The 107,427-nt window shown below is 59.5% G+C and carries 116 protein-coding genes, 2 tRNA genes, 1 pseudogene and 1 riboswitch (2 of these 120 cut by a window edge); of the genes and pseudogenes, 48 read left to right on the top strand and 71 right to left on the bottom strand.

The window, feature by feature from the left end; translation table 11 throughout:
- Positions 1–1,254: the 5' portion of a sensor histidine kinase gene (locus ACZ5A6_RS03100; protein WP_174061538.1), read on the bottom strand. Its footprint begins 276 nt before the window's first position; 1,254 of the gene's 1,530 nt are visible here — the first part of the coding sequence; its start codon is at positions 1,252–1,254; the stop codon falls past the left edge of the window.
- A 485-nt stretch (positions 1,255–1,739) separates the two neighbouring features.
- Between ACZ5A6_RS03100 and ACZ5A6_RS03095 the strand changes: the two genes are divergently transcribed.
- Both ACZ5A6_RS03095 and ACZ5A6_RS03090 read left to right on the top strand, forming a co-directional pair.
- Entirely contained in the window at positions 1,740–2,165 is a 426-nt protein-coding gene (locus tag ACZ5A6_RS03095; protein ID WP_025592804.1) for a DUF5330 domain-containing protein, read from the top strand.
- A 195-nt stretch (positions 2,166–2,360) separates the two neighbouring features.
- The gene (locus tag ACZ5A6_RS03090; protein ID WP_025592801.1) at positions 2,361–2,777 is read left to right on the top strand and encodes a SufE family protein; all 417 of its coding nucleotides are present in this window, start codon (positions 2,361–2,363) and stop codon (positions 2,775–2,777) included.
- Positions 2,778–2,781: 4 nt separating this feature from the next.
- Here the strand turns inward: ACZ5A6_RS03090 and ACZ5A6_RS03085 are convergent, their stop codons facing one another.
- The 10 genes from ACZ5A6_RS03085 to ACZ5A6_RS03040 all read right to left on the bottom strand — a co-directional run bounded on the left by ACZ5A6_RS03085 (position 2,782) and on the right by ACZ5A6_RS03040 (position 11,252).
- A complete protein-coding gene (locus tag ACZ5A6_RS03085) occupies positions 2,782–3,639 on the bottom strand; it encodes a DUF6456 domain-containing protein (RefSeq protein WP_173992426.1) in 858 nt (285 codons plus the stop codon).
- Positions 3,632–4,054, bottom strand: a complete 423-nt coding sequence (locus tag ACZ5A6_RS03080) for a helix-turn-helix domain-containing protein (protein ID WP_003512040.1) — start codon at positions 4,052–4,054, stop codon at positions 3,632–3,634. The genes ACZ5A6_RS03085 and ACZ5A6_RS03080 overlap by 8 nt, the downstream gene beginning before the upstream one ends.
- Before the next feature lie 390 nt (positions 4,055–4,444).
- Positions 4,445–4,873 (bottom strand): MucR family transcriptional regulator Ros, encoded by a 429-nt coding sequence (ros, locus tag ACZ5A6_RS03075; protein WP_003512037.1) that lies wholly within the window; start codon positions 4,871–4,873, stop codon positions 4,445–4,447.
- A 431-nt stretch (positions 4,874–5,304) separates the two neighbouring features.
- Positions 5,305–5,637: a monovalent cation/H(+) antiporter subunit G gene (mnhG, locus tag ACZ5A6_RS03070; RefSeq protein ID WP_003512029.1), complete on the bottom strand. Its 333-nt coding sequence runs from the start codon at positions 5,635–5,637 to the stop codon at positions 5,305–5,307.
- Entirely contained in the window at positions 5,634–6,020 is a 387-nt protein-coding gene (locus ACZ5A6_RS03065) for a cation:proton antiporter (RefSeq protein ID WP_003512027.1), read from the bottom strand. Before ACZ5A6_RS03065 ends, mnhG begins: the two co-directional genes overlap by 4 nt.
- Entirely contained in the window at positions 6,017–6,496 is a 480-nt protein-coding gene (locus ACZ5A6_RS03060; RefSeq protein WP_174061539.1) for a Na+/H+ antiporter subunit E, read from the bottom strand. Before ACZ5A6_RS03060 ends, ACZ5A6_RS03065 begins: the two co-directional genes overlap by 4 nt.
- A complete protein-coding gene (locus ACZ5A6_RS03055; RefSeq protein ID WP_003512023.1) occupies positions 6,493–8,070 on the bottom strand; it encodes a Na+/H+ antiporter subunit D in 1,578 nt (525 codons plus the stop codon). Before ACZ5A6_RS03055 ends, ACZ5A6_RS03060 begins: the two co-directional genes overlap by 4 nt.
- 19 nt (positions 8,071–8,089) lie before the next feature.
- Positions 8,090–8,467: a Na+/H+ antiporter subunit C gene (locus ACZ5A6_RS03050; protein ID WP_003512021.1), complete on the bottom strand. Its 378-nt coding sequence runs from the start codon at positions 8,465–8,467 to the stop codon at positions 8,090–8,092.
- Positions 8,467–8,886 carry a Na(+)/H(+) antiporter subunit B gene (locus ACZ5A6_RS03045; protein WP_003512013.1) on the bottom strand — a complete coding sequence of 140 codons (420 nt, stop codon included), beginning with the start codon at positions 8,884–8,886 and terminating at the stop codon, positions 8,467–8,469. The genes ACZ5A6_RS03050 and ACZ5A6_RS03045 overlap by 1 nt, the downstream gene beginning before the upstream one ends.
- Positions 8,883–11,252, bottom strand: a complete 2,370-nt coding sequence (locus ACZ5A6_RS03040) for a putative monovalent cation/H+ antiporter subunit A (RefSeq protein ID WP_174061540.1) — start codon at positions 11,250–11,252, stop codon at positions 8,883–8,885. Before ACZ5A6_RS03040 ends, ACZ5A6_RS03045 begins: the two co-directional genes overlap by 4 nt.
- A 205-nt stretch (positions 11,253–11,457) precedes the next feature.
- On the opposite strand from ACZ5A6_RS03040, the gene msrB reads away from it, so the two are divergent.
- Entirely contained in the window at positions 11,458–11,865 is a 408-nt protein-coding gene (gene msrB, locus ACZ5A6_RS03035) for a peptide-methionine (R)-S-oxide reductase MsrB (RefSeq protein ID WP_003512009.1), read from the top strand.
- Between the two features lie 116 nt (positions 11,866–11,981).
- Entirely contained in the window at positions 11,982–12,608 is a 627-nt protein-coding gene (locus ACZ5A6_RS03030; protein WP_019564107.1) for a LysE family translocator, read from the top strand.
- A 20-nt stretch (positions 12,609–12,628) separates the two neighbouring features.
- On the opposite strand, the gene ACZ5A6_RS03025 is transcribed toward ACZ5A6_RS03030, so the two are convergent.
- The 5 genes from ACZ5A6_RS03025 to ACZ5A6_RS03005 all read right to left on the bottom strand — a co-directional run bounded on the left by ACZ5A6_RS03025 (position 12,629) and on the right by ACZ5A6_RS03005 (position 15,172).
- A complete protein-coding gene (locus ACZ5A6_RS03025) occupies positions 12,629–13,126 on the bottom strand; it encodes a GNAT family N-acetyltransferase (RefSeq protein WP_174061541.1) in 498 nt (165 codons plus the stop codon).
- Positions 13,127–13,233: 107 nt separating this feature from the next.
- Positions 13,234–13,902 carry a PAQR family membrane homeostasis protein TrhA gene (trhA, locus tag ACZ5A6_RS03020; protein WP_003512005.1) on the bottom strand — a complete coding sequence of 223 codons (669 nt, stop codon included), beginning with the start codon at positions 13,900–13,902 and terminating at the stop codon, positions 13,234–13,236.
- A gap of 187 nt (positions 13,903–14,089) precedes the next feature.
- Positions 14,090–14,410 carry a TraR/DksA family transcriptional regulator gene (locus tag ACZ5A6_RS03015; protein ID WP_003512004.1) on the bottom strand — a complete coding sequence of 107 codons (321 nt, stop codon included), beginning with the start codon at positions 14,408–14,410 and terminating at the stop codon, positions 14,090–14,092.
- A gap of 61 nt (positions 14,411–14,471) precedes the next feature.
- Positions 14,472–14,882, bottom strand: coding sequence for a universal stress protein (locus ACZ5A6_RS03010; RefSeq protein WP_174061542.1), 411 nt, complete (start codon positions 14,880–14,882; stop codon positions 14,472–14,474).
- 41 nt (positions 14,883–14,923) lie between these two features.
- Positions 14,924–15,172, bottom strand: a complete 249-nt coding sequence (locus ACZ5A6_RS03005) for a hypothetical protein (protein ID WP_139322509.1) — start codon at positions 15,170–15,172, stop codon at positions 14,924–14,926.
- On the opposite strand from ACZ5A6_RS03005, the gene ACZ5A6_RS03000 reads away from it, so the two are divergent.
- Complete coding sequence (locus ACZ5A6_RS03000) at positions 15,155–16,015, top strand: VOC family protein (protein ID WP_174061543.1); 861 nt, start codon at positions 15,155–15,157, stop codon at positions 16,013–16,015. The genes ACZ5A6_RS03005 and ACZ5A6_RS03000 overlap by 18 nt on opposite strands.
- A gap of 83 nt (positions 16,016–16,098) precedes the next feature.
- Complete coding sequence (locus ACZ5A6_RS02995) at positions 16,099–17,283, top strand: AI-2E family transporter (protein WP_003512001.1); 1,185 nt, start codon at positions 16,099–16,101, stop codon at positions 17,281–17,283.
- 7 nt (positions 17,284–17,290) lie between these two features.
- On the opposite strand, the gene ACZ5A6_RS02990 is transcribed toward ACZ5A6_RS02995, so the two are convergent.
- The 4 genes from ACZ5A6_RS02990 to ACZ5A6_RS02975 form a co-directional block, all read right to left on the bottom strand.
- On the bottom strand, positions 17,291–18,367 hold the full coding sequence (locus tag ACZ5A6_RS02990) for a bifunctional transcriptional activator/DNA repair enzyme AdaA (RefSeq protein ID WP_013635694.1): 1,077 nt from the start codon (positions 18,365–18,367) through the stop codon (positions 17,291–17,293).
- A 116-nt stretch (positions 18,368–18,483) separates the two neighbouring features.
- Entirely contained in the window at positions 18,484–19,209 is a 726-nt protein-coding gene (locus ACZ5A6_RS02985) for a polysaccharide deacetylase family protein (protein WP_013635693.1), read from the bottom strand.
- 52 nt (positions 19,210–19,261) lie between these two features.
- Positions 19,262–20,170, bottom strand: coding sequence for a dihydrodipicolinate synthase family protein (locus ACZ5A6_RS02980; protein ID WP_111803563.1), 909 nt, complete (start codon positions 20,168–20,170; stop codon positions 19,262–19,264).
- Positions 20,171–20,275: 105 nt separating this feature from the next.
- Positions 20,276–20,677 (bottom strand): DUF930 domain-containing protein, encoded by a 402-nt coding sequence (locus ACZ5A6_RS02975; protein ID WP_003511997.1) that lies wholly within the window; start codon positions 20,675–20,677, stop codon positions 20,276–20,278.
- A gap of 223 nt (positions 20,678–20,900) precedes the next feature.
- Here ACZ5A6_RS02975 and ACZ5A6_RS02970 point away from each other — a divergent pair, with 223 nt between their 5' ends.
- The 5 genes from ACZ5A6_RS02970 (at position 20,901) to ACZ5A6_RS02950 (ending at position 27,411) form a co-directional block, all read left to right on the top strand.
- Entirely contained in the window at positions 20,901–23,000 is a 2,100-nt protein-coding gene (locus ACZ5A6_RS02970) for a S9 family peptidase (protein WP_174061544.1), read from the top strand.
- A gap of 495 nt (positions 23,001–23,495) precedes the next feature.
- On the top strand, positions 23,496–24,506 hold the full coding sequence (locus ACZ5A6_RS02965; protein ID WP_174061545.1) for an ABC transporter substrate-binding protein: 1,011 nt from the start codon (positions 23,496–23,498) through the stop codon (positions 24,504–24,506).
- Between the two features lie 250 nt (positions 24,507–24,756).
- Complete coding sequence (locus ACZ5A6_RS02960) at positions 24,757–25,665, top strand: ABC transporter permease (protein WP_003511991.1); 909 nt, start codon at positions 24,757–24,759, stop codon at positions 25,663–25,665.
- The gene (locus tag ACZ5A6_RS02955) at positions 25,658–26,764 is read left to right on the top strand and encodes a quaternary amine ABC transporter ATP-binding protein (RefSeq protein ID WP_112751923.1); all 1,107 of its coding nucleotides are present in this window, start codon (positions 25,658–25,660) and stop codon (positions 26,762–26,764) included. The genes ACZ5A6_RS02960 and ACZ5A6_RS02955 overlap by 8 nt, the downstream gene beginning before the upstream one ends.
- A 365-nt stretch (positions 26,765–27,129) precedes the next feature.
- Entirely contained in the window at positions 27,130–27,411 is a 282-nt protein-coding gene (locus ACZ5A6_RS02950; RefSeq protein WP_003511987.1) for a hypothetical protein, read from the top strand.
- 10 nt (positions 27,412–27,421) lie between these two features.
- On the opposite strand, the gene dmeF is transcribed toward ACZ5A6_RS02950, so the two are convergent.
- Both dmeF and dmeR read right to left on the bottom strand, forming a co-directional pair.
- On the bottom strand, positions 27,422–28,438 hold the full coding sequence (dmeF, locus tag ACZ5A6_RS02945; protein WP_112751922.1) for a CDF family Co(II)/Ni(II) efflux transporter DmeF: 1,017 nt from the start codon (positions 28,436–28,438) through the stop codon (positions 27,422–27,424).
- A gap of 81 nt (positions 28,439–28,519) precedes the next feature.
- Positions 28,520–28,792 (bottom strand): Ni(II)/Co(II)-sensing transcriptional repressor DmeR, encoded by a 273-nt coding sequence (dmeR, locus tag ACZ5A6_RS02940; protein WP_003494395.1) that lies wholly within the window; start codon positions 28,790–28,792, stop codon positions 28,520–28,522.
- A gap of 127 nt (positions 28,793–28,919) precedes the next feature.
- Here dmeR and ACZ5A6_RS02935 point away from each other — a divergent pair, with 127 nt between their 5' ends.
- From ACZ5A6_RS02935 to ACZ5A6_RS02920, 4 genes are all read left to right on the top strand, one after another.
- Complete coding sequence (locus ACZ5A6_RS02935) at positions 28,920–29,273, top strand: hypothetical protein (protein WP_174061547.1); 354 nt, start codon at positions 28,920–28,922, stop codon at positions 29,271–29,273.
- 96 nt (positions 29,274–29,369) lie between these two features.
- Complete coding sequence (locus ACZ5A6_RS02930; protein ID WP_025592768.1) at positions 29,370–29,783, top strand: MerR family transcriptional regulator; 414 nt, start codon at positions 29,370–29,372, stop codon at positions 29,781–29,783.
- A 205-nt stretch (positions 29,784–29,988) separates the two neighbouring features.
- Complete coding sequence (locus tag ACZ5A6_RS02925; protein WP_003511975.1) at positions 29,989–30,477, top strand: GNAT family N-acetyltransferase; 489 nt, start codon at positions 29,989–29,991, stop codon at positions 30,475–30,477.
- 21 nt (positions 30,478–30,498) lie between these two features.
- Positions 30,499–31,065, top strand: a complete 567-nt coding sequence (locus tag ACZ5A6_RS02920; protein ID WP_112681515.1) for a type 1 glutamine amidotransferase family protein — start codon at positions 30,499–30,501, stop codon at positions 31,063–31,065.
- Between the two features lie 103 nt (positions 31,066–31,168).
- Here the strand turns inward: ACZ5A6_RS02920 and ACZ5A6_RS02915 are convergent, their stop codons facing one another.
- The 6 genes from ACZ5A6_RS02915 to ACZ5A6_RS02890 all read right to left on the bottom strand — a co-directional run bounded on the left by ACZ5A6_RS02915 (position 31,169) and on the right by ACZ5A6_RS02890 (position 35,066).
- Positions 31,169–31,483, bottom strand: coding sequence for a hypothetical protein (locus tag ACZ5A6_RS02915; protein ID WP_080799128.1), 315 nt, complete (start codon positions 31,481–31,483; stop codon positions 31,169–31,171).
- Between the two features lie 4 nt (positions 31,484–31,487).
- The gene (locus ACZ5A6_RS02910; protein ID WP_065702657.1) at positions 31,488–32,204 is read right to left on the bottom strand and encodes a CbtA family protein; all 717 of its coding nucleotides are present in this window, start codon (positions 32,202–32,204) and stop codon (positions 31,488–31,490) included.
- Positions 32,205–32,214: 10 nt separating this feature from the next.
- The gene (locus ACZ5A6_RS02905) at positions 32,215–32,397 is read right to left on the bottom strand and encodes a CbtB domain-containing protein (RefSeq protein ID WP_464111074.1); all 183 of its coding nucleotides are present in this window, start codon (positions 32,395–32,397) and stop codon (positions 32,215–32,217) included.
- A gap of 166 nt (positions 32,398–32,563) precedes the next feature.
- A riboswitch (cobalamin riboswitch) is annotated at positions 32,564–32,788 on the bottom strand.
- 91 nt (positions 32,789–32,879) lie between these two features.
- On the bottom strand, positions 32,880–33,800 hold the full coding sequence (locus ACZ5A6_RS02900) for a c-type cytochrome (RefSeq protein WP_003511962.1): 921 nt from the start codon (positions 33,798–33,800) through the stop codon (positions 32,880–32,882).
- 86 nt (positions 33,801–33,886) lie between these two features.
- Positions 33,887–34,321, bottom strand: a complete 435-nt coding sequence (locus ACZ5A6_RS02895; protein ID WP_035197982.1) for a c-type cytochrome — start codon at positions 34,319–34,321, stop codon at positions 33,887–33,889.
- A gap of 115 nt (positions 34,322–34,436) precedes the next feature.
- The gene (locus ACZ5A6_RS02890; protein WP_003511960.1) at positions 34,437–35,066 is read right to left on the bottom strand and encodes a LysE family translocator; all 630 of its coding nucleotides are present in this window, start codon (positions 35,064–35,066) and stop codon (positions 34,437–34,439) included.
- A 133-nt stretch (positions 35,067–35,199) separates the two neighbouring features.
- Here ACZ5A6_RS02890 and ACZ5A6_RS02885 point away from each other — a divergent pair, with 133 nt between their 5' ends.
- Complete coding sequence (locus ACZ5A6_RS02885) at positions 35,200–35,925, top strand: helix-turn-helix transcriptional regulator (protein ID WP_174061548.1); 726 nt, start codon at positions 35,200–35,202, stop codon at positions 35,923–35,925.
- 110 nt (positions 35,926–36,035) lie between these two features.
- Here the strand turns inward: ACZ5A6_RS02885 and ACZ5A6_RS02880 are convergent, their stop codons facing one another.
- Positions 36,036–36,905 carry a metallophosphoesterase gene (locus ACZ5A6_RS02880; protein WP_174061549.1) on the bottom strand — a complete coding sequence of 290 codons (870 nt, stop codon included), beginning with the start codon at positions 36,903–36,905 and terminating at the stop codon, positions 36,036–36,038.
- Positions 36,906–37,036: 131 nt separating this feature from the next.
- The gene (locus ACZ5A6_RS02875) at positions 37,037–37,639 is read right to left on the bottom strand and encodes a superoxide dismutase (protein ID WP_003511955.1); all 603 of its coding nucleotides are present in this window, start codon (positions 37,637–37,639) and stop codon (positions 37,037–37,039) included.
- Between the two features lie 220 nt (positions 37,640–37,859).
- On the opposite strand from ACZ5A6_RS02875, the gene ACZ5A6_RS02870 reads away from it, so the two are divergent.
- Positions 37,860–38,204, top strand: a complete 345-nt coding sequence (locus tag ACZ5A6_RS02870; RefSeq protein ID WP_174061550.1) for a hypothetical protein — start codon at positions 37,860–37,862, stop codon at positions 38,202–38,204.
- A gap of 4 nt (positions 38,205–38,208) precedes the next feature.
- On the opposite strand, the gene ACZ5A6_RS02865 is transcribed toward ACZ5A6_RS02870, so the two are convergent.
- Positions 38,209–38,751: a GNAT family N-acetyltransferase gene (locus tag ACZ5A6_RS02865; protein WP_019564126.1), complete on the bottom strand. Its 543-nt coding sequence runs from the start codon at positions 38,749–38,751 to the stop codon at positions 38,209–38,211.
- A gap of 95 nt (positions 38,752–38,846) precedes the next feature.
- Between ACZ5A6_RS02865 and ACZ5A6_RS02860 the strand changes: the two genes are divergently transcribed.
- Complete coding sequence (locus ACZ5A6_RS02860) at positions 38,847–39,734, top strand: LysR family transcriptional regulator (protein WP_065661254.1); 888 nt, start codon at positions 38,847–38,849, stop codon at positions 39,732–39,734.
- A 174-nt stretch (positions 39,735–39,908) separates the two neighbouring features.
- On the opposite strand, the pseudogene ACZ5A6_RS02855 reads toward ACZ5A6_RS02860, so the two are convergent.
- Both ACZ5A6_RS02855 and ACZ5A6_RS02850 read right to left on the bottom strand, forming a co-directional pair.
- Positions 39,909–41,176: pseudogene (locus ACZ5A6_RS02855) on the bottom strand (methyl-accepting chemotaxis protein).
- 1,340 nt (positions 41,177–42,516) lie between these two features.
- Complete coding sequence (locus ACZ5A6_RS02850) at positions 42,517–43,398, bottom strand: branched-chain amino acid aminotransferase (protein ID WP_065688097.1); 882 nt, start codon at positions 43,396–43,398, stop codon at positions 42,517–42,519.
- A 393-nt stretch (positions 43,399–43,791) separates the two neighbouring features.
- Here ACZ5A6_RS02850 and tam point away from each other — a divergent pair, with 393 nt between their 5' ends.
- On the top strand, positions 43,792–44,562 hold the full coding sequence (tam, locus tag ACZ5A6_RS02845; RefSeq protein WP_141193601.1) for a trans-aconitate 2-methyltransferase: 771 nt from the start codon (positions 43,792–43,794) through the stop codon (positions 44,560–44,562).
- A gap of 193 nt (positions 44,563–44,755) precedes the next feature.
- Here tam and ACZ5A6_RS02840 read toward each other — a convergent pair whose 3' ends face one another.
- Both ACZ5A6_RS02840 and ACZ5A6_RS02835 read right to left on the bottom strand, forming a co-directional pair.
- Complete coding sequence (locus ACZ5A6_RS02840; RefSeq protein ID WP_113291411.1) at positions 44,756–45,124, bottom strand: VOC family protein; 369 nt, start codon at positions 45,122–45,124, stop codon at positions 44,756–44,758.
- Positions 45,125–45,173: 49 nt separating this feature from the next.
- Positions 45,174–45,884, bottom strand: coding sequence for a helix-turn-helix transcriptional regulator (locus ACZ5A6_RS02835; RefSeq protein WP_111783243.1), 711 nt, complete (start codon positions 45,882–45,884; stop codon positions 45,174–45,176).
- 186 nt (positions 45,885–46,070) lie between these two features.
- On the opposite strand from ACZ5A6_RS02835, the gene ACZ5A6_RS02830 reads away from it, so the two are divergent.
- Entirely contained in the window at positions 46,071–46,898 is an 828-nt protein-coding gene (locus ACZ5A6_RS02830; RefSeq protein ID WP_174061551.1) for an aldo/keto reductase, read from the top strand.
- Positions 46,899–46,920: 22 nt separating this feature from the next.
- Here ACZ5A6_RS02830 and ACZ5A6_RS02825 read toward each other — a convergent pair whose 3' ends face one another.
- From ACZ5A6_RS02825 to ACZ5A6_RS02815, 3 genes are all read right to left on the bottom strand, one after another.
- On the bottom strand, positions 46,921–47,532 hold the full coding sequence (locus ACZ5A6_RS02825; RefSeq protein ID WP_173992406.1) for a LysE family translocator: 612 nt from the start codon (positions 47,530–47,532) through the stop codon (positions 46,921–46,923).
- A gap of 125 nt (positions 47,533–47,657) precedes the next feature.
- Positions 47,658–48,464 (bottom strand): AraC family transcriptional regulator, encoded by an 807-nt coding sequence (locus tag ACZ5A6_RS02820; RefSeq protein WP_174061552.1) that lies wholly within the window; start codon positions 48,462–48,464, stop codon positions 47,658–47,660.
- 70 nt (positions 48,465–48,534) lie between these two features.
- Positions 48,535–49,293, bottom strand: a complete 759-nt coding sequence (locus tag ACZ5A6_RS02815; protein ID WP_038490216.1) for an SDR family oxidoreductase — start codon at positions 49,291–49,293, stop codon at positions 48,535–48,537.
- A 103-nt stretch (positions 49,294–49,396) separates the two neighbouring features.
- On the opposite strand from ACZ5A6_RS02815, the gene ACZ5A6_RS02810 reads away from it, so the two are divergent.
- Positions 49,397–49,828: a winged helix-turn-helix transcriptional regulator gene (locus tag ACZ5A6_RS02810; protein ID WP_013635666.1), complete on the top strand. Its 432-nt coding sequence runs from the start codon at positions 49,397–49,399 to the stop codon at positions 49,826–49,828.
- A gap of 9 nt (positions 49,829–49,837) precedes the next feature.
- Here ACZ5A6_RS02810 and ACZ5A6_RS02805 read toward each other — a convergent pair whose 3' ends face one another.
- Positions 49,838–50,230: a hypothetical protein gene (locus ACZ5A6_RS02805; protein WP_464111044.1), complete on the bottom strand. Its 393-nt coding sequence runs from the start codon at positions 50,228–50,230 to the stop codon at positions 49,838–49,840.
- A gap of 311 nt (positions 50,231–50,541) precedes the next feature.
- Here ACZ5A6_RS02805 and ACZ5A6_RS02800 point away from each other — a divergent pair, with 311 nt between their 5' ends.
- Positions 50,542–52,104 carry a helicase HerA-like C-terminal domain-containing protein gene (locus tag ACZ5A6_RS02800; protein ID WP_025592733.1) on the top strand — a complete coding sequence of 521 codons (1,563 nt, stop codon included), beginning with the start codon at positions 50,542–50,544 and terminating at the stop codon, positions 52,102–52,104.
- A gap of 60 nt (positions 52,105–52,164) precedes the next feature.
- Here the strand turns inward: ACZ5A6_RS02800 and ACZ5A6_RS02795 are convergent, their stop codons facing one another.
- A complete protein-coding gene (locus ACZ5A6_RS02795) occupies positions 52,165–52,515 on the bottom strand; it encodes an Atu4866 domain-containing protein (RefSeq protein ID WP_174061553.1) in 351 nt (116 codons plus the stop codon).
- A 14-nt stretch (positions 52,516–52,529) separates the two neighbouring features.
- Positions 52,530–53,252: an SDR family oxidoreductase gene (locus tag ACZ5A6_RS02790; RefSeq protein ID WP_065658170.1), complete on the bottom strand. Its 723-nt coding sequence runs from the start codon at positions 53,250–53,252 to the stop codon at positions 52,530–52,532.
- A gap of 122 nt (positions 53,253–53,374) precedes the next feature.
- Between ACZ5A6_RS02790 and ACZ5A6_RS02785 the strand changes: the two genes are divergently transcribed.
- Entirely contained in the window at positions 53,375–54,271 is an 897-nt protein-coding gene (locus ACZ5A6_RS02785; RefSeq protein WP_174061554.1) for a LysR family transcriptional regulator, read from the top strand.
- A 46-nt stretch (positions 54,272–54,317) separates the two neighbouring features.
- Here the strand turns inward: ACZ5A6_RS02785 and ACZ5A6_RS02780 are convergent, their stop codons facing one another.
- The 3 genes from ACZ5A6_RS02780 to ACZ5A6_RS02770 all read right to left on the bottom strand — a co-directional run bounded on the left by ACZ5A6_RS02780 (position 54,318) and on the right by ACZ5A6_RS02770 (position 56,444).
- Positions 54,318–55,100: a VOC family protein gene (locus tag ACZ5A6_RS02780; RefSeq protein ID WP_174061555.1), complete on the bottom strand. Its 783-nt coding sequence runs from the start codon at positions 55,098–55,100 to the stop codon at positions 54,318–54,320.
- Positions 55,101–55,200: 100 nt separating this feature from the next.
- Positions 55,201–55,689 (bottom strand): DUF1579 domain-containing protein, encoded by a 489-nt coding sequence (locus tag ACZ5A6_RS02775; RefSeq protein ID WP_174061556.1) that lies wholly within the window; start codon positions 55,687–55,689, stop codon positions 55,201–55,203.
- A gap of 26 nt (positions 55,690–55,715) precedes the next feature.
- Positions 55,716–56,444 (bottom strand): DUF899 domain-containing protein, encoded by a 729-nt coding sequence (locus ACZ5A6_RS02770; RefSeq protein WP_003511917.1) that lies wholly within the window; start codon positions 56,442–56,444, stop codon positions 55,716–55,718.
- 150 nt (positions 56,445–56,594) lie between these two features.
- On the opposite strand from ACZ5A6_RS02770, the gene ACZ5A6_RS02765 reads away from it, so the two are divergent.
- The 4 genes from ACZ5A6_RS02765 (at position 56,595) to ACZ5A6_RS02750 (ending at position 59,453) form a co-directional block, all read left to right on the top strand.
- Complete coding sequence (locus tag ACZ5A6_RS02765; protein ID WP_013635660.1) at positions 56,595–57,041, top strand: MarR family winged helix-turn-helix transcriptional regulator; 447 nt, start codon at positions 56,595–56,597, stop codon at positions 57,039–57,041.
- Positions 57,042–57,142: 101 nt separating this feature from the next.
- A complete protein-coding gene (locus ACZ5A6_RS02760) occupies positions 57,143–57,565 on the top strand; it encodes a YciI family protein (protein ID WP_464111043.1) in 423 nt (140 codons plus the stop codon).
- Between the two features lie 25 nt (positions 57,566–57,590).
- Positions 57,591–57,779, top strand: coding sequence for a hypothetical protein (locus ACZ5A6_RS02755; protein WP_174061411.1), 189 nt, complete (start codon positions 57,591–57,593; stop codon positions 57,777–57,779).
- A gap of 159 nt (positions 57,780–57,938) precedes the next feature.
- Positions 57,939–59,453, top strand: coding sequence for an ABC-F family ATP-binding cassette domain-containing protein (locus ACZ5A6_RS02750; RefSeq protein ID WP_174061558.1), 1,515 nt, complete (start codon positions 57,939–57,941; stop codon positions 59,451–59,453).
- Between the two features lie 42 nt (positions 59,454–59,495).
- On the opposite strand, the gene ACZ5A6_RS02745 is transcribed toward ACZ5A6_RS02750, so the two are convergent.
- The 3 genes from ACZ5A6_RS02745 to ACZ5A6_RS02735 form a co-directional block, all read right to left on the bottom strand.
- Positions 59,496–60,257, bottom strand: coding sequence for an RES family NAD+ phosphorylase (locus ACZ5A6_RS02745; protein WP_174061559.1), 762 nt, complete (start codon positions 60,255–60,257; stop codon positions 59,496–59,498).
- Complete coding sequence (locus ACZ5A6_RS02740) at positions 60,217–60,600, bottom strand: MbcA/ParS/Xre antitoxin family protein (RefSeq protein ID WP_003511907.1); 384 nt, start codon at positions 60,598–60,600, stop codon at positions 60,217–60,219. Before ACZ5A6_RS02740 ends, ACZ5A6_RS02745 begins: the two co-directional genes overlap by 41 nt.
- 96 nt (positions 60,601–60,696) lie before the next feature.
- Entirely contained in the window at positions 60,697–61,119 is a 423-nt protein-coding gene (locus ACZ5A6_RS02735; RefSeq protein ID WP_003511906.1) for an organic hydroperoxide resistance protein, read from the bottom strand.
- Positions 61,120–61,312: 193 nt separating this feature from the next.
- Between ACZ5A6_RS02735 and ACZ5A6_RS02730 the strand changes: the two genes are divergently transcribed.
- On the top strand, positions 61,313–61,771 hold the full coding sequence (locus ACZ5A6_RS02730; RefSeq protein ID WP_003511901.1) for a MarR family winged helix-turn-helix transcriptional regulator: 459 nt from the start codon (positions 61,313–61,315) through the stop codon (positions 61,769–61,771).
- Between the two features lie 54 nt (positions 61,772–61,825).
- On the opposite strand, the gene ACZ5A6_RS02725 is transcribed toward ACZ5A6_RS02730, so the two are convergent.
- A complete protein-coding gene (locus tag ACZ5A6_RS02725) occupies positions 61,826–62,551 on the bottom strand; it encodes a L,D-transpeptidase (protein ID WP_013635657.1) in 726 nt (241 codons plus the stop codon).
- 159 nt (positions 62,552–62,710) lie between these two features.
- Positions 62,711–63,619 carry a L,D-transpeptidase gene (locus ACZ5A6_RS02720; RefSeq protein WP_019564146.1) on the bottom strand — a complete coding sequence of 303 codons (909 nt, stop codon included), beginning with the start codon at positions 63,617–63,619 and terminating at the stop codon, positions 62,711–62,713.
- Between the two features lie 167 nt (positions 63,620–63,786).
- Here ACZ5A6_RS02720 and ACZ5A6_RS02715 point away from each other — a divergent pair, with 167 nt between their 5' ends.
- Positions 63,787–66,477 (top strand): heavy metal translocating P-type ATPase, encoded by a 2,691-nt coding sequence (locus tag ACZ5A6_RS02715; RefSeq protein ID WP_174061561.1) that lies wholly within the window; start codon positions 63,787–63,789, stop codon positions 66,475–66,477.
- A gap of 45 nt (positions 66,478–66,522) precedes the next feature.
- Here ACZ5A6_RS02715 and ACZ5A6_RS02710 read toward each other — a convergent pair whose 3' ends face one another.
- The 4 genes from ACZ5A6_RS02710 to ACZ5A6_RS02695 form a co-directional block, all read right to left on the bottom strand.
- Entirely contained in the window at positions 66,523–67,488 is a 966-nt protein-coding gene (locus tag ACZ5A6_RS02710) for an alpha/beta hydrolase family protein (protein ID WP_003511897.1), read from the bottom strand.
- Between the two features lie 260 nt (positions 67,489–67,748).
- Entirely contained in the window at positions 67,749–69,374 is a 1,626-nt protein-coding gene (locus ACZ5A6_RS02705) for a cisplatin damage response ATP-dependent DNA ligase (protein ID WP_464111042.1), read from the bottom strand.
- A gap of 1 nt (position 69,375) precedes the next feature.
- Positions 69,376–70,392: a ligase-associated DNA damage response exonuclease gene (locus tag ACZ5A6_RS02700; protein WP_038490174.1), complete on the bottom strand. Its 1,017-nt coding sequence runs from the start codon at positions 70,390–70,392 to the stop codon at positions 69,376–69,378.
- 226 nt (positions 70,393–70,618) lie between these two features.
- Positions 70,619–72,151 (bottom strand): MDR family MFS transporter, encoded by a 1,533-nt coding sequence (locus ACZ5A6_RS02695; RefSeq protein WP_065661270.1) that lies wholly within the window; start codon positions 72,149–72,151, stop codon positions 70,619–70,621.
- Between the two features lie 141 nt (positions 72,152–72,292).
- Here ACZ5A6_RS02695 and ACZ5A6_RS02690 point away from each other — a divergent pair, with 141 nt between their 5' ends.
- Together ACZ5A6_RS02690 and ACZ5A6_RS02685 are read left to right on the top strand one after the other, a co-directional pair.
- Positions 72,293–72,808: a MarR family winged helix-turn-helix transcriptional regulator gene (locus ACZ5A6_RS02690; protein WP_003511890.1), complete on the top strand. Its 516-nt coding sequence runs from the start codon at positions 72,293–72,295 to the stop codon at positions 72,806–72,808.
- Between the two features lie 81 nt (positions 72,809–72,889).
- Positions 72,890–73,549, top strand: a complete 660-nt coding sequence (locus ACZ5A6_RS02685; RefSeq protein WP_003511889.1) for a glutathione S-transferase family protein — start codon at positions 72,890–72,892, stop codon at positions 73,547–73,549.
- 97 nt (positions 73,550–73,646) lie between these two features.
- Here the strand turns inward: ACZ5A6_RS02685 and ACZ5A6_RS02680 are convergent, their stop codons facing one another.
- Together ACZ5A6_RS02680 and ACZ5A6_RS02675 are read right to left on the bottom strand one after the other, a co-directional pair.
- Complete coding sequence (locus ACZ5A6_RS02680; RefSeq protein WP_013635651.1) at positions 73,647–74,267, bottom strand: glutathione S-transferase family protein; 621 nt, start codon at positions 74,265–74,267, stop codon at positions 73,647–73,649.
- A 245-nt stretch (positions 74,268–74,512) separates the two neighbouring features.
- Entirely contained in the window at positions 74,513–75,505 is a 993-nt protein-coding gene (locus ACZ5A6_RS02675) for an asparaginase (RefSeq protein ID WP_174061562.1), read from the bottom strand.
- A 73-nt stretch (positions 75,506–75,578) separates the two neighbouring features.
- On the opposite strand from ACZ5A6_RS02675, the gene ACZ5A6_RS02670 reads away from it, so the two are divergent.
- The gene (locus ACZ5A6_RS02670) at positions 75,579–76,331 is read left to right on the top strand and encodes a DUF3750 domain-containing protein (protein ID WP_003511884.1); all 753 of its coding nucleotides are present in this window, start codon (positions 75,579–75,581) and stop codon (positions 76,329–76,331) included.
- Between the two features lie 7 nt (positions 76,332–76,338).
- On the opposite strand, the gene ACZ5A6_RS02665 is transcribed toward ACZ5A6_RS02670, so the two are convergent.
- Positions 76,339–77,682, bottom strand: coding sequence for a chloride channel protein (locus ACZ5A6_RS02665; RefSeq protein ID WP_065688080.1), 1,344 nt, complete (start codon positions 77,680–77,682; stop codon positions 76,339–76,341).
- Between the two features lie 146 nt (positions 77,683–77,828).
- Between ACZ5A6_RS02665 and ACZ5A6_RS02660 the strand changes: the two genes are divergently transcribed.
- Together ACZ5A6_RS02660 and ACZ5A6_RS02655 are read left to right on the top strand one after the other, a co-directional pair.
- Positions 77,829–78,101 (top strand): YlcI/YnfO family protein, encoded by a 273-nt coding sequence (locus ACZ5A6_RS02660; protein ID WP_003511882.1) that lies wholly within the window; start codon positions 77,829–77,831, stop codon positions 78,099–78,101.
- Complete coding sequence (locus ACZ5A6_RS02655) at positions 78,098–78,397, top strand: type II toxin-antitoxin system RelE/ParE family toxin (protein ID WP_080799191.1); 300 nt, start codon at positions 78,098–78,100, stop codon at positions 78,395–78,397. Before ACZ5A6_RS02660 ends, ACZ5A6_RS02655 begins: the two co-directional genes overlap by 4 nt.
- A gap of 3 nt (positions 78,398–78,400) precedes the next feature.
- Here the strand turns inward: ACZ5A6_RS02655 and betA are convergent, their stop codons facing one another.
- From betA to betI, 3 genes are all read right to left on the bottom strand, one after another.
- Entirely contained in the window at positions 78,401–80,050 is a 1,650-nt protein-coding gene (gene betA, locus ACZ5A6_RS02650) for a choline dehydrogenase (RefSeq protein WP_065658185.1), read from the bottom strand.
- A 72-nt stretch (positions 80,051–80,122) separates the two neighbouring features.
- Positions 80,123–81,604 (bottom strand): betaine-aldehyde dehydrogenase, encoded by a 1,482-nt coding sequence (betB, locus tag ACZ5A6_RS02645; RefSeq protein ID WP_065658186.1) that lies wholly within the window; start codon positions 81,602–81,604, stop codon positions 80,123–80,125.
- An 11-nt stretch (positions 81,605–81,615) separates the two neighbouring features.
- Entirely contained in the window at positions 81,616–82,236 is a 621-nt protein-coding gene (gene betI / locus ACZ5A6_RS02640; RefSeq protein WP_113472844.1) for a transcriptional regulator BetI, read from the bottom strand.
- A 346-nt stretch (positions 82,237–82,582) separates the two neighbouring features.
- Between betI and ACZ5A6_RS02635 the strand changes: the two genes are divergently transcribed.
- The 3 genes from ACZ5A6_RS02635 to ACZ5A6_RS02625 all read left to right on the top strand — a co-directional run bounded on the left by ACZ5A6_RS02635 (position 82,583) and on the right by ACZ5A6_RS02625 (position 85,909).
- Complete coding sequence (locus ACZ5A6_RS02635) at positions 82,583–82,822, top strand: ribbon-helix-helix domain-containing protein (RefSeq protein ID WP_025592709.1); 240 nt, start codon at positions 82,583–82,585, stop codon at positions 82,820–82,822.
- A 182-nt stretch (positions 82,823–83,004) separates the two neighbouring features.
- Entirely contained in the window at positions 83,005–84,807 is a 1,803-nt protein-coding gene (locus ACZ5A6_RS02630; RefSeq protein ID WP_174061563.1) for a GGDEF domain-containing protein, read from the top strand.
- Positions 84,808–84,895: 88 nt separating this feature from the next.
- Positions 84,896–85,909 (top strand): NAD(P)H-quinone oxidoreductase, encoded by a 1,014-nt coding sequence (locus ACZ5A6_RS02625; RefSeq protein ID WP_003511875.1) that lies wholly within the window; start codon positions 84,896–84,898, stop codon positions 85,907–85,909.
- Between the two features lie 563 nt (positions 85,910–86,472).
- Here the strand turns inward: ACZ5A6_RS02625 and ACZ5A6_RS02620 are convergent.
- From ACZ5A6_RS02620 to ACZ5A6_RS02600, 5 genes are all read right to left on the bottom strand, one after another.
- Positions 86,473–87,513 carry a sulfate/molybdate ABC transporter ATP-binding protein gene (locus tag ACZ5A6_RS02620; RefSeq protein ID WP_003511873.1) on the bottom strand — a complete coding sequence of 347 codons (1,041 nt, stop codon included), beginning with the start codon at positions 87,511–87,513 and terminating at the stop codon, positions 86,473–86,475.
- Between the two features lie 11 nt (positions 87,514–87,524).
- A complete protein-coding gene (gene cysW / locus ACZ5A6_RS02615) occupies positions 87,525–88,394 on the bottom strand; it encodes a sulfate ABC transporter permease subunit CysW (RefSeq protein ID WP_003511871.1) in 870 nt (289 codons plus the stop codon).
- A complete protein-coding gene (gene cysT, locus ACZ5A6_RS02610; protein WP_025592705.1) occupies positions 88,387–89,244 on the bottom strand; it encodes a sulfate ABC transporter permease subunit CysT in 858 nt (285 codons plus the stop codon). Before cysT ends, cysW begins: the two co-directional genes overlap by 8 nt.
- Positions 89,245–89,445: 201 nt before the next feature.
- A complete protein-coding gene (locus ACZ5A6_RS02605) occupies positions 89,446–90,471 on the bottom strand; it encodes a sulfate ABC transporter substrate-binding protein (protein WP_003511869.1) in 1,026 nt (341 codons plus the stop codon).
- A 245-nt stretch (positions 90,472–90,716) separates the two neighbouring features.
- Positions 90,717–91,157, bottom strand: a complete 441-nt coding sequence (locus ACZ5A6_RS02600) for an RrF2 family transcriptional regulator (RefSeq protein WP_025592702.1) — start codon at positions 91,155–91,157, stop codon at positions 90,717–90,719.
- Positions 91,158–91,361: 204 nt separating this feature from the next.
- Here ACZ5A6_RS02600 and ACZ5A6_RS02595 point away from each other — a divergent pair, with 204 nt between their 5' ends.
- Genes ACZ5A6_RS02595 through cysN form a run of 3 tightly spaced genes read left to right on the top strand, consistent with a single transcriptional unit; the run spans position 91,362 to position 94,606 of the window.
- Positions 91,362–92,144 carry a phosphoadenylyl-sulfate reductase gene (locus ACZ5A6_RS02595; protein ID WP_174061564.1) on the top strand — a complete coding sequence of 261 codons (783 nt, stop codon included), beginning with the start codon at positions 91,362–91,364 and terminating at the stop codon, positions 92,142–92,144.
- A 27-nt stretch (positions 92,145–92,171) separates the two neighbouring features.
- Positions 92,172–93,125 carry a sulfate adenylyltransferase subunit CysD gene (cysD, locus tag ACZ5A6_RS02590; RefSeq protein ID WP_065661277.1) on the top strand — a complete coding sequence of 318 codons (954 nt, stop codon included), beginning with the start codon at positions 92,172–92,174 and terminating at the stop codon, positions 93,123–93,125.
- Positions 93,125–94,606, top strand: coding sequence for a sulfate adenylyltransferase subunit CysN (cysN, locus tag ACZ5A6_RS02585; protein WP_003511861.1), 1,482 nt, complete (start codon positions 93,125–93,127; stop codon positions 94,604–94,606). Before cysD ends, cysN begins: the two co-directional genes overlap by 1 nt.
- A gap of 79 nt (positions 94,607–94,685) precedes the next feature.
- On the opposite strand, the gene ACZ5A6_RS02580 is transcribed toward cysN, so the two are convergent.
- On the bottom strand, positions 94,686–94,868 hold the full coding sequence (locus ACZ5A6_RS02580) for a hypothetical protein (protein ID WP_141193590.1): 183 nt from the start codon (positions 94,866–94,868) through the stop codon (positions 94,686–94,688).
- Between the two features lie 148 nt (positions 94,869–95,016).
- On the opposite strand from ACZ5A6_RS02580, the gene ACZ5A6_RS02575 reads away from it, so the two are divergent.
- Together ACZ5A6_RS02575 and ACZ5A6_RS02570 are read left to right on the top strand one after the other, a co-directional pair.
- Complete coding sequence (locus tag ACZ5A6_RS02575; protein WP_003511857.1) at positions 95,017–95,238, top strand: hypothetical protein; 222 nt, start codon at positions 95,017–95,019, stop codon at positions 95,236–95,238.
- Positions 95,235–95,555 carry a hypothetical protein gene (locus ACZ5A6_RS02570; RefSeq protein ID WP_464111041.1) on the top strand — a complete coding sequence of 107 codons (321 nt, stop codon included), beginning with the start codon at positions 95,235–95,237 and terminating at the stop codon, positions 95,553–95,555. Before ACZ5A6_RS02575 ends, ACZ5A6_RS02570 begins: the two co-directional genes overlap by 4 nt.
- 160 nt (positions 95,556–95,715) lie before the next feature.
- Here the strand turns inward: ACZ5A6_RS02570 and ACZ5A6_RS02565 are convergent.
- Positions 95,716–95,792: transfer RNA gene (locus tag ACZ5A6_RS02565), tRNA-Pro, on the bottom strand.
- 264 nt (positions 95,793–96,056) lie between these two features.
- Between ACZ5A6_RS02565 and ACZ5A6_RS02560 the strand changes: the two genes are divergently transcribed.
- Both ACZ5A6_RS02560 and mqo read left to right on the top strand, forming a co-directional pair.
- Entirely contained in the window at positions 96,057–96,476 is a 420-nt protein-coding gene (locus ACZ5A6_RS02560) for a hypothetical protein (RefSeq protein ID WP_003511854.1), read from the top strand.
- A 389-nt stretch (positions 96,477–96,865) separates the two neighbouring features.
- Positions 96,866–98,599 (top strand): malate dehydrogenase (quinone), encoded by a 1,734-nt coding sequence (mqo, locus tag ACZ5A6_RS02555; protein ID WP_025592695.1) that lies wholly within the window; start codon positions 96,866–96,868, stop codon positions 98,597–98,599.
- Between the two features lie 119 nt (positions 98,600–98,718).
- Here mqo and ACZ5A6_RS02550 read toward each other — a convergent pair whose 3' ends face one another.
- The 3 genes from ACZ5A6_RS02550 to ACZ5A6_RS02540 all read right to left on the bottom strand — a co-directional run bounded on the left by ACZ5A6_RS02550 (position 98,719) and on the right by ACZ5A6_RS02540 (position 100,330).
- The gene (locus ACZ5A6_RS02550) at positions 98,719–99,630 is read right to left on the bottom strand and encodes a S1 family peptidase (protein WP_065661282.1); all 912 of its coding nucleotides are present in this window, start codon (positions 99,628–99,630) and stop codon (positions 98,719–98,721) included.
- Positions 99,631–99,718: 88 nt separating this feature from the next.
- Complete coding sequence (locus tag ACZ5A6_RS02545; protein WP_464111040.1) at positions 99,719–100,141, bottom strand: hypothetical protein; 423 nt, start codon at positions 100,139–100,141, stop codon at positions 99,719–99,721.
- Positions 100,142–100,255: 114 nt separating this feature from the next.
- Positions 100,256–100,330, bottom strand: a tRNA-Gln gene (locus tag ACZ5A6_RS02540).
- A 202-nt stretch (positions 100,331–100,532) separates the two neighbouring features.
- Between ACZ5A6_RS02540 and ACZ5A6_RS02535 the strand changes: the two genes are divergently transcribed.
- Positions 100,533–101,441 (top strand): MBL fold metallo-hydrolase, encoded by a 909-nt coding sequence (locus ACZ5A6_RS02535; protein ID WP_174061566.1) that lies wholly within the window; start codon positions 100,533–100,535, stop codon positions 101,439–101,441.
- A gap of 123 nt (positions 101,442–101,564) precedes the next feature.
- Here the strand turns inward: ACZ5A6_RS02535 and ACZ5A6_RS02530 are convergent, their stop codons facing one another.
- The gene (locus tag ACZ5A6_RS02530) at positions 101,565–102,485 is read right to left on the bottom strand and encodes a DUF1499 domain-containing protein (protein WP_464111039.1); all 921 of its coding nucleotides are present in this window, start codon (positions 102,483–102,485) and stop codon (positions 101,565–101,567) included.
- A 531-nt stretch (positions 102,486–103,016) separates the two neighbouring features.
- Here ACZ5A6_RS02530 and ACZ5A6_RS02525 point away from each other — a divergent pair.
- The 3 genes from ACZ5A6_RS02525 (at position 103,017) to ACZ5A6_RS02515 (ending at position 105,608) form a co-directional block, all read left to right on the top strand.
- On the top strand, positions 103,017–104,381 hold the full coding sequence (locus ACZ5A6_RS02525; protein WP_174061567.1) for a dicarboxylate/amino acid:cation symporter: 1,365 nt from the start codon (positions 103,017–103,019) through the stop codon (positions 104,379–104,381).
- Positions 104,382–104,622: 241 nt separating this feature from the next.
- Positions 104,623–105,219, top strand: coding sequence for a demethoxyubiquinone hydroxylase family protein (locus ACZ5A6_RS02520; RefSeq protein WP_003511846.1), 597 nt, complete (start codon positions 104,623–104,625; stop codon positions 105,217–105,219).
- 116 nt (positions 105,220–105,335) lie between these two features.
- Positions 105,336–105,608, top strand: a complete 273-nt coding sequence (locus tag ACZ5A6_RS02515; RefSeq protein ID WP_003511845.1) for a hypothetical protein — start codon at positions 105,336–105,338, stop codon at positions 105,606–105,608.
- Here the strand turns inward: ACZ5A6_RS02515 and ppdK are convergent.
- On the bottom strand, positions 105,586–107,427 hold the 3' portion of the coding sequence (gene ppdK / locus ACZ5A6_RS02510; RefSeq protein WP_003511838.1) for a pyruvate, phosphate dikinase. It continues 885 nt past the right edge of the window; 1,842 of the gene's 2,727 nt are visible here — the last part of the coding sequence; its start codon lies off the right edge, out of view; it ends in the stop codon at positions 105,586–105,588. The two genes, ACZ5A6_RS02515 and ppdK, sit on opposite strands and share 23 nt — an antisense overlap.

The following is a 107,427-nucleotide window of genomic DNA, read 5'->3' as shown; positions in this document are numbered from 1 at the left end:
TTCATTCTGGACCTGCATGAAAGGCTGGCCCAGGAGTTCAATCTTGTCGGATGCGATGCCGATGCCGGTATCGCTGACCGTCAGTTTCAGCATCCTGCCTTCACGCGCAGCATCGATCGACACCACACCGCCGGCATCGGTGAACTTGATGGCGTTACCGGCCAGATTAATGAGAACCTGGCGGATGGCGCGCTGGTCGGCGGAGATTTCGCCGATACCGCGCTGGATGCGGCTGGTCAATGTCAGACCTTTTTCCTTCGCCTGCAAGCCGAGCATGGCCTCGCAGGACGAGATGGTTTCGCCGATCGGGAAGCTTTCCATCATCAGCTCGTAACGGCCCGCTTCCAGCTTGCTCATATCCAGCATGGTGTTGACCACCGACAGGAGATGCGCGCCGGACTGGCGGATCAAGCCGACATATTCCCGCTGGCGGTCGTTTTCCAGCCGGCCGAAATATTCGCCCGCCAGAATGTCGGAAAAGCCGAGGACGGCGTTGAGCGGGGTGCGCAGTTCGTGGCTGACGGCAGCGAGGAACCGCGACTTGGCGTCGTTGGCCGATTCCGCCTCCGCCGCCTTGCGGGCGACATCGCGGCGCAGAAGTTCCATCTCGGTAACGTCGGAGAGCTGGGCGACGACGCGGCGTAGCCTGCCGGCCGCATTGCGGATCGCCGTCATTTCCATACGCGCGTGGATGAACTGCGCCTGGCGCGATTTCGCGCCGGTTTCGAACCGCAGTTCCACGCTGGACTTTTCCTCGCCCTGCCGCAGAAGGTCGAAAGCCTGCATCAGCTCGATCCGATCAGAAACATAGACATATTCGACAAAGACATGGCCCTTGCAGGCCTGAAGATCGGCTGGAAACGTTTCAAGGTCGCGGCCGGAGACGCGCTCGACGAGGCCGTTTTCATTGATGGTGAGCACGAGGCCGGGCACCTGTGATGCCGCAACGAGGTCATCGTCGCCGGCTTGAGCGGACAGGGACGCTGCGCCACGGGCAGGACGCGAAAAGGCGATCAACAGGGCGGCTGCGGCCAGATAGAGCGCCAGCACCAGAGCGGCGCCGATGGGCAGCGCGATGGCGGGGCTGAAGACGAGGCTGAACAGGGCGGGAACGACCAGAAAGCCGACGGCGCTGAAGGCAAACAGGCGGCGCAGGCGCGCAACGGTGCCGGCACGCCTTTCGGCGTCCTCCTCCATACGCGCAAGCCATCTGCCTGCGGCATGGTCGACCAATGCGACCGCTTTTTTTCTCATATTACGCAATACCAAACCTGAATCCCTGAGACGGATCTAACGGCTCCGACAATAGAAGCCCGCGGCTTAAGGAATGGATAAAAAGAACGGCACCAAACAGCCTCGAAATGCGCCGCAGTCCCATTACGGAGCATTTCAACCAAGCTTTGACAATCATGGTTAATGACGGGTAAGCGACGGATTTCGCTTTATTTTTGCCATCGCGTTAACCTTTGTGGCAGCACGGGTGAGCACTTTTGCCCGGAACAGACGGCATCTGTCGCAATTATGCTTAACATGGACTGTTAAAATGCGACGGAATTGCTGGAGCCGGTCCCGATGCGAGGAGAATAGATACAATTTGAATTAAATTGCGCGGCTTTTTGCAATTGGCTGTTCGCCGGTCGCCTGTAGCTTCTCTCCAAGCCCGAAAAACGGGACAAAGGCCGATGACCCAAAACGGGCGGGGCTTCAAAACAAAGATCATCTGGCAGGGTAGTCTGACAATGTGGTTTCTGATCAAAGGAACATTCTGGTTTTCGCTGGTGCTGGTCGCGCTGTCCTATTTCGGTAGCAGCAACGATCCGACCAAGGAACCTTCGGCATTCGATATTCCCAGCGCCGTTTCGGCAGCCGGTGAGGCCTATCGTTATGTCAGCGCCATCTGCATCGAAAAACCCGACGTCTGCGTCAAGGGCGCCGAAACCTTCCACGCGCTCGGTGAACGGGCAAAGGAAGGCGCCAAGGTCGCCTATGAATTGCTCGACGCGCAGCTTGCATCCGGTGATAAAACGGCACCCGCAGCCGAACTCGCCAGCGAGAGCGAAAAACTGGCCGCAGCACCGGCGATCAGCGTCGAATTCCCTGGGAATGCCGACATGCTGAAGACCGGCACAATCATTCCCCTGCCGCAGAAGCGCCCCACCCCCTGATATTTTGCGCCGCCGCTTGACGCCGCGCCGCCCCTTCTCTGTAGCCGGATATGTCCGCCTGCGTGACTGCCTGCCAAACTTGCCCACGGAAACCTGTTTCCGTGGGCTTTTTCATGGTCCGCATGGTTCAAAACCGTCCACACTTGCCCTATATCGTAGCAAAGCATGGCAATAACGAACGGTACGGCGCGCAACATGGCCTCTCTCGATACGATCCTTGACGATTTCGCCTTCCTCGACGACTGGGAGGATCGCTATCGTTACGTCATCGAACTCGGCAAGGCGCTTCCCGACCTTGCGGAAGACAAGCGCACGCCTGAGAACAAGGTGCAGGGCTGCGCAAGCCAGGTCTGGCTCGTCAGCCACAGCGATGGTGCGGAAGATCCTCTCATGACCTTCGAGGGCGATTCCGATGCGCATATCGTGCGCGGCCTCGTCGCCATCGTTCTTGCCGTCTATTCCGGTAAAAAAGCTTCCGAAATCGCCGGTCTGGACGCCATTGAGGTGTTCGACAAGATCGGGCTGGTGGAACATTTGTCCTCGCAGCGCGCCAATGGCCTGCGTTCCATGGTCAAACGTATCCGCGAGGAAGCGAGACTTCTGACCGCCTGAGCCTTCATTCTGTTGCCATCGTTGGCGCCATCGGCGGGCGATAATCTTCGTCGCCCCAATGGTGGCTTGTCCTTCTGCTGCGTTGCGCTTGCGGCGCATAATGCCGGGCAAGCGATAGCAGAGCGGCCCGCAGCAGCAGTTTTGCCGAACGCGCCGGCCATTGCCGCTCGCGCTCTACGGCCTCCAGCCCCTTTTCAAAGCAGCAGATATCGATGGCGACACCTGAAAGTTCAGGCCCCATAGCATCGGCTGCACGGGAAAACCGCATCCGGGCGGAAATCGCCGCATCGGTAAGATCGAGCTTGCCACCCGCCTCCCCCTTCGTGCGGCTTGCAATTTTCGGCTCCCATGTTGCCGTCACCTTCGGGTTCAATTGCGCGCGGTGAAAATCGGCGGCGAGGCGTTCGCCCGCCTGCAAGGCGTCGCTGGGGAAGAATGCCGTGCCATCCTTTTCCTTCAGCCGTGAAAGCCCTGTCAGTGGCGAGCTATTGAGGTTGCGCCGGGCCGGCTGCCTGTCCTTGCCGACATCCAGAACCACCGTCTGCAAATCCCAGTGCTGTTCCTGAAAAATCTCGTCGCGATCCCTGGCTATAGCGCGCTTCAAATAGGAGGCGAGCGGCGGCGCGGCGGAGAGCGTGTTTTCGCGTCTTTCGATCAGCCCCGAAGAGACGGCGAGCTGCACCGTGGCGGCCGGAAACCGCAACGCCGGACGCCCTTTCCTGCCGTTCCCGGCCTCCGGTCGCTGCAATACCATATCGCCGCGATCCCCCGATATCTCAGCCGTGCCCGCAGCAATGCAGCGCAGGAGCCGCAACAGGACAGGATCGGGAAGTATCGATGGAGCGCTTTTTGTCTCACTCATCCCGAACACCTTTCATCACGTTGAAAATGCTGCCGGAAAGCCGCTCCAGTGTGGCGACGAACTCGTCAAAGGCGGGTTCGTCGCGACGATCCTCAACCACCTGGCAGGCATGGCCGACTGTCGTTCTGTCCCTGCCGAAACAGGGGCCGATATCCGACATGGGAATACCGAGCTGCACATGGCACACATACATGGCGATCTGGCGGATATGGCATTCGGTGCGCCGCCTGTCCCGGCGCGCAGCCACACGATCGCCGGTTAATTGCACCATTTCCCCGGCCAGTTGCCGGACCAGCCGGCAAATCCGGGAAATCTCATCCCGCCCGGCAGCAGGCGGAAAACGGCGGAAATTGCTATCGGCAACCTGCACACAGGGCCGAAAGGGGGCAGGCAAAGACGATATGTCCGAAGGCATATGCAACTCCTTTACGAATAGGAATTAATTCATACACCTGAGGATGGACGCGGGGAAGGGCAAATTTGGCGTCGAAAAACATGCGATTGATTTCGCTTTGTTTTTGAATAAAGGTGACGCCTCGACAAGGATTTTTTTCCTCTGTCGAAATTGCGCGCGGCAATAAAAAAGCCGGTCTAAGGACCAGCTGGACATAACACTAGGTGCAAGATGTGTATGGAGCGGGCATGTGCGCCCTGCCGCCATCTCCTGCTAAGGGAAAAGGTCACGGCGGCGAGTTAAGGGGCAAGGCCAGCAATATGCTGCCAAGGTCCCCTTTATCCGGCGCTTCGGGCCATCTTTCCCCGGACGGGGAGAAAATACAGCCGCGACACAATCCGTCTTAGAAAATCAACGGTTCGCCTTGCGGCGCTGACCGAGACCCATTTCCTTGGCGAGCCGCGAACGGGCTTCGGCATAGGCGGGAGCAACCATCGGATAATCGACCGGCAGATCCCATTTTTCGCGATATTCTTCCGGCGTCATGCTGTGATGCGTCGTCAGGTGGCGTTTGAGCGACTTGAACGAGCCACCACATTCCAAACAGACGATATGATCGTCCTGAACCGACTTGCGAACCGACACAGCAGGCTTCTGCTTTTCAACATTGACCGCCACCGATGCCGGTGCCGATGTTCCGCTGAGTGCCGTATGAACATCCGAAATAAGGCCGGGAAGCTCAGTTACCGGAACGACGTGGTTGCTAACATAGGCAGCCACAATATCCGCCGTCAGTTCGACCAGCAGATCCTGGGCGTTACCGTATGCAGTTTCCGTCATTTAAGTATCTCCTGTTATTTATCTCCAGACACGGATGAACGCCGCATCGAGCGATGTGAAGTTACCCGGTGCCCCTCCTTCGCCCTGTTGAAACCAACGTGAAATCTACCCCTAGATTTCAAGCGAAACCGGAAACGAATTGATCCGAGATTCAACTTGTAGCCCGCGACATGGCCAACAAAGGTCTGATCAACCATAGATTAGACATTAATAAAATGCCTATGCCGACCATGAAGAGGCTAGATGCAAATCGCAATAAGCAATTTTACACTTAATTTGGATAGCATCAAAACAGCAAAAGTCAAATTCCTATTATGATTTTTTCAGTTCAAAACAGTCTAATTGGAATACAAAAAATCACGGGTAATAAAATACTATGCCAAGTAGTAATGCAGAACGAAGACCCCCCATTATTAGGGGGTAATTCAACTTCAAATTTTCTTTAGGTCATCAACTACCGATTTATCAGCAAGTGGATAACCTGCCTTGTGTGCAGCCATTGCAAGAAGATGTGCGGAGACCGGTGCTGTCAGAACAAAGAAAAAGAAACCGGCAAGTGCCCGTGCCAGCGTCGATATTTCCGTGGAATGAATGCCGACAGCCAGCAGCAACAGGCCTGAGCCCACCGTTCCCGCCTTGGAAGCCGCATGCATGCGGGTGTAGACATCCGGCAGGCGATTAAGCCCGATTGCCGCAATCAGCGAGAAGGCGGCACCTGAGACCGTCAGTGCCGCAACCAGAATAGCCACGATCCAGCCCATCATCGCCCGCCCCTTCTTTTTCCACGCCTGGATACTTGTTTTTCAGGCTTTTCAACAACTTCCGATGCCCGCTCGCCGTCCAGAACAGCCTTTGTCCTGCGCCTGCCATCTGCACCGCGCGACAGGACGAAGCGGGCAAAAGCCACCGTTGCGAGAAAACCCACCAGTCCGAGCGCAATGGCGATATCGACATAAAGATCGACGCCGGTGCGGATGGCGATAACCGCAATGAAGCCGATGGCGATACCGACCAGCATGTCGAGCGCGACGATTCGGTCCGGCAAGGTCGGACCGACGACGACGCGATATACTGTCAGCAAAAAGGCAGCGGACAGTACAACCGTGGCAAGTACAGTTGCAAATGAAACTATGAGTTCCGGCGTCATCCCTGAAACGCCTCCATGATCTTTTTTTCGAAGCCGTTTCGGATGTCATTCTTTGCGGCTTCGATATTGCTGCAATCGATCGCGTGGACGTAGAGCGTTGTTTTATCCTCGGAAACATCGACCGAAAGTGTGCCGGGGGTCAGCGTGATGAGATTGGCAAGCAGCGTGATCTCGAAATCCGTCGTCAGCCTGAGCGGATAGGCGAAGATACCGGGCTGCACATCGAGCTTCGGCCGCGTCACCATCACCGCCACCTTCCAGGCCGACAGCGCCAGCTCCTTGAAGAACAGCAGCAGCAGCGACAGCACGCGGACCGGACGCAGCCGATGACGGCCACCCTTGGGGATCTGGTGACGGATAAGGCCCAGAGCCAGCGCCGAGACGATGAGGCCGAAGAGAATGTTCACCGGCGTGACGCTGCCGCTCACAGCGAGCCATACGCCAACGAAGAGCAGTAACAGGATGTAGCGGCTCATGGTCTGCTCCCTTCGGGAAACACCGACTGGATATAGGCTTCGGGGTTGCCAAGCCCCGCAGCCGCCTGCTGGCTGAGATTGAGCAGGCTTTCCGGAAACAGGCCGAAGAACACCACCAGCAATGTCAGCCCGACCAGCGGGACGAAAGAAGGGGCCGCCAGAGGCGACGCAGGCAGCGACGGCGCCTGGCCGGTTGAGGCCACTGCCGGGCGCCAGAAACATAAGAGGAAGACCCGGCCGAAGGCGATGGTGGCGATGAAGCCGGACAGGAGAAGGGCTGCGGCAAGCCACCAGGCGCCGATATCGATCGCCGATTTGACGAGAACCACCTTCGGCCAGAAGCCAGAAAACGGTGGCAGGCCGGAACCGGCGAAAAACAAGGCGAGCGCGAGGCCCGAAAACCACGGCGCCTGCCGATAAAGGCCACCGAGCGAAGTCAGGGTAAAACTGCCGCCAAGGCGGGCGGCGTGGCCGGCGGCGAGATAAAGCGCCGTCATCAGCACCATGGAGTGCAGCGCGTAAAAGATCGCGCCGGCAACGCCGGAAGGCGTGCCGATGGCGATGCCCGCCATCATGTAACCGATGCCCGATATGACGATGTAACCGAGCATGCGGCGGATATCGTTTTGTGCCAACGCACCCATGGCGCCGAGCACCATTGTCAGCGCCGCAGAGATGGCGATGACGATACTCAGCTCCTCCCGCTCGACCGGAAACAGCATGACCATGACGCGCAGCAGCGCGTAGATGCCGACCTTGGTAAGCAGGCCGCCGAACAGGGCGGAAACGACGATGCGCGGCGTGTGATAGGAGGCGGGCAGCCAGAAATTCACCGGAAAGGCCGCCGCCTTCATGGCGAAGGCGAGAGCAAACAGGCTGGCAAGCGTCATCAGCGGAGCCGTGCCGCGCAGCTGCGTCGCCTTCAGCGCGATATCGGCCATATTGAGCGTGCCGAAGATGGCATAGAGATAACCGACCGTGATCAGGAACAGCGTCGTGCCGATGAGGTTGAGGATGGCGTATTTCAGCGCGCCATCGATCTGCTCGCGCGTGGAGCCCAGCACGATGAGGCCGAAGGACGAGATCAGCAGCACCTCGAACCAGACATAGAGGTTGAAGAGGTCGCCGGTCAGGAACGCACCGGTGACACCCGCCATCAACAGCATCAGGAACGGATAAAAACCGTATCGCCTGCCGCTGGCATCGATATCGGCGCTGGCATGGATGGCACCGGCCAGCGCTACGATGGCGGCGGCGAGCGACAGCAGCGTGCCGGTCAGATCAGCCGTAAAGGCAATGCCGAAGGGTGGCAGCCAGCGGCCCATGACCATGGTGAACGGCCCTTGGGTCACGACCTTCCACAGAAGCGCAGCATCGAGCAATACCAGCAGAACAAGTGCCGTGATTGCAATGGGCGCATGCAGACGCATGGTGTGGCGCAGCATCATCAGCACCGCACCTGCGCCTATTGAGAGCGCGACGGGAAGGATGATCAGCCAGTCGGATAGCGGCACGGGTGCCGTGACAAGCGCTGCGGAAAGATCTGATATTGCGGAAGTGGTGGATGAAGCCATGTGTCTGTGCCCCGCCCGCTCAATAACCGAGCGGCGGCAAAGGCTCGCCTGCCGGTTCTGCGGTGCGCATTTCGTCGGTGTCGTCGGTCTGCAATTCCTGGAACGCGCGCCAGGTCAGCACCAGCAGGAAACAGAAGAAGGAAAAGGAAATGACGATTGCCGTGAGGATAAGCGCCTGCGGCAGCGGATTGGCGGCGCCCGCCGGCAGGGCGTCCATGCCGGGCGGAATGATCGGCGGCACTTCGCGCGTCAGCCTTCCCGCCGTGAACAGCAGGAGGTTGACTGCGTTGCCGAGAATGGCGATGCCGAGCAGCATGCGGATGCTGTGACGCGAGAGCATGAGATAGATCGCCACCGAAAAGAAGATGCCGACGAGAATGGAGAAAACAGCTTCCATCAGTCGCTATCCCTTTCTTCCAGAGCCAGCGCAATGGAGGTGATGGCACCGACCACGACGAGATAAACGCCGATATCGAAGGACATGACGGTGGAGAGTGGCACTTCCACACCGAGCAGGCTCGGATAGACCCACAGCCCGGTCATGAAGGGCACGCCGGCTGCAATCGAGACGAGACCAGACAACATCGCCAACAGCAGCCCCGCGCCGGCAATGGACAGCGGATGGTACACGATGGCGCGCCGGACTGCGGCCACACCATAAGCGATGCCGTAGATCGCCAGCGCCGAGACCGCGATCAACCCGCCGATGAAACCGCCGCCCGGCTCGTTATGGCCGCGCAGCAATACAAAGATGGAAAACAACACCATGAGGCTGGTGACTACGGGGGCGACGGTGCGCAGGATAAGCGTGTTCAAGCCCGCGCTCCCTTCTTCTTCGCTATTTTTGCTGGTCCCTTGATGGCAGCAGCCGGGCGGATGCGGATGAGCGCGAGAATGGCCAGGCCTGTTATCATCACCACCGCAATCTCGCCCAGCGTATCCGTGCCGCGGAAATCGACGATGATGACATTCACCACATTCGCCCCGTGGGCGATGACCTTGGAATAGGTGTTGTAGAAATCGGTGAGGCGATTATCGAACGACGCTTCCGTCGCCCGCATCAGGAACAGGGCAAAGCCGGTTCCGCAGGCAATGGCGATGGTGCTGTCCAGAAGCTTCTGGCCAGGGCCGCGGTGGTCTGACGGCGACAGACGAAGCCTTGTCATGACCAGCGTCAGAATGACCACGGAGAGGGTTTCGACCATGAATTGCGTAAACGACAGATCGGGCGCGCCGAACAGCAGGAAGATGACCGCCACCGCAAACCCCTGAATGCCGAGCGCGATGATGGCCGTAAGCCGGCTGGACGCCGTGAGCACCGCGACAAGGCCCGCAACCGCAATGGCAATGAAGGTCAGCTCATGGATTTTCATGTCGTGCGGCCACGCCGGCATGGACGGCATTTCGCCATAGAGAAACAGCGGCGCAAGCAGCACGACGGCGATGACGGCGAAAGTGGCGGTGACGTAAAATTCCAGCCTGCCGGGCTGGATAAGCCTGACAACGTGGAACGAGATTTTGACCAGCGTTTCGATGAAAACATCGAAGCCCCTGTCCGGCCCTGCACCCAGCGCCTTGAAGGTGCGCACCATCAGGCCGCGAACGGCGGAAAGTTGCATGTAGAGGACGATGCCGAGCGCGATCGTCAGCAGCGACAGGCCGAGCGGCACGCCGATATGGGGAATGAGCGAGATTTCCACCGGGCGCGCCTCACCCGCGATCGCGCTTGCCATCGGCGTCGAAATGTAAAAATGCGAAAGGCCAGCGAAGAGAGCGATGGTCAGCCCCTTTATCGCCAGCAGCGCCGGGCCGAGCCACAGCAGCAGTGGTCCCTCATGAGCGTGTTTCGGGGTTTTCACGGGCTTGCCGAGGAAAGGTTTCAGCGCCACGGCAAAAGCGACGGCAAACATCAGCGCATTGCCGAGAATGGCGATGCCGGTGAACAGCACGGCACGCGGATTGCCATGCGCCAGCGCATAATAAATCTCTTCCTTGGCGAGAAAGCCGAAGAAGGGCGGCAGGCCGGCCATGGAGATGGCCGCGGCAAGTGCTGTCGCAAAGGTGATCGGCATGGCTTTTCGCAAGCCGCCGAGCTTCGTCACATCGCGGGTTCCGGTCTCGTGGTCGATGATGCCGGCAACCATGAACAGTGCGCCCTTGAAAAGCGAATGCGCCACCAGATAAAGCACAGCCGCCTCGATCGCGTGGTCCGAGCCGAAGCCGGTCAGCATCACCAGCAGACCGAGCGAGGACATGGTGGTATAGGCCAGCATCAGCTTCAGGTCGGTCTGGCGCACGGCCAGCAGCGCGCCGGTCAGCATGGTCAACCCGCCGAAGAACGGCAGCAGGATCTGCCAGGCAGCGGTATCGCCGAGAACGGGGTTGAGGCGCATCAGAAGATAGACGCCGGCCTTCACCATGGTTGCCGAGTGCAGATAGGCCGAAACCGGTGTCGGTGCCTCCATCGCGTTGGGCAGCCAGAAATGAAACGGAAACTGCGCCGATTTGGTGAACGCGCCGCCGAGAACCAGCAGTAGCGCAGCCAGATAGAACGGGCTGTCGCGCAATATATCGCCGCCACGCACCAGCATGGACAATTGCGTCATGCCGCTCATGTCCCAGATGAAGATCAACCCGGCGAGCAGCAGCAGACCGCCGCCGCCCGTTACCACCAGCGCCTGTAAGGCGGCACGGCGTGCGGCCGGGCGCGCATGATCGAAGCCGATCAGCAGGAACGAGGTTATCGAGGTCAGTTCCCAGTAAACGAACAGCATCAACAGGCTGTCCGAAACCACGACGCCCAGCATCGCGCCCATGAACAGAAGCAGGAAAGACAGGAAGCGGCCCTGCTGCGGATGCCCCTTCATGTAACCGCCGGCATAAAGCACGATCAGCAGACCGATAACGGTGATCAGAAGTGCAAAGGTCAGCGACAGGCCGTCGATGAACCACGAAAAGCTGAGGTTGAAACTTGGAACCCAGACGTAACCGCCCGTGACCACGCCGCCAGCCGCCACCTGCGGCAGCATCAGTGCGAAGTGGACAAAAGCCAGCGCGGGCGCGATCGCCAATATCCAGACGGCATTGTGACCTAATCTTTTCACCAGCATCGGTGCGGCAAGCGCTGCCAGAAACGGCAAAAACAGCGACAGGAATGTCAGCTGCGTGACATCTGATGTCATTCACATCTCCCAGGGCTTCCCCTACCCCTGTACGCCCATGAACGGCGTTCTTTTCAAATCGTATTTTTCAGTTAAGGCATAGACACCGCCATCTCAACCCAAATCGACTCTCATACCTGCCCATAACGTACTCGTTATGACAGCTGCCCTCTTTCAATCTGCAGCGCCGATGCCTATTTCTGGCAGGAACAGAAAGGATCATTCCATGAGCGATCTGACATCCCCGAAAGTGAACAAGAGCGATGCCGATTGGCGCGAGCAGCTGACGCCGGAGCAATATCGCATCCTGCGTGAACACGGCACCGAGCGCCCATTTACCGGTCCCTACTGGGACACGTTCCAGAAAGGCCTCTATCGCTGCGCCGCCTGCGACGAGCCGCTGTTCCTCTCCGATACCAAATTCGATGCAGGTTGCGGCTGGCCGAGCTATTTCGAACCGGTGAAACCGGGTGCGGTGACGGAACATCGCGATGCGACGCTTGGCATGGTGCGCACCGAAATCCGCTGCGCCAATTGCGGCGGCCACCTCGGCCACGTCTTCCCGGACGGCCCACCGCCCACCGGCCTGCGTTATTGCATCAACGGCCATTCGATGGTGTTCGAACCGATCTGATGAGAGACAGGTAACGGCCGGCTGCCTGCCGGCCGTTTTTGCGAAGAAAATGACCGTCTCGACAGCCGGACCGGAGAGTGAGATTATCGCGATCTCACTCCTTCCGGATCACCATCATGGCGCTCGAAACCATCCTCATATTCATTCCCGCCTGCTTTGCCCTGAACATGGCGTTCGGGCCCAACAATCTCCTGTCGATGACGGTTGGTGCGCGATACGGCATGGCAACGGCAGTAATGGCCGCGAGCGGCCGGCTGGTTGCGTTTGCGGGCATGATCGCGATCGCCGCTTTGGGCCTCGGCGCACTTTTGATGGCTTCCGAAATGATGTTTTCGCTGATCAAATGGATCGGCGTTCTCTACCTGCTGTGGATCGGCTTCAAGCTCATCCGCTCAAGGGCGGATGTCACCGCTCCCGATATCTCCTCGGGCAACGGAAATATTCTCAAGACCTATCTGCGGCAGGAGTTTTTTGTCGCCTCCGGCAATCCGAAGGCCATCCTGATCTTCACGGCCTTTTTCCCGCAATTCATCCAGCAGGACGCCTATTGGCAGAGCTTCGCCACGCTCGGCGCAATTTTCCTGCTGCTCGAGGTGGTGGCGATCACCGTTTATGCCTTTGTCGGTTCGCGACTGTCCGGTCTTATGCGCAATGCGCGCGCCCTGAAGCGCGTCAACCGGATCAGCGGCTCGATGATGATGGCTTTCGGTGTCATGCTGGCCTTCGCCCGGCGCCCCGCCTGAGAGAAATCCCGGCCCGCGTACTAGTTCAATTTAAGCTCCATGCAGGTCAGGTCCAGCCAGCGGCCAAACTTGGTGCCCACTTCCGAAAACCGGCCGGCAACGGTGAAACCGAGGCTTTCGTGCAGGCGGATGGAGGCGGCGTTTTCCGATTCGATCGCGGCGATCAGCACATGCACATCGTTGCCGGAGGCGTGGTCGATGAGCGACTGCATCAGCCGCTTGCCGATGCCGTGTCCGCGCGCGTCCTTGTGGACATAAACCGAATGTTCGCGGGTGTGGCGATAGCCGTCGAAGGCGCGCCAGTCGCCATAGGAAGCGTAGCCGGCAACCTTGCCGTCAAGAATCGCGACGATCACAGGAAAGCCGCGTGACTTGCGGGCGGAAAACCATTCCTTGCGGTTTTCCAGATCGACCAGCACTTCGTTCCAGATCGCCGTCGTGTTCAGGACCGCGTCGTTGTAAATCTCCATGATGCCGGAAAGATCGTCCACGGTGGCATCGCGCAGTTCCAAACTCATTATCGTTCGCCCTCATTCTTGTCTGCATCGCGCGCCCAAAGTTTCGGGACACGACCTTCAGGCGAGCATTAGGCGATGACGCGGATGGCTGTCCAGTGCTCTCTAGCTCAGGAAGACATGGGAACGAGGCTGAAGGAAGTGACCACGGCAAAATAGTGGACAACGGCGGCGGCAACGACGAAACCGTGCCAGATGGCGTTCTGGAATCGCAGCTTTTCCCAGACATGGAAGACCACGCCGAGCGAATAGATGACACCGCCAGCGACAATCAGCCAGAGCGTGACGGGGGCCAGATGCGTCGAGAGTGGCTGCACCACCATGATGCCGCTCCAGCCCATGGCGAGATAAAGGCCTATGGCGACCCGGTCGTAACGGCCGGGAAACAGGCATTTGAGCAATATGCCGCAGATGGCGGCAAGCCAGATCAGCCCCAGCATGGTGGCAATCAGCGGCTCGTGGATACCGCGCATCAGGAACGGCGTGTAGGTGGCGGCGATCAGTATGAAGATCGCCGAGTGGTCCAGCCGGCGCAGGAACCATTTTACGTTGGAATGCGGCCAGATATTATAGGTGAAGGACACGGAAAGGCAGGCGACAAGGCCGAGTCCGTAAATCCAGGCGGCCGCGATGGCGCTGAGGCTGCCCCAGACGGTCGCGTAAAAAATCAGCGCCGTGGCGCCCACCAGCGCAAAAACGATACCCACGCCGTGGACGATACCATCGGCGACAATCTCGTGAAAATCATACTGGCGACCAAACCGCCACACGTTACTCATAGTCCATTCCCGTTTGCCTGCTTGTGGCCAAGCATGACGGCAATATTAGACAGGAACAAGACAGCAGCCGGTTAACGGCGATCAAATTGCGTTCCGGGCTGTTGCGAAAGGAGAGGTTGAGTGGCGGCCTCGCCGTTTCCCTCATTCCTGCGCTTGTCACAGGAATGAGGAGGGAAAAGGAGCGCCCTCACAAGGCCGCAGCGCATTCCTGGCAGAACGGCGTATAGGGCACGGCTTTCAGGCGGTCTTCCGAAATTTTCTTGCCGCATTTGACGCAGGTGCCGTAGGTACCGTTCGCGATGCGGTCCAGTGCGGCGTCGATGGCGCGCAGCTCGTCCTGGCCCACCTGCCCAATTTCATCCAGCACCTCGTCATTGCTGCGTTCAGCGGCGCGATCGTCGTCATCGGGGTTGCGCGGCTCTTCGAAATCCGCCTCGATTTTGTGCAGGCGGCTGTAAAGCTCGCGCTGGCGGTCGCGCAGGATTTTCTCGTAACTTTCGACATTCATGGTCTTCTCCTCCAGCCGGTGCGGGCGAAAATCGCCCGCAACCCCAAGATTTCAACTCACTTTACCTGTCAATCAGCACCGAGCACTTGGCATGGCGCACCACGCGGTCGGCGGTGGCGCCGATGAAATAATTGGTAAAGTCAGGCATATGCGATGCGATGATGATGAGATCGGCCTTGTGCTCTTCGGCAGCTGCAATGATTTCACGCGCCGGCGCGCCGCTTCTGATTTCGTGCTTGCCCTTGAAGCCGACCTTCGCCTGAATATCCGCAAGTTTCGTCTTGGCATCCTTGATGGCATTTTCGATGAGGTCTACCGGCAGGTCGATCGCCATATAGCCGGGCAGTTCCTCAACCACATTGATGAGGACGATCTCGCCATCGACATCCAGCAGCGCCTTGGCCTTGGCGAGAATCTTCTCTCCCTTGTCGATGGCGCTGAGGTCTACCGGTACGATGATTTTCTTGTACATGGCTATCTCCTTTGGCGTAATCTGCCGTTCACGTGTCGGGCTCATATTTCCCTGCCGATGCGCCCTTCGCCTTGATTGAAGTCAAAGCCGCGTCGGAGCAGCAACAGGGCCATTGTCAACGAATAGTGGACGGTCAATCGCCAGATGGCGATCTTTGCTGAACGACAAAACCCGCCCATATTCACCACAAATGAACGCCGCAAAGCGGCGTCGGCTGATGCAGACGCGCAAATCCGCGTCGTCAGCACGCCGGATTCAATATGGAGATTATGATGAGTGAAATCAAACAATTCGCCCTGACGCGGCCGGCTTATGTCGGTCAGGCTCATCTTGTCGTTCACGATCTGCCGCGCATTTCGGAATTCTACCAGAAAATCATCGGCCTCTCCGTCATCGAGAAAAGCCCGAGCGGCGAGGTTCTGGGTGTCAACGGCCAGCCGCTGCTCACACTTTCCACCTCCGGCACGGTTGAACGCGCGCCGCGCAATGCCGCAGGCCTGTTCCACACCGCCTTCCTGATGCCGCGCCGCGAGGATCTGGCCCATTGGCTGGCCCATGCCGCGCACAACAATATCCAGCTTCAGGGCGCATCCGACCATCTGGTGAGTGAAGCGATCTATCTGGCCGACCCCGAAGGCAACGGCATCGAGGTCTATCGCGACCGGTCGCCGTCGGAATGGACCTACCAGCAGGACGGCACGGTGGAGATGGCCACACTCCGCCTCGACCTACAGGCGCTGTATGACAGTGCGCCGAAAACGGCGTTCGAGGGCGCCGCCGATGGAACGGCCATCGGCCACATGCATCTGCAGGTCGGCAATATTCCGCAGGCGGATGAGTTTTATCAGGATGTGCTGGGGTTGAAGATCATGGCGCGTTATCCGGGTGCCAGCTTCTTCGGCTCAGGCGCTTATCATCACCATGTGGCCGCCAATATCTGGAACAGCCGCGGCGCCACGGCCCGCACGGACAATATGACCGGCCTTTCGGGCTACTCGCTGAAGTTCAACGATAGTGCGGCGCTCGATACTGTAATGGCCGCTCTCGACCGGCTGGAAATAGCTACGGAACGGCAGAGCGACGGTATTGTTCTCAAAGATCCGTGGGGCATAGGCCTGAAGCTTTCCGCGTAAAGACCACGGGGCGGCAGAAATTTTTGCCGCTCCGGAACCGCCTCATTTTTCGAACGTTTGATGTCTTATTGGGGGACAGTTCGATGAATGAGAATGCCAGGCCGGAAAAAACCGGCATATTGGGCAATATCGGGCGGCGCGCCGCAAACGCTCCGTCGACGAAGGCCGACCCTTTCGAGGGTCTGGCGTCCGGGTCGCACCGTGACGACGCGCGCAGCCAGCAGCCGCTCGGCCGAGAAGCGCTCGATGTGGCCGTTGCATGGTCGGTGATCGGCATTTTTCTCGTCGTCATGATGGCGGTCATTCATGAATTGTCTCTGATCCTCATACCGGTGGTGCTGGCGATTGTCGTGGGCATGATCCTCGGCATCGCGGCGGAAAAGCTCAGTTCCTATGGCATTCCCGGTGCCGGTGTGGCGGTCATTCTCTCCGGACTTGTCGCGGCCGTCATGTTTTTCGTGATCAATTCGCTGATCGACCCTTTGTCGCAGCTCGCCTCCGAAGGACCAGCGCTGATCGAACGCAGTATGGACCGCTTCCTGCCCTATCTTCAAAGCATCCGATGGCTGAACATTTCGGCAGCGACCTTCAGCATGGGGTCGATTTCAATGGAGTCGCTCATTTCGCGCAGCGGCGAGATAATTTCCCTGCTCGGTTCCAACGTCACCCCCGCAGTCGTTCAGGGCATGATCTTCCTCGCCGCGCTTTTGATGTTCCTCTACAGCCGCCTGCGGCTGCGCAAGGCGATCATCATGGCCTTTCCGGCCCGGCACCAGCGGCTGAGGGCCATTCGGATCATCGCTTCGGTGGAAGAAGTGCTCGGCACCTATTTTGCCACGGCAGCGCTGATCTATGCGGCGCTGGGCGTGACGATGGTGGCGATCGCCTATTTCGGCGGGCTGGCCATGCCGCTTCTGTGGGGGCTTTTCGCCTTTCTCTCCAGCTTCGTGCCATTTCTCGGCATCACCGCCATGACGGTGTCGCTGGCGGTGGCAGGCATCATCACGCATGACAACATGGTGCTGGCATTGCTGCCATCCGCGATCTTCTTCACCATTCACCTGTTGATGGAAAACCTGGCCTTTCCGGCAGTGGTGGGCCGCAACATGGAGATCAACCCCTTCCTCGTCTTCGTGATGATCATCTTCTGGACGTGGATGTGGGGTGCTGCGGGCGCCATGCTGGCACTGCCGCTGTCGCTGATCGCCATGACAGTAACGCGCGAGCTGTTTCCTTCACGCCGCATCGTTCCAAACCTGCCGGCCTGATGGCCGGTCAGGAGGCGAGAGGGATGCGGAGCTTATCGGCCATGCGCCGCTCGTGCTCGATCAACCATTTCTTCCGCCACAGCCCACCGCCATACCCGGTCAGGCTGCCATCTGCGCCCAGCACCCGGTGGCAGGGAACGACGATGGCAATCTGGTTAGCGCCATTGGCGCGGGCGACGGCACGCACGGCGGATGGCCGTTGCATCGACGTCGCAAGCGAAGAATAGCTGACGATCTCTCCCGCCGGTATCTCCCGCAATGCGTGCCAGACATCGCGCTCGAAGGGTGTGCCGTGTCCGGCAAGCCGGGTTGCGAAGTCAGCCGAGTGCCCGGCGAAATAGGCCGCGAGTTCTGCTGCGATCTGGCCGGTGACCGGCGTCCTGCCCAGCACCATATCTGCGCCGGTGCGGGCCTTCAGCCGCTTCAATTCGGCCGGAAGCGCTGGACGGTCGGCAAATTCTAGAAGATGCAGGGCGTGATCATCGGCAACCACCAGCATCGGACCGATCGGCGTGTCGATCCAGTCGCCTTTCAGGAACCCCTTGCCCTTCATGGCGGCGGGAGAGGTGCCGAAGAACTGGTTGATGGCCGAGCGGAAACCGCTGCCGGATTCATATCCGGCATCGATCTGCGCGCCGATCACGGCTTCTCCTGATGCAAGGCTTGTCGCCGCATCTCCCAGCCGCCGCAGCCTTGCGATTTCCAGAAAACTCATGCCGAAACGGCGTTTGAAGGTGCGGCGCACGGTGGAAGGGTCATGGCCCATCGCCACCACATCCTCCTCACGCCAGCGCCGCGCCGGTTCGCTTTCCAGCGCCGTCAGAAGGGTGGTGACGGTTTCATCCGCCGTGCCATAGGAAAGCATCGGCTTGCAGCGCTTGCAGGGGCGGAAGCCAGCTTCCAGACATTCGGCGATGGTTTCGCGAAAGCGGCAGTTTTCGATCTTCGGCTTTCGCGCCGTACAGGTAAAGCGACAGAAAATCTTCGTCGAGGTCACGCACACATAGGCCACGCCCTCATAGGCGGGATCCTTGTTCACAAGGGCGGAATATAGGGTTTCGGTGTCGGGGCGTTTGAACAGCATGGGAGGATGCTAGCGCAAATTTGCGCGGTATGCCGCCGAAAAACGGGCGTGGATGTGGGATGCTCATTTCCCTCGTTCCCGTGCTTGTTACAGGAATGAGGAGAGAGCCGCCGCGCTCAATTACCCGGCGGCGTAAACGACGGGTCGTCCAGCCTTGTGAACACCACGCCGCGCGCCTTCAGCGCCAGAAGGCCCCTCACCACGCCCTCACCCGCTTCGTGGGTGGGCTGGTTGATGTGGGAGATGATGACGTCGCCGTCCTTGGCCGAAGCGATGTGCTTTGCCGTGGCGGCCGCGCCCAGAAGCGAGCCGCCATCGCCATTGACGGAATAACCCGCCACCCGCATGCCGAGCCTGTTGATGGTGGCCATGGACGAGGTGGTATATTTCGCCGTCGCACCGCGAAACCATTGCGGTTGAAGACCGGTCATGGCGACAATTGCCTGCCTGCCGCCCTCGACCTCCTGCTCGACTGCCGCTTCCGAACCGGCAGCGGCAATGCCGTAGATGGCAACGGGCTTATCCACCGCTGGCACATGGTTTTCGCCGTGGTTTTCAATCTCGAACAAATCCGGATGCGCCATCATTACGGCAAGTGCTTCGCTATTGTGCTTCAGCCAGCGGGCAGTGACGAAGATCGTCGCCGGTATCTTTTCCTGCACCAGCGTATCGAGAATGCGATGGTCGGTCTTGCCCATGCAGGCGTCCAGAGTCATCGCCACCCGCACCCTGCCGTCATGCCTCGGCGTCATTTTCAGCGTCGGCTCGACGAGACCCGTCCCCGCGAAGGCGGCAGTGGAGAGCGACAGGAAGAGAGCGGCAAAGGGCAGGCTACGCAGCATTTTTCAGTTTCCGAAGGGTAAGATGTGGCAATCCGCCTGCAAAACGCCCGAATTATGGCGCGGCTTCCAGCGTGGACAGAGCGTTCAGCACCTCTTCCACCCGCTGGCGCTCCGCGCTGGTGAGCGACAGGATTGGCCGGGGCGGCTCGCATGCCGTTACCGACAAAGCATTGGCGGCGGCGTAGACCACGCGGATACTGCCGAATTCCTTGAAAAGCGCCCAGAGCGGCTGGAAGGCCAGATCGAGCCTGCGCGTCTCCTCCGCATCCCCGGCCTGGGCGGCGCGCATCAACCGCAATGCCGGAACCGGCAGCAGGCCCGCAACGACGCTGTACCAGGCATCGCCACCGGCAAGCGTTGCTTCCGCACATCCCCAGTCGCCGCTGTAACCGATGGCGAAATCATCCGTCAGTTTCGGCCGCAGCCGCGCAAGCTCTCCCGCATAGTCGGAATCGGCCGGCAGCGGCATCTTTATGGCACGGATATTCGGAATATAGGCGAGCCTGACCAGAAGCTCATCGCTGAAGGAGAATCGCGTCGTCGTCGGGTTGTTGTAGATGGCGAGCGGCAAATCGGTTGCGCCGGCGACGGCGGCGAAATGGTGATAGGCCTCTTCCTGAGTCAGCGGCGTATAGGAAACGGGTGCCAGAAGCAGCGCATCGGCACCGGCAGCTTCGGCATCCTTCGCCAGCGCCACGGCCTCATCGGTACGCAATGCGCCGACGCCTGCCATCAATGTGCGCCTGCCCTTGAGGACGGCATGGGCTGCCTCGACCGCGCGCCGCCTCTCGGCACGCGACAGATACATATAGGTTCCGGTGCTGCCGAGAATACCGATGGAATCGACCTCCGCCGCATCCAGCCGCTCGACGAGGGCGGAAAAGGCTTGGCTATCCACCTGCCCGGCCTCGTCAGCGGGCGTGATCGGAAAAGCCGAAAGTCCCTTGAATTGCTTCGCCATGTTCTCGCCCCTCAATTCGATCGAAGGACAGCGTTACAGACCCATTGGCAGGGCGGCAAGAAAAGCGGGGTTTAAACCGGCGACCGCGGACGAAGAATTCCCCGATCAGTCATAAAGATACAACTTCTTCCACTGCTCTTCGGGAATCTTGTCGCCGACACGGTAATCGAAGGACTGGATGGAGAGGCTGTCGCTTTTCAGCTGGCACTTGTATTTGAGCTTGTACCATTCACCGGCGCTTCTGAAGACTGCACCTGACGCCTTGATCGAATTCTTGCCAACCTCGGGATCACCGAAGGTATAGGCAATGACCTTATCCGGCTTCATGCCCTTCTGCTCGGTCGCGATCCGCTCCATCGCCTCTATGTCGCAACGCTGCTCCAGACGCTCCTCGGGGGCGAGCACGTTCAGCTGCCGCATGACGTTGGCGTCTATTGCGAAAGCGGGTGTAGATGCCTGCAAGGCAAGGAAAAACGCAGAAAGAGCAGCGGGAAGAAACTTTCGCATGGGATCCTGTCAGTTTTCGTTTGTTCTTATCGATGCACGGCAGGCCGGTGGCAGGCGCGTATCATCGCTGATTTGCCGGATATTGCCAAAATGTGATCGAAAACTGACGAAATTGTGCTCAAGCCTCATTTCACCTGTGGAGATTTGAAACTTGATCGGTGGTGAGGGGCACTCTACATCTTGGGTGCCGCCCACGCATTTTTCATACGAAAGCGAGTTTCCCTTGCCGATTTTCAAGAACCTGCCCGCCGCCCCGACCGCCGAAAAACGGCCTGTCCAGGATACGCATCACGGCATCACCCGCACCGATGACTACGCATGGTTCCGGGCCGATAACTGGCAGGCCATGTTCAAGGACCCTACCCTGCTCGACCCTGCCATCCGCGCCCATCTGGAGGCCGAGAACGCCTATATGGAAGCCGCAATGGGCGACACCAAGGCGCTTCAGGAAAAGCTGTTCGAGGAGATGAAAGGCCGTATCAAGCAGGACGATTCCTCTGTTCCGGTCAATGACGGGCCCTATGCCTATGGCACGCTGTTCGTGACCGGCGGCGAGCAGCCGCATTATTTCCGCACCCCGCGTGATGGCGGCGAAAAGCACGTGCTGCTTGATGGCGACAGGGAAGCTGAAGGCAAGGATTATTTCCGTCTTGCCGGCCTCGACCAGTCTTCCGATCACAGTCACGGCATCTGGGGTTATGACGACAAGGGTTCGGAATATTTCACGCTGCGCATCCGTAATCTCGAAACCGGTGAAGACCTTGCCGATGTCGTGGAAAATACCGGCGGCGGCGGGGCATGGGCGCCTGACGGCAAGAGCTTCTTCTATACGCTGCAGGACGAAAATCACCGCCCCTCGAAGGTCTTCCACCACATCATCGGCGAGCTGCAGTCGGCCGACAGGCTGGTCTATGAGGAAAAGGACCCCGGCTTCTTCATGGGCGTTGGCGCGTCCGTGCTCGACGACTTCATCTTCATCGACATTCACGACCATGAGACCAGCGAATACCGCATTCTTTCCACCAAGGACCTGATGGCCGAGCCTGTCGTGGTTGCGGAGCGCGAGGAAGGTATCGAATATTCGATGTGCGAAGGCGGCGATGTCTTCTACATCCTCACCAATGACGGCGATGCCAAGGATTTCCGCATCATGGAAGCGCCGGTGACCGCGCCGGGCAAGGAAAACTGGAAGGAGGTCGTGCCGCACGAGCCGGGTCGCCTCATTCTCTCCGTCGATGCCTATGCCCGCCATCTGATCTGGCTGGAGCGCCGCGACGGCCTGCCGCGCATCGTTATCCGCGATCGCCGCACGGGCGAGGAACATTCCATCGCCTTTGCCGAGGAAGCCTATTCGCTTGGCTTGCATGGCGCTGCAGAATACGACACCGATGTCATCCGCTTCTCCTACTCCTCAATGACGACGCCGAGCCAGTTGTTCGACTACAATATGGTGACGCGCGACCGCACGCTGCTGAAAACGCAGGAAGTGCCTTCCGGCCATAATCCCGACGATTACATTACCCGCCGCATCATGGCGCTTGCCCATGACGGCGAGTTGGTGCCGGTCTCGCTGCTTTACCGCAAGGATGTAGCGCTCGACGGTTCGGCCCCCTGCCTGCTTTATGGCTACGGCGCCTATGGCATCACCATCCCCGCTTCCTTCTCCACCACAACGCTGTCTTTGGCAGACCGTGGCTTCATCTATGCCATCGCTCACATTCGCGGCGGCAAGGACAAGGGTTTCGAGTGGTATGAAACCGGCAAGATGAAAGACAAACAGAACACGTTTAAGGATTTCATCGCGGCTGCCGATCATCTGGTCAAGGAAGGCTTTACCTCCTACGACCGCATCATCGCGGAAGGCGGTTCGGCAGGGGGAATGCTGATGGGCGCCGTCGCCAACATGGCCCCGGAAAAATTTGCCGGCATCATCGCTGCGGTTCCCTTCGTGGACGTGCTGACGACCATGCTTGATGACACGCTGCCGCTAACCCCGCCGGAATGGCCGGAATGGGGCAATCCGCTGGAATCGGAAGAGGAATATCAGTGGATCGCCGCCTACAGCCCCTATGACAATGTCGGGGAAAAGCCCTATCCGCCACTGCTTGCGCTTTCCGGCCTCACCGACCCGCGCGTGACCTATTGGGAACCGACCAAATGGGTGGCGAAACTGCGCGAAAAGACGACGGGGGAAGCCCCGATCCTGCTAAAGACCAACATGGCGGCTGGCCATGGAGGCAAGTCGGGCCGTTTCCAGCGGCTGGAAGAAATTGCCTTCGAATATGCCTTCGCACTGAAGGTCGCGGGCAAGGACACCGTCTGACACGCTGCATGCAGAAACGGGCGGCGATCCAATCGTCGCCCGATCTTATTTTGGACGAAAATACCTGCGAAAATCTCGTTATTGAATATTTTTTCCACAAATTATCATACGCATCTTTTATTTAAATAACATCTTTATCGACATTGAATTTTTATTTCCAGTTGCTGCAACTCATAATATATCTTCCGCAAACGCAAATAATTCCCATGTATTACGTCACCGGAAAAAATGTTCCGGAAATGGAACGCATGGCTGCGTTGCGCCATTTCGCATTGCAATATCACTTTTCGGCCGTATTATCCGGGCCGTTGACATATTCATGCGCCTTTTCGTCGCCTTTCTCGCGGCAATCCTGCAGCACGTCTTGCGGATAATCTTATCGCCGGATTTTTTCGGCTTTTTCATGCGCCATGTCAGTTCGCCCTTGGCAATCCGGGCTTTGCAGTGCTCCCGCTTTGCCAATTGAAAACACTGCATCAGACTTGGAGGTCTCCCATGAAGAAACTCCTGGCCTCGACCATTCTCGTAACGGGCTTTACCATCGCTGCCGGTGCAGCAAATTCCGCCAACGCCGCAGAAACATGCGGCAGCGTCACCATCGCCGAAATGAACTGGGCGTCCGCCGGTGTTGCGGCTTACGTCGACAAGTTCATCATGGAAAACGGCTATGATTGCACGGTCAACGTCATCAGCGGCGACACCACTCCCACATTCACCTCCATGAATGAAAAGGGCCAGCCGGATATGGCGCCCGAAATGTGGGTGAATACCCTTGGCGCCCCCTATGAGGACGCCGTCAAGAAGGGCAACCTGATCCAGGAAAGCAAAATCCTGAGTGAAGGTGGCGTTGAAGGCTGGTGGATTCCCAAATATCTCGCCGACGAACACCCTGATATCAAGACAGTTGAGGACGCACTCAAGCATCCCGAGCTTTTCCCGGCGCCGGAAGACGCCAGCAAGGGTGCCGTGTTTGGCTGCCCGCCGGGCTGGGGCTGCCAGCCAACGACCGCCAACCTGTTCAAGGCACGCAAGGCCGACGAGAAGGGCTTCGCCCTGATCGATACCGGCTCCGCCGCGGGCCTCGATGGCTCGATCTCCAATGCCTATGAGAAAAAGCAGGGCTGGCTCGGCTATTATTGGTCCCCGACGGCCATTCTTGGCAAGTACGACATGGTGAAACTGGACGATGGCGTGGCACTCGACCGCGAGGCCTACGACAATTGCATCGCCAAGCCTGATTGCGCCGATCCCAAGCCAAACGCCTATCCGGTGGCAGAGGTATTCACTGTTGTCACCAAGGACTTTGCCGAGAAGGCCGGTCCTTCCATCGACTATATCCGCAAGCGGCAGTGGGACAACGAAACCGTCGCCAAGGTTCTGGCCTGGATGGATGAAAACCAGGGCACCAACGAAGACGGCGCGGAATATTTCCTCGAGAACAACGAGGATATCTGGGCGAAGTGGGTTTCGCCCGAGGTGGCGGAGAAGATCAAGGCTTCGATGTAACGCATCCGCAGGAGGGAAAAGCTTGGGTTTGTATCCGTAGCTTACCCCCCTCTGCCCTGCCGGGCATCTCCCCCTCAAGGGGGAGATCGACCTGCGGCAAGGCCTCGCTCCACTCCAACCTAGCGGATGAAGCGATGTGGCGCGTCTTGCCGATCTCCCCCCTTGAGGGGGAGATGTCCGGCAGGACAGAGGGGGGTGCCCGCACGCTCCAGCGACTCCATTCATCCAAACCAAAGGGAAAACAACAATAATGGCCCTCTGTAACTATCTGCCGGATATGCTGTGCAAGTTTCCGGCCATCGATAACGGCACGATGCGTGTGGCACGCAAGACCATCGATGACGGTTTTCGCGATATCGTGCGCAATTACGGCGATGCGATCGATGTGATCGTGCATCCGCTGCAGCTCTTTCTCAACTCCTCGGAGCGGCTGTTCATCCAGACCCCGTGGATCGTCACCATGCTGGTCATTCTGGCGATCGTGCATCTGGCCGGGCGCAGCTTCAAGATCACCGGTGGCACGGCCATCTCCCTGCTCATGATCGGCGCAGTCGGCCTCTGGCGCGACGCCATGACGACGCTTTCCATCGTCGCCATCGCCACGCTGATCGCCATCGTCATCGGCCTGCCGCTCGGCATTTTGATGGGACGCTCCGAACGGTTGCAGCGTATCATCAATCCCGTGCTCGACGTGATGCAGACCCTGCCAAGCTTCGTTTATCTCATCCCAGTGGTGGTGATTTTCGGCATCGGCAAGGTACCGGGCCTGATCGCAGTGGTGATCTACGCCATTCCGCCCGTCATCCGCCTGACCAGCCTCGGCATCCGCCTGGTAGACCGGGAAGTGCTGGAAGCCGCCGATGCCTTCGGCTCCTCCAACGGCCAGAAGCTGTTCAATGTGCAGCTGCCGCTGGCGTTGCCCACCATCATGACCGGCATCAACCAGACCATCATGATGGCACTCGCCATGGTCGTCGTCGCCTCCATGGTCGGCGTCGGCGGTCTCGGCAAGAATGTGCTGCAGGCCATCAACAACCAGTTTTTCACGGTGGGCTTCCTGAACGGTTTCGCTCTGGTCGCCATCGCCATCATGTTCGACCGGGCAAGCCAGGCTTTCGGCAAGCGCCTGCAGAAATACCGCGAGGTCTCCCATGGCTAAAAGCATCGAAATCAGGAATCTTTACAAGATCTTCGGCAAGCATCCCGAGAAGTACCTCGAAGCGGTGCGATCAGGCATGGATAAGGTCGAGCTGAACGACAAACACAACCATGTGCTCGGTCTCAACAACATCAACATCACCATGCCGGGCGGCAAGATCACCGTGGTCATGGGACTTTCCGGTTCCGGCAAGTCGACGCTGATCCGCCACATCAACCGGCTGATCGACCCGACCGCAGGTGAGGTTCTCTACGACGGCGAGGACATTTGCGGCATGAGCACTTCGGCGCTGCGGAAATTCCGCCGTCACAAAACGGCGATGGTGTTCCAGAAATTCGGCCTCCTGCCGCATCGTACCGTGCTGGAAAACAGCGTCTACGGCCTCGATATTCAGGGCATGCCACGCAAGGACAGCGAAGAGAAAGGCCGTTACTGGCTGGATCGTGTCGGTCTTGCCGGCTATGAGGATTATTATCCGAACCAGCTTTCCGGCGGTATGCAGCAGCGCGTCGGCCTTGCCCGCGCGCTTGCCAACGATGCCGATATTCTCCTGATGGACGAGGCTTATTCGGCTCTCGATCCGCTGATCCGTGTCGATATGCAGACGATGCTGCTCGACCTTCAGCAGGAGCTGAAAAAGACCGTGGTGTTCATCACTCACGATCTGGATGAGGCTTTGCGGCTCGGCGACCACATTGCCATTCTGAAAGACGGCGAAGTGGTGCAGCAGGGCGACGGCCAGAGCATCATCCTTTCCCCTGCGGATGGTTACGTCACCGACTTCGTGCGCGACGTCAACCGCAGCCGCGTGCTTCAGGCGACCACCGTGATGGAACCGCTGACGGCGAAACCCGAGGGCATGTCGGTGCCGGAAAACGCGACTCTGGAAACCATCGCCCGCGATATGTCGGAGGCGAACGAAACCAGCGCCCATGTGGTGGATGAAGACGGCAAGCCAGTCGGCGCCATCGGCCTCGACACGCTGGTGGCGGCGATGGTCACGCCGGCACCTCAGGAGGCGGAGGCCGGGGCGGCAGTCGTGGAGGAAGCGGAAAAAATCCCGGAACCGGCGGCGCCTGTGGAGAAGGAAACCGCGTAATCCGGCACCAACAGGATTTGCCTTTCTTTCAGAGGACCGAAAAAGCCCCAGCCCCGCTGCGCAAAAGACATCGGAGCTGCCTGGCCGCGTCCAAACTCTTTCGTCATACCGGCCTAGAGCCGGCATGACGGGAGTTGGGGTGTTTGGCGCCAGAGTTTGAGCGGCACAACAGGGTCGCCATGGCGAGCACGACGCGAAGTGTGGGCAAGGCCGGTAACGCCCGCCTTCCCATCCAACCATGCAAAAACGAAGCACCCCTTTGCCACGTGTCAAGCCGGGAACGACATTGCAATGCAGCAAGCGCAAGCTTCGGGCAAGCCGCCGCCGTTAACCATTTGTTAACTTTTGAACGCGGAATCACTGGCATGCAGATCGAAAGCAATATTGGCGGATACAATTATCAGGCTCGTGTCCGCGACATCGAAAAACCCGGCAGCGCGCAGAGCGCGCCCGAGGAACAGGCCGTTAAACGCGGCCCCGGCAACCCTACCGTTTCCAGTACCGTTCTTTCCCGTTCGCTGGCAAACGTGCTGTGGGCCGTCGGCAATGGCAGCGCGCCGGCCCACACGCAGGCTGCGACCTCCGCAGAGGACAAGGCAGAAGCGCAGGCCGAATGGGTGCGCAGCGCCTATTCCGAATACGAATAGATGATTCCGATCAGGCCCTTGCCGGGCTGACCTCCACCGTTACATGTGAGAGTTCATGTATGGCTGCAAGCTTCTGCTTGTAGAAAGCCGGCGCCTTCGGCACCTGCGAGTGGATGGCGACAATGGCGGCGTGATGCCCCGGCCCCACCTGCCAGACGTGCAGGTCGGTGATGCGATCTTCTTCCGTTTCCACGCTTTCACGGATTTCCTGCGGCAAGTCCTCCGTCAGCGGAACCGCATCAACCAGCGTCGTTGCCGTGGAGCGAATGAGCCCCCATGACCAGCGGGCAATCACCACGCCGCCGACAATACCCATCAACGGATCGAGGAAGGACCAGCCGTTCCACTTGCCGAGCAGCAGCGCGACAATGGCGAGAACGGAAGTCAGCGCATCGGCGAGTACATGCAGATAGGCTGCGCGCAGATTATTGTCCCTGCCGCCCTTCGCACCGTGCTCGCCGTGATGCGCGTGCGAGCCGTGATCGTGATGGGCGTGGCTGCCATGGCCGTGATGGGCATGCGAACCATGTGCGTGACCATGGCCATGGCCATGGCCGTGATCGTGGTCATCCTTCAACAGCACGGCGCTGACGAGATTGACGATAAGACCGATGAGGGCGACGAGGATCGCCTGACTGAAGTCGATCTGAACAGGATTGAAAAGCCGCATCGCACTTTCAACGGCGATGAGCAGCGCCACCACCGCCAGAACGATGGCGCTGGCAAAACCGGCGAGATCACCGAACTTGCCGGTGCCGAACGTGAAGCGCGGATTGCGCGCCTCACGCCGGGCATAGAGATAGGCCAGCGCCGAGATGAGCATTGCGCCCGCATGGGTGGACATGTGCCAGCCATCCGCCGTCAGCGCCATGGAACCGAACCAGTGGCCGGCGACGATCTCCGCCACCATCATGACTGTGGTCAGCGCAATCACCATCCACACGCGCTTTTCATTGCGCTCATGGTTCCGGCCTAGGAAAACATGGTCGTGGCCGGACGCTGCGGAAAATTCGGATGTCGTCGTCATGTCGCTAATCCTGTTCGATCCTGGAATATTCTGTTTCACGCATGTCTTTTCCCAAAGCCGCGGACACTTTTGGGAGAGAGGTTAGCGGATGTAGGTCTTCAGCACCTGGGCCAGCTCTTCCGCCGCACGCGCCCGCTCGTCTTCATTTTCGGCGTGCACGACGTGCTCGTGCAGATGTTCCTGCATCACCTCCCCCGTCAGGCCGGAAAGCGCACCGCGCACCGAGGCCAGCAATTGCAGCACCTCGCCGCAGGGCTTGGAATCGTCCAAAGCACGCTCCACCGCCTCCATCTGCCCCTTGAGGCGACGGATGCGAGCGAGAAGCTTCTCCTTGTTGCGGATCGTATGGGACATGAGTACCTCATATACTATAGGGGGGTATACTATATTGCGATGTTTTTTGGTTCAAGCCCTGCGCGACGCAATCTTCGCGAATGTTTCGACCCCTAAAAATACCCCATGAAACTTAGGGGACTCAGTCATGACGACTATCGCAGCAACTACCAGCAGCTATTACGCAACTCCGGTCCGGACCCTTGAGCCGACAAAGACCAGGGAAACCAACGCAACCACCGAGGCCCTGCTGGAACTGACACGGGCGGCACACCGCGCGATTTCCAGCGCCGAGAGCGTTGCCGTTTCCGCCGCACCTGCCGCCGCCAGCGTTTCCGCCGGACTTGCCGCAGCACTTTGGAACCTGGACAGCGGCGCACAGGCCAGAGCCGAACCGGCGGTAGAGATCGCTGCATCAGCGCAGCCTGACGCCACCTCCAGCATCGAGACAGAAGTTCTCAAAGCCCTGGCGCAGGCACTCGGCGTGGATGCCGCCGCCTGACACCCATTGAACGGCAGGCTGAAAAGCTATATCTCTAGAGACTAGAGCATCCGGTTCGTTCTTGTCCCGGCTGCTCTTGAGGATATGGAGAAGGCAATGCTGTCCATCGGTGAATTGTCCAAACGTACCGGCGTGAAGGTTCCGACGATCCGCTATTATGAGCAGATGGGCCTCATCCGCGAGGCAGACCGCTCGGAAGGCAACCAGCGCCGTTACGAAAAATCCGATCTCGAAAGGCTGGCTTTCATCCGCCATGCCCGCGATATCGGGCTCAATATCGACGCCATCAGAGAATTGATCGCGCTCAGCCAGCACCGGCAAATGCCGTGCGAGGGTGCGGACCGCATTGCCGCCGAACACCTCGCCCATGTGCGCGAGAAAATCAGCAGCCTCAAGAAGCTCGAGCATGAGCTGGAACGTATCGTCTCCCATTGCCATGGTCATTCGATCGAGGATTGTTACGTCATCCGCGCACTTTCCGACCATGGCATGTGCGAAGGGGAGCATTGAGGCTGAAGAGCAGGCTTGACAGATTTCAGATTCGAGCGCATTGCATGGACATGATCAACGAACGCGCACCCATCTCCTGCTCGTACTTTTGGGCCTACCTGTAAAGGGCGGCTCGACAGATCATTTTGTCAACAAGCCGCCGTCAGGCGGCTTTGTTGTTTTTCAAGCGTCCTGACGGCACCGATAAAACCGAAGGACCAGAAAAATGACCGAAGATAGTTCCCTTACACTGGAAAGACCGCCCGTCGTCATCATTCGTGGCGCACGCAAGACCGATTTGCCTGAGCTCAATGAGATGATCACCCTGCTTGCCACCTTTCATGGCGATGCGGCGGCGATTACGCCGGCGAAACTGGAACGCGACCTGTTCGGCCCGCTTCCCTGGGTGCATGGGCTGGTGGCGGAAGCCGACGGCGCATTGATCGGTTACGCCCTGATGCTGCCGCTCTACAGGGCGCAGGAAGGCCGCCGCGGGCTTGAGCTGCACCATCTTTTCGTGCGTGACGGTCACCGCGGCCATGGCACCGGCCAGCACCTGGTTTCCCGCGCCCGCGATATCGCCAAGCGCCTCGGTTGCGACTATCTTTCCGTCAGCGCCACGACCGGCAATGTCGCCGCGCATCGTTTCTACGAAAGCATGGATTTCGCGCCGCGCCCGGTCACCGGCATGCGCTACATGCAGTCTATCGCCTGATTGCAACCTTCGGAGACGGCCATGACACGGATTGCCATTGCGCTTGCGCAGGATTTTGCGGACTGGGAACCGGCGCTGCTTGCCGCCGCCGCGCGCGGCTATCTCGGCGTCGAGATCGTTTATGCAACCCCGGACGGCCGGCCCGTGGTTTCAATGGGCGGGCTCAACGTTACGCCCAACACATCCTATGACGCGCTTGATCCTGCTAACATCGATGCGCTCGTCATTCCCGGCGGCCTCAGCTGGGAAAAGGGAACGGCTGTCGATCTTGGCGGGCTGGTACAGCGGTTTCGCGAGAAGGGCCGACTGGTTGCCGGCATCTGCGCGGCTGCCAGCGCGCTTGCAGGCACGGGCGCCCTTGATGACGTCGCCCATACCGGCAATTCGCTCGCCTCTCACAAGGCCTATCCGTCCTATCGCGGCGAAGCGCTCTATCGCGACCAGCCGAAGGCGGTCAGCGATGGCGGCATCGTAACCGCAGCCGGCAGTGCACCCGTCAGTTTCGCAGTGGAAATTCTGAAACACCTCGGCCTCTTTGGTCCGGAAGCCGAGGCGGAACTTGGAATTTTTGCGGCGGAGCACCGGTGAGGCTCACCTTGGTGTCGAGAGTTTTGCGGATCCTCCCACCTCATTCCTGTGCTTGTCACAGGAATGAGGTGGTGGGGAAGTTAAGCCGCGAGACCATCACAAATCACCCCTGATCAAGCACCCGGCAGACACGGGGCGCGACATCCCCGCCCTCCCCCGCAATCGCACGGCGGATATCGCGGCTGTTGAGATGCAGACTGCGACCGGCCGGCAAAGCCGAGCGCTTGATCTTGGCAAGGGCTGCGGCCGTAAAGGCAGCCTCATTCTCATGAAAATAGGCGAGCGCCGCTTCCCGTTCCGGGCTGACGCCGAGGACTGCCTTGAAGGCAAGGCGATGCACGGCGCAGAAAGCGCCGTGACCGGGAACGGCAAAACGCAGCGCGTCGAGTTCCTCACTCCATTCGGCTGCGTCCTGCATGGTTTCAAGCCTGCTGGAAGCGCTTCAGGAAAAACGCGCTCAATGTTCCGAGCAAGGCCCAGAAGACAAAGCTGGTCACGGTGGCGGCAACGATGAACTGTCGTTCCAGCGGCAGCGGTGCCAGCGCATGTTCACCTTCCGGCGGCAGGGGCGCGCCCACCACATGTGGTGCAACGATCAACACCAGTGCGAGCACGATTGCCCAGGGTTCGCGGCGGAATGCGATCAGCGCAATGCCGCCTGCGGTCGCCGCAACCGTCGAAAGCCACCAGATTTGACGCGCCTCAAGCGCGGCCGCCGGGCTGCCCGGTAGTTCCGGCGGCAGGCCGATCATCGGCGCAAGCATGACGGCGGCAAAACCGGCCACACCCCACAAAAGGCCTTCGCGCCAGCCGGCATCGGTGCCGCGCAGCGAGATGAGGCCGGTCAGCACCAGCGCATAACCGATGGCGGTCAGCACGTTGGCGGCGACCGTATAGGCGGTGCGCTCGAAGCCGTCGGCTGGAGACCAGGCTTCCTCGTTATGCTCGTGCGCGGGAACGGCAGCGCCGGTCGTGGCCGGAGCATCATGGCTGTGGGGCGCTTCGCCACCGGCATTTTCATAGGTTTCCGCCTTCAGGATCAGCGGCGTGGTGCCGAAAGCCTGCATGGCCGAAACGGCGAAGCCGCCAACGATGCCGACGAGGACGGCGGTAAAAACGATATTGCGAAAGAACGACATGCTTCCCACCTCAATGGCAAGGGAAAGCATTGGCATGACGTGTGTCATGCGCGGCGTTGTGAACGGCTTCCACATGCGAAAAGCCGACAAAACCGACGACGAACAGACCAAGCACGATCGCCGTCAGCGATTGCGCGAAGCTGCCCGTTTTTGCTGGAACGGCGGCATTTGCCGTATTCTGGTTGATGGACATGGTGACCCCTCTTACGGCGCGACCCCGCGCCTTTAGACGCGGCGGAACGGCAAACGCCGTGCAGCCGCATGCGATACACTTCACCACGGGGATACGAGACTGACACAGGGCGGCACGTTCAAGCACCACCACCCTGAAATTCCGCTCTTCCGGACACCCCGCCGGCATGGACATTTCCGTGATGGCAGGTCTCCTGGCTTACGGGTCAAAACCTGAAACACCTTCCCGGCATTGCCCTCGCCCATATCCGGCGAGATGCTTACCAGTGGCATTTCGTTTCAGGCTCTCCGCTCACAGTTGCGGGGGCAGCCACGAATGAGGATGTCTCCCTATCGTGTTCCCTTTTCACCTTCCGGAACGCCCGGAAGGAACCATCACAGGATCGTTATCCGATGGGTGTGGGTGGGAGTCAATGGCAGGCCGGCGTGAGAATTGCGCGCCGTGGCTGGATGCCGGATCAAGTCAGGCATGACGGCAAAGGGCTACCGTGCCGGGATGGCCTTCAGATAGGCGGCGATCGCATTGCGGTCTTCGGCCGTCAGATGCGCCATGTTCTGCTGCACCTTGACCATGGAGCCGCCGACGCTGTCGAATTCCGGGGTGAAGCCGGTTTCCAGATAGTTGGCAATATCGGCCGCCTCCCAGCTTCCGACGCTCTGCGAGCCGGGGGTAATATCGGGAATGCGGCCCTCGCCTTCGGGATTTGGACCACCGGCCAGCCATTTGCCATCGAGAAAACCGCCAAGCGCATTGCGCGGCGTGTGACATTCGCCGCAATGGCCCGGGCCTTCCACCAGATATTGGCCGCGCAGCAATTCGGCATTGGCATCGGCAAGCTCGACGCGGGGTGGCGCGGATGTATCGAAATAGAGGAATTTCCAGCCGCCCAATGCCATGCGCATGTTGAAGGGGAACGGCAGTTCGTGATCCGGCGCGTCATTCTGGCTGGCGGGCAGAACCCGCAGATAACCGAAGAGGTCGTTGATGTCCTTCTGCGTCATGCGGGCATAGGAGGCGTAAGGGAAGGACGGGTAGAGATGTTCGCCGTTCTTGCCGACGCCGCGCGTCATCGCATCGCCGAATTCCGAAAGCGTCCAGCCGCCAATGCCATGCTGCGGATCGGAGGAAATATTGGGCACATGAAAGGTGCCGAAGGGGCTTTTCAACGCTTGCCCGCCCGAAAGCGTCAAAAGCGCATCGCCCTTGGCATCTGGTGCCGCATGGCAACTTGCGCAGCCGCCCGCCCAGAACAGCGTTTCGCCATTGGCAAGGTCCGGCTCGCCAAGGCTCACCCAGTGGCTGGGTGCCTGACGCACAGGCGCGGTGACCCAGGCGAAAATGCCGAAACCGGCAATGGCCGCCACCGCGATCCCGCCCGCGAGCTTCGTCCAAATGGAGGCCATGACCCCTCTCCCCATTATCACCTGATGAGATCAGGCATCATTCCCGCTGAAAAAAACGCCGCCGGGAAGCGGCGTTCTTAATAGGATCACTTCTTCAGACGGTAGGTCTGGTGGCACGCACCACAATCGGCACCGAGGGTCTGCATGGCGGTGGTGACGCCTGCCTGATCGGCGGGAAGGCTGGCGAGGACCTTGTCCGCATCGGCACCGAGCTTGGCGGCCTTGGACTTGAAGTCATCGAAATTTTCCCAGATCGCGGGTGCCGCAGCACTGCCGGTCTCGCTGCCCGGGGGAAACTGGTCGGGGAAAGCCTTGGCGTTGGTGCTGATGGTCGTCACGGCAGCCTTTACGGCTTCGGCGTCATAAGGCTTCTGGCCCTTGGAGATGGCAGCAAGCGCCCCCATGGAGCCGCCGATCTGCTTCATCATGCCTTCACGTTTTTCGACTTCGCCGGCAGCGTAGACCGCTCCGGCGCAAAGACAGCCGAAAAGCATGGCCGCCGCGATGGTTTTCAGTTTCATACACTCTCTCCTTGATTCCGGCAGATGCCGAACGCGCGATAACGGCGCGAGGATGCCCTTTCCGCATGGCGAAAAGAAGTCACATTGCAGTGAATTTCCCCAAGAAAACAGAAGTCTAGGAGAGTGCTTCCCAAAGCGTAACCAGGGCTGCGGCAATCAGCATGAAACCGGCGGCGCGGCCGATGAAAATCGTGGCGGCAGGCGAGGAAACGAGCCATGCCCGGCTTTTATCCGCCGTCAGCGCCAGAGCGCCATAGACCGTGAACTGCGTGATGGCCACCATCGCGCCCATTACCAGCCCCTGCATCCAGATTGGACCATAGTCGGGTTTGAGGAATTGCGGATAGATCGCCATCATGAAGAGATAGGCTTTCGGATTGGAAAGGCAGGTGAGCACGGCCCGCCAGAACGCCTTTCTGACAGAGGCGCTCGCCTGCGCCTCATCGCCATTGACGGTGATGGCGCTGCGCATCAGCCCGACGCCGATCCAGACCATGTAAGCGGCGCCGGCGACCAGCAGCGGCAGGAACAGCGACGGCATCCAGGCGGCAAGCATGCCGACGCCCAATGCACCGTAAAGTGAATGCACCATGCCGCCGGCGCTCATGCCGCTTGCGGCGGAAAGCCCGGTTCTTTTGCCACCCGTCAACGCACTTGCCAGCACGAACAGCATATCCATGCCCGGCAGGATGATGATGCCGAACAGGACCAGAAAGAAAAGCCAGAGATTTTCGGCGTAACTCATGTCAGTATCTCCCAAAACAGTTTGCGACACATTCGGGAAAACTCATGTTTCTCAATGTGTTTTGCTGCTTATAGGAAAAGCCAACTGACAGCGTTGTGTCAGTTGCGTTGGGAAACCACCGGGAAAAACGGCAATGCGCAAGGCATCGAGACTGTTCGAGATCATCCAGATCCTGCGGGTGGCGCGCAGGCCGATCACCGCGCAGACCATTGCCGAGGCACTGGAGGTCACGGTGCGCTCGGTCTATCGCGATATTTCGGCTCTTCAGACCATGCGCGTGCCGATCGAAGGCGAACGCGGCGTCGGTTACATCCTGCGTCCCGGCTTCAACCTGCCGCCACTGATGTTTTCCATCGAGGAGACGGAGGCGATCGTGCTTGCACTCGCCATGGTCGCGCGCACTGGCGATACCGAATTGCGGCAGGCGGCCAAAAAGGTCAGCGACAAGATTGCTGCATCCCTGCCCGAACCCCTGTCGAAAACCCTGTCGGCCAATGCCCTGCACGCCTGGGGCAGCATCGCGCCCTCACCCGCCGGCGTCGATCTTGCCGTGGTCAGGCGGGCGGTGCGCGACGAGGAGCGGTTGGACATAACCTATGGCGATGAAACCGGCACCGAGACCCGGCGACAGATCCGGCCCATCGCCATGATCTATTATTCGGAGACGACCAATATCGTCGCTTGGTGCGAGCTCAGGCAAGCGATCCGCAATTTCCGCTCCGACCGCGTTCTGACCTGCAAGACAACCGGCAGCTTTTTCAAGATGGAAGGCGAAAGGTTGCGGCAATTGTGGATGAGCGGCTGGCAGAGCAATCAGCTGGGAACTTCGGAACGAACGACGAATCAAGCCGGCGCGTAAAGCTACTGATTTAGCGCGTCTTTCAACCTTCGTTCTGTGTCGGGGCCTCCGTCTCAACCGTCATTCCTGTGACAGGGACAGTAATGACGGTTGAGAGGGTGGTGCTGACTTCAAAGCACGGCAGCGTTATGCCGCAAATGCTCAAGCACCCTATCCTCCTCCCGCCCGAAACCGCGGATGACGATTCGGTCGGCAAACACATCGGCAATGGCGAAGGTGTTCTGGTCGGGCGTATCCACCATGCCCTTAAAGTTGACGAAGTGAGTGTTGCCCTGCACCCCGTAATTGCCCTCATGATTATGGCCGCTGAACCATGCGACGACCGAAGGGTGTACATCCAGAAGATCGAGGATTCGAGGCGCGTCCCACATATTATGGGCGTTGTTCGGATAGACCGGATAGTGGCAGAGAATGACCACTTTTTCACCCGCCGCATCCGCCTTTTGCAGAACGGTCCGCAGCCATTCGAACTGTTCGTCGCTGAGCGACGCATTCCAGTCCTGCGCATTGATCGCACCCACCTCTTGCAGGCGCCTCAGACGCTCTTGCGCCAGCGTGCGGCGCGGATCGCCCGGCGGCGGGGCAAACAGGCTGACCTCGTTGCCGTCAAGCACCACGAAACGTATCTCACCGATGGTGAAATCGTGCCAGGGCGACGCCATGCCGAGGCGGGAATGGATGGCGGACAGGTGTTGGGCGGCAACGGCGAAATCGTGATTTCCCGGCAGCATCACCGAAGGGTGGCGAAGCTGCTCGTAGACGCCAAGGATCGCATCGAAATTTTCAAAACCGCGATCGATGATATCGCCCAGCGTTACCACGAAGGCCAGTTCCTCGCGATTGAAGGCGTCGATCGCTTCGCCAAGCTTTTTCGGGCTTTCGGCATAATACCGGCCCATATCCGGGCGGGGTTCGGCATCGGCATATTGGGGATCGGCAACGATGCCGAATGAGAAGAGCGGTGTGGTTTTTTCAGTCATGATGCGCCGCGATAAACCGGGCGGATGACAGGCTTGTGACAAATGGGAGCGACACGCTGGATTGTCGACCTCAAAAGCAGAACACCCGGCCTTTGGGGGCCGGGTGCTCAGAAAATTACAATCCGCAAAACTTACTTGGAAGCGGCTTCGTAACGCTCCAGGACGTAGTCCCAGTTGATGAGGTTGTCGACGAAGGCTTCGAGGTACTTCGGACGCAGGTTGCGGTAGTCGATGTAGTAGGAGTGTTCCCACACGTCGACGCCAAGGATCGGTTCTGCGCCATGAACCAGCGGGTTTTCGCCGTTCGGGGTCTTGGAGATTTCGAGCTTGCCGTTCTTGACGGAAACCCATGCCCAGCCGGAGCCGAACTGCGTGGTGCCGGCAGCGATGAAATCAGCCTTGAACTTGTCGTAACCGCCGAGATCGGAGGCGAATGCCTGTTCCAGCTTGCCCGGCAGCTTGTTGCCGCCGCCGTCCTTCTTCAGCCACTTCCAGAAATGGACGTGGTTGTAATGCTGGGCAGCATTGTTGAAGAGACCAGCATTGGTGCCAAAGGACTTCTTCACGACTTCCTCAAGCGAAAGGTCGGAAAGACCGGCTTCCGCCGCCAGCTTGTTGCCGTTGTCGACATATGCCTTGTGGTGCTTGTCGTGATGGAACTCGAGCGTCTCGCGCGACATGTATGGTGCAAGCGCGTCGTAGTCGTAGGGGAGTTCAGGAAGTTCGAAGGCCATGGTTTTTACTCCTTTTTGCAGCGGGTTACCGCTCCTAGAAACCGTGTGAGCGGACCATAGGAGCGAACCTCTGTTTGGGCAACCTGTGAAATATCAAAATGTTCCGACAAAAGAGAAAATTCCTCTCAAGCCAGCCGCCACCACATTTGTTTCACAACCCTGGCGTACTGTTTTCCACCCTATCGGTTCGCTTTTGATGAAATTGCAGGAAGGAAATTCCATGACCCGCCCCATGATCCATCGCGCGCTGCTTCTCGCCGCCTTCTCCTCGCTGGCGCTACCCGCCGCCGCATCGTCTGACGATGCGTGGAAGGAATTCGTGGCGGATGTGCAGACGGCGTGCCTTGGCGCCGGCAAAGACATGATCGAGGACGCCAAGGTGGTGGTCGATCCGGTGGGCAGCGAGAATTATGGCCTCGCCGTCCTCACCGGCAAGGCCAAGGGCGCGGATGCGACGATCAGCCATATCTGCGTTTACGACAAGAAGACCAAGGCCGTCGAACTCGGCAGCGAGCTTGCCAGCGATACGCTGAAGGTTGAAATCCCCGGCTCTACCAAGCCCTGAGGTTTCAGAAACGGGGCGTGGTGTCGCCATCGCCCAGCGCGCGCTGCATCAGCACCGTGTCCAGCCACTGGCCGTGTTTCCAGCCGATGGACTTGAATGTGCCGACATGCTCGAAACCGGCGGCGCGGTGAACCCCGATGGAGGCGGCGTTGGCGCTATCGCCGATGACCGCAATCATTTGCCGGAAGCCGCGCGAAGTCGCATCCTCGATCAGCGCATCGAGCAGCTTGCGGCCAATTCCCATGCCCTTCATGGCCGGATCGATATAAACGGAATTCTCCACAGCAGCACCATAGGCCGGGCGCGGACGATAGGCGCCGGCATAGGCATATCCGGCTATCTTTCCGTCGATTTCGGCGACGAGATAGGAGTAGTTGCCTTCTACCAGCAGTCGGCGGCGCTCAAGCATCATATCCACGCTTGGCGGATCGATCTCGAAGCTGGCGCGGCCATGCAGCACGGCATCCCGATAGATTTCGGTAATGGCTGGAATATCCGCCTCCTCGCAGGGGCGGATGGTAAGGCTGGAAATTGTGGGAAGGGTCATTCTCGTGTCCTGTGGTCATTCACGGCATTATTGTGCATTGCGGCTCAGTCAAAATAAAGATTATCTGTCTTATACAAACGATAAGGTTTTCTTTGATGATGGACCTCGATCTGCGGCAGGTGCGCAGCTTCATGGATGTCGCCGATCTCGGCAGCTTTTCCGCCGCAGCCGACAAGGCGGGGCTGACGCAGCCGGCCATCAGCCTGCATATCCGGCTGCTGGAAAAGCAGCTCGGTGTGCGGCTGATCGAACGGGTCGGCAGGCGCGCGCAGCCGACGGCGGCGGGCCGGGACTTTCTCATCCATGCAAGACGGATTGCGGAAGAAGTGGCGCATGCCATCGATACCGTAGCCCCTCATCGCAGCGGCGTGACGGGACGCCTGCGCATCGGCACGGGCGCCACCGCCTGCATCTATCTTCTGCCGCCAGTGCTGGGCAAAATCCGCCAGGTGATGCCGGGGATAGACATCGTCGTGCAGACCGGCAATACCCACGATATACTGAGGCTTCTCGAAGCCAATACGATCGATGCGGCGGTGGTGGCCCTGCCGGCCAGCGGCCGCAGCCTCGATATCAGCGACATCCATCTCGATGAACTGGTTGCGGTTTTCCCGCTTGGCACCATCAGCGACGCAACAATCCTGAATGCCGAGACGCTTTCGACACAGCCATTGCTGCTTTACGAGGGCGGCAATACGCGCAAGCTCGTGGATCAATGGTTTTCGGCAAGCGGCCGCACCGTGCAACCCGCCATGGAACTGGGCAGCGTCGAGGCCATCAAGAAACTGGCCGGCGCGGGCCTTGGCCTTGCCATCGTGCCACGCATGGCGATGGAGCATGAAGGTGCTGCATCGGGGCTTGAATGGCGCTCGCTCGAGCCGCCGCTCGAACGGCGGATCGCCCTTGCCCTCAGACGCGACAAGCACATGACCGCGCCACTAAGGGCGCTCGCTGCTGCATTGCCAAACCTGCAGAAACGATGAAGCCCGTGTCCGTTTCGGACGCGGGCTTCGATCTGTTGATGCTTGCGACTTTTTTATATCGTCATGCCGGGCTGGATCCGGCATCCAGCCACGGCGCGTCTGCGCCGTGAGAAGCGTCGTACGCGATCAGAGAACCGATCGCGCTGGACCCCGAAGCCAAAGGCAATCTCGTCCTCAGAACTCAGTCCAGTCATCACCCTTCACGGCCAGCGCGGCATTGCCACGCGAAGCGGTGACCGGGCGGGATCTGGACGGCTGGGAGACGGGTGCGCGTGCGGGGCTTGCCTCTCGCATGTGCCTTGCCGTCTCGCGCAATGCGGAGGTCTGCTGGCCAAGTTGGAACTGCGCCAACAAAGTCTGGAGATTGGCACATTCCTGCGCAAGACCCGCACCGGCCGCATTCATTTCCTCAACCATCGCGGCGTTCTGCTGCGTAGCCTGATCCATGTGGTTGACGGCGGTGTTGACCTCGGAGAGACCGGCGGACTGTTCCTGCGCCGCGGTGGCGATGGCGTCCATATGGGTGTTGACGGACAGTACGAGCTGCTCGATCTCGGAAAGCCCGACGCCAGTATCGGCGACAAGCTTCACGCCCTCACCCACCGCAACGGCTGACGTGTTGATGAGCTGCTTGATTTCCTTGGCGGCCTTGGCGGAACGCTGGGCCAGTTCGCGCACTTCCTGTGCAACGACTGCAAACCCTTGCCCGCATCGCCCGCCCGCGCCGCCTCGACGCCCGCATTCAGCGCCAGAAGGTTGGTCTGGAAGGCGATTTCGTCAATAACACCGATGATCTGGCCGATCTGGCGCGAGGAATGCTCGATGCGTTCCATGGCGGAAACGGCATCGCGCACCACCTTGCCGGAAAGATCGGCCTTTGCCCTTGCCTCACGCACCGTGTCGCGCGCATCGCTTGCCCGCTTGGAAGTGGCCGAAACATTGGCGGTGATCTCTTCCAGCGCGGCAGCGGTCTCTTCCAGAGAGGCAGCCTGCTGCTCCGTGCGGCGGGAGAGATCGTCCGATGCCGACGAAACCTCGTGAGCGCCGCCATTTACCGTCTGCACGGACTGGCCGACACTTGTCAGCGCTTCGCGCAGTTGAACGACGGAGCTGTTGAAATCGTGCCGCAGCGCCTCGAATTGCGGTGCGAACGGCGTGGCGATCTCGCAGACCATGTCGCCGGAAGCGAGACGACGAAGACCGCCAGCCAGCGAACCCGTGGCCTGATTGAGCCTTTCTTCGGCCTCGGCCTCGGCGCGCTGCTGCAACTCGATACGGTCCCGCTCGGCCCGCTCGCGGTTGGCCAGGGCTTCGGATTCCAGCTGCCTGTTGCGGATTGCCGCCTCGCGGAAGATTTCCACCGCGCGGGCCATCTCGCCGATCTCGTCGCCGCGTTTTGCGCCGGCGACATCGATCGAAAGATTGCCGCCCGAAAGCTCCATCATCGCGTTGGTCAGGCGGCTGATCGGCCGGGTGACGCGGCCGACGATGACAGCAAGCGAGAGGATACAGAGCGCCAGTGTCGCGATGAAGACGACGAGATAGATCATCGCATCGATGAAGGCGTCCTGTTTGGCCTGTGCGGCATTTGCGTCGAGAACATCCATGGCGGCAGAAGCGATTTTCGCAATCGTGCCGAGGTTTTCGGTGACGGTGGTGCGCCAGCTGTCCATGGTGAAGGCAGGCGTGCGACCATTCATGAGATCGTCGATGAGCTTGGCGCGCTGCGTGCTGAAATCGCCCTTGAAGTAAGTCTTGTCCGCCGTGGCGTAGATATCCTTGAGCGATTGCGGCGTCGATTCATGCGTAACCAGATCGCCGGTCGCTTTCCAGGCGAAAGCCGCACCGGCATCGAATGCGCCAAGTTGCTGCATCTCCTGCGCCGTCAGTGGACGGTTCTGGGCAACGGCAGCGTTGAGAATGACGGTGGCGCTGCCGCCAAGGGCACGGGCAGACCAGCCGTAGGAGCGCAACTGGATCAAACCGGTCTGGCCCTGATCGAGAGAGCGAACAGTGCCTTCAAGCGCCGTCGAACCCGCCTCGAGCGAGGCGAGGAAATCGCCGCCGAGCGCCATGACCGTCTTGTCGAGCCCGCCTTCGCGCCGGTCGAGCGGCAGCGAAACGTTGGCGTCAACCTTCTTTCGCAATTCGACGAACTGCGCGTAGACATCTTTCACGCGCTTCAGCGGTGCCTGAAGCTGCGTGTCTTCAAGCGACGAAGACTGCGTGAGGAATGCCGTCATGGCAGCATCCACCTTCTGGCGTGCGGCCTGCACGCTGGCGACGCTGCCCGTCGATTTCGACGGATCGAGCGTCAGTGCCGTGGCGCTGTCGCCGCGTTCACTGCGGAAATTCAAAAGAGCGTTGAAAAGAAGCTTGTCGAGCGAGACGAGTTGCGCAACCTCTGAAAAGGTGCCGGCGCGATTGGCCGACCGCCACAACTCGTTGCCGACCAAACCGGCCAGCGCGAGGCTGATGGTAAGAAAAAATCCTACAAGTACATTACGAATGCTGAAAGACATCTGGCGGCCCTCGTTAGCCGGAAGGGAAGATGCTGCAAACTACGGGTGGTTTGTCTAAAATTGGATTAAATTCCCCTCAGTTTTCGCGGGAAAATACTGCACTGCAAAAACAAAAGGCCACGGCAAGCCGAACGCCTGCCATGGCCCTGATCGAAATACCTGTCAGCTTTGCCCACCAGACAGAAAATCACATTCGATTTTCGTCCGTAACGATGCGCAGATTAAAGAGAGTCAGAGCGTCCGGCAGGACGCACGGCGCTCTAGACGTCTGCGCCGAGACGTGCCCAATCCATGTAAAGATCGAGCGCCTTGCGGGCGACCGGACCTGCCTGCAATGCGCGGTCATCCAGTTTCACAACAGGGGAAACCTTGGAATAATTGCCCGAGCAGAAGATTTCATCGGCCCCGCGGAAATCCTCGACCGACAGGGTCGCTTCGCGCACTTCGAAACCGGCCTGGCGCAGAAGGCCCATCACCCGCGAACGGGTGATGCCGGCAAGGAAGGTGCGGTTCGGAACCGGGGTGAAGACGACGCCGTCCTTGACCATGAAGACGTTGGACGATGCCGATTCAGCGACATTGCCGTTCATGTCGCACATCAGGGCGTTGTCGAAACCGCGTGCACGGGCTTCCAGAATGGCGCGGCCGCTATTGGGGTAAAGGCTACCGGCCTTGGCATCCGTCATCGCGGTTTCCGGTGAAGGACGGCGCAGCGGCGAGACGGTGAGTGTCAGCGATGCACCGGCATTCATCGGCGCTTCGAAAAGGCACAGCGCAAAACGGGTGGAATTGGCATCGGGCGCGACGACGCTGCCCGGCGAACCGTGTTCTGCCCAATACATCGGCTTGATGTAGATTTCAGTCTTGCCGTCGAATTTATTGACGCCTTCCAGCGCCAATGCCTCAATCTCTTCCGCCGTCATGGTCGGCTTCATGCCCATGTTGATGGCCGAGCGGTTGACGCGCTGGCAATGCAGATCGAGATCGGGAGCCACGCCATCGAACCAGCGCGCGCCGTCAAACACCGTGGAGGCCAGCCACATGGCATGCGAAGTCGGGCCGATGAGCGGCGGATTGCCGGGCAGCCATTGACCATCAACATAGGTCCAGGTGGTTGATCGGGGTGCGGTATCGACGGTCATGACTGTCTCCTGTCTTGAGCATCTCCGCCTTTCTGCAAAAAGCGAAAGAGCTCCATCTTTTTCGTCCTGCCACATTGCCGTACGCAAAACCGCTCCGCACTTTTGCTGGCAATGCTCTGAAATCGGCGGGAGTGAATGCCTCTGACCCGGTGAGGTCAAGTTTTAATTGCCGCCATGTCTTATTTTGATGGAAAATAACAAATGCATGCCCTGACAAAGACGTTTTGTGAGGCGAAACAAAAGGTTGATGAATAGATCCATCACAATAATTCATGCATTGGATGATGGCGGGGGGATTTCGCCCATGCGATGCTGGCAGTCTGACGGCGCTTGCAACGCCCTTTACAATTCTTGTTCGCCGATCCGAATGCAACACGTCAGCAGGAGAAAATCATGGCATGGTCCGCCCAGCAATATCTGAAATTTGAAGACGAGCGGACACGCCCGGCAAGGGATCTTCTGGCGCAGGTGCCGCTGGAGCGCGTGCTGAACGGTTACGATCTGGGCTGCGGCCCGGGCAATTCCACCGAGCTTTTGACCGATCGTTACGGCGTCAACGTCATCACCGGCATCGACAGCGACGACGACATGCTGGAAAAGGCGGCGGACCGGCTGCCCAACACCCGTTTCGGCAAGGCCGATCTCGGCAACTGGCGGCCCAGCCAGAAGGCGGACCTGCTTTATGCCAATGCGGTGTTCCAATGGGTGCCGGATCATCTTGCCGTTCTTTCGCAGCTGATGGACCAGCTGGAAAGCGGCGGCGTTCTTGCCGTGCAGATGCCTGACAATCTGCAGGAGCCGACACATCGCGCCATGGAGGAAACGGGAGCAGACGGCCCCTGGAAGGACAAGTTTGCGGATGGCAAATTACGCCGCAAACCCCTGCCCGCGCCATCAGCCTATTTCGATGCGCTGACACCGAAATCCGCGCGGGTGGATGTGTGGCACACCATCTACAACCACCCCATGAAGGATGCGGAAAGCATTGTGGAATGGGTGAAGGGCACGGGTCTGCGCCCCTATCTTGCCGCCGCCGCCGAGGAACACCGCGAGGCCTTCCTCAACGACTATACCAGGCGCATCGCAGCCGCCTATCCGCCCATGGCGGACAGCCGGCTGCTGTTGCGTTTTCCGCGCCTGTTCGTGGTGGCGGTGAAGAAGTAGCGTAGTTTTCGCCTCCCCTCATTCCTGTGCCTGTCACAGGAATCCAGCCAGCCCAAGTCCTTGGGCTGAAAAGGCTCTCTCGCCGCGCAGACGCGCGGCGGCTGGATTCCTGTGACCAGCACAGGGATGAGGAGAGCTTAGAGTACGACATGGCTACGACACTATTTAGCCAATCGGCCTCAACGCATTATCTCTAACCCGCGAAGGCGTAGACCCTCAGACGATGGCCGTCGGGGTCGGCCGCAGTGAATGTGTAGCCGAAGTCCATCGTGCCGGGCTGCTGCAAAATGGCGATGCCCTTTGTCTTCCAGTCGGCGAAGGCTTCATCCACCTGCGCATCACTTTCGACGCGGAAGGCAAGCTCGCCGCCACCGCCCGTTAACGATGCCTTCGGCTCCACCGTATGCCTCGACCAGAGGCCGAGCTTCATGCCGTTTTGAAGCACGAAGAGGGAGAATGTCGGAGAGGCTTCGACCGGCTCTGCGCCGAGCAGGGCTTTATAAAATTCCGTGCTGGCCGGCGGGTTGTCGACGTAGATAATGGTGAAATCGGGGTGGGTCATGGCTGTTCTCCTTGAGTTGCGGATGAACAGGTTCTAGCCTCCCGTGCTGTCAGTTTTTGTCAGCATGATTTTGTTGCCGTCGCTGTTTTTCCCGCTCGCGCCAGTCCTTCAGCAGGGACTGGCGGCGGCGGGGATAACGCTTGTCCAGAGGGTTGAAGCTCTCGATGCGGTCGGCCCGGAAACTGCGGAAATCCTGCCGCGTCTCGCACCATGCCAGCACCACCCGCACCAGATCGAAAAAAGCGAGCGCGAAGGGCCAGATCACCCGCTCCGTCAATTCTCCCTTCTCGTCGCGATAGGTCATCACGACCTTGCTCTCCTTGCGAATAATATCGCGAATGGCGGCGAGATCGACGTGGATGGTGGCCATGGCCTGCCCGGGGCCGACAAGCAGGGTGGAATTATCGAGTTCCTCACGCAGGGCATCGGGCAAAACGGCGGCGATCTTGACGAGTGCGGCGCGGGCGGCCTGCGCCAAGCCCTCATCGGCACGGCCCGCGACCCATCGCGACCCGAGCACAAGCGCCTCGATCTCCTGCTGCGAAAACATCAGCGGCGGCAGCAAAAAACCGGGACGCAGCACATAACCCACACCCGCCTCGCCCTCGATGTCAGCACCCTGCGCCTGAAGCGTTGCTATATCGCGGTAAAGCGTGCGCAGGCTGACGCCGGTTTGAGCGGCCAGCGCCGTACCGCTGACCGGCATGCGGTGGGCGCGCAGGATCTGCAACAGATCAAGAAGCCGTTGTGAGCGCGACACGCGTGGTTCCTCCACATTCCGATCATGCCATCTACGACGTTTCACCATCGACTGGTAGCCTCGCGCACAGCGCCTCGCAATGGCGAGACGCTTGAAACCAATGGCGCTGACACCAGTTAATAAAAGACCGCTTCCCCATCCGGCAGTCCTTGCCGGCCATGTTTGCAATAAACAGGAGAGACATGCATGTATGACGTCAACGCGAATGGCGCGAACATTCCCGCCCTCGGTTTCGGCACCTTCCGCATTCCGGAAGAGGATATCAGGCGCATTTTGCCGGAGGCGCTGAAACTCGGTTTCCGCCATGTCGATACGGCGCAGATCTACAAGAATGAAGGTGCGGTTGGCGAAGTGATCGCGAAGTCCGGCATTTCCCGGCACGATATTTTCCTGACCACCAAGGTCTGGGTGGACCGCTACCGCCACGCTGATTTTCTCGCCTCCGTCGATGAAAGCCTGCAAAAGCTGAAGACGGATTATGTCGATCTACTGCTGCTGCACTGGCCTAAAAGCGATGTGCCGCTGGCGGAAAGGATCGGCGCGCTGAACGACGTGCGCAAGGCCGGAAAGGTGCGCAATATAGGCATTTCCAACTTCAACGTGGCGCTGACGGAAGAGGCGGTCAAACTCTCCGACACGCCGCTTGCCACCAACCAGATCGAATACCATCCCTATCTGGACCAGACGAAGGTGATTGCGGCCGCGCGCCAACACGGGCTTTCGGTCACTGCCTATTATCTGATGGCGGATGGCAAGGTGCCTGATGATTCGGTTCTGAAGGATATTGGTGCGAGGCACGGCAAGACGGCCGCACAGGTGGCGCTGCGCTGGGCAGTGCAGCAGCCGGATGTCGTGGCGCTTTCCAAGACCGCAACCGAAAGCCGCCTCAAGGAGAATTTCGACATTTTCGATTTTGCGCTCTCGGAAGAGGAAATGCAGGCGATCCACGCGCTTGTCAAACCCGATGGCCGCATCGTCAACCCCGGTCACCTCGCACCCGACTGGGACGATTGACTGCGTTGAGCCCGGTCCGGTCTCACCGCTGCGTCAACGCCAGTTTCGCCCCGAGCGCCACAAACGCGGCGGCGAAACTGCGTCTCAGCCAGTTGAGCACGGCCGGGCGTGCCACAACCTGCCGCCTGACCGAGGCGGCAAAACAGCCGTAAAGCGCAAAGACCAGAAACGTCATGACCATGAAGATCAGCCCGAGATCGACCATGCTCCACGTCGGAGAAACCTCCTCCGGCGCGATGAATTGCGGCAGGAAAGCAAAAAAGAAGATCGACAGTTTCGGGTTCAGGAGATTGATGAGGATCGCCTCACCGATGACCCGCCCTGCCTTGCGGTGCTCCTGCTTGTCGTCGATCTTCAGCGCCCCATCTTCCCGAAGCGTGTTCCACGCCATGTAGAGCAGGTAGGCGACACCCAGATATTTGATCACGCCGAAGGCAAGGGCGCTCGCATGCAGAATGGCGGCAAGTCCGGTGATGGCGGCCAGCAGATGCGGCACGATGCCGAGCGTGCAGCCGAAAGCCGCGACGACGCTCGCCTTCGACCCTTGGGACAGGCCGGCGGCCAGCGTGTAAACCACGCCTGTTCCGGGAGAAGCGGCGATGATCAGGGATGTGATGAGGAATTCGGGCGTCATGGTTTCTGCAAGTCCTGTTGAACGGAGGACAGGAGCTTGACTGTGTCCGGCGCGGGGGTCTTGGATGAAATTGCAGCGTTGAGGCTTGGAGGCTCGCGTCTGTAGCCCTATTACCCCAACCTGCCCTACGAAACCGCTGCCCTATACGCCGCAGGCGTCACCCCGAACTGCCGTGCGAAAAACCTGTTCAAATGGCTCTGGTCGGAGAAACCGGCGAAAAACGCCACATCGGCGGGTGGAGCACCCTTGGCCAGCGCACCCCGTGCCAGATGCAGGCGTCGCTGCAAAAGGTAGCTGTGCGGCGTCAGCCCCGTGGTCTTGCTGAAGGATCGCAGGAAGCGGAACTGGCTCATGCCGGCCTCCTGCGCCAGATCGGTTAGGCGCAATGGCCGGGCAGGATCGTCATCGATCCTGCTTTTCGCCCGCCTTATGCTATCGGGCGCTGCCGTCTGGCGTGGTGTTGCCACTGTTTCCATTGCACCCACGAGCAGCATAAGGAGGGTCTCGTCGCAGCGAAGGGTGTCACCCGGGCGATCAGTTGCCGTCACGGCTGAAAAAAGCGCGCGGAACCGGTCTGCCAGAGGCCTGATGTCGACCGGATAGGCGAATTCGAAAAAGCCGTGATCCTTTTCGATAATATCGGTAATGGCGGCCTGCACGATATCGATGTCGAGATAGATCATCCGCCAGGCGCGCCCGCCCTCTCCCAGCGGAATGCCGTCGTGAACCTCACCCGGATTGACGGTGATGACATGGCCGGCTTCAGCCTCCACCATGCCGCGCCCGCTCAGCGATTTCTGTGCGCCGCGCTCCACAAGGCCGATGCCGAACTGGTCGTGCATGTGACGTGGAAAAGAGCGGTCGCTATCCGCAACCACGGCAGCAATACCGGGCATGGCGGTTTTCGGCATGAGGAATTGACGACTGCCCATGAAAAGCTGGCGCTCCCTTTAAAGAGCGCCACGCTATCACAGGCGATGCCTCCGAGACAGGGCCGGGCCTTTACGGATGCATGCCGTTGACCATCGAAAACACCTGATCAAAATTGCCGTTCTGCGCGGCGAAACGTAGCGGCTTGCAGCGTTCCACAACCACTTCTTTCTCATCCGGGCGACCGCCGAGAATGTCCATCACTTCCGAAATGAAGGCCTCGAGCGGCATGGCTCTTTCGTCGCTTGCCTGGCCTTCCCCCATCAGCGTCGTCTGCACATAGGGCGGCACGATTTCGATAACCTCAACCGAGGTTTCTTTCAGCTGTTCGCGAAGTGCGACCGAGTAGGCATGGATGGCCGATTTGGTGGCGCTGTAGGTTGGGGTGACCACCATGGGCACGAAGGCCAAGCCGGAGGATACGGTCAGCACTGTCGCTTCAGGCTGCTTGAGGAAATGCGGCAGCAACGCCGCCGTCAGGCGAATGGGCGCCAGAAGGTTGGTGGCGATGGTTTCCTCCGCCGTATCCAGATAGTCCGGGGCCGAGGAGATGTCCTCCGGCCGCATGATGCCGGCATTGTTGATGACGGCGTTGAGCGTCGGATGTGTCTTGATGAGATTGTCGGCGAAAGAGCGGATGCCTTCGGCGTCGGTCGCGTCCATGACCATCGCGGCCATGCCGGGATTGGCGGCCGTTACCTCATCCAGCACATTCTGGCGGCGGCCGGAAATGACGACCTTGTTGCCCAGCCGGTGAAACGCTTCCGCCAGCGCCCGGCCGATGCCGGAGCCGCCACCGGTGATGAGAATGGTGTTGCCTGTCGTTTTCATCGAAAAATCCTTTGCCTGTTGGATGACGGGAAATTAGCGGCTATACTCTCCATTCGTAAGTAGGCACCCAAAAGAATTATACTTACCCAAAGGAGAGTGTGAGATGAAACGGTATGCCGCCGATCCCATGATCGAGAACAGGCGCAAGTCTCCGCCGCCCACGGAAACCGATCCGGTCATCGAGGCGCTGGTTGAGGATATCATCGCGAAAGTGGCGGACAAATGGACGATGCTGATCCTTGAGGTGCTGGAAGAGCATGGCACGCTTCGCTTTACGCAGATCGGCAGGCTGGTCGGCACTATCAGCCAGAAGATGCTGACGAAAACGCTGAGGCAGATGGAAAGCGACGGACTGGTGCGCCGCACCGTGCACCCCGTCATTCCACCGCATGTGGATTATGGCCTCACGTCTCTCGGGGAGACCCTTGGCAGCGCCTTTTGCGGCGTGTGGATATGGGCGGAAACCCACCATGCGGAAATAGAAGAGGCGCGGCGCCGGTTCAATGAACAGCCGCCGCGCCCCGCTATCGAATAAAATGTCGCCTTACGTGAACTGGCTGAGGCCCGGAACCGAAGCGATCACCTGATCGACAGTCTCATCGCCCGCGTGCTGGCGAGCAACGGCGATGGTTTCCTTGGCGAGCGTGGTGATTTCGCTCATGCCGATGCCCTGGCTCATCAGTTGCTGGCCGAGACCCATGATGCCGCCGCCGCCGATCGCGCTCATCAATCCGCCCAGCAGACCGCCGCCACCAGCGCCCTCGCCATTATACTGTGCCACGAGATCGCTGGCACCCGGAATGGCTTCGATCATGCGGGCGATCGGACCATCTGCCGCCTCGCGCTGAAGAAAACCCAGAATCATGCCAACAGCCTTTTCGGCCAGCGCAGGGTCTATGCCCGCCTTTGCGGCGATCTGGTCAACGACTTCGTTCATTCTTGCCTCCTGTTGAAAAACGACGCCAACACCGAATAACTGACGTTAACGTCAACGTAAAACAATCTCATGCCGCATTCAAGCGGGCGGCAGGCGGGTGCGGCAACTTTCATGAAGCGGTTTTTCTTCATCGCCATCAAGCAGTTGTTGCGCCTTGAAACTGTCCTTATAAGATCATCACAACCATACTATGAAAAGGCCGCTTTGGCAGTAGCGGCCAGAGGGTGCCGTAAAAGTTCAATTCGGACATGACCATCTTCAAATCGATCGCGATTTAAGGGGCATGCATCAGTCGCAGGAGAAAATGGTCGATGTTGCAGGACGGACAGATCTATATCGGGACCAGCCGCAATCCGGACGACAGCCTGAACAAGGGTGAATATCTGGAGCTGAAATTCGGCAACCGCCACGGCCTGATCACCGGCGCAACGGGCACGGGCAAGACCGTAACCCTGCAGGTTCTTGCCGAAGGTTTCTCGCAAGCCGGCGTTCCCGTTTTCTGCGCCGATATCAAGGGCGACCTTTCCGGCATAGCCGCCCAGGGCGAAGCCAAGGACTGGGTGCAGAAACGTGCCGAACAGATCGGTTTCACAGATTTTTCCTATGGCAAATCGCCGGTGATCTTCTGGGATCTCTACGGTGAAAAAGGCCATCGCGTGCGCGCCACCATTGCCGAAATGGGCCCGCTGCTGCTGGCGCGACTGATGGATGCTTCGGAAGCCCAGGAAGGCGTGCTCAACATTGCCTTCAAGATCGCCGATCAGGGCGGGTTGCCGCTGCTCGATCTCAAAGACCTGCAATCGCTGCTGAACTACATGGGCGAGAATGCAAGTGCGCTGTCCAGCCAGTTCGGCCTGATTTCCAAGACCTCTGTCGGTTCGCTGCAACGCGGGCTGCTGGTTCTCGAACAGCAGGGTGCCGCAAACTTCTTCGGCGAGCCGGCGCTGAATATTGCCGACATCATGCGCGTCGGCACGGACGGGCGTGGCACGGTTTCGGTTCTCGCCGCCGACAAGCTGATGATGAACCCGCGCCTTTACGCCACCTTCCTGTTGTGGATGCTCTCGGAGCTCTTCGAGGAACTGCCGGAAGTGGGCGACCCGGAAAAGCCGCGTCTGGTGTTCTTTTTCGATGAGGCGCATCTGCTGTTTAACGATGCGCCAAGGGTGCTCGTCGAGCGCGTGGAGCAGGTGGTGCGGCTTATCCGCTCCAAGGGTGTGGGCGTCTACTTCGTGACGCAGAACCCGCTGGACGTGCCGGAAACCGTTCTTGCCCAGCTGGGCAACCGCGTGCAGCATGCGCTTCGCGCCTATACGCCGCGCGAGCAGAAAGCTGTGCGCACCGCAGCCGATACGTTCCGCCAGAACCCCGCCTTCAACACAGCCGACATCATCACCACGCTCGGTACGGGCGAGGCTCTGATTTCGACCCTGCATGACAAGGGCGCGCCCTCCATCGTCGAGCGCACCCTTGTGCGGCCGCCCTCGGGCCGCGTCGGGCCGCTCACCGATGCCGAGCGCAAATTGCTGATGGATACCGGCCCGCTTGCCGGTCAATACGACAGGGATGTGGACCGGGAATCGGCCTTTGAAATCCTCAATGCACGCGCCCAGAAGGCTGCGGAAGCCGAAGCCGCCAAGCGCGCGGAAGAGGAAAATGCCTCCAGCCAGTCCGACAGTGCCTCGGGACGCTGGCGCCTGCCCGGTTTCGGTGACGAGGAACCCACAAAGGCCTCCACCACCGGCGCCCGCAAGACGAGTGGTTATCAGCGCGAAACCGTGATCGAGGCGGCAATGAAAAGTGCCGCCCGCTCGGTTGCCACATCCGTGGGCCGCGCCATCGTGCGCGGCATACTGGGAAGCCTGAAGCGTTAAAACAGATAATCCGCCCGGCCTCGATCAGCCGGACGGATTTTTTCCTGTTAGCGTGACGGTTCACGGCTCGCGATAGAAAATCATGCCGCCGTGGTAGAGCACATCGTCGATGAACTCGCCATCGGCGGTAAAGCCAGTATCATCCCAATAGTCGATATGGTTGCCCCTCACCTCGTAACGCCCCTTATAGGCGCTTTTGCGTTGGCCGCGCGCCTCGTCGTAGCGGCCATCAGGCAAAAGCTCCTGACGGATATGGCCGTCGCCGGTGACCCACATGCCGATATAGGGGTGGCTTTCGGTCTGGGCCACCTTGTCCATATTCCCTTTCACGGCACGATCCTCCTGATGGTGGCCGGTATCGGCGGCGGCCGTTGCGAGTACAAGGGCAAGCGATGTCGAAACAATCTTCATTGTCCCGATCCTCCCTATGCGGCGGTCGGGCGGACGACGATTTCATTGACGTCCACATCGTCGGGTTGTTCGATGGCATAGCGGACTGCGCGGCCAATGGCGTCCGGCTTCAATGCTATGGCCCGGTAGCTTTGCATCAACTCCGCGGCGGCCGGATCGGTGATGGTGTCGGCGAGTTCGCTTTCCACCACGCCGGGATGAATGCAGGTGACCCGCAGGTCGCGGTTTTCCTGCCGCAGCCCGTCCGAAATCGCCCGCACCGCAAATTTCGTCGCGCAATAGACGGCAGCCGTGGGCGAAACGGCGAGCGCACCGATGGAGGCGATGTTGACGATGTGGCCGGATGCGCGGGCGGTCATCTCAGGCAGAACAGCGGCGACGCCATAAAGCACGCCCTTGATGTTGACGTCGATCATGCGGTCCCATTCATCGACCTTGAGGGACGACATCAACGATAGCGGCATGATGCCGGCATTGTTGACGATGACGTCGATCCGTCCGAACGCCTTGCGTCCCGCCTCGGCAAAATCCTCGACACTCTGCCTTTCCGTGACGTTAAGGGGATGCACGACAACCTCAGCGCCCGTTTGGCGCAGTTCGTCGGCCAAAGCCTGCAAACGGTCCATGCGGCGCGCACCCAGAACCAGTTTCGCGCCTGCAGCGGCAAGTTCTCTGGCGATACCCTCACCTATCCCGCTCGACGCACCTGTTATGAGAATAACTTTGTTCAATGTCATGGCTTTCTCCTTGGCTTCACGGCCCGCTTTTTCGAGAGGAGGCCGTTGCAGGAAAGATAAAGCTTTGCCATTGTCGTGATAATTACCTCAATGATAAACTCCATGGATAGATTTGCTAACCAATGAATGTTGATCTCAACGCGCTTTCCACCTTCTGCATGGTTGCAGAGGAACGCAATTTTCGGGCTACGGCGGACAGGCTCGGCGTAACACGGTCAGCCGTCAGCCAGACCATCCGCAGGCTTGAAGAAACGATGGGGATAGCGCTCGTTCAGCGCACAACGCGCAGCGTTAGCCTGACGGAAGCGGGGCAACAGCTTTACGCCGATGTTTCGCCATCCATCGGCAACCTCATGCAAGCGACCCAGGCCGCCTCTTCCCTGAGTGGAATGCCTCGGGGGCAATTGCGGCTTGCCGTTTCCTCGATAGCGGAGCGCTTCTTGTCCGGGCCATTGCTGGCGCGCTTTGCTGAAATCCATCCGGAAGTGCAACTCGATATTGTCGTGACGGACGAGGAATTCGATATCGTCGCCGAACACTACGATGCCGGCGTGCGTCTGGGGGAGCTGATCGCGCAGGATATGATTGCCGTTCCGGTTTCCGGGCCGCAGCGGCAGCTCGCCGTCTGTTCCCCGCAATATCGAGATCGCGTCACCTTACCGACGCAGCCGCGCGAACTGATCCATCACAGATGTATCGGCTGGCGCCCTCGTCCGGACGTTGCGCCATATCGGTGGGAATTTGCCGAACACGGCCGGGAGTTCGCGGTCGCGGTGCAGCCGGACTTCACCACCAACGACATGCAGTTGATGATAAAGCTGGCCTGTGCCGGCGCCGGCATCACATTCGGCATGGAAGAGACCTTCCGTCCCTACCTGCAGAGCGGCCAGCTTGTTTCCATGCTGGAGGACCATTCTCCGACTTTTGCGGGATTTTATCTCTATTATCCCAATCGACGTCATCTTGCGCCGAAGCTCCGCGCCTTTATCGATCACGTTCGGCTACCGAGAAACCGGTAATCTGCCGGAGTAGCCTCCGGCAGATCGGTATATCAGCCCAGAAGGGTTACTTCTTCTGCGACAGCAGCGAGAAGAAAGCGCCCTGCGGGTCCTGGCAATTGACGATCCAGCTCTCGCCGGGAACCTCCATCGGGCCGTTGACGACCTTGCCGCCACCGGTGCTGACCCGGGTGATGGTTTCCTCGATGCCGTCGACGTTGAAATAATAACCCCAATAACAGGTGGGCGCACCCGCCATACATTTCATCATGCCGCCGACGACCTTGCCGTTATGGGCGAAGATGCGATACGGGCCCATTTCTGCGCCCATGTCAAAATCATGGTCCTTGGTCCAGCCAAAGACCTCACCGTAAAAGGCTATGGCGTCGTCGACATTGTTGGTGGCAAGTTCGTACCAGCCGACGTGACCCGGCAGGTTCTGCGTCTCCTGCGGAAAACCGCCGGTTTCCATCGGCAGCGGCGTCATGATGCACAGAACCGCACCGGAAGGATCAGCCACCACGGCGAAACGGCCGATCTCCGGGATATCCTGCGGCGGACGCCTGACCGAACCGCCCCTTTCCGCGAAAAGTTTTGCCGTGGCGTCCACATCGTCAACGCCGACATAACCGGTCCAGTTGGGCGGAATACCCTGGCCCTTGTGTTCTTCGGTCAGTTCCATGATGCCGCCCATGCCTTTGCCATCGGCTTCCAGCACCAGATAGGGCATTTCCGGCGAACCGAAATCCTTGGTCTGCCAGCCAGCGACATGACCATAGAAGCGGGCACCCTGCTCCATGTCAGCCGTCATCAGTTCAACCCATATGAATTTTCCGTGTGTATCGGACATTGAATCTCTCCGGGGTTATGGCGTCATTTTTCTGGCGATCGGCCGCCGCAGGACGCGGCAGCGCATTATTCGGCGTGATCGGGCAAATTCCAGCGGGGCGTCACGCCTTGCGCTGGAACTCCGATGTCATGAAGGTCTTGAAACTGCCATCCGGCTGCCGGACGCTGCCGGAAAAGCTGCGGTTATTGTCGTCGTGCAGCACCAGCACGTCGCGATAGGTATCGATGCGGCCGGAACCGTCAAAGGCCGGTCCTTCCGCTTCGAGTGTCAGGGTCTTGCCGTCGTCTTCCAGCCAGCCCTTGTAGACCCAGAGATTGGTCATCATCGACCCCACCCAGGTGCCGACGAAATGGCCCTTGGCAGGGTCGAAACCCACGGTGATGACAGCCGTCATCTCCGTCCCGTCAGGCATCTTTTCGGTGCCGTGCCCGATGATCCACAGCCCGCCGATGGAGCTGACGGTTTCGGTGAACCGCTGGGCGGGATCATCGGGATCGTATCCCTCATGCCCGGAACTGGCGGTCATGACCCAGTCGCCGACGATCCTGCCCAGGAACGCGTGTTCCTTCTGCGGCTTGGCATTTTCCATTGTCGTCTCCTCCTCCTCGTCCTATTTCAGTGGCAGCAAGACGCGGCCTTGGGCTCGTCCTCGTACTGGTCGTGCCGGCGCACCCAATCCATTACACCCTCTTCATTACGGCCTTTTGGCACCAGATCGAGCAGCATCAATGTACCGAGCGTCTCTTCCATGCCGCGGGCATAGGCGGAATAGCTATGGTAAATCCTGCCGTCCTCGCCCTTGGCGAAAATGCTGACGCCGTGCAGGTCCTTCAGGTCGCCCATCGGCTCGATCTCACGGTAATTGTAGGTGATCGCCCCGCTCTCGATATCCTCATCACGGAAGGAGGCCTGATAATCATAGTTGAAGTCGCTGCCGTTGGCCGAGACCCAAGGGAATTTCCAGCCCATGCGTTTTTTATAGGCCTCGATCTTTTCGAGCGGTGCGCGCGAGACCGCAACGAAACCCGCATCGCCGTGCTTCAGGTGAACCATCGCACCATCGACATGGTCGGCGAAAAAGGAACAGCCGGTGCAGCCCTCCTCCCAGTCGGGTGCCAGCATGAAGTGGTATACGATGAGCTGGCTGCAATTGCCGAAGAGTTCCTTCAGCGATTTCGGGCCGGACGGCGCGTCGAAAATATAATCTTTCGTCACCTCTTCCCATGGCAATGCGCGGCGCGCCTCGTTCAGCCTGTCGCGCGCGCGGGTCAATTCCTTTTCCTTCACCAGCAGATCGCGGCGGGCCGCAAGCCACTCCTCATTAGAAACAACGGGATGAGACATGATCTTTCCTCCTTGGATCCGTCTTTCACCACGGCACCGCTCCGCCTCCATGGTGGGCGCCGCCTGTGTCTGCATTGAAAGCCAGGAAAACCGTCAGCAAGGCGACAGGTTCCGCTTGACTAATTACGTTGATATCAACATATATAGTCCATGTCAAACGCCAGCGTGATTCCTTTTTCGGCAACTCTTTTAGTGCGGGACTCCTGTCTTTGCCTGCATGCGCAACGTGCAGCGCGGGCGCTGGCGCGGCTGTTCGATAACGCATTGAAGCCAGTCGGCATCAACAACGGCCAATTTTCCCTGCTGATGTCACTCAACCGGCCGGAGCCGCCGCCGATGGGGCCGGTCGCCAATCTTCTGGCCATGGACCGCACGACGCTGACGGCAGCGCTGAAGCCACTGGAGCGGCGTGGGCTGGTCAGTATCGAGCAGGACCCAAAGGACAAGCGCGGCAAGCGGCTGCGGCTGACGGTGGAAGGCATGGCCGTACTCACAGCTGCCTTCCCTATATGGCAACAGACCCACGCCGAAATCGAGGCCCGCATCGGCAGCGGCGACCCCGACAGGCTGCGCCGCGACCTCATTGATCTCGGCTGACGGGAAAAGCGGCATATTGCCACTTTTACCCGTGAAAATGTCATCTACCCGTCGTGCCGGACGGTGAAACTAACGAGGAAGACGCAACAAGGGAGGAAACCATGCGTGTTATCGTTTTCGTAAAGGCCACCCGCGGCAGTGAGGATGGCATAATGCCGACCACCGAACTGATGGAAGCCATGGGCAAGTTCAACGAAGAACTGGTCAATGCCGGCATCATGCTTTCCGGTGATGGCCTCCACCCTTCCTCCAAAGGCAAGAGAGTTGTTTTCGATGGTGACAGCCGCAGCGTGATCGACGGCCCCTTCCCGCACACCAGCGAGCTGGTTGCCGGCTTCTGGCTCTGGAAGGTGAAGGACATGGATGAGGCCGTGGAGTGGGTGAAGCGTTGCCCCAACCCGATGCTGGAGCGCAGCGAAATCGAAATCCGCCCGATGTTCGAAATGGAGGATTTCGGCGACGCGGTGACACCTGAAATCGCCGAACATGTGGAAAAACTGCGCGAGCGCGTGGCAAAACAGTAAGGGCGCCGCGCTTGAGGGCTGGAGAATGCGGGTCGCCGTATTCTCCGGCACCACCCGCCTCTTCAAAAGCCATTGCCTCGAACCCCTGCCGCTGTTAATTGTTGGACTGTTGAACACGTATCAAGAAAGGAGGCTTCGCATGGATATTTCCTGCTTCTGGCGCAACCGCCAGATCTGCCACCTTTTTGCCCTGCAGACGCGTTTGCAGGGCTGACCGGAACACCAAAACTCTGGTTTGCCCGAAAGGCCGCGCAGAATGCAGCTTGTCTGCCCTTGCGCATGTTTTCACGACGGATCACCTCGAACCGATATCCCGTACTGCATTGTCGCAGACCACGGTTCGTCACAGATCCGTTTTGCCAGAGACAATTTCATGACCCTTATCACGCTTCGAAACCTCGGAATCATTCTGGGAAAGCCGCTTTTTTCCAATCTTGGCCTCACCGTGAATGCCGGAGACCGCATCGGCATCGTCGCTGCGAATGGCCACGGCAAATCCACCCTGCTGAATTGCCTCGCCGGTGAACTGGACGCTACCAGCGGTGATATCACCCGGCTGCGCGGGCTGACGCAGTCCATCGTCCACCAGCACCTGCCCTCCCCGCTTCTGGAAAAGACGATGCGGGACGCCGTGCTTTCCGCCCTGCCGGCGGATGAGATGGACAATGAGAGCTGGCGCGCCGACATTATTTTTGATGCCATGCTGGTGCCGGAACCCTATCGTCATCGCCATTTGAAAGAGCTGAGCGGTGGCTGGCAGCGACTTGCCATGCTGGCGCGGGCGTGGATCACCGAGCCTGACGTTCTCCTGCTCGATGAGCCAACCAACCATCTCGACCTCGAGAAAATCAACGTGCTGGAAAGCTGGCTCGGTCAATTGCCGCGCGACACGGCGGTCGTCATCGTCAGTCATGACCGCGCCTTTCTCGACAATGTCACGAAGACCACGCTGTTCCTGCGGCCGGAAAATTCGGCGCTGTTCCGGCTGCCTTACGGCCATGCGCGTACGGCACTCGAAGAGGAGGATGCCGCCGATGAGCGGCGTTTCCAGCGCGACATGAAAACCGCGCAGCAATTGCGCCGACAGGCCGCCAAGCTCAACAATATCGGCATCAATTCTGGCAGCGATCTTCTGACCGTCAAGACCAAGCAATTGCGCCAGCGTGCCGAGAAACTGGAGGAGAATGCGCGCCCAGCACATAGCGAGCGCTCCGCCGGCAAGATCCAGCTCGCCAATCGCGGTACGCATGCCAAGGTTCTGGTCACTCTGGAGGATGTGCCGGTCTCGACGCCGGACGGGACATTGCTGTTTCGCACCGGCCGGCAATTTGTCCACCAGGGCGACCGCATCGTCATTCTCGGCCGCAACGGCGTCGGCAAGACGCGGCTGATCTCGCTTCTGAAAGCGGCAGTGATGGATGAAGGCCAAATACAGGACGGCATAAAGGCCACGCCTTCGCTGGTGGCCGGATATGTCGATCAGTCGCTTGCCGAAATCGACGACGACAGCACGCCATTTGCGCTCATGACCCGCCGATTCGACATTGGCGACCAGCGCATACACGGCCTGCTTGCGGGTGCCGGTATCGACATGGAAATGCAGAAACGTCGCATAGCAACGCTTTCCGGCGGCCAGAAGGCGCGGCTCGCCATGCTGGCGCTGCGGTTGGCGGAACCGAATTTCTACCTGCTGGACGAGCCCACCAACCATCTTGATATAGATGGGCAGGAAGCGCTTGAGGCGGAAATCATCAACCGTTCGGCCAGTTGCGTCTTCGTCTCGCATGACAGGAGTTTCGTGCGGGCGGTCGGAACACGTTTCTGGCTGATCGACAAGCGCAGGCTGGTGGAAGTCGACGATCCCGAAGCGTTTTTCGCGTCGGCATGAGGCCCGTCAAACGGGCTGAGAGTAAAACAAGCGAAACGCCCGTCAGCCCAGCAGGCTGGCGAGGCGTGGATCACCGGAAAAATCCGCGACCGCAAACCCTGTTCTGCGCATCGGAAATTCGCACAGTGCCTGCACCCCGGTCTTCGACAGGCGGATGCGCCAGCTCATCCGTTCCACCGGCATTTTTTCGGCAAAGGCTTTCGGCGACAGCACCGCGATATTGAGGCCGCCTGCGGGATCGCGCACCGAGCGGTAGAGGATCGCCTCGATCTTTGCCAGACGCGCCTGCTCGGCCAGCGCCTGGCATGGCTCGTAATTCTGCAGGTCGGTCCACAGCGCCTCGTCCCGGTTCAATTCCGGTTGCGTCAGGTCCAGCGCCGCATCGGTGGCGATACAGGCGGCAAAGGCGGAATAGTCGGCGGGATTGGCAGGCAGCGGTGTGCCGGGAGATTCCGCATAAAACAGCAGCCGGTAGAAGGCCATTTCGGCAAGCGCGGTTTCCACCTTGGCTGCGGCATAATAAACGCCTTCGGTAAAGCCAGCCCGGCGGAAACGCGAGCCATATGGATAAGCCGCACCATACCGGAAGGGCGTGGCAAGAAGATAATCGAGCCCGGCGCATTCCGGCGGAAAGGGCCGCTTGCTCGCCTCCAGAATATCTTCCAGCAGCGATTGCTCCTCCACCGTATCCACCAGCTTCATGGTGGAAACCTGATGCTGCGCTTCCACCAGCCGCCAGTATTTTCCCGATGCGGCGCGCTTTTCAGACAGGAGCGCGTCGGGCGTCCAGATAGGAGAGGACATCGATCAATCCGGTAATGGTGGTGAGCCTCTCGGCAGGCACGGCGTTGAGCGCCGTATTGTGATTGCGCAGCCAGTTTTTGGCTACCGCCTCATCGCCGCCGGCGATTGCATCCAGCGAACGGAAAACCCGGATCAGCAGCACCGCAAGCTCGAAAGACTTGGCGCCCGGCTCCAGCAGGAAATCGAGCCGCTTCATACGCGACACCGTCGGGGCGGAAACACCGAGAATATCCGCGGTGCGGGCGGCATTAAGGCCCAGCCGCTCGGCAGCGGTCATAACGGCCTTGGTGACGACCCTACCCTGCGAAGCAGGATCCATGGCAGTCTTGGCGTGAATATTCATGGCATACATCCTTTCCTTAGAAAGAATATAGCACTTTTCTTTCCACAAACAAGAAGGCCGGGGATTAACCCGGCCTTGCTGCTGAAACTTGCTGGATCAGGCCACAGAGACCGGCACTTCCGTGGAGGTGCGCATGGCGTGGCTGTAAGGGCACACGATGTGGGCGGCGGCTACCAGTTCTTCTGCCTTTTCGCGCTCAAGACCGGGAATGTTGACCTTCAGCGACACTTCGATGCCGAAGCCGGTGCCGTCTTCGCGCGGACCGATGCCAACGGTTGCCGTCACAGTCGTGTCTTCAGGAATCTTTACCTTCTGCTTGCCGGCGACAGCCTTCAAGGCGCCGAGGAAGCAGGCGGAATAACCGGCTGCGAAAAGCTGCTCCGGATTGGTGCCGCGGGCGCCATCGCCGCCGAGTTCCTTCGGAACGGTCAGCGTTACGTCGAGCACGCCGTCTTCCGACTTGGCGTTGCCGGCGCGGCCACCGGTGGCGGATGCTTTGGTCGTGTAGAGAATAGGCATGGCATTTACTCCCGTTGGGTTGGTGTTGGGTTTCTTATAATGCGCAATTCAATTGTGCGCAATATAATTTTGCACATTGAATAAAAAATTGTTTTTTGCGATAATTTCACGAAATTTCGCCGCGCATCCATGTGGCAGGAACCGAAAGGCAGGGCTGATTGTTCCCTTCCCGGTTGATTTTTGGAGCAGAACAATGGGCGCAGAGAGCGATGACACCAATTTGGAAAGCCTGTTGAGGCTGGACCAGCAGATATGCTTTGCCCTTTACGGCGCGGCGCACGCTTTCACCCGCGCCTATAAGCCGCTGCTGGACCCGATCGGCCTGACCTATCCGCAATATCTGGTCATGATGGCCCTGTGGGAAAAGGAAACCTCCACCGTCAAGGCGCTCGGTGAAATGCTGGGCCTCGATTCGGGCACGCTTTCGCCGTTGCTGAAAAGGCTGGAACATGCCGGGCTGATCACCCGCAAACGCGGAACTGTTGACGAGCGGCAGGTGCTGGTGGCCGTAACGCCCAAGGGCGCCGATCTCAAAAAGGAGGGCGTGAAGATCATGGCGGCAATCGGCGACGCCACGGGCTGCGGGCTGGAGGAACTGGTGCAACTGCGGGACCAGGTGAATGCGCTGAAGGAAAATATCGCCCGGCCGTGATCCCGAAAAAACAAAGGCGGCACAAGGCCGCCTTTTTATTCGAACAGGCTTGGCTTACTGCCAAACAACCACACGCGCCTTCTGCGGCACGCGGTCATAGAGGTCGATGACGTCCTGGTTCATCAGGCGTACGCAGCCGGAAGAGACGGCCTTGCCGATGGAGTTCCATTCCGGCGATCCATGCAGGCGGTAAAGCGTGTCCTTGCCGTTCTGGAAGATATAGAGCGCGCGGGCACCGAGCGGGTTTTTCAGGCCCGGTGGCATGCCGCCGTTCTTGGAAGAATATTTGACCAGTTCCGGCTGGCGGGCGACCATTTCGTCCGGCGGGGTCCATTTCGGCCATTTCTGGCGCCACTGGATGACGCCTTCGCCGGACCAGGCGAAACCATCGCGGCCGATGCCGACGCCGTAACGCATGGCGCTGCCGCCCTGCTCCACGACATAGAGGAAACGCGAGCGCGTATCCACGACGACGGTGCCGGGGCGTTCGCCGGTCGGATCGACTACGCGCTGACGATAATAACGCCGGTCGATCTTCTGGTAGGGAACCGCGGGAATGACGTAACCGCCATCCTCGACCGAACCGTACATGACGGCCAGTTCCGCATCGCTAACGCCCGACGAGAACATCTGGCGGAAATCGCTGCCGATGCTGCTCGCCTGCTGGCGAATGGCTTCACCCGTGCCGGAAGAAGCGCAGCCCGCCAGCAACGAAGCGGAGGAAATACCCAGAAGGGAAAGGAAAGTGCGTCTGGAAAGATCTGTGTCGGTGCTTGTCATAAGGCCGGATTGTCCCACATTTCGAACGGCTATATCGCCGTTGTACATCGTTTGTTCCACGTACACAGGCGTATTGCGAAAATAGTTAACCGACCGCTAAAAGCCAGCCAGAAGGAGCTGGGGGAACCCCACGATGCAGCGCTTTCTTTTAGAAAGTGGTCAGATAACCACAATCTGTGCGCCCTTCGGTACGCGCTCGTAGAGGTCGATCACATCCTGATTGAGCATGCGCACGCAGCCGGACGAAGTTGCCTTGCCGACGGACTGCCAGTCGGGCGTTCCGTGCACGCGGTAAAGCGTGTCCTTGCCGTCCTTGAAAATGTAAAGGGCACGCGCGCCGAGCGGGTTGTTGAGACCCGGCGTCATGCCGCCATTGGCGGCGGAAATGGAGGTGAGTTCCGGCTGGCGCCTGACCATTTCGTCGGGCGGCGTCCAGCGCGGCCATTTCGCCTTCCACTGGATCTTGCCGCGACCCGACCAGGCGTAACCGTCGCGCCCGAGGCCAACGCCATACCGGATAGCCTTGCCGCCCGGCTGCACCAGATAGAGAAAATGCTGCTTTGTATCCACGACGATTGTACCCGGCGCTTCCGCCGTCTGGTAGCTCACCTCCTGCCGGAGATAACGCGGATCGATGCGACCATAGGGAATGGCCGGCAGGGACCGGTCATCATCGCGGATCGGGCCATACATGACCCGGTGCAGCGGATTGGAGACCGGAAGCCCATAGGCCATCGCCTGACCCTGCGCCTGCGGCACATTCAATCCCTGCACCTGCGGCGCGCTCAGGCCCTGCCCGCGCACCGGCGGACCGTATTCCTGATGGAAGCGGGTTCTGAACAGATCCGGAGGGCGCGTGGAAAGCTGACCCGGCTGTGGTGGCAGTTCCGGCTGGCGATTGGAGCTTACGGAATTGAAATTGAACACCGGCGCCGTTTCCTGAACGAAGACGTCCGGGTTCATCCGGCTCGTATCCGTCACGAAAAGGCAGCCGCTCAGGAAAGGCAGCAGCGCAATGACCGCCAGCGAGGCCGCCCGGCGGCAGTTTTTCAATAGGAGTGCTGTCATCTGAACCGCTTCATGAAACCAAGTTTGAAGGCATGATGCATTGCGCGGCTGGCGCGAGGCTGGTGTGTGCCTTTCAAAAAAAATCGGAAAAGCGCATTTTTGCCCTTGAACCTCTAGTTGCTAGAGGTGCCAGATTGGCTGTCGAGTGGAATTCAGGAGCTAGAACCATGAATATTTCGACACGCGGCAGTTTGAACGGGGAATCAGGAGACCTGACCTTCACGGTCGGCGGCATGGATTGCGGCAGCTGTGCGGCGAAGATCGAAACGGCGCTCTCCCGCCTGCCCGGCGTTGCCGACGTCAAGGTCTCCGTTGCGCGCGAAAGGCTGAACCTTTCGCTGGCGGAAGACAAAACGTCGGTCGCAAAAATCGAGGATACGCTGCGCAAACTTGGCTTCAAGCCCGCTTTGCTGCCGCAGGACAAGGCTCCGCGCGAAAAGATTGCGGCGGAACATCACGATCATGGGCATGATCATGACCATTCATCGTGCGGTGGTCATCACCATGCGGAAGCAGCACCGAGCATCGAGCAGAAAAATGCCCTGACCTTCTCTGTCGGCGGCATGGATTGCGCCAGCTGCGCGGCCAAGATCGAAACCGCGCTCTCGCGTCTGCCCGGTGTTGCCGACGTCAAGGTATCCGTTGCGCGCGAAAGGCTGAACCTTTCTCTGGCAGATAACAAAACCCCGGTCGACAAGATCGAGGACACGCTGCGCAAGCTCGGCTTCAAGCCTGCCTTGCTGCCGCAGGAAAAAACCGCACTCGGCAAGGTCGAAGAACATAATCACGATCATGCAGACGACCATGACCATGGATCATGCGGCGGTCATCACGGCCATGATCACGATCACAAACATGATCATTCAGGCCACGACCATTCAAGCTGCGGCGGCCACCATCATGACGATGCGAAGCACGCGCATAGCCACGGGAGCGTTGAAACCGTCGCGCAGAGCGCCGACATAGGCCACGCCCATGGCGCGGATGAAAAAGGCGTGTGGTGGCGCACCGCCAAGGCGCGCAACACCTTCACCGGCACCATTCTCGTGGCCATTGCCTATGCGGCGGAGCTTGGCTTCCCGGCATGGGGCAGTTACGCCTTCATTGTCGCAACGCTGGTCACGCTGTTTCCCATTGCGCGCAACGCCTTCAACGCCGCGCGTTTCGGGGCGATCTTCACCATAGAGATGCTGATGACGATTGCCGCCATCGGCGCCATCATCATTGGCGAGGCGGAAGAAGCGGCGATCGTCGTGCTGCTGTTCTCCGTTGGCGAGTTGCTGGAAGGCTTTGCCGCCGCACGTGCCCGCTCGGGCATCAAGGCTCTCGGTTCCCTGCTGCCAAAAACGGCACTGGTGGAAGAAAACGGTACGCTCCGGCAGGTGGCCGCCGATAAGGTTCGCATCGGACAGGTGGTCGTGGCGCGTCCGGGCGACCGCATTGCCGCCGATGGCGTGGTGATGGAAGGCGAATCCAGCGTCGACGAATCGCCGATGACCGGCGAGAGCATTCCGGTCGCCAAGGAAAAAGGCGCACGCGTCTTTGCGGGTTCGATCAACCATGACGGTTCGCTGCGCATTCGGGTCGACCGCGCGCCGGAAGACAACACCATTGCCCGCATCATCACGCTCGTTGAAGAAGCACAGGACGCCCGCGCCCCGACCGAGCGCTTTATCCAGAACTTCTCGCGTTATTACATGCCGCTGATCGTCGCGATTTCGGCACTTACCATCGTCGTGCCGCCGCTTGTGGGCCTTGGCGATTGGGACACCTGGATCTATCGCGGTCTCGCCCTGCTGCTGATCGGTTGCCCCTGCGCACTCGTCATTTCCGTTCCGGCTGCCATCGCCTCCAGCCTTTCGGCTGCGGCACGGCACGGTATGTTGGTGAAGGGCGGTGCGGTTATCGAGATGCTGGCACGCACCGAAACCGTGGCCTTCGACAAGACCGGCACGCTGACGCTCGGCGAACCTGTCGTGACGGATGTGGTGGCTCTTGACGGCAACGAGGCCGGGCTGATCGCGCAAGCCGCGACCATCGAGAACGAGTCCAGCCATCCGCTTGCCAGAGCCATCGTCAACCATGCCAACAAGGCAGGCGTAACTCCCCTGCCCGGCTCGGAGATCAAGGCGATTTCCGGTCGTGGCATGCAGGGCACCGTCGGCGGAAAGCGCCTGTTCATCGGCGCGCCGCGTTTTGCAACCGAAGTCGGGACCGTATCGACGGAACTTGCAGAGCGCATTTCCGCACTGGAAAGCGAAGGCAAGACCGTGGCCGTCGTCATGGCCGAGGGTGCGGCAAGCGGTCTCTTCGCCATGCGCGACGAACCGCGCAAGGATGCGGCAGAAGGCATCAAGGCACTGAAGGAGATGGGTATTTCCTCGCTTATGCTGTCTGGCGACAATGCCCGCACGGCAAAGGCAATCGGCAACAAGCTGGGACTTGAAGCGCGCGGCGAACTCCTGCCGCAGAACAAGGTCGAGGAAATCCGCAAGCTTGCCCAGAAGAAAACCGTGGTGATGGTGGGCGACGGTATCAACGATGCGCCCGCCCTCGCGGCTGCAAGCGTCGGTGTCGCCATCGGCTCAGGCACGGATGTGGCGATGGAAGCGGCGGATGCGGCGTTGATGCGCAACAATGTCGGCGATGCTGCCCGCCTGATCGGCCTATCGCGCGCCACCATGCGCAATATTCACCAGAACGTAACGATCGCGCTCGGCCTGAAGGCGGTATTCCTGGTGACAACGGTTACCGGCCTCTCCGGCCTGTGGCTCGCTGTCTTCGCCGACACCGGCGCTACGGTTCTCGTCACCGCCAATGCCATGCGGCTGCTCGGCTACTTCAAGAAGAGCGCCTGACTTTACGAGAGGGCCGAAAGCTGCAAAGCGGTTTTCGGCCCTTTTTTATGCAAATTCGTTGAAAAAGCGGATGCTTTCCGTCACGGCGCCCGGCACCACCCCGTTGTGTGTGCCGGGCAGCAGTTTTTTGTCGACCTTGAATCCCGAATACACGGCGCGGTCGACGAAAAGCTGGTGATCGGCGTCGAACGGGCGCTCCTCCGTGCCGCGCAGCAACAGCGCCGGGCATTTGAGGCTGGGGCCGAAACAGACCGAAGAGCGCATGATGAATTCCCGCTCGTCGGTTTCGTCGAAACAGAGTTCGTCCGAATAGCGGTTGAAGTAACGCCATGAATTGACGCCCGCCGAAATCGGCGCGGCGGCACGGAATTTGCGGCTCATGGCGGCCAAAAGCGTCAGCGTGCCGCCATTGGAATGGCCCGCAATGAAGAAGCGTTTCCTGTCGATACCGGGTAGGCTTTCCAGATAGGTCGCCGCCGCCAGCGCATCCGCTGTTTCGTCGTAGAAACCGGAATAATTGCCGTTCTGGCCGTTTTCGCCCCGGAAGGACGGCAAAAGCACCACGAAACCCGCCTCCCAATAGGGCTTCATCATCGCCCAATGGCCGTCACCGGTGGCGTTGCCGCCGTGCAGGAAAAGCACCGCGGGTTTGAGTACCGTCGAGGGCTGATAATGGGAAAGCCAGGCCACAAGCTCGATCGAACCATCCGGCCCGCCACGATAGGTGACCCGTTCCGCGCCCGGCGGTGTGCCGAGCGGCGATGATTTTTCCGGAGCGGACATTTTGCGCAGCAAATGGGTATGGAACCGCTTGCGCGCCTCGCCGTAATCCTGCTTTTCCAGCGGCAGCACTTCGGGCGTGGGAATGCCCGCTTTCGCACCTGCGGGCAGAAGTGCCGCTGCTGACAGGCCCATGGCACCCACAAGCAGATTGCGCCGCGTCAGGCTCCTTAAGGTCGCGCCGCTTTCTTCCTGTCCGAATGCTGAGGAGAGAAAGCGTTTATCTGGCATATGCGCACCTGAGTGATCAAAACATTAGAAGCAGTTCAGCACTGCGGCGAGAGGCTGTCCAATCACGGAGTCGCGAATGACAACAATGTATTCGCAGCCATCATGGCATTTTCTGGACGAAACATTCCCTTACTCCTGGGCTTGTTACAGGAATCCAGTCGACGCGCATCGGCGCGGCGGGAAGAGTCCCATCAGCCCAAGGACTTGGGCTGGCTGGATCCCTGTGACAAGCACAGGGATGAGGGAGACAGCGGAGACCCCTACCCATCAACGCCATCGATCATCGCCACAAGCGTCGCCAGGCGATCCGCCTCCGCCGGGAGTTTGTCGGCGCGAAGCCTCGCAATACGTGGAAACCGCATGGCAACGCCGGATTTGTGGCGGTTGGAACGGTTGATGCCCTCGAAAGCCACCTCCAGCACGAAACCGAAATCCGGCGTGGCGCGCACCGCGCGCACGGGCCCGAAACGCTCGACGGTATTGTCGCGCACGAACTTGTCCAGCACTTCAAGCTCCGCATCGGTAAAACCGAAATAGGCCTTGCCAACCGGCACCAGCTGTTCGCCATCCTCACCTTCCGCCCAAACGCCGAAGGTGAAATCGGAATAATAACTCGAGCGTTTGCCATGGCCGCGCTGCGCATACATCATGACAGCATCGATATTGTAGGGATCGCGTTTCCACTTGAACCACGGCCCCTTGGCCCGGCCGGCCTGATAGGCGCTGTCGCGGCGCTTGATCATGACGCCTTCGATCACCGGATCGGGTGGCGCGGCGCGAAGCGTATTCAGCTCGTCCCATGTTGAAAAACCGATGAGCGGAGACAGGTCGAAGCGGTCATGCGGGGCATGTTCGATGATATCCGACAGGCGGCCACGGCGTTCTAGATAGGTCTGCGCGCGAATGTCGCTCTCACCATCGAACAGCAGGTCATAGGCGCGGATGAAGGCCGGATAGTCATCCTGCATCTTGACCGTCACCGTCTTGCGGTTCAGCCGTTGTTGAAGGTCGGAAAAGGTGCGCGTGAGATTGTTGGAGCGCGCCGTGCCGCCAATCAGCAATTCACCATCCATCACGCCTTCGAAATCGATGGCATCGAGCACGTCGGGAAATGCGCCGGAAATATCGTCGCCGGAGCGGGAGTAGAGTTTGCGCGTCTCGCCTGCGCGGGAAAGCTGCACACGGATGCCGTCCCATTTCCACTCGGCCGCATAATCGGCCGGGTCCAGACCATCGAGATCGCCGTCTGCAACCGGGGTGGCCAGCATTACCGAGTGAAAGATGGCGGGCGTCGCCAGAACCGGTCGCTCGGACTTGCCCTCGAGCCAGGCGAAAAGCGTCGTGTAAGGCGGCGTCAGACCGTGCCAGAGGGTTTCGATTTCGATGATGTCCTTATCCGCGAAATCCGCCAGTGCCTGCCGCGCCAGCCGCGCCGAAACGCCGATGCGAAGGCTGCCGGTTGCGAGTTTCAGGAAGGCGAAACGCGAGGAGGTATCGAGCCGGTCGAGCAGATCGCGCACCGCTCCGCGCACCTCGGTGCGGCCGAGCGAATTCATCAGCGTCACGACTTCGCCAAGACGGGGATCCTGCGCCTCGGAATCATCCAGACCGCCGATATTGCCCCAGACGAGCGAGATGGTCTCGGCCAGGTCGCCGACATAATCGTATGAATAGCGGAACAGCACCTCGTCCATGCGCTCCAGCACCAGCTCGCGCAGCATTGCGGGCTTGACGCTTTTGAGGTCCAGCGTGCCGGCAATCGCCGCTAGCCCATACCCCCGGTCTGGGTCAGGCGTATCGCGGAAATAATCGGTCAAAAGCTTTAGCTTACCGTTGCGCGATGGGGTGAGGACAAGTCGGTCGAGAAGGGTGGCGAAGGCTTTCATCTCAATCCCCCTCGTCTTCGTAACCGACAAGATGCAGCGGTTTGGCAGCAATGCCCTGCAATTCGCACCAGCGCACCAGCGCCTCCTCGCGACCATGCGTGACCCAGACGGCCTGCGGGCCAATTTCCTTGATGGTTTCCAGCAGTTCCGGCCAGTCGCAGTGGTCGGAGATGACCAAAGGCAGCTCCACGCCGCCCTGTTTCGCCCGCTGTCGGACCATCATCCAGCCGGACGCGAATGCGATCAGCGGCTCGTTGAAACGACGCGCCCAGCGCTCCTGAAATGCAGAGGGCGGGCCGACGACGATCGCGCCCTTGAAGATGGCGGGATCGCTTTTTTCAAGCGTCGCGGGGCGTAGATCACCTAGATCGATGCCCTGCGACACGTAATAATCGCAGAGCCGCGCCAGCGCGCCGTGGATATAGATGGGATCGGCATAACCATTGTCGCGCAGGAGCCTGATAACGCGCTGCGCTTTGCCGAGTGAATAAGCGCCGACCAGATGGGTGCGCTCGGGAAACTGCTTGATGGAGGTGAGCAGCTTGCCGATTTCCACCCGCGGCAGCGGGTGGTGAAACACCGGCAACCCGAAGGTGGCCTCGGTGATGAAGACATCACACGGCACCGTTTCGAAGGGTGTACAAGTGGGATCGATACCGCGCTTGTAATCGCCGGAGGCAACGATGCGCATGCCGTTCATTTCCACGGAGATCTGTGCCGAACCCAGCACATGGCCCGCCGGGTGGAAACCGACAGTCACGCCGTTTACCTCCACCGTCTCCCCGAATGCGACCGCCTGCTCGCTGCCGCAGAAGTCCTCGCCGTAACGGATGCGCATGATATCGAGCGTCTGGCGTGTGGCCAGCACCGCCCCGTGGCCGGCGCGGGCGTGATCGGAATGGCCGTGGGTTATCAACGCGCGCGCCACCGGCCGCACCGGGTCGATATAAAAATCGCCCGGCGGGCAATAAAGACCCTTGGGCGTGGAGTTCAGGAGCTGTTCCGGCTTCATATTCATTGAGATAGGGCCGCCCGCGCGAATTTAAAGTGCTGCGAGCATAACGCGGAACGGGCGTTAAATTTCCAGGGGTGCGGTTTTGTTTTCGCGCTCAGAGGTCACGGGCATATTGGAAAGGCCCGGAACCATCCCTCATCCTTGTGCTTCTCACAGGGATGAGGGAAGAGCAAGTTGCCGGAGGAAGGCACAGCTCGAGTTCACCGCGCCTTATAGGGACAGCCGCCCCTTACTCCCCCGCACTTTCCGCCGGCTTGGCCGCCTGTGCTGCGGCTGGTAACCGGACCGGTTTCAGCATCAGTGCTGCGGCAAGGCCGATGGCTGCGGTTGCGGCGGCTGCGAAGAACAGCGGCGTGAAGGCATCCGAATAGAGCGAGGCAACGGCTGCCTGCGATGCCGCGGGCAGTTCGGAGAGCATCTTCGGCGTCAATTCCTCAATCCTTCCGACACCCGGAATGGTCACGGCAACGCCCTTGAGGCTGGAGGTGACGATCGCGCCATAGACCGAGATGGCGATTGCTGCGCCGCCCATGCGGGTGAGCGTCACCGCGCCGCTTGCGGCACCGATATCGGCCTTCGGCGCGGAATTCTGCACGCCGATAATGGGTGCCTGCTGGCCGAGGCCGACGGCGAAACCCTGCGCCAGCATGAGAATCGCAATCAGCCAAAGCGGCGTTCCCGCATGCATCTGCGTGAAGAGCAGCATGGCGATGACATTGATAGTGAGCCCGGCCACCGAAAACGGCTTATAGACGCCGGTGATCGAGATCAACCGCCCGGCCGACAGGGAACCCATGACGATGCCGCCGGTGACGGCGATGAAGAACAGGCCGGCATGGGATGGGGAAAGCCCGGTCGTGGTCTGCAGGAACAGCGCGTAATAATTGACCATGCCGATGCCAATACCGCCGCTGGTCAATGAAACTATCATCAACAGCGGAAAGCTGCTGTCCTTGAAGAGCCTGAGCGGCACCACGGGTTCCGGCGCGCGACGTTCCACTTGCACCCAGAGGAATGCGGCGATGACGGCGAAAGCGATAATACCGAGGCTGGGACCGGCGATGAGCGAACCGAACAATTCGCTGCTGTCGGCCCAGAAGACGACGCTTGCGATCGTCGCTGCCAGCAAGACGGCGCCGAGATAGTCGATCTTCGGCTGACGCGCGGGACGGCGGTAGGGCAGCAGGAAAATCAGGCCGGTGATGACGATAAGCCCGAGTGGCAGGTTGATGAGGAAGATCGACCGCCAGCCGAACAGATCGCTCATCGTGCCGCCGAGAATAGGCCCGACACTGCCCGACGCCATGATGGTGAGGCTGGAATAGCTCTGGTAACGGGCTCTTTCACGCGGTTCGAACAGATCGGCATTGACGGAGAAGATCGAAACCATGATGCCGCCGCCGCCAAGGCCCTGAAGCACGCGGGCCGCGATCAGGCTATCCATCGACCAGGCCAGCCCGCAGGCGAGCGAGCCGAGCGTGAAGATGATAACCGCCGCGATCATCACGTATTTTCGCCCGAACAGGTCTCCGAGCTTGCCATAAACAGGCATGACCGCGCTGGTCGCCAGAAGATAGGCCGAGCCGATCCAGCCGAAACGCTCCAGCGCGCCGAACTCGCCGACGATGGTGGGCAGCGCTGTCGAGACGATCTGGTTGTCGAGGGTAGCCATGAACATGGCCAGCATCAGAAACAGGAAAACGATGAGCCTACGCCGGTGATCCGACACAAGCGGCGCCACGGGGGCAACGGACATATCCATGAAAAATCTCGTTGAGTTTCGGCAATTTTGCTGCGACAATTTGTGTGCTATTAGCATATATATGTCAATGGCAAGTTTTTGACATCCATGATATTGGCGCTAAATGTGATCGCAAATCGGGATTGAAAGGAACGGCTGAGCGTGTCGACTGAGGAAGACTGGAACGAGGATCTGCCCGAAGACATCAAGCGCATCGGCAATACGATGACGCGTATGCGCATCATGATCGGACGGCGCATCATCGGGCGCATGGCGCTTGCCAAGGTGGCTCCGGGTCTGGAACTCTCCCATATCGACGTTCTCGATATATTGCGCCGCGCGGACGGTGATGTCACCGTTGGTGCGATTGCCGAGGGCATGCGCATCGACCCCTCGCGCGGCAGCCGGGTGGTGGCGGATATGGTCGGGCGCGGCCTGTTGAAACGCGGCGTCTCGCAGGAGGATGCCCGCCGCAGCATCGTCGAGATCACACCACTTGGCACCAGTCTGCTGCAGGAAATGCGCCGGACCAAGATGAGCGTCATCCAGGACGTGATGGATGGATGGCCGGAGGAGGATGTCGAGACATTCGCCCGGCTTTTCGATCGGTTCATCGACCGTTTCGAGGCCCGGCTGTCACCGGATACGGACCTCCTGACGGATCAGAAAAAATCATAGTTGACCCTGACATCCACAACTTCACTTTAAAAGGACGAGACCTTAACGTGCCGCCATCGAAAAGGTAAAAGGGTGACTTCGATGTTGACGATCTATGGTGTCTACCGTTCCCGCGCCACGCGCACGCTCTGGCTTGCCGGGGAACTGGGCATGGAATTCAAGCACGTGCCTGTCGTGCAGGCCCGCCGCGTTGCCGATCCCCTGGCCGCAGACGCGCCACTCAACACGCTGTCCCCCGCGTTTCTGGCCATCAATCCGATGGGCACCATCCCCTGCATCGAAGATGACGGCATGGTGCTTTATGAATCCATGGCCATCAACCTTTATCTCGTCCGCAAATATGGCGGACCGCTCGCACCGGTCGACCTGAAGGAAGATGCGGCGATGCTGCAATGGTCGTTCTTTGCAGCGACCGAAATCGAGACCAATTCGCTGAAGATTTCCTCCGCCATCGCCGAAGGGCTTTCGGAAAGCGATGCCGGCAAAGCGGTGATCGATGTCGCCGCGCGCCTCTTGAGGCGGCCCTTCCGGGTGCTGGAGCAACATCTTGCCAGCCACGATTATCTGGTAGGCGACCGTTTCACCGTCGCCGATCTCAACGTGGCGGAGATCGTCCGTTACGCGCAGGGCCACCAGCCGCTGTTTGACGCCCATCCGGCGCTGAAAGCCTGGCTGGAGCGCTGCCAGGCCCGCACGGCATTCAAGTCCATGTGGGACAGCCGGGCCGCCGAGGCGGCGTGAACGAAGGCACTAGTGGGGATAGTTGGCAGACCTCTCTTCGCACTCGACGTCATCCTCGGGACAAGCCCGAGGACGACGAAGCAAGCTTTTTAGCACATCACCCCTTCTCACCCGCCAGCGCCCGCTGCACGGCCGGGCGCTCGTTCATGCGCCTGAAGTGATCATGCACCTTCGGGAAGCGGGCGATATCCACGCCGTCGCTTTCCAACCAGCCGGACATGACGAATAGATAGGGATCGGCGACCGAATAGGCGGTGCCCAAGACCCATGGACCGTGCAGCATGCCGTGCTCGATCAGTTCGAAACAATCGGTCATGGTCTGCGGCACCTTCGCTTTCATATCCGCCAGGGAACTATCCTCGCTCGCCCAGCGGCTGCCGCGCCGGCCATGCGCATGGGCGACATGCACCGTGGAGGAAATGAAGGCGTTGAAGGCTTGCATCAGGGCGAATTCGAAGGGATCGTCGAGTGGGGCGAGTTTCTTCTCCGGAGCCATCTGCGCAATGAAGGCGAGGATGGCAGGCGTTTCCGTCAGCACCCCGCTTGCCGTTGCCAGCGCTGGCACGCGGCCTTTCGGGTTGATCTTCAGGAATGCCTCGGAGCGCTGCTCGCCCTCGGCGAAGTTGACGCGATGGGCCGTGTAAGGCAGGCCGGATTCCTCAAGCACGATATGGCTGGCGCGGGAGCAGGAACCGGGGGAGAAAAACAGTGTGAACATGGATATGCAACCTCCAGGGCAATGAGGGGCGCCCACCTCCTCGCGTGCAGACGCCAGCCCCTGCGGCGGCGATCTGGCAGACCATCACATGCAAGGGCAATCCATCATCCTGCCGGCAGCGGGCCGCGTCAAAGGTTATTTCTGAAGCGCGTCGCGTTTAACCGAAGGCATACCGCGCGCCTTATTTTTTGTCTTTACGCGTGTTCCGGACGTAAAGCCGCTGCGCAGTTTTACAGGAGATGCCTCTAGAGGCCGACGACGCGGATATCGCCGACGTGGATGCCGTTCCAGTTGCGCATCTGCCGGTTTGCCATGGCAAGCAGCGCCTCGTTCTCGGCGCCATCGAAATATTTCGCCAGCATTGCGGCAATCATCGCTTCCGCCGCACGCGTCGTGCCGTCTTCGCATTTCACCGCCATGGCGATGCCCTTTTCCGGCAGTGCGGCCACGAACACGCCTTCCGCACCGGTCTTGGCGAAAATCCTGCCCGGCGCGATCTGCATCAGCCTGGTGCAGGTGCGACCGGTGCCCGCCACATAAAAGGGTTCCGCCATGCAGGCGTCAAAGAGCCGGCGGGAGGCTTGCGCGCGCCCGGCCTCCAGCCCCCTGCCCGTCGCCATCTTGGCAAAACCATGCGCCAGACCCTTGAGCGGCACGGCATAAGTGGGGATCGAGCAACCGTCCACGCCGCAATTGTCATGGCCAAGCGTCGCACCCGTCAGGCTTTCCATCGTCGCGCGGATTTCGCGCTGCAGGGGGTGGTCGTAACCGACATAGCCCTTGGGGTCGGTGCCTGTGTGACAGCAGGCGCAGATGAAGCCGGAGTGCTTGCCGGAGCAATTATTGTGAAGCGCTGTCGGCTTTTCCAGCGTGCGGGCCTGATGGATGATGGTCTTCTGGTCGGAAGACCAGTGCGCGCCGCATTCCAGCGTATCCAAATCCCTGCCTGCCCTTGCGAGCATGGAGGCGGCGAGCGCCGCGTGTTCGTCCTCGCCGGAATGGGAAGAGCAGGCAAGCGCCAGTTCGCGATTGCCGAAGCCATAGGCATCCGCCGCGCCGCTTTCCACCAGCGGCAGCGCCTGCATGGCCTTGCAGGCAGAACGCGGGAAAACGCCGCGCTCGACATCGCCAGCTGAAAACACGACGCCACCATCGCCATCCACCACCACTGCAAGACCCTGGTGGCGGCTTTCGACCAGACTGCCCCTGAGGACTTCGACGGTAACGGAATTGTTCATTTTTGCGGCCTCAAAAAGTTCTGATTTTATGTCGTTGATAGCGCAATTGATTTTTCGATGCACGAGGCTATCAGTGAAATTTGCAAAACGTCTGCTGCTGGCGATTGCCATCATCTATCTGCTGCCAGCTCTGGCATCGGCGGGGTTGTGGGCCATGAGGGATCACCCGCAGGGCTGGCGTGACGCGCGCTGGTCTTCTTCCGGCACCCTGCCGCAAGCAGGTGCCGACCGGCAGGCGGCGGTTTACGTTTTTTCCGCCATGACCGGTGGCTTTAAAGGCTCCGTCGCCAGCCATGCCTGGATCGTGCTGAAAAAGCCGGGCGCGACGGCCTACGATCGCTACGACAAGGTGGGCTGGGGAATGCCGATACGCCACAATGGCTATCCGGCGGATGCCTATTGGTATTCCAACACGCCGCGTCAGGTGGTGGCCATTCATGGGGCGGCAGCGGAAAAACTGATCCCGAAGATCGAACAGGCGATTGCCGACTATCCCTATGGCAAACCGGGCGGCTATCGTATCTATCCCGGTCCCAACTCCAACACTTTCGTTGCCCATGTGCTGCGCAGCGTGCCGGAGCTCGGTGTGGTTCTGCCATCAGACGCGGTGGGCCGCGACTATCTGCCCAACGGCGCGTTTTACCACGTCGCCGACGACTGGAAGGATGCTAGCCTCTCGCTTGGCGGGTTGTTCGGTATTTCGGCGGGCGCACGCAGTGGCTTCGAGGTCAATTTCCTCGGCCTGGTCGCGGGCTTCGATTTCAGCCGGCCCGGCGTGAAGATACCGGGACTTGGCTATTTCGGAGTGGCGGGTATCCGCGCGTAAAGTCGGGTCAGGTCTCAGCGGCCTGTGCTGCGCGTTTGGCGCGGATGCTCTGGGCAATAAAAACACGCGACAGGCCGTGATAGAGCGGCTCCCGGGAGAAAAGCCGGGAGGTTAGATATCCCAGCATCGATGCCACCATGATGGGGATGACGCCGTCATGATTGCCGGTCATTTCGAGGATGATCACGAAAGCCGTCATGGGGGCCTGCACCACGCCCGCGAAATATCCCGCCATGCCGACAATGGCGCCAAGGCCGATGCTCGTACCCAGCAAAGTCGCCATCGTACTGCCAAAGCCCGCGCCCACGGACAGCGACGGCGCGAATATACCGCCCGGAATGCCCGACATCATCGCCAGAAACGTGGCCGCCAGCTTTTCGATGAAGAAGAATGCCGGTGCGGCCTGGCCCTCGATTGCGGCGCGCGCCTGTTCGTAACCCGTTCCGAAGGTCGCGCCATCAGTTGCAATACCGATGACGGCGGAGGCAAGGCCGCAGGCGGCGGCAACCGCCAGCATGCGCCTTGGCGGCATGGCCTGGGCGAAGCGCCGGATGCGCGCGGACAGGCGCAGCGCCCCCGCGCTGAACAGCGCGCCGAACGCACCGCCGCCAATGCCGCAGACCAGCACGAGCAGCCAGTCCATCATGGTTTTCGCCATGACGGAACTGGTGCCAAAGTAAGTATAGCTGCCGACCAGCGCCAGCGAGGCAAGGCCGGACAGGATGACGGCGGTAAGGACGAGGCCGTTTGCCCGGGATTCGTAGGTCTTGCTCATTTCCTCGATGGCAAACACGATGCCGGCCAGCGGTGTGTTGAACGCTGCCGCAATACCCGCCGCTGATCCGGCAAGAATAAGACCTTTTGCCTGTGCCATGCCGCCCCAGCGCGCCGCCTGAAGCATGATCGAGGCCCCGACTTGCACGGTTGGTCCCTCTCTCCCGATCGACGCACCGGACAAAAGCCCGACGACCGTCAGCAAGACCTTGCCGAAAGCGAGTTTCAGCGACAGGAGCCGCGAACGATCCGCATCGTCACGCAGGTGCCGCGCGGCGATGGCCTGGGGAATGCCGCTGCCGCCAGCATTGGGAAAAACCGTCAGCGCCAGCCAGGCGCACAGCGTGAAACCGAGCGGCGTCACGACAAGCGGCAGCAGAAACGCCCATTCGCCGGAAGATGTTGCCGAGAAGAAAAGATGCTGGGCGCGATCCGCCGCCCAGGCAAAACCGACGCTGATGATGCCGACTGCAAGCGCGCCGATCCAGAAAACCGCCCTCGGCTTCCACACCCGCCATGAACCCCACACAACACGGGAACGGCGGAGCATCTTCAGCTTTTTGTAGTCGACGGGCATGGGGATCCAGATCGGTGATTTCAGTTATTGTCGGGCGGGAGGCCCTTTTATCGGCCTGCCAGCCGGCGATTGCAAGTTTTGCATTTGACTCGTTGCGACAGACGGCAGAAGCTGCGCATCGCAAATGCAACGCATGGAGAGAAAAGATGAAAACCGCAACTTTGCCTTCGCTGCGTGTAACGGCGGATTTCCGCGAGGCGGCAGAAAGCGTTCTGAAAGACGGCGAGACGCTATCGTCATTTGTCGAGGATTCGGTCCGCAGGCAGGTGGAAATCCGCAAATCGCAGGCGGAATTCATTGCGCGCGGGCTGGCGTCGCTCGAACAAGCGGAGCGCACCGGTGTCTATTATAGCACCGACGATGTTCTTTCGATGATGCAAAGAAAACTCGATGCTGCGAAAGCCGCGAAACGGAAATGACATATCAGCTTCGTCATACCGAAGAAGCACTGGCGGATTTCGATCGCATCTATGATTTTCTGATCGCATACGACATCAATGTGGCCGAGAAGGCCATTCACGCCATAAGAGCAGGATTAGACATTCTCAGCGAATTTCCCTTCAGTTGCCGTAAGGCATCTTCTGAAAACGGGCTGATACGTGAACTCCTCGTGCCGTTCGGGTCATCCGGCTATATCGTGCTGTTCCGCATCGACGGCCCGGAAACAGTCACCATTGCCGCCGTTCGCCACCAGCGTGAGGATGATTACCATTGACCCTCACCGGTCGCTGACAGCCGCTCGCGGGTTTACCCACGGCTCCTGATTGGAGCGCGGCAGCGGGGTTTTGCCAAGGATGTGGTCCGCCGCCTTTTCGCCCGTCATGATCGAGGGACCGTTCAGGTTGCCGTAGGTCACGTGCGGGAAGATCGAGCTGTCGGCGACCCGCAGCCCCTCCACGCCGATCACCCGGCATTCGGGATCAACGACGGCCATGGGGTCGTTCCTGTCGCCCATCCGGCAGGTGCCGCAGGGGTGATAGGCGCTTTCCAGATGTTCGCGCAGGAAGGCGTCGATCTGTTCGTCCGTCTCCACCTTTTCGCCCGGCTGGATTTCCGGCCCGCGAAAATCGTCGAAGGCTTTCTGGCCGAAAATCTCGCGCGTGAGGCGCACGCAATGGCGGAATTTTTCCCAGTCTTCCGGGTGGCTCATATAGTTGAAGCGGATGACCGGGTCGTCATGCGGATCGGCGGAACGCAGCGTGACATTGCCGCGCGACTTCGACAGGTTGTAGCCGACATGTGCCTGAAAACCGTGGCTTTTCGCAGCCGCCTTGCCATCATAGGAGATGGCGACGGGCAGGAAATGGTACTGGATGTCAGGCTGTTTCAGGCCAGGCGCTGAACGCAGGAAGGCGCAGGCCTCGAACTGGTTGGAGGCCCCTAACCCGCCTTTCGACAGCAGCCATTGCGCACCAGCGACCCCCTGCCAGAACCAGGGCAGCCAGGAGTAAAGCGACACCGGCTTGGTGGAGACCTGCTGGAAATAAAACTCCATATGGTCCTGAAGGTTTGCACCCACACCCGGCCGATCCGCCTTAACCTCTATGCCCATGTCCTTCAGATGAGCGGCAGGCCCGATGCCCGAAAGCATCAGCAATTTCGGCGAATTGAAAGACGATGCCGAGACGATGACCTCACGATCGGCCCTGATGGTTTCCACCCCGCCCCTGCGCTCGATTTCGACGCCGACGGCACGGCCGTTCTCGATGACGACCTTGCGGGCGAAGCCGTTGACCAGCGTGACATTACCGCGCTTCAGCGCCGGCTTCAGGTAGGCATTGGCGGCGGACCAGCGGCGGCCATTATGGATGGTCTGCTCCATCAGGCCGAAACCTTCCTGTTTGGAGCCGTTATAGTCGTCTGTCAGCTCGAAGCCTGCCTGCGCGCCAGCCTGAATGAAGGCGTGGAACAGCGGATTGCTGACCGGCCCGCGCTGAACATGCAGCGGCCCATCCGTGCCGCGCCACCCCTCTTCGCCGCCATGGCTGTGTTCCATACGCTTGAAATAAGGCAGCACATCCGCATAGGCCCAGCCATGCGCGCCCAGTTCCTCCCAGCGGTTGAAATCCTCGGCATGGCCGCGCACGTAAACAAGGCCGTTAATGGAGGACGAACCGCCGATGACCTTGCCGCGTGGGGCGGTGATGCGGCGATTGTCGAGGTTCGGTTCGGGTTCGGAGAGATAGCCCCAATTGTAGCGCTTCATACTCATCGGCCAGGCGAGTGCGGCCGGCATCTGGATGAAAGGCCCGAAATCCGAGCCGCCAGCCTCGATGACAATCACCGAATAACGGCCGTCTTCCGACAGGCGATAGGCGATGGCGGAGCCTGCGGAACCGGAACCGACGATGACGTAATCTGCGTGCATGATTTGCTCTCTCTTCAATGAGCGTTGGTTCCGATTAACGGGCTGAGGGTGGGGTCCCCCCCCCACCAAATCTCAATAAGGCGCGTCCACCTTGCCCGTGCTCACATAAACCGTCTTCAGCTCGCTATAATGCTCCAGCGCCGCCGCCGAATTCTCGCGCCCGAAACCAGACTGCTTGGAGCCGCCGAATGGGATTTCCACCGGGCAGAGATTGTAGGTGTTGATCCACAGCGTGCCCGCCTCCAGCTGGTCGACCACGCGATGAGCGCGGGCGAGATCGGCGGTGAAGACGCCGCCGGCAAGGCCGAATTCGGTGGCGTTGGCGCGGGCCAGAACCTCATCCTCATCATCGAAATCCAGCACGCACATGACCGGGCCGAAGATTTCCTCGCGCGCGATAGTCATGTCATCGGTCACATCTGCAAACACGGTCGGCTGCACATAGGCGCCCTCGCCTGCAACATTGTTGGGAATGCCGCCGCCGGTTACCAGCGTCGCACCCTCCGCCTTGCCCTTTTCGATATAGCCAAGCACCTTTTCCTGCTGGGCTTTGGAGACCAGCGGGCCGAGATGGGTGGCGTAATCCAGGGGGTCGCCGAGGATCATCGCCTCAGTGCGGCGCTTCAGGTTTTCGAGGAAGCGGTCCTTCGCCTTTTTCTGCACGAAAACGCGGGTACCGTTGGAGCAGACCTGACCGGAAGAATAGAAATTGCCGAGCATCGCCCCGCCGACAGCGCTTTCGATATCGGCATCGTCAAACACGATCAGCGGCGATTTGCCACCGAGTTCCATCGTCACGTGCTTGAGATGCCCGGCGGCGGCGGCGGCAACCTTGCGGCCGGTGGGCACCGAGCCGGTGAGCGAGACCTTGGCGACATCCGGGTGGTTGACCAGAAGCGGGCCGGTATCGCGATCACCCTGAATGACGTTGAACAGGCCCTTGGGCAGCCCTGCCTCGATCAGGATTTCCGCGATCTTCAAAGCGCCGAGCGGGGTGTTTTCCGATGGCTTGAAGACCATGGCGTTGCCGGCAACGAGCGCCGGCGCCGCCTTCCAGCAGGCGATCTGCTGTGGATAGTTCCATGCGCCGATGCCGACACAGACGCCGAGCGGCACGCGCTTGGTATAGGCGAAATCGCCGCCGAGCGGGATGTAGTTGCCGTTCAGCGCGGAAGGCGCGATACCGCCGAAAAATTCGAAGGCATCGGCACCCGAGGTCGGATCGGCAACGATGGTTTCCTGGATCGGCTTGCCGGTATCCAGCGTTTCGAGCGTGGAGAGCGCCTCGTTGCGTTCACGCATGATATCGGCGGCGCGTTTCAATATACGCCCGCGCGCCATGGGGCTCATTGCCGCCCATTCCTTCTGGGCGCGTTTGGCCGATGCAATGGCGCGCTCGACAATCGCGGGCGTTGCCGCATGCAGCCTTGCAATGACTTCGCCGGTGGCCGGAAAGACGCTTTCGAAAAGCGTGCCGGCATTGTCTTCGACATAGTCGCCGTCAATGAAATGCGAGGCTTTGGGCTGCGCCCTGAGAGACGTCGCGATAGTCATGTCGAATACTCCTAGAGAATGCGGACGGACGGCTTCGGGCGCTGTCCATCAGGATATGGTTTGAGCTGCAAGTCGAAATAGTCTTCGACAAGGGCCGGCGCTGAGGCGAGCCCAAGCGGGGCCGAACGCAGGCTGTGCCTGATATACAGCCCGTCGATAAGGGCTGCCGCACCTTCCGCAATCCGCGCGGCGTCATCGGGCGGGCATAGCCGGTTCAGGCTTGCCATGAGGTTCGAGCGCAGGCGACGGGAATAGAGCACCAGCAGGCGGCGCGTTTCTTCCGAGCGCTGCGCCTCCACATAAAAGGCAAGCCATGCCGCCACCGTCTCGGGCGTGAACTGGTCGCTCTGGAAAGAGACGTGAACGATGGCGCTCAGCCGTTCGCGCGGGCCATTGGAGCGGGTCAGCGCCGCCACCGCATCGCGCCTCAGATCCCGCAGCAGGCTGCGGATGGTTTCCAGAAGGAGCTGCTGCTTGCTGCCGAAATAATGATGCGCAAGCGCCGGAGATACGCCCGCTTCCCGGGCAATATCCGACATTGTCACATTCAGCGAACCATGGTGGCCTATGGTGCGTAACGCCGCATCCACAAGCGCCTTGCGGCGCAAAGGCTCCATTCCGATCTTGGGCATAAGGGTCTCCTTGATGGCGGGCAAAATATTCTTGATTGATCAATCAATCAATAAAAAACGCGCCATTTCATGTCGCTGATTTGCCATGGATCAAAGAAAACCGGGCAAGGCCGGATAAGACTAGCCGCTCCCATGCTGAGGAGCCGCTCACAGGGGAAAAACTAAACCGTGATATACTGCAAATTGGGAATGGAACACGTTTCGTGCTAATATGCAGAGTGATACAAATTTCGCTGGAAGCGGCGCCAGACGAAAACTGAAAAAACGCCCGCAAGACCGCGATCCCAATCAGGTCCCGACACGGACCGGAGATGCCTTCGCAACGGTTGAACAAGGGAGTGATATCATGCCAATGGTGACAGTATCGATTTCCCCGGAACAGGCAGCAAGAATGCGCGAGGCCGTGAATAGCGGCGCCTACGCATCCGGCAGCGAGGTCGTAAGGGCCGCGCTGAGACTATGGGCGGCCTCTGCTGCCGCAACCGGCGCAGATACAGAGGCTGCAGCACCTGTCGAGGCGGATCGCGAACGCCTGAATGTTGCGGAACTTTACGCCGCTCACACCGGCCATGTGCGCCGGGCCTGAGGGCCTGCCGGATACCCCTGGCTATTGAGGGGCCCGTGACAAAACCTTCATTAAAGCTTCACAGTCGTGAAAGCTTTTGTTGACCTGTAATCTGCGATTGTCTGCTGAAAAGAGACAAGTTCCCGTGTGTGCATTTGACTTGTCATGCCACCAACGGGAACTGGCAATAGCGGAGAACAGAAATGCCGGCCGTAACGCTGGAGAACGATGTCATAAGGCGGTTTGCCTCCGGGCACATGTTTCCCATGGCGAAGCTTGTGCTTGAAACCGCGTTTCAGCCGATCGTCGAGGCGACGACGGGCACGATTTTCGGATATGAATCACTGATGCGCGGCCATGACCGGCTTGGGTTTTCCAATCCGCTCGCGCTTCTCGACCAGGCTGCCGAGGATGGCGAGCTGAAGGCCTTCGAGCAGATGCTGGCAAGCCGGGCGCTCGCTAAATTCTCCACCCTGGCGGATTTTTTCACCACCACCCTGTTCCTCAATCTCGATGTAAGGCTTATCCCGCACGGGGACGCCATTCTCGACAAGCTCGTTGGCCATCTGGCGCGGGCGGGCATTCCGGCCTCCTCCATATGCTTTGAACTTTCCGAACGTTTCGACAATACCAGCGTGCCGGAGTTCAAGGCGCTGATCGCCCGCATGCGCAAGGAAGGTTTCAAGCTGGCGATCGACGATTTCGGCGCCGGTCACGGCGAGATGAAGCTTTTATGCGACTATCCGCTTGATTACCTGAAGATCGACCGGCATTTCATCAGCGGTGTCGATCATCTTCCGCGCAAGCAGCATCTGGTGCGCAACATCGTCAACATCGCTCATGTTCTCGGCGTCCGGGTCATTGCGGAAGGCATCGAGACCGAAGCGGAATTTCTCACCTGCCGCGAATATGGCGTCGATCTGGTGCAGGGCTGGCTGATCGCCAGGCCGACGGTTTTCACCAGCGAACTTCCCGAGAGCTTTCCGCACCTCAACCGCGTGGGCGTGGCGCGGCGCAACAGCCAGTCGCTGGACGAAATCCTCATCCGTCGCGAAATAGAGCGTCTTCCCACCGTCTATGAGCATGACAGCGTCGACAGCGTCTTCGAATTGTTCCGCAGAAACCCGCAGCAGGCGTTTTTCCCGGTGCTCAACGCCAATGGCGAACCGCGCGGCGTCATCAACGAATATCACCTCAAGGAATACATCTACCGGCCTTTCGGGCGCGATCTCCTCAAGAACAAGATCTACGAGCGCACCATTTCCCACTTCGTCGATCCCGCGCCGATCGTGGGTCTCGACGCCGATGCCGATCAACTGATGAACATGTTCGCCAGCATGGGCGGCAGCGCCTGCATCATCCTGACCGAAAACATGCGTTACGCCGGCATCGTCTCAGCCGCATCGCTCATCAAGGTCATCAATGAAAAACAGCTCAAGATGGCGCAGGACCAGAACCCGCTGACGGCGCTGCCGGGCAACCGCGCCATCGGCGGCTTCATCGCCGACAGCTGCGGCGATGGCGATGAGACCCGTTTCTTCTGCTATTGCGATTTCGACAATTTCAAACCCTTCAACGATAAATACGGCTTCAATGCCGGCGACCACGCCATCACCCTGTTTTCCGCACTGATGCGTCGCTACTTTTTCGCTGGCGACTGTTTTCTCGGCCATATCGGCGGCGACGACTTCTTCGTCGGCGTGCGTGACTGGGCGGTGGAGGAACTGACGGAAATCCTAGAGCGGCTGCTGAGCGATTTTCACGGTGAAGTGGCCGAACTCTATTCGCCAGAGGACCGTCAGGCCGGTCGCATGGTCGGGCTGGACCGTCGCGGCAATGAGCGGGATTTTGCCCTGCTGCGTTGCTCCATCGGCGTTCTCACATTGCCAAAAGGTTTGATCATCGCCAATCCCGAGCGCATCGGCAGCGAGATCGCCGGCATCAAGACAGCCGCGAAAGAAAACGATGGCGGCCTCGTCATCCGGGTGTTCGGGGAGACAAAATGACATCAGCGACAAAGGGCCTCCTTCCCTAAGCGGTACATCTGTCCTAAATCTTCAGGTAACGCCGACAAATGAGGAATTGCCCCTGGCCATGCCCGAAAATGTGACCCTGCCCGAAAAAATGCGCTTCATCGACCTTCCCTCCCATGGTGGCCCGGAGGTGATGCAGCTTTCGCAAGCACCTTTGCCAACCCCCGCCAGAGGCGAAATCCTGGTGAGGGTCGAGGCGGCCGGCGTCAACCGCCCCGATGTCGCGCAGAGGCAGGGCGCCTATCCGCCGCCGAAGGACGCAAGCCCGATCCTCGGCCTCGAAATTGCCGGAGAAGTGGTGGCGCTCGGCGAAGGCGTCAGCGAATTCAAACCTGGCGACAAGGTCTGCGCGCTCGCCAATGGCGGCGGTTATGCACAATATTGCACCGTACCGGCCGGGCAGGCCCTGCCCTTCCCCAAGGGGTACGACGCCGTCAAGGCCGCCGCGCTGCCGGAAACATTCTTCACCGTCTGGGCCAACCTCTTCCAGATGGCGGGCCTGACCGAAGGCGAAAGCGTGCTCATCCACGGCGGCACCAGCGGTATCGGCACAACCGCCATCCAGCTCGCCAAAGCCTTCGGCGCTGATGTTTATGCGACGGCGGGTTCTGCGGAAAAATGCGAGGCCTGCGTCAAGCTTGGTGCCAAACGGGCCATCAATTACCGCGACGAGGATTTCACCGCCGTCATCAAGGCCGAGACCGATGGCAAGGGTGTTGATGTGGTTCTCGACATGATCGGTGCGGCCTATTTCGAAAAGAACATTGCCGCACTCGCCAAGGATGGCTGTCTGTCCATCATCGCCTTTCTGGGCGGCGCCGTGGCTGAAAAGGTTGATCTGCGGCCAATCATGGTCAAACGCCTGACCGTCACCGGCTCCACCATGCGGCCACGTACCGCTGACGAGAAACGCGCCATCCGTGATGAGCTTATCGAACAGGTCTGGCCACTCATCGAAAGCGGCAAGGTTGCGCCTGTCATCAACAAGGTCTTCACGCTGGACGAAGTTGTGGAGGCCCACCGGCTGATGGAAACCAGCAATCATATTGGCAAGATCGTGATGCGGGTGTCCTGATCAGACCTCTTGCATTAATGACGAATCGTACTACCTTCTAGTTATGTTCAACGTATCGGAAGGAGGTGATCCAATGTCTAATGAGATTTCGGTCTCTGGTGCAGGCAATGGAAAGGGTGGGTTTTCGACGGGGCAGCCCTCGGCGTAAAAACCTCTTGCCTTCGGAACGTTGAGAAACAGTCCCGGGTCTGTAAACAGGACCAAGCTCATGGAAGGGTCGCCTCTGGCGACCCTTTTCCGTTTCTGGGGTTATCGGCGCGTTTACCCGGTTCCCTCATCTCTGTGCTTGTCACAGAGATCCAGCCAGACCAAGTCTTTGGGCTGAATGGAGTTTCACCGCCGCGCAGACGCGCGCCGGCTGGCAACCTGTGACGATCACAGGAATGACGGTGTGTACGCTAGCGTTGCAGACATCTTATACATCCGTCGGACGCGCGTCTGCGCGGCGGAAAGGTTCTTTTCAACCCACGGAGTTGGGTTGGCTGGATACCGGCTCAAGGCCGGTATGACGGGGAACTCAGGATAGGCGCAACCGCCAGCTGCCAATCGCAGCCGCATCTCCCCTACTTCTTGCCAAACACCTTCCACCGGGTCGGACGAAACCGCAGTTCGGCACCTACCGCCACGGCGGCGTTGAGCGGCACCTCGATTTCGAGGTGATAGGGGTCATGGCCATTATTGGCGATGTCGATTTCGGCGATGCGGGTGCCGGCGAGGCGGCGACAGGTGGTAACCTTGCCGTAAAGCGCGTTTTTCTCGTCGGTCAACACCACATCTTCCGGACGGAAGAACAGCTCGCCCTCACCTGCGCCATTTTCGGCGACGCCGATGCTCTCGCCCTGAAACACCACCTGGCCGTCGCGGATCGTCACCGGCAGGCTGGAGGATTCGCCGATGAAGGAGAAGACGAACGGGGAATTGGGCGTGTCGTAGACGTCATCCGCCGTGCCGACCTGTTCGATCTTGCCCTGGCTCATGACGACGACGCGGTCGGCCAGTTCCAGTGCTTCTTCCTGATCGTGGGTAACGAAGACGGTGGTGTGGCCCGTGCGGTCGTGGAATTCGCGCAGCCAGCGGCGCAGTTCCTTGCGCACCTTGGCATCGAGTGCGCCGAAGGGTTCGTCAAGCAGCAGCACCTTCGGCTCGATGGCAACTGCGCGAGCCAGCGCCACACGCTGACGCTGGCCGCCGGAAAGCTGGGTGGGGTAACGCTTTTCGAGGCCGGTCAGATGCACCATGTCCAGAAGCTCCGAAACTCGCCTGCGGATTTCCGCTTTCGGCGGGCGGGAGGCGGAAGGGCGCACCTTCAGGCCGAAGGCTATGTTGTCGGCAACCGTCATATGGCGGAACAGGGCGTAGTGCTGAAACACAAAACCGACATTGCGCTCCTGCACCGAGCGGTGCGAGGCATCCTCATCACCGAAGAAGATGCGGCCTTGGGTCGGCTGCTCCAGGCCGGCGATGAGGCGCAGCAGCGTCGTCTTGCCGGAACCGGAGGGACCAAGCAGCGCGATCAGCTCGCCGGAACGAATGTCGAGCGACACGTCGTTCAGCGCCGGAAAGCGATCAAACTGCTTGGTGATGCCGGAAACTTTCACTTCCATGAATGTGCCTTTCAATGCTTGCCGGCTGCGTTGCCCGCGCCAAAGCGTATTTCGAGAATGGTTTTGAGAACGAGCGTCACGAGCGCCAGACCAGCCAGCAGCGTCGCCACCGCGAAGGCCGCGCCGATATTGTACTCATTATAGAGTATCTCGACATGCAGCGGCATGGTGTTGGTCTCGCCGCGAATATGGCCTGATACGACAGAGACGGCGCCGAACTCGCCCATGGCGCGGGCGTTGCAGAGCAGCACCCCGTACAGCAGTCCCCATTTGATATTCGGCAGCGTGACATACCAGAAGGTCTGCCAGCCGGTTGCGCCAAGCGAGATCGCCGCCTCCTCATCGCCATTGCCTTGCTCCTGCATCAGCGGGATCAGTTCACGCGCGACGAAGGGAAAGGTGACGAAGATGGTGGCTAGCACGATGCCCGGAACAGCAAAGAGGATTTCGATGCCATAACTCTTCAGCCATGGCCCGAGCACGCTGTGCGAAGAGAACAGGATGACATAAACCAGACCAGATATGACCGGCGAGATCGAGAACGGCAGGTCGATCAGCGTTATCAGGAATGCCTTGCCCTTGAACTCGAATTTCGCAATCGCCCAGGCGGCGGCGACACCGAAGATAAGGTTGAGCGGCACCGAAATGGCGGCGACAAGCAGTGTCAGACGGATGGCAGAGAGAGCATCCGGCTCGACGATCGCTTCCCAGAAGGCATCGGCGCCTTTGCGAAATGCCTCGAAGAACACCGATACCAGCGGCAGCACGAGGAAAGCCGCAAGGAACAGGAAGGCAATGGCAATCAGCACCAGCCGGGCAGGCAGGCTCTCGCTGGCGGGATCGCGGAACGGTCGGGACGAGGTGCGGGAAGCATCAGACATAACCGTACCTCTTGCGGCTCCAGGCCTGAATGAGATTGATGAGGAACAGCATGGCGAAGGAAATGATCAGCATGATGGTGGCGATGGCCGTCGCGCCCGCATAATTGAACTCCTCCAGCCGGATGACGATGAGGAGCGGTGCGATTTCCGAGACGTAAGGAATATTGCCGGCGATGAAGATGACCGAGCCGTACTCTCCGATACCGCGCGCGAAGGCGAGTGCGAAGCCCGTCAGGATGGCGGGCGTGAGGCTTGGCAGCAGCACCCGGCTGATGGTCTGGAAACGGTTGGCGCCGAGCGTTGCCGCCACCTCCTCCACCTGCCGGTCTATTTCTTCCATGACCGGCTGCACGGTGCGGACCACGAATGGCAGGCCGATGAAGATCAACGCGATGACGATACCGGTCGGCGTAAAAGCGATCTTGATGCCGAAGGGTTCGAATAGCGAGCCAACCCAGCCGCGATTGGCATAAAGCGTGGTGAGCGCGATGCCGGCAACCGCCGTCGGCAGGGCAAAGGGCAGATCCACGATGGCATCAACGAAACGCCGGCCGGGAAAACGATACCGCGTGAGAACCCAGGCGACGATGACGCCAAAAACAGCGTTCACCAGTGCGGCGATGAAGGCGGTGCCGAAACTGACGCGCAGCGCATTCAGCGTACGGCTATCGACAGCGATCGCAATAAAATCTGCAAAACCAAGTTTCGCCGTGGACCAGATGAGGCCGCCGAGCGGAATAAGAATGATGAGAAACAGATAGACGACCGTGTAACCGAACGTCAGGCCGAAGCCGGGTATCACGCTCGATTGACGCCACTTCCACCTGTTTCCGGATGTATTATTGCTCATCAACGCTCCGGATAATCTTTAGTTTGGCACATTTCCGGACAGAAAACCGGGGTCCACTTTTCCTGGAAATGCTTTCTGGGAGCCGGTGTTCCCCGGCCTTGTTATAAAGGATCGACCGGCACGGTGTCCGGTCGATCGATTTGTCGTTTTTCAAGTTCCCTTAAGCGGGGTGGGCGGATTTGTCTTCAGCCCATCATCCGCTTACTTGGCGGGCTTGTAAATCTGGTCGAAGATGCCGCCGTCACCGAAATGTTCAGGCTGCGCCTTGGCCCAACCGCCAAACTGCGGATCGTCGATGGTGACGAGCTTGATGTCGGGCAGCTGCTTCAGCAGATCCTTGGAAACAACTGCGGGGTTCGAAGGACGATAGAAGTGCTTCGCCGCAATGTTCTGACCTTCGTCGGAATAGAGATATTGCAGATAGGCTTCCGCCGCCTTGCGGGTGCCCTTGGCGTCGACGTTCGCGTCAACCACGGCGACCGGCGGCTCGGCGAGGATCGAGATCGGCGGCACGATGATGTCGAAGGCATCCGCGCCGAATTCCTGACCGGCCAGATAGGCTTCGTTTTCCCAGGCCAGCAGCACGTCGCCGATCTGGCGCTGCGCAAATGTGACCGTGGAGCCGCGGGCACCGGTATCGAGCACCGGAGCGCGCTTGTAGAGTTCGCCGACATAGGCCTTGATCTTGTCCTGATCGCCCTTGAACTCTTCATTCGCCCATGCCCAGGCGGCAAGGTAATTCCAGCGTGCGCCACCAGAGGTCTTGGGGTTCGGGGTAACGATCTGCACGTCGCCCTTTACCAGATCGCCCCAGTTATGGATGCCCTTCGGGTTGCCCTTGCGGACGAGGAACACGATGGTGGAGGTGTAGGGCGAGGAATTATGCGGCAGGCGGCCGCGCCAATCCTTGTTGATCTTGCCGGAATTCTGGACGATGGCATCGATATCGCTCTGCAGCGCCAGCGTCACCACATCGGCTTCCAGACCGTCGATGACCGAGCGAGCCTGCTTGCCGGAGCCGCCATGCGACTGCTGGATCGTGACATCCTCACCGGTATCGGCCTTCCACTTCTTGGCGAAGGCTTCGTTGAAATCCTTGTAGAGTTCGCGGGTCGGATCATAGGACACGTTAAGCAGCTTGGTCTGCGCGGCAGCCGAGCCGACACCTCCCAGAGCCAGCGATAGACCGAGAGCGAAAACGCTCAAACCGGACAGAAGCTTGGACATCGGTATTCCCTCCTGATGAAGATGGCTTAACTCTACTGGACCGGTAGAGTTGGTCAATGAGGCCGAATACGATCGAAAAAGTGTTTCCCGAGAGCGTTTCCACGGGCAACAAATACAGCGCAGCATAGGCGAAAGGCGCAACAAGCGTCGTGTAAAACTTTGCTGAATGCAAAACCGTTTCACATTTTTGACGATTTTTTAGCGTTACGGCGAAAAATATTCAGGGGTTTTAGACGATTTTTTCGTCAGGCCGTCAAAAGTTCGGGCACTTCCACGCCTGCAACGGCATCCGCAACGGTGGTGTTGAAAAGGATATTGCGGGTGGCGTCGGCCACGCGGGCGAAGACGTGGCGTATCTCGCACTGCTTTTCGCCATCGCAATCCTCGCACCGGCGATAGGCGGTCTGCGACAGGCAGGGCAAGGGAGCGAGCGGCCCGTCGATGAGGCGCAGCACCTCGCCGAAGGTGATATCGGCAGCCGGGCGCGCCAGCAAATAACCGCCCTGCTTGCCGCGCCTGCTTTCGACGATGCGTTCCTTCTTCATTTCGAGAAGGATCTGTTCAAGGAATTTTTTCGGAATGGCCTGTTCGCGGGCAATATCGGAAATTTGCACAGGACAACCGCCGTCGGCCTTTGCCAGCGAAAGAAGCGCCCTCAGCGCATATTTTGCCTTCTGCGAAATCATCGTGAAACCAGTAGAACACAAGCCCGGATACCCGGCAATTCCGGCTTAGCGCAGAAGTTGTCACAATTCAAATCCAAGCTGCAAAGAAGGTGAACGGGCATCTTTTGCTCATAGATCGTGCGCGTGAGGCATTTTTGCTCTGAAGTGCAGCGCACAAAGACTGTCATTTCTGTTCCAGAGGCCCGATTTCAACAATAATCGGCCATGGAAATCCCGGACGTGACAATGACGATCAATTCAGCAAATGCCTCTGCCGATACCGCTTCCCTCGACGCCACGCTTGCCGGGCTCGATCTTGCAGGGCGACTTTCCTTTATCGCCGGTCTTGGCGGCCGTGCGGTCTTCACCACCAGCCTCGGCATCGAGGATCAGGTCATCACGGCGGCCATCGGCACCCACCGGTTGCCGATCGACGTCGTGACGCTGGAAACCGGCCGACTCTTCAAGGAAACCGTCGATCTCATCGAGGAAACCGAGGAACGCTTCGGCATCGACATCCGTCGCTTCCGGCCCGAACAGGACGATATCGACGCCTATGCCGAAAAATACGGCCTCAACGGTTTTTACGAAAGCATCGAGGCCCGTCACGCCTGCTGTCATGTCAGAAAGCTGATTCCGCTCGGCAAGGCGCTGGAAGGTGCCACCTTCTGGATCACCGGGCTCCGCCGCGGCCAGTCGGGCAATCGTGCGACCACACCTTTTGCCGAATTCGACGCTGAGCGTAATCTGATCAAGGTCAATGCCTTGGCGGACTGGGACATCGACCAGATCAAGGCCCATGTCGCTTCTGAAAACATTCCCGTCAATCCGTTGCATGCGCGTGGTTACCCCTCCATCGGCTGCGAGCCGTGTACACGCGCTATCAAGCCCGGCGAGCCTGAGCGCGCCGGCCGATGGTGGTGGGAAAACGACGAGAAGCGCGAATGCGGTCTTCACGTCGCCGGTGCGGACCAGACGTCCGCCATTTCCGCCATCCCACAACGATAATCATTCAGACCAGTTCCGGAGTTTAAAATGTCCAACGCAGTCCACGAGACGGACAGCAAGAATACTGTCGCATCCAAGCCGCCGCTCGATCCGCATCTGAAGGCGCTTGAAAACGAAGCCATTCATATCTTCCGCGAAGTCGCCGCCGAATTCGACAATCCCGTGATGCTCTATTCCATCGGCAAGGATTCATCCGTGCTGCTGCATTTGGCGCGCAAGGCATTCTTCCCAGGCCGCGTGCCCTTCCCGCTGCTGCACGTCAATACGGGCTGGAAATTCAAGGAAATGATCGAATTCCGCGACAAGATCGTCAAGGAATATGACCTCGATCTCATCTCCTACACAAACCCGCGCGGCGCGAGCGAAAACGTGACGCCCTTCACCCACGGTTCGGCGCTCTACACCGACATCATGAAGACGGAAGCCCTGCGCCAGGCGCTGGACGCCGGTCAGTTCGATGCCGCCTTCGGCGGTGCGCGCCGCGACGAGGAAGCAAGCCGCGCCAAGGAGCGCATCTATTCCTTCCGCACGCCGGACCACAAATGGGACCCGCGCAACCAGCGCCCTGAGCTGTGGAACATCTATAACGGCATGGTCCGCAAGGGCGAAAGCGTGCGCGCCTTCCCGCTCTCCAACTGGACCGAAGTCGATATCTGGCGTTACATCGAGGCGGAAAACATTCCGCTCGTGCCGCTCTATTACGCCGCCGAGCGCCCCTATATCGAGCGTGACGGCATGATGATCCTTGCCGAAGACGAGCGGCTGGAGCTGCTGCCCGGCGAAGAGATCAAGCACGGCTCGATCCGCTTCCGCACGCTCGGCTGCTTCCCGCTGACCGGCGCGATCCACTCCGAGGCGGCGACGCTTCAGGAGGTCATCGCAGAGCTGGAAATCGCCACCGTTTCCGAGCGGCAGGGCCGCGCCATTGATCGAGACCAGTCCGGCTCGATGGAGAAGAAGAAGCGCGAGGGCTATTTCTGATGACCGCCGCTGCTACCAACACCGCCTCCACGGCCACCATTCTGCCCTTTGCAGAACATTCGAAGGCGACGCGTGATACGCGCCCGCTTCGTCTCATCACCTGCGGCAGCGTGGATGATGGCAAATCGACCCTGATCGGCCGTCTCCTGTGGGACACCAAGGCCGTCAAGGAAGATCAGGCCGCTACCCTGCATCGCGATAGCGGCAAGCAGAACGATCTCGGCCTGCCAGATTTCGCGCTGCTGCTCGACGGGTTGCAGGCAGAGCGCGAACAGGGCATCACCATCGATGTCGCCTATCGTTATTTCTCGACCGACCGGCGCGCCTTCATTGTGGCCGACACGCCCGGCCATGAGCAATATACCCGTAACATGGCGACCGGCGCTTCCACGGCCGATCTCGCCGTGCTTTTGGTCGATGCGCGCACCGGCATTCTGGAACAGACACGCCGACACGCCACCATCGCGGCGCTGATGGGCATCCGGCAATTCGTGCTGGCCATCAACAAGATCGACCTGACGAATTACGACAAGGCAGGTTTTGAGCTGATCGCCCACGAATTCCGCGATTTCGCCTCCGACCTCGGCATCAAGCAGATCACAGCCATTCCAATGTCGGCGCTGAAGGGCGAAAACGTCGTGCTATCAGGCAAGGCCTCCATGCCCTGGTATGAAGGCCCGACGCTGGTCGAAACGCTGGAGCTTGCCACGGTGCGCTCGGCGCAATCGGGTGGTTTCCGCTTCCCCGTACAGCGCGTGTCGCGCCCCGGCGAAAGTTTCCGCGGTTATCAGGGCACGGTTGCCGGCGGCTCGGTCAAGCCGGGCGACAGCGTTGTCGTGCTGCCGTCGGGCATGGTCGCGAATGTCAAGCAGATCGTCACTTTCGATCTGGTGCGTAACGCCGCCGTTGCTGGTGACGCGGTCACGCTCGTTCTCGACCGTCAGGTGGACGTCTCGCGCGGCGACATGATCGTGTCCATCGAGGCACAACCGCAGACAGGGCTTGCCTTCGACGCGCAGATCGTGGCGTTGCAGCCGGGTGGCATCGAGGCCGGCAAACGTTACTGGCTGAAAAGCGGCAGCCGCCGCCAGCGCGTCAGCGTGCAGCCGGTCAGCCAGCTCAACCTGAAAGAAGGCGAATGGCAGGCGCACGAGACATCGCTGCCGATGAACGCCATCGGCAAGGTGCGGCTCTCCTTCGACGAGACGGCAATCTTCGATGCCTATGAGCAGAACCGGGCAACCGGCTCCTTCATCCTGATCGACCCCGACACCAATAACACGGTGGCGGGTGGCATGATTGCCGGCAAACGCAGCGTTGGCGCGACGGAAGAACAGGGTGACCGCGTCATTCTCTCCCTGCCCGCCCATCTGGCCGAGAAGCTTCTGGCAAGCGAACTGCTGGCCAAGCACCGCGACGAGATCGACATCCGCCGCACGGATGGCGCGACAGCCTCACGGCTGATCAGCGATCTGGACTGACAGACACGCGCGCACAACAAAAAGGCGACCGTCCAAGCGGTCGCCTTTTTTGTTTGAAAGCCTTTGGATCAGGCCTCGTTTAAAACACGAACATGTAAAGCAGGATGATCACAAAAATCGGAACACCCATCGCCCACAGTGCAATACCTTTTAGCATGTTATCCTCCATCGTTGTTGTGGTGGGATAACGGTTGAGGCGCAGTTGCGTTCCCTGCGACTGCGCTGGCGACGGGTTCATCGCAGTCGATAACGTCAAACGCATCAAGTTTTCGACGCTTGGCAGAGCCTAGAAGATGGCCAGCGTCATGGCGCTGTGTTCAGGCCCGGTTAATGACCGACAACTCACTCTCTCAGCAATGGAACTGCGTGGTTCAGCGCACGTTAGTGTCCGTCATTGGGAGATGAAGATTATGAAAATTCTGACTGCAGCGATCTGCCTGGTTTCGGTGGGCATCCTAAGCGGCTGTGTCGATGATCGAGGCTACCGTAGCGGCGGATATTATACGACAGGCGTGTACTACCGCACCTATGAACGCGATCGTCACTACCGTGACTATGACCGTCGTGACTGGCGCGACCGGAGGGATTGGCGTGATCGTCGCGACTGGCGCGGTGATTACCGCTACCGATGATCGACTGGACCTACATTCAAGACCATTGGGATTGGGCGGGGCACATTCTAGAGGCCGTCATCATGGCGGCGATTGTCGCCGTTCTGTTTCGCCTGCTCGTTAGCTGGCGAATGGCGTGGATAATCGGGCTGGCCTTCGCCGCCGGTCATTTTCATGGCAGGGAAAAGCGGGACTACGAGGTGTCCGTAGAAATGCCTCCTCCCCATCTGGAGGGTTATTACTTCTGGAATTGGTCCTGGGATGGTTTAACCGACTTCTGGCCGACGGCTGTTGTTTGCGTTTTGCTCATTCTCCCGTTGGCGAGGAGGAGAAATTGACCTTCCGTGCAATCACCAAAGTCGTGATTTGCAGCCGCGGACGCCGAATGCGTTTACCCGTCCGGTTTTAAACGGTCAGGTCTCCGTACGATGCCTTGATCCAAGGATCTTCAGAAGTGTTGGGATCATTTGAAAGCCCCGGGAAATATTGGGCTTAAGCTGGTCGGAGTGAGAGGATTCGAACCTCCGACCCCGTCGTCCCGAACGACGTGCGCTACCAGACTGCGCTACACTCCGTGACCAGCGGCGCTTCTATAGACCAGCCTCCAGCATTCGACAAGCGGCATATTGCATTTTTTGTGACAAGTTTTCAACGCGCTGCGAAGGGCGGTCGCCAAGTGCCTGCCGCACCGGGCGGCGTGTGGGAAAACGTTACAAAAAAGCAATTGTGGCAGGAAATTTTCGTCAAGCGGCACAGCTCCCCTGCCCGTCGCCGCCAAATCTGCTAGGGGAACGTAATGACCGGCGGGAAGCCGGACACGGCACAAAGGACATTTCACCATGCTATTTCGCAGCGTAACGCTCGCAGGGCTCGCCATTGCGCTCTCCGCCTGTACGACATCGACGGGCTCTGCCCCTTCCTTCACCCAGAAGAGCCCCGTTGAAACGCGGTGGGTCGGTCAGTCCGCAGGTATTTTCTTTGCAAAATTCGGCCCGCCGCTGAGCGACACGGAAACCGGCAGCTCGACCATCTATAACTGGCGCGGCGGTTACAAGAAGGCCACCATTCCGGCCAAGTTCGAAGAAGGCAAGGACGGCAAGAAGGGTCGCCAGATTTCGCCCGCCCGCACCGCCTCGCTCTCCTGCACGGTTCAGCTCACCGTCTCCAGCGACTACACGATCACTTCGGTACGCACGGTTTCCGACCGTCCCGGCGTCAACGGCCCGAGCTATTGCGCGGAATTCCTCGCCGCAAACTGAGTTTTCGTCCAGCTGACGAAACGAGCCAAGGCCTGCCCTAACCGGCGGGCCTTTTCACTTTTTTGCGATTATTCTCATTTTTCCTGAATTTTTTTCACACGGACCAGCGCAACCTGATCCGCCAAGCGCGGCGAACGCCGAATTGACGGCGTTTTCGCGATATTCGCGCTTGAGACACTTTCAACCGTTTGAAAGCACCGTCTAATCCTCGCAACCACAAAAATGACAATCCGCAAAATGGCAAAAACTGCAAATGCGACCTTATGTCCCGGCAAAATCCCCCCAAAAGCGCTTGAACTGGAGTGAATAAGTCAGGGTTGTGCCTGTTTCGGCTTTGCTGTAACGGGGCGGCTGGGAGGAGTGTTTTTAACACAAAACAAGAATCAGGTATGGCCGTGACTCCCATCGATCAAGACAAATCCCAGCTCACTGATCTTTCCTCAGACGCGCTTCCCTCCCATGCGCTTCCAATGAACCGCAGACAGGTTCTCGGCACTGCGCTCGCAGGGCTTGCAGCGACAGCGCTGCCGACATCCTCGCTTCTCGCCAATACGGCTACCAAGAAGGTCGACGTGCTTCTGATCGGTGGCGGCATCATGAGCGCGACGCTCGGCGTGTGGCTGCGTGAACTGGAGCCAACCTGGTCGATGCAGATGCTCGAGCGGCTGGACGGCGTGGCGCTTGAAAGCTCCAACGGCTGGAACAATGCCGGCACCGGCCATTCCGCGCTTGCCGAGCTGAACTACACGCCGGAAGACGACAACGGCAACATCAAGATCAGCCAAGCCGTCAACATCAACGAATCCTTCCAGATTTCCCGGCAGTTCTGGGCATGGCAGGTGCGTAACGGCGTTTTGAAGAACCCGCGCTCCTTCATCAACCACACGCCGCATATGAGCTTCGTCTGGGGCGATGAGAACATCGCCTATCTCGAAAAGCGCTACGAAGCGCTGAAGGCAAGCCCGCTTTTTGCCGGCATGGAATATTCCAGCGACCCCGAGCAGCTTAAGAAATGGGTGCCGCTGATGATGGAAGGGCGCGATCCTTCCCAGAAGATCGGCGCGACCTGGTCGCCGCTCGGCACCGACATGGAATTCGGCGAGATCACCCGCCAGTTCGTTTCGCATCTGCAAAGCGACCGGAATTTCGACCTGCAGGTCAACAGCGAGGTTTCCGATATCCAGCGCAATGCCGATGGCAGCTGGCGCGTGACCTATAGCAACCTGAAGACCGATGCTGAGCAGACCGTGGATGCGAAATTCGTGTTCATCGGCGCCGGCGGCGGTGCGCTGCATCTGTTGCAAATGTCCGGTATTCCGGAAGGCGACAATTACGCCGGTTTCCCGGTCGGTGGCTCGTTCCTGATCAACGACAATCCTGACGTGACGATGCAGCATCTGGCCAAGGCCTACGGCAAGGCCTCGGTCGGCTCGCCGCCCATGTCGGTTCCACACCTCGATACCCGCGTGCTTGGTGGCAAGCGCGTCATCCTGTTTGGACCTTTCGCCACCTTCTCCACCAAGTTCCTGAAGGAAGGCTCCTATTTCGATCTCGTCTCCTCCGTCACGACAAGCAATGCCTGGCCGATGGTGCGCGTTGGCATCGATGAATATCCGCTGGTGGAATATCTCGCCGGCCAGTTGATGATGTCGGACGACGACCGCTTTGCCGCGTTGAAGGAGTATTTCCCGAACGCGAAACAGGGCGAATGGCGTCTGTGGCAGGCGGGCCAGCGCGTGCAGATCATCAAGCGCGACGAGGAAAAGGGCGGTGTACTCAGGCTCGGCACGGAAATCGTCGCCGCGCAGGATGGCAGCATCGCCGGTCTGCTCGGCGCCTCCCCTGGCGCCTCCACGGCCGCACCGATCATGCTGAGCGTTCTGGAAAAGGTCTTCAAGGACAAGGTGGCAACACCGGAATGGCAGGCCAAGATCCGCCAGATCGTTCCGAGCTACGGCACCAAGCTCAATGACGACCCGGAAAAAGTGCAGCAGGAATGGGCCTATACGGCCGAGCACCTGCAATTGCCGACCCCGCCGCAGATCGATCTTGGCGCGCTGAAGGGCGCGGGAGCGGCACCTGCTGGCGCGCCGGTGAAGAAGGTTCCCGATATCGCGCTTTAAGGCGAAACTTCCAGCCTTGAAAAATAAAAACGTCGCGCCTTGTTGAAGACGCGGCGTTTTTTGTTGGGAACAAACTTGGCCAGTCATTCCTCCTTCATCCTCCGGCTTGTCCCGAGGATCTACAACAGGTTGATTTTGTTGACGTGCTTAAACACAGCTTTACCTTTGAGTTGCGGGAATGGATCGATGTAACTATTCTTTATCATCTCTCCAATGGTCATATTCATGGGAGGTTTGTTCCCGTATGTAACGTTGGAGACCACCGCGTGCTTCACGTTTTCTATGTCAGTGACATAAGCTATGCTCCGCTCTGGTTCCATACTAGCGCAGTTTATGCCGATCACGAAGCCTGACCGGTCGAACACCGGGCCGCCGCTAGCGCCGGGGTGCATGTGGAAGTCTACGTGATACAACGGCCAAGAAAGCAGATATTTGTCGCGCCCTTCCGGATAATACTCAACGACCTCGCCGCGATAGAATGCAGGATTCGTCACAAGCACATGCTTCCCATCGCGATCAACGATTTCTGTGTTGGGAAACGCGAAAGTAAAAACCGTTTCTCCTACTTCGGCTTTCGATATTCTGAGGGGAGCGCATTTTTCACATCTTGAACCCGCGTCAACTTGGCATACGGCTACGTCACACCCATCGACGGTGCTCACAATGTGAATTCGCCGCTCTTCAAACGCAGAGCTATTGGAACGTCGCACCATCGTCATCAACGCAGATTTTTGCCTTACAAGCCCGTCTGGTGCAGTTCGATCCAGAACCTCATCGACAACGTGCTTTGCTGTAGCAATCAACCGTGGGGCTATGAAAAAGCCGGTTCCAAGCATCCTCACTGGATCGCCGGGCTTTGTTGGATACGAAAACAGCGGCACGACCATTCGCGTCGCATCATCCAAGACGTTTCCGCTATCATCTGTAATTTGATAAAAGGCGTTGTCATCCGTCCCTTCGAGAGGCGGCAACACTACCGGCGGTGACTCCGCTCTTTTTCTTTTAAATATCTCTAACCACGGCAATTTCAAAACTCGACCTCAAAAAGCGGATTGAGATGCTCAGAACCCGCGCTATGGCGGCTAGCAATAGAGAAAAAGAGCAATCCCGAGCGCCTAATTAACGCTCAGGCGGGACGACTTTTCGGGTTTCACGATGACCGCAAGCCTCATTTTGGCACGTAAGGGTATGATGCTTGTGTCCAAATATTCCAAAAGTTGGATCATTTACGACCGAAGTTACCTTTAGTTGTCCGCTTTGGCAAAGGGGACAGGTTTCACCAGATTTTAGAGACTTTATCTCTGCCTGAAGCTTTTTAATTTCCGCATCTTTTTCGTGGAGGTCTTCTTTTGCATCGCTCAAAGCCATTTTTATGTCTGCAAGATTTCCATAAAGCTCGGCCATCTGAGCTTTGAAACCCGCCGAGTCCAAGTCCCTTTCGATGTCTCGTAAGTCTCTTGCGATTTTAATTGTCTGGCTGGCTAAACCCAGTGCGCCCATGATGTCCACTTCAATTGCCCCCGACTCGCAAATTTCAGTCACAATCTAGCGTGTCTTTGGGCGACTCAAAAGGCCATATGGACTGGCCACGAGGCCATAACACTTAGCTTATCCTAATATTCACTAAGTAACTTATTTTATTGATAAATAAGATGATGGCTGGGGCGCCAGGATTCGAACCTGGGAATGCCGGTACCAAAAACCGGTGCCTTACCGCTTGGCGACGCCCCAACAGGGCAGCATGGGCGAAACGCCGCTGCCTGAACCGGGCCTGATTAGCAAAGCCTGCCCGACGCGGCAATGACCTGACGGCTTATTTTTTCACAAAATCCAAGCTTTTTGGATGCCGTGCCTGACATGGCATGTTAGGGCTTGGCGATTGCGCGGCTGAGGCTGCGGCTCTGCGTGGCATGGCATATTTCAGGAGGTCTTGATGGCGGACCCGGCATTCGATCTCGATTTCAGGCCGGCCTATGGCGAGGCGGTTCCCGTTGCCCCGCTCATCCAGCGCATCACCGTCAACAATCCTTCCGCTTTTACCTTCCATGGCACCAACTCCTATATCGTCGGCGACCGGTCCGTTGCCGTCATCGATCCCGGCCCGGAGGATGAGGCGCATTTTCAGGCGCTGATGGCGGCGCTTGATGGACGCGAGGTCACCCATATCTTCGTCAGCCACACACATCGCGATCACTCGCCGCTTGCGCAGCGGCTGCGGCAGGCGACCGGCGCTATCACGGTTGCGGAAGGCCCGCACCGCGCCGCCCGGCCACTGCATGTGGGTGAGACCAATCCCTTTGCCGAAAGTTCCGATACGGCTTTCGTGCCGGATGTGGCACTTGGCGACGGACAGAGCCTTTCCGGCGACGGCTGGGCGCTGACGGCGCTGCACACGCCGGGGCACACCGCCAACCACGCCGCTTTCGCACTGGAAGGCAGCGGCATCGTCTTTTCCGCCGATCACGTCATGGCCTGGGCCACCACCATCGTCGCACCGCCTGATGGGTCGATGAGCGATTACATGGCCTCGCTGGAGCGCCTGCTCGCCCGCGACGACCGGCTGTTCCTGCCCGGCCATGGCGGCCCGGTCAACGATCCCGCAGCCTTCATGCGCGGGCTTCGCGCCCACCGCCGCATGCGGGAACGAGCAGTTCTGAAGCGTATCCGGGAAGGCGACCGGCGGATCGCCGATATGGTGAAGGTGATCTATGCCAGCACCGACAAACGCCTGCATGGGGCTGCGGCACTTTCCGTACTGGCCCATATCGAAGACCTGATCGAAAAGGGCGAGGTGCAGACCGAGGGTGCGCCTTCGTTGCTGGGGGAATATTTTCCGGCGTGAGGCAGGCGTCTGGGCGCAACGCTCATATCGGCGTCATCATATCCGGTTCAAACATTTCAACCACCGCCGCATTTCCCCGTCGTTCCGGCATTGAGCGGGAATGACGAAGAAGGAAACTAAGCCTCAATTGTCGTTCAGGCCTTGCATTTCCGCATCCAGCGCATCGAGATAGGCTTCTGCGATTGCTGCTCCCATGCCAAGATCGTGCGGGCCGTAACGGGAGGCAACGCGCACATCGACGATCGTGGTTTCCGCCTCTTCTTTCAGGCGGATGAGGATGTCGAAACGCAGGCCCCATATGCGCGTGCGCTTTTCGCCCTGCATCAGCACCACGCCGCTGCCGTTAAAGAAGGTGGGCTGCGGTGCCTCGACCGGCCGTGCCATGGGAACCGGCACGATGGAGGGCAGGTCCTCTACCGGCGCTTCCTCGGTCGGCTGAGACTTGTCCTGTTCGGGAACGCCGACGGAGGGCGGCTCCACCGTGCCGATGACGCCTTTGTTATGGGTGATGCGGATGCTCTGGGCGGCGGCCATTTTTTTGGCGGCGGTGTAGATGCGGTCTATCGCACCTTCATAACGGCGTCCGGCAAGGCTCGCATAGGCCACCGCCTGCGCGTCCCGGTCCGCTTTTGCAACAGTGGCCGGTCTTGCCAGCCATTGCTGATTGGCAACGGGCGGCACCAGCCATTCCGGCGCATCGGCAAGATCGGTGGAGATGTCGTAAATCTTTGGCTGCTGCCAGTAAAGAAATGCGCCGTAACCGACGACGCCGAGCGGCAGCGCCGACAACAGCAGCGCGGCAAGCGCAGAAAGGCCGCCGCGCGCACCCGTGGTCCATAGCCGTTCAAGACCAACCAACGCCAGAAGCATCGCCACCAAAGCGATTCCAGCGGCTATCATCAGCAGGCCGACGAGATCGGGCGTCGTCAACGGTCCGAAACGGTGGATGCCGGCGGCGACAAGAAAAAGCGCCAGCGCCGCCATACCGAGATAGCGGGAAAGATAGGCTGCAACTGAAAAAGGCCGGACGAAACGCACAGTCATGGAAGCGGATATCCGTTAGATCGCATTGGCGTAAAAGCGTTGCACCCGAAATCTGGCAAGGGAATCACCTGCATATGATGTCATAGACCGGATTTGCGGTTAGGAAAACAAGGACGGGTCTGATCTGCGGGTAACGTGCGTAAACCCGCCTTTGTCGCGCCGGACTTGATCCGGCATCCAGCCACGGTGCGTCTGCATGGTGAAAGAAGCCTCCCACGATCAAGGACTTGATCGCAATGGACCCCGGATCTGGTCCGGGGTGACGGAGTGGGAATGCAACGGCGTCAGCAAACGCAAACGCTCTTCAAGCCTCCGACATCGTTTTGAGCGCGTGAAAGGCCACGTCCACGATAGAGCGGAATATTTTTCCGCATTATCTCCCTTTAAGAGAATAATGCATCGGCAGTGCAACAAATACGCAAGCTCATCCCTTATTTGCTGAGGAAATCGGCGTATTCTTCGTCCCTTCCTTCGAGAATGCGTGTAAAAAGTGCATTATCCTCGTTTTCTTGCATAAAAAAGAGACAAGCCATGTCACAGGCAACGACGCCAGCCCGCTCATCCGGGTCAAAACCCTTTTATCGCAACTTCGGCTTTCAGGTTCTGATCGCCATGGTCATCGGCCTGCTGCTCGGGCTCGTTGCGCGCAATATCGGTCCTGATACCGCCGGCAGCCCGAACTGGCTTTCCGTGACGTTGCAGACCATCGGCAGCATTTTCGTGCAGCTGTTGCGCGCGCTGGTGCCGCCGCTGATTTTCACGGCCATCGTCGCCTCCATCGCCAATCTCAAGAACCTCTCCAATGCGGCAAAGCTCGTCTGGCAGACGCTTCTGTGGTTCGCCATCACGGCGCTGATCGCCGTGGTCATTGGCATCGTCCTTGGCCTCGTCATTCAGCCGGGCGTGAACACCGCGATTGCCAATACCGCAGCGGCAGCACCCTCCTCCACCGGTTCCTGGCTCGACTTCCTGAAGGGTCTCGTCCCGGCCAACGTGTTCGGCCTCGAGGCCTCGACCAAGGTCAATAACGGTTCCGCCAGCACCTCGCTGAACTTCAACGTGTTGCAGCTGCTCGTGGTGTCGATTGCCTTTGGTGTCGCGGCGCTGAAAGCGGGCAAGGCGGCGGAGCCGTTCCTTGCCTTCAACCAGTCGCTGCTTGCCATCGTGCGCAAGATCCTGTGGTGGGTCATCCGCCTCACGCCCATTGGCACCATCGGCCTGCTCGGTCGCGCCGTTGACCAATATGGCTGGACGACGCTTTCGCAGCTTGGCTGGTATGCGGCGGCCGTTTATATCGGTCTGGCGCTGGTTCTCTTCGTGGTCTATCCGGCGCTGCTTCTCGCCCATGGCCTGAAGCCATCGCGCTTCTTTGCGGGCGCATGGCCGGCAATCCAGCTCGCCTTCGTGTCGCGCTCCTCCATCGGCACCCTGCCCGTCACCGAAACCGTGACGGAAAAGAGCCTCGGCGTGCCGCGCGAATATGCCGCCTTCGCCGTGCCGCTCGGCGCCACCACCAAGATGGACGGCTGCGCCGCCATCTATCCGGCGATTTCAGCGATCTTCATCGCCCAGTTCTTCCAGGTGCCGCTCGGCATTCAGGACTATGTGCTGATCGTGTTCGTCTCGGTGCTTGGCTCGGCCGCAACGGCGGGCCTGACGGGTGCCGTGGTGATGCTGACGCTGACGCTCTCCACGCTCGGTCTCCCGCTCGAAGGTGTTGGCCTGCTGCTCGCCATCGACCCGATCCTCGACATGGGCCGCACGGCCGTCAACGTCGCCGGTCAGGCGCTGGTGCCCACCATCGTCGCCAAACGTGAAGGCATTCTGGACGAGGCAGTCTACAACAACGCCAAGGACATCGAGGCACTCGATGACCGCGACGCGGTTCCTGCCTGAGTGAAGCATTCGGAAGTGGCTGCTACCTGTGCGCCACTTCTTCGCTGCCACGATCAATACCACCGATGATTTCGATCATCTTAGCGATGTCACCGCAGCCGCCAGCAATAAAAAGCTGAGCGGCTGCTCTCATGTCTAGCGTCATTTATCGGAAAACCGTTGTGCAATTCGTTTAGTGTTGTTGGAGACACTGGAGGCCAATTCAACCGGCAGGGCCGACCGAACGGGAATACACTCAGGTATGTTTCATATGTCCGATAGTTTCGGCAAACACGATCCGGCTCTTACCGTTCGCCGCGTTCTCAAAGTCAATCATGCCGGCGAGTTTGGTGCTATCCGCATCTATGGAGCACAGATATGGATGGCTCGTCGGCTGTTTCCGGACATCGTGTCTGCTCTTCATGAAATGCGGGAAGACGAAATCGATCATTGCCGCTTATTCCGGGAAGCGATGCCTTCAAGAAATGCCAAGCCCTGTCGCGTGATGGCGTTTTGGAGCCTCGGAGGTTATCTGCTCGGCTTTTTGACTGCGCTTGGCGGACGCAACATGGTCTGGATTTGCACCGAGGCCGTGGAAAGCACTGTTCACCGCCATCTGGAAGAGCAATTGGCCTTTTTGCAGACGAGAGATCCTGAGCTTCATCAGCTGATTGCCTCTATCCAGGAACAGGAACTGGCCCATCTGCGGGAGGCCGAGAAAAACCAGATGACGCGCGGCATAGGCCACAGGTTGCTTCTACCGATTATCGGCTTTCTCACCGACTTGATGATCTGGCTATCGACCTGGGGAGACTCAAGCTGGATGCGCGCCGAAATGGAGCGCTCCAAGCGAGCCTGATGGCTCGCCCCGATGCAACTTTCCGTCCCAACACGACTTTTCCCGATCATGAAACAGGCGTATCAATCGCGGCAATAAAAGTGCCGCCCAGCTGTCATGTTCTAGGGAGAAACAAAATGCGCGTTTCCATCGTCTTAGGTTCGCTCGCCGCTCTACTGGCGCTCACCGCCTGCCAGACGCTGACGCCGGAAGAGCGCCGGGCGCGGGATGAGGCGACATGCCGGGGTTATGGTTTCCGCCCCGGCACCGACCCCATGGCGGGTTGCCTTCTCGATCTGGAAATGGATCGTCGCGCCGACAACCGCGCCTGGCAGGCGCAGATGAACCGCGACATGTTCTATCGTCCGGTGGTGGTGGAGCGGCGGATCATCGTCCAACCAAACCCCTGACCGGAATGAAGGCGACATTGCTGGCGGTTTCACCCTGCCTTGCCCTTGCGGCAAGTGTCGCCTGCGCGGCGGCAAGACGCGCGATGGGCACGCGGAAGGGCGAGCAGGACACGTAGTCGAGATCCGCATCCTCGCAGAAATGGATCGAGGCCGGGTCGCCGCCATGTTCGCCGCAGATGCCGAGTTTCAGCTCCGGACGCGTCTGGCGGCCGCGCTCGGCGGCAATGCGGATCAGTTCTCCCACACCGTCGAAATCGAGCGAGATAAACGGGTCGCGTTCAATAATGCCCTTGCGCTGATAGGTATTGATGAAACGTGCCGCGTCGTCACGGGAAATCCCGAAGGTCGTCTGCGTCAGATCGTTGGTGCCGAAGGAGAAGAACTCCGCAGCTTCCGCAATCACATGCGCGCGCAGCGCCGCGCGCGGCAACTCGATCATGGTGCCGGTCAGATATTCGAGCGTCATGCCGGTCTCTTCCGCCACCTCGGCGGCCACCGTGTCGATGACGGCCTTAACGTAATCGAGTTCGGACCGGAGGCCGACCAGCGGCACCATGATCTCAGGCACGACAGGTGCACCGGTGATGCGCGCCGCCGCAACCGCAGCCTCAAAAATGGCGCGCGCCTGCATTTCGGCAATTTCGGGATAGGAAATGGCAAGCCGGCAGCCGCGATGGCCGAGCATGGGGTTGAATTCGTGCAGCGCATCCAGCCGCTGGCGGAATACGGTCTGCGGCATGCCCATGGCGGCGGCGACCTCTACGATCTCGCCATCGCTCTTCGGCAGGAATTCGTGCAGCGGCGGATCAAGCAGGCGGATCGTCACCGGCAGGCCGTGCATGATCTGGAAAAGCTCGGTGAAATCCGAACGCTGCATCGGCAAAAGCCGGTCAAGCGCTGCCCGCCTGCCCTTTTCGCTTTCGGCGAGAATCATCTCGCGCATCACATGAATGCGATCGCCTTCGAAGAACATATGCTCGGTGCGGCAAAGACCTATACCTTCTGCACCGAAAGCACGGGCGGCGCGGGCATCGGCCGGTGTATCAGCATTGGTGCGCACTGTCATACGGCGCAGATTATCGGCCCATTGCATCAGCTTGCCGAAGTCGCCTGACAGTTCAGGCTGCGTCATCGGCACTTCACCTTTCATCACCCGGCCGGAAGAGCCGTCGATGGTGATGACATCGCCGCGTTTCAGCATGCAGCCAACGCCGATCAGCACCTTGTTGCGCATATCGACGCGCATCGAACCCGCACCGGTAACACAGGGAATGCCCATGCCGCGCGCTACCACGGCGGCGTGGCTGGTCATACCGCCGCGCGTCGTCAGAATGCCTTCGGCGGCATGCATGCCGTGAATATCTTCCGGACTGGTTTCGATGCGGACCAGAATGACGCTTCGGCCTTCAGCTTCCGCAGCGACCGCTTCTTCCGAGGTAAAGACGATCTCGCCGGTTGCCGCACCCGGGGAGGCAGGCAGGCCGGAGCCGATGATGGGCCGGGAAATACCGGGATCGATGGTGGGGTGCAGCAATTGGTCGAGCGATGACGGCTCGATGCGGCAGACGGCTTCTTCCTGCGAAATCAGCCCATCCTCGACCATATCGACGGCGATCTTCATGGCGGCGCGTGTGGTGCGCTTGCCGGAACGGGTCTGGAGCATCCAGAGCTTGCCGCGCTCGATGGTAAATTCCAGATCCTGCATGTCGCGATAGTGGGTCTCCAGCCGCTTGCAGATCACCATGAACTCGGCGAAAGCCTCCGGCATCAGCTTTTCCATGGAGGGTTTGTCGGAACCCGACGCCAGCCTCGCAGCCTC

It is taken from the genome of Agrobacterium sp. 6Ca8, assembly GCF_055382765.1.
This window is presented reverse-complemented; position numbering and strand designations above follow the sequence as displayed.

What these genes read in the sequence shown, in the direction of transcription:
- ACZ5A6_RS02990 (WP_013635694.1), bottom strand. Translation starts at nt 18,367, where the DNA reads ATGCTGTTCAAACGCCCCGACACCGAAACCCTATATTCCGCCCTTGTG.
- ACZ5A6_RS02870 (WP_174061550.1), top strand. Translation starts at nt 37,860, where the DNA reads ATGACCCGCCCCATGATCCATCGCGCGCTGCTTCTCGCCGCCTTCTCC.
- cysD (WP_065661277.1), top strand. Translation starts at nt 92,172, where the DNA reads ATGTCCAACGCAGTCCACGAGACGGACAGCAAGAATACTGTCGCATCC.
- ACZ5A6_RS02955 (WP_112751923.1), top strand. Translation starts at nt 25,658, where the DNA reads ATGGCTAAAAGCATCGAAATCAGGAATCTTTACAAGATCTTCGGCAAG.
- mqo (WP_025592695.1), top strand. Translation starts at nt 96,866, where the DNA reads ATGGCCGTGACTCCCATCGATCAAGACAAATCCCAGCTCACTGATCTT.
- ACZ5A6_RS02820 (WP_174061552.1), bottom strand. Translation starts at nt 48,464, where the DNA reads ATGGGCAGTCGTCAATTCCTCATGCCGAAAACCGCCATGCCCGGTATT.
- ACZ5A6_RS03085 (WP_173992426.1), bottom strand. Translation starts at nt 3,639, where the DNA reads ATGAGTGAGACAAAAAGCGCTCCATCGATACTTCCCGATCCTGTCCTG.
- ACZ5A6_RS02795 (WP_174061553.1), bottom strand. Translation starts at nt 52,515, where the DNA reads ATGAAGATTGTTTCGACATCGCTTGCCCTTGTACTCGCAACGGCCGCC.
- msrB (WP_003512009.1), top strand. Translation starts at nt 11,458, where the DNA reads ATGAGCGATCTGACATCCCCGAAAGTGAACAAGAGCGATGCCGATTGG.
- betI (WP_113472844.1), bottom strand. Translation starts at nt 82,236, where the DNA reads ATGCCCAAGATCGGAATGGAGCCTTTGCGCCGCAAGGCGCTTGTGGAT.
- ACZ5A6_RS02900 (WP_003511962.1), bottom strand. Translation starts at nt 33,800, where the DNA reads ATGGCCTCCATTTGGACGAAGCTCGCGGGCGGGATCGCGGTGGCGGCC.
- ACZ5A6_RS02905 (WP_464111074.1), bottom strand. Translation starts at nt 32,397, where the DNA reads ATGTCCATCAACCAGAATACGGCAAATGCCGCCGTTCCAGCAAAAACG.
- ACZ5A6_RS02860 (WP_065661254.1), top strand. Translation starts at nt 38,847, where the DNA reads ATGATGGACCTCGATCTGCGGCAGGTGCGCAGCTTCATGGATGTCGCC.
- ACZ5A6_RS02635 (WP_025592709.1), top strand. Translation starts at nt 82,583, where the DNA reads ATGCCAATGGTGACAGTATCGATTTCCCCGGAACAGGCAGCAAGAATG.
- ACZ5A6_RS02965 (WP_174061545.1), top strand. Translation starts at nt 23,496, where the DNA reads ATGAAGAAACTCCTGGCCTCGACCATTCTCGTAACGGGCTTTACCATC.
- ACZ5A6_RS02570 (WP_464111041.1), top strand. Translation starts at nt 95,235, where the DNA reads ATGATCGACTGGACCTACATTCAAGACCATTGGGATTGGGCGGGGCAC.
- ACZ5A6_RS02680 (WP_013635651.1), bottom strand. Translation starts at nt 74,267, where the DNA reads ATGTTCACACTGTTTTTCTCCCCCGGTTCCTGCTCCCGCGCCAGCCAT.
- ACZ5A6_RS02800 (WP_025592733.1), top strand. Translation starts at nt 50,542, where the DNA reads ATGTTGCAGGACGGACAGATCTATATCGGGACCAGCCGCAATCCGGAC.
- ACZ5A6_RS02675 (WP_174061562.1), bottom strand. Translation starts at nt 75,505, where the DNA reads ATGAACAATTCCGTTACCGTCGAAGTCCTCAGGGGCAGTCTGGTCGAA.
- ACZ5A6_RS02770 (WP_003511917.1), bottom strand. Translation starts at nt 56,444, where the DNA reads ATGTCTCATCCCGTTGTTTCTAATGAGGAGTGGCTTGCGGCCCGCCGC.
- ACZ5A6_RS03090 (WP_025592801.1), top strand. Translation starts at nt 2,361, where the DNA reads ATGGCCTCTCTCGATACGATCCTTGACGATTTCGCCTTCCTCGACGAC.
- ACZ5A6_RS02705 (WP_464111042.1), bottom strand. Translation starts at nt 69,374, where the DNA reads ATGAAAGCCTTCGCCACCCTTCTCGACCGACTTGTCCTCACCCCATCG.
- ACZ5A6_RS02930 (WP_025592768.1), top strand. Translation starts at nt 29,370, where the DNA reads ATGCTGTCCATCGGTGAATTGTCCAAACGTACCGGCGTGAAGGTTCCG.
- ACZ5A6_RS02755 (WP_174061411.1), top strand. Translation starts at nt 57,591, where the DNA reads ATGCGGGTCGCCGTATTCTCCGGCACCACCCGCCTCTTCAAAAGCCAT.
- ACZ5A6_RS02810 (WP_013635666.1), top strand. Translation starts at nt 49,397, where the DNA reads ATGAAACGGTATGCCGCCGATCCCATGATCGAGAACAGGCGCAAGTCT.
- ACZ5A6_RS02560 (WP_003511854.1), top strand. Translation starts at nt 96,057, where the DNA reads ATGCTATTTCGCAGCGTAACGCTCGCAGGGCTCGCCATTGCGCTCTCC.
- ACZ5A6_RS02880 (WP_174061549.1), bottom strand. Translation starts at nt 36,905, where the DNA reads ATGACTGAAAAAACCACACCGCTCTTCTCATTCGGCATCGTTGCCGAT.
- ACZ5A6_RS02730 (WP_003511901.1), top strand. Translation starts at nt 61,313, where the DNA reads ATGGGCGCAGAGAGCGATGACACCAATTTGGAAAGCCTGTTGAGGCTG.
- cysN (WP_003511861.1), top strand. Translation starts at nt 93,125, where the DNA reads ATGACCGCCGCTGCTACCAACACCGCCTCCACGGCCACCATTCTGCCC.
- ACZ5A6_RS02850 (WP_065688097.1), bottom strand. Translation starts at nt 43,398, where the DNA reads ATGACCGTCGATACCGCACCCCGATCAACCACCTGGACCTATGTTGAT.
- ACZ5A6_RS03010 (WP_174061542.1), bottom strand. Translation starts at nt 14,882, where the DNA reads ATGTACAAGAAAATCATCGTACCGGTAGACCTCAGCGCCATCGACAAG.
- ACZ5A6_RS03065 (WP_003512027.1), bottom strand. Translation starts at nt 6,020, where the DNA reads ATGACGCCGGAACTCATAGTTTCATTTGCAACTGTACTTGCCACGGTT.
- ACZ5A6_RS02745 (WP_174061559.1), bottom strand. Translation starts at nt 60,257, where the DNA reads ATGTCCTCTCCTATCTGGACGCCCGACGCGCTCCTGTCTGAAAAGCGC.
- ACZ5A6_RS02910 (WP_065702657.1), bottom strand. Translation starts at nt 32,204, where the DNA reads ATGTCGTTCTTTCGCAATATCGTTTTTACCGCCGTCCTCGTCGGCATC.
- tam (WP_141193601.1), top strand. Translation starts at nt 43,792, where the DNA reads ATGGCATGGTCCGCCCAGCAATATCTGAAATTTGAAGACGAGCGGACA.
- ACZ5A6_RS02595 (WP_174061564.1), top strand. Translation starts at nt 91,362, where the DNA reads ATGGAAATCCCGGACGTGACAATGACGATCAATTCAGCAAATGCCTCT.
- ACZ5A6_RS02520 (WP_003511846.1), top strand. Translation starts at nt 104,623, where the DNA reads ATGTTTCATATGTCCGATAGTTTCGGCAAACACGATCCGGCTCTTACC.
- ACZ5A6_RS03050 (WP_003512021.1), bottom strand. Translation starts at nt 8,467, where the DNA reads ATGGAAGCTGTTTTCTCCATTCTCGTCGGCATCTTCTTTTCGGTGGCG.
- ACZ5A6_RS02750 (WP_174061558.1), top strand. Translation starts at nt 57,939, where the DNA reads ATGACCCTTATCACGCTTCGAAACCTCGGAATCATTCTGGGAAAGCCG.
- ACZ5A6_RS02830 (WP_174061551.1), top strand. Translation starts at nt 46,071, where the DNA reads ATGTATGACGTCAACGCGAATGGCGCGAACATTCCCGCCCTCGGTTTC.
- ACZ5A6_RS02515 (WP_003511845.1), top strand. Translation starts at nt 105,336, where the DNA reads ATGCGCGTTTCCATCGTCTTAGGTTCGCTCGCCGCTCTACTGGCGCTC.
- ACZ5A6_RS02725 (WP_013635657.1), bottom strand. Translation starts at nt 62,551, where the DNA reads ATGACAAGCACCGACACAGATCTTTCCAGACGCACTTTCCTTTCCCTT.
- betB (WP_065658186.1), bottom strand. Translation starts at nt 81,604, where the DNA reads ATGACTATCGCGACGTCTCTCAGGGCGCAGCCCAAAGCCTCGCATTTC.
- ACZ5A6_RS02605 (WP_003511869.1), bottom strand. Translation starts at nt 90,471, where the DNA reads ATGTCCAAGCTTCTGTCCGGTTTGAGCGTTTTCGCTCTCGGTCTATCG.
- ACZ5A6_RS02875 (WP_003511955.1), bottom strand. Translation starts at nt 37,639, where the DNA reads ATGGCCTTCGAACTTCCTGAACTCCCCTACGACTACGACGCGCTTGCA.
- ACZ5A6_RS02960 (WP_003511991.1), top strand. Translation starts at nt 24,757, where the DNA reads ATGGCCCTCTGTAACTATCTGCCGGATATGCTGTGCAAGTTTCCGGCC.
- ACZ5A6_RS02815 (WP_038490216.1), bottom strand. Translation starts at nt 49,293, where the DNA reads ATGAAAACGACAGGCAACACCATTCTCATCACCGGTGGCGGCTCCGGC.
- ACZ5A6_RS02630 (WP_174061563.1), top strand. Translation starts at nt 83,005, where the DNA reads ATGCCGGCCGTAACGCTGGAGAACGATGTCATAAGGCGGTTTGCCTCC.
- ACZ5A6_RS02695 (WP_065661270.1), bottom strand. Translation starts at nt 72,151, where the DNA reads ATGGATATGTCCGTTGCCCCCGTGGCGCCGCTTGTGTCGGATCACCGG.
- betA (WP_065658185.1), bottom strand. Translation starts at nt 80,050, where the DNA reads ATGCACGCAGATTACGTCATCGTCGGTTCCGGTTCCGCAGGCTCCGCC.
- ACZ5A6_RS03040 (WP_174061540.1), bottom strand. Translation starts at nt 11,252, where the DNA reads ATGACATCAGATGTCACGCAGCTGACATTCCTGTCGCTGTTTTTGCCG.
- ACZ5A6_RS02935 (WP_174061547.1), top strand. Translation starts at nt 28,920, where the DNA reads ATGACGACTATCGCAGCAACTACCAGCAGCTATTACGCAACTCCGGTC.
- ACZ5A6_RS02885 (WP_174061548.1), top strand. Translation starts at nt 35,200, where the DNA reads ATGCGCAAGGCATCGAGACTGTTCGAGATCATCCAGATCCTGCGGGTG.
- trhA (WP_003512005.1), bottom strand. Translation starts at nt 13,902, where the DNA reads ATGAGTAACGTGTGGCGGTTTGGTCGCCAGTATGATTTTCACGAGATT.
- ACZ5A6_RS02720 (WP_019564146.1), bottom strand. Translation starts at nt 63,619, where the DNA reads ATGACAGCACTCCTATTGAAAAACTGCCGCCGGGCGGCCTCGCTGGCG.
- ACZ5A6_RS02825 (WP_173992406.1), bottom strand. Translation starts at nt 47,532, where the DNA reads ATGACGCCCGAATTCCTCATCACATCCCTGATCATCGCCGCTTCTCCC.
- ACZ5A6_RS02925 (WP_003511975.1), top strand. Translation starts at nt 29,989, where the DNA reads ATGACCGAAGATAGTTCCCTTACACTGGAAAGACCGCCCGTCGTCATC.
- ACZ5A6_RS02975 (WP_003511997.1), bottom strand. Translation starts at nt 20,677, where the DNA reads ATGCGAAAGTTTCTTCCCGCTGCTCTTTCTGCGTTTTTCCTTGCCTTG.
- ACZ5A6_RS02700 (WP_038490174.1), bottom strand. Translation starts at nt 70,392, where the DNA reads ATGAATATGAAGCCGGAACAGCTCCTGAACTCCACGCCCAAGGGTCTT.
- ACZ5A6_RS02620 (WP_003511873.1), bottom strand. Translation starts at nt 87,513, where the DNA reads ATGGAAGTGAAAGTTTCCGGCATCACCAAGCAGTTTGATCGCTTTCCG.
- ACZ5A6_RS02980 (WP_111803563.1), bottom strand. Translation starts at nt 20,170, where the DNA reads ATGGCGAAGCAATTCAAGGGACTTTCGGCTTTTCCGATCACGCCCGCT.
- ACZ5A6_RS02840 (WP_113291411.1), bottom strand. Translation starts at nt 45,124, where the DNA reads ATGACCCACCCCGATTTCACCATTATCTACGTCGACAACCCGCCGGCC.
- ACZ5A6_RS03055 (WP_003512023.1), bottom strand. Translation starts at nt 8,070, where the DNA reads ATGGCTTCATCCACCACTTCCGCAATATCAGATCTTTCCGCAGCGCTT.
- ACZ5A6_RS03025 (WP_174061541.1), bottom strand. Translation starts at nt 13,126, where the DNA reads ATGAGTTTGGAACTGCGCGATGCCACCGTGGACGATCTTTCCGGCATC.
- ACZ5A6_RS02710 (WP_003511897.1), bottom strand. Translation starts at nt 67,488, where the DNA reads ATGCCAGATAAACGCTTTCTCTCCTCAGCATTCGGACAGGAAGAAAGC.
- ACZ5A6_RS02535 (WP_174061566.1), top strand. Translation starts at nt 100,533, where the DNA reads ATGGCGGACCCGGCATTCGATCTCGATTTCAGGCCGGCCTATGGCGAG.
- ACZ5A6_RS02600 (WP_025592702.1), bottom strand. Translation starts at nt 91,157, where the DNA reads ATGATTTCGCAGAAGGCAAAATATGCGCTGAGGGCGCTTCTTTCGCTG.
- ACZ5A6_RS02865 (WP_019564126.1), bottom strand. Translation starts at nt 38,751, where the DNA reads ATGACCCTTCCCACAATTTCCAGCCTTACCATCCGCCCCTGCGAGGAG.
- ACZ5A6_RS02890 (WP_003511960.1), bottom strand. Translation starts at nt 35,066, where the DNA reads ATGAGTTACGCCGAAAATCTCTGGCTTTTCTTTCTGGTCCTGTTCGGC.
- ACZ5A6_RS02735 (WP_003511906.1), bottom strand. Translation starts at nt 61,119, where the DNA reads ATGCCTATTCTCTACACGACCAAAGCATCCGCCACCGGTGGCCGCGCC.
- ACZ5A6_RS02950 (WP_003511987.1), top strand. Translation starts at nt 27,130, where the DNA reads ATGCAGATCGAAAGCAATATTGGCGGATACAATTATCAGGCTCGTGTC.
- ACZ5A6_RS02665 (WP_065688080.1), bottom strand. Translation starts at nt 77,682, where the DNA reads ATGCCCGTCGACTACAAAAAGCTGAAGATGCTCCGCCGTTCCCGTGTT.
- ACZ5A6_RS03080 (WP_003512040.1), bottom strand. Translation starts at nt 4,054, where the DNA reads ATGCCTTCGGACATATCGTCTTTGCCTGCCCCCTTTCGGCCCTGTGTG.
- ACZ5A6_RS02715 (WP_174061561.1), top strand. Translation starts at nt 63,787, where the DNA reads ATGAATATTTCGACACGCGGCAGTTTGAACGGGGAATCAGGAGACCTG.
- ACZ5A6_RS02985 (WP_013635693.1), bottom strand. Translation starts at nt 19,209, where the DNA reads ATGCTGCGTAGCCTGCCCTTTGCCGCTCTCTTCCTGTCGCTCTCCACT.
- ACZ5A6_RS02805 (WP_464111044.1), bottom strand. Translation starts at nt 50,230, where the DNA reads ATGAACGAAGTCGTTGACCAGATCGCCGCAAAGGCGGGCATAGACCCT.
- ACZ5A6_RS02915 (WP_080799128.1), bottom strand. Translation starts at nt 31,483, where the DNA reads ATGCAGGACGCAGCCGAATGGAGTGAGGAACTCGACGCGCTGCGTTTT.
- ACZ5A6_RS02575 (WP_003511857.1), top strand. Translation starts at nt 95,017, where the DNA reads ATGAAAATTCTGACTGCAGCGATCTGCCTGGTTTCGGTGGGCATCCTA.
- dmeF (WP_112751922.1), bottom strand. Translation starts at nt 28,438, where the DNA reads ATGACGACGACATCCGAATTTTCCGCAGCGTCCGGCCACGACCATGTT.
- ACZ5A6_RS02580 (WP_141193590.1), bottom strand. Translation starts at nt 94,868, where the DNA reads ATGCGTTTGACGTTATCGACTGCGATGAACCCGTCGCCAGCGCAGTCG.
- ACZ5A6_RS02760 (WP_464111043.1), top strand. Translation starts at nt 57,143, where the DNA reads ATGCGTGTTATCGTTTTCGTAAAGGCCACCCGCGGCAGTGAGGATGGC.
- ACZ5A6_RS02790 (WP_065658170.1), bottom strand. Translation starts at nt 53,252, where the DNA reads ATGACATTGAACAAAGTTATTCTCATAACAGGTGCGTCGAGCGGGATA.
- ACZ5A6_RS02785 (WP_174061554.1), top strand. Translation starts at nt 53,375, where the DNA reads ATGAATGTTGATCTCAACGCGCTTTCCACCTTCTGCATGGTTGCAGAG.
- ACZ5A6_RS02780 (WP_174061555.1), bottom strand. Translation starts at nt 55,100, where the DNA reads ATGTCCGATACACACGGAAAATTCATATGGGTTGAACTGATGACGGCT.
- ACZ5A6_RS02775 (WP_174061556.1), bottom strand. Translation starts at nt 55,689, where the DNA reads ATGGAAAATGCCAAGCCGCAGAAGGAACACGCGTTCCTGGGCAGGATC.
- ACZ5A6_RS03030 (WP_019564107.1), top strand. Translation starts at nt 11,982, where the DNA reads ATGGCGCTCGAAACCATCCTCATATTCATTCCCGCCTGCTTTGCCCTG.
- ACZ5A6_RS03015 (WP_003512004.1), bottom strand. Translation starts at nt 14,410, where the DNA reads ATGAATGTCGAAAGTTACGAGAAAATCCTGCGCGACCGCCAGCGCGAG.
- ACZ5A6_RS03095 (WP_025592804.1), top strand. Translation starts at nt 1,740, where the DNA reads ATGTGGTTTCTGATCAAAGGAACATTCTGGTTTTCGCTGGTGCTGGTC.
- ACZ5A6_RS02530 (WP_464111039.1), bottom strand. Translation starts at nt 102,485, where the DNA reads ATGACTGTGCGTTTCGTCCGGCCTTTTTCAGTTGCAGCCTATCTTTCC.
- mnhG (WP_003512029.1), bottom strand. Translation starts at nt 5,637, where the DNA reads ATGATGGGCTGGATCGTGGCTATTCTGGTTGCGGCACTGACGGTCTCA.
- cysT (WP_025592705.1), bottom strand. Translation starts at nt 89,244, where the DNA reads ATGAGCAATAATACATCCGGAAACAGGTGGAAGTGGCGTCAATCGAGC.
- cysW (WP_003511871.1), bottom strand. Translation starts at nt 88,394, where the DNA reads ATGTCTGATGCTTCCCGCACCTCGTCCCGACCGTTCCGCGATCCCGCC.
- ACZ5A6_RS02655 (WP_080799191.1), top strand. Translation starts at nt 78,098, where the DNA reads ATGACATATCAGCTTCGTCATACCGAAGAAGCACTGGCGGATTTCGAT.
- ACZ5A6_RS02995 (WP_003512001.1), top strand. Translation starts at nt 16,099, where the DNA reads ATGAATGAGAATGCCAGGCCGGAAAAAACCGGCATATTGGGCAATATC.
- ACZ5A6_RS03000 (WP_174061543.1), top strand. Translation starts at nt 15,155, where the DNA reads ATGAGTGAAATCAAACAATTCGCCCTGACGCGGCCGGCTTATGTCGGT.
- dmeR (WP_003494395.1), bottom strand. Translation starts at nt 28,792, where the DNA reads ATGTCCCATACGATCCGCAACAAGGAGAAGCTTCTCGCTCGCATCCGT.
- ACZ5A6_RS03060 (WP_174061539.1), bottom strand. Translation starts at nt 6,496, where the DNA reads ATGAGCCGCTACATCCTGTTACTGCTCTTCGTTGGCGTATGGCTCGCT.
- ros (WP_003512037.1), bottom strand. Translation starts at nt 4,873, where the DNA reads ATGACGGAAACTGCATACGGTAACGCCCAGGATCTGCTGGTCGAACTG.
- ACZ5A6_RS02685 (WP_003511889.1), top strand. Translation starts at nt 72,890, where the DNA reads ATGTTGACGATCTATGGTGTCTACCGTTCCCGCGCCACGCGCACGCTC.
- ACZ5A6_RS02740 (WP_003511907.1), bottom strand. Translation starts at nt 60,600, where the DNA reads ATGAATATTCACGCCAAGACTGCCATGGATCCTGCTTCGCAGGGTAGG.
- ACZ5A6_RS02660 (WP_003511882.1), top strand. Translation starts at nt 77,829, where the DNA reads ATGAAAACCGCAACTTTGCCTTCGCTGCGTGTAACGGCGGATTTCCGC.
- ACZ5A6_RS02625 (WP_003511875.1), top strand. Translation starts at nt 84,896, where the DNA reads ATGCCCGAAAATGTGACCCTGCCCGAAAAAATGCGCTTCATCGACCTT.
- ACZ5A6_RS02525 (WP_174061567.1), top strand. Translation starts at nt 103,017, where the DNA reads ATGTCACAGGCAACGACGCCAGCCCGCTCATCCGGGTCAAAACCCTTT.
- ACZ5A6_RS02920 (WP_112681515.1), top strand. Translation starts at nt 30,499, where the DNA reads ATGACACGGATTGCCATTGCGCTTGCGCAGGATTTTGCGGACTGGGAA.
- ACZ5A6_RS02895 (WP_035197982.1), bottom strand. Translation starts at nt 34,321, where the DNA reads ATGAAACTGAAAACCATCGCGGCGGCCATGCTTTTCGGCTGTCTTTGC.
- ACZ5A6_RS02765 (WP_013635660.1), top strand. Translation starts at nt 56,595, where the DNA reads ATGTCAAACGCCAGCGTGATTCCTTTTTCGGCAACTCTTTTAGTGCGG.